This window comes from Acinetobacter sp. CAU_H_S170_2 (assembly GCF_058890445.1).
On sequence record NZ_JBZYAE010000001.1, the window covers coordinates 2,299,924 to 2,415,266 of the forward strand.

Below are 115,343 nucleotides of genomic sequence, written 5' to 3' on the forward strand. Positions count from 1 at the left end.
CTGCACGTGGTTATATTTATGACCGCAATGGTGTACTGTTGGCGGACAATTATCCTGTCTTTACCGCGACGATGAGTAGAGCGGATGTGACGGATATTGATGCCACGATTGAACGTTTAACACCAATCTTAGAACTCACACCAGATGATATTGAACGCTTTAACAGTCGTATTAAAGCCTCACGTAAAACTGAACGCGTTTCCATTAAACTTAATCTCAATGAAAATGATATCGCTCGCTTTAGCGAAGTTAAATATCAATTCCCTGGGGTTAATATCGAAACCCAGATGACACGCTACTATCCACATGGTGAACTGTTTGCCCATGTGATTGGTTATGTGGGTCGAATTAACGATAAAGAATTAAAAAGCATCAATAAAGATTTGTATGCGGGCACTAACCTGATTGGTAAAATTGGGGTAGAAAACTCCTATGAAGATTTGCTGCATGGTGTGCCAGGAAATGAGTCGGTCGAAGCCGATGCACACGGTAACGTGTTACGCCACTTAGGTCGCAAAGAACCCGTTCGTGGTAATGATTTATATCTTTCGCTCGATTATGGCTTGCAAACGGTTGCCTCAGAGCAGCTTGCAGGTCGTCGTGGCGCAATTGTAGCGATGGATCCACGTACAGGTGAAATCCTCGCCTTGGTCTCAAGTCCAAGTTTTAACCCTAACCTGTTTGTCACCGGCATTAGTCATACCGACTATAGCGGTTTACGCGATAACCTCGATCAACCGCTATATAACCGTGCTGTACAAGGTGCTTACCCACCCGGCTCAACCATTAAACCGATGTTTGGTTTAGGTGGTATTCATTATGGCTTAATTGATTGGGGCACGGCCATTTCCGATCATGGCTATTTCACACTTCCAGGCGATTCGCATAAATTCCGCGACTGGAAAAAATCAGGCCACGGCGTAGTCAACTTGCATAAATCTCAAGTGGTCTCTTGTGATACCTTCTTCTACATTCTGTCGTTCCGTATGGGCATTGAAAAAATGAACACATGGATGCGGCAGTTTGGCTTTGGTGAAAAAACTGGCGTGGATTTACCAAGTGAAAGTACAGGCCTTTACCCAAACCCCGAATGGAAAATGCGTACCCGAGATGCCAAGTGGCTCAAAGGGGAAACCATTTCAGTAAGTATTGGACAAGGTGCTTTTACAGCAACACCGCTGCAATTGGCCATGGCAACAGCCATTACCGCCAACCATGGTTCACATGTGATTCCGCATGTTTTACAAACCAGTAAAGGCGCAAAACCACATAAAGACTTAAATGCACCTGATGGCAGAATCCAGTTCAATGGCACCGATCAAGACTGGATACAAATGCGTGATGCCATGGTCGATGTCATTGAAACAGGGACTGGACGTGGCATTCGCACGCCAATGTATAAAATTGCAGGTAAAACCGGTACTGCACAGGTCAAAAGTATTGCTCAAGGTAAACGCTATAATGAAGCCCTATTGACTGAACGTCAGTTAGATCACGGTTTATTCGTAGGCTTTGCACCTGCGGAAAACCCTGAAATTGCGATTGCAGTGGTTTGGGAAAATGGTCGTCATGGTGGTTCTGCGGCACAGCTGGCTCGTCCGATCTTAGACTACTGGCTGCTCACACGTCATAAAAATCCAATTCGTCCACAAAACCATCAAATTAGTGGCGGCTTGATGACAGCGGGGATTAAACCGGGTGAATTACCAAGTGGTAGCACTCCACCAGCGACCACAACTGGGACAAGTACAGCTACGCCAACCAGTACTTCCAATACAGCACCCGCTTCAACAACGGCAAATACAAGCCGTTCAGCTACACCACCTTCTGCACCTGTGGAGTCAGACTAATTATGAAAAACCAACTCCGCATCATTGGAGGGGACTGGAAACGTCGTCAACTGCCTTTTGCCAATATTGAAGGTTTACGCCCTACGCCTGATCGCGTACGTGAGACTTTGTTTAATTGGCTCATGTGGGATGTGCAAAACACCAATGTTTTGGATATTTGTGCAGGTTCGGGTGCGTTGGCATTTGAAGCCTTATCACGTGGTGCATCAAAGATAGTGATGATTGAACCTGACCGCAGTCAAGCACAGTTTTTAACGCAAAACTTGGAACTCCTTAAAGTCCCTAAGTCTCGTGCCCAGTTAAAAGTAGCGACTGCACAGCAAACATTAGCCACCTTAAAAGAGCAATTTGACTTGGTCTTTTTAGACCCACCGTATAGCCTAGAGCTATGGGAAGAACTGGCCCTCTTGGCGGATCCGATAATTCAAAATAATGGCTATATTTATGTAGAAGCCGATCGGGATTTGAATCTATTAAAACTTCCAGCATCGTGGGTGCAAGTGAAGAGCACCAAAGCTGGGACTGTACGTGCAGGTTTATATCAAAAGAAAGTGGTGGTTTCCCCATAATCTAGACACTTTTACGCCCTTTTGATTTAGGCCATCACGAAAGAAATTGCTCTTAGTGCATATTAGTGTGGTTCTGAGCTACGCTATGTATAAAGATCAATATACATATTCAAAATCAAGCTAAGGTTTCAATCATTTTTCATGTCTAAAACTATGTAGACAGATCGAAAAACCATACACTCGCTAAAATTTTAAATATATCGCATATGACTTGGTTGATCTTTATCTTAGGTGCAATGGTGGCGGGTTTTGTACAGGGACTCACGGGCTTTGCATTTGCCTTAATTGCCATGTCATTTTGGGTCTGGATCTTGGCACCTCAGCTCGCAGCGCCCTTGGTGGTGTTCGCCTCAGTCTGGAGTCACCTAATTTCCTTAAAGTCGGAATCTGCCTTTCAACTTGATAAAAGCCTTGTTACGCCTTATATCCTTGCAGGTCTGATTGGCGTTCCATTGGGTACCTATCTGTTAGACATCATTCAAGCACATACCTTTAAACTGGTTCTAGGAATTTTTTTGATTCTTTGGTGTCCATTGATGTTAATTAATCCCCAGATTCGCTTCATTCAAAACTCTGGAAAATACGCCGATAGCAGTATTGGTTTTCTTGGAGGTGTATTGGGTGGGTTAGGAGGCTTTTGTGGCTCACTGCCTTCAGCTTGGGTCATGTTAAAAAACCTTCCTAAAGAGCAACAGCGCTCAATTTTAAGGCATTTTAATTTCGCCATTCAGCTATTCACCTTACTCACCTATCTGCTCCGCGGAAATTTAAACTTGCAACATTTACCCTATATGGGCATCTTACTTTTGAGTGTGAGTCTACCTGCCATGCTCGGCGCGCAATTGTTTTATAAAATTTCTGAGCGGCAGTTCAAACATACGGTACTGGGTTTATTGTTTAGTTCAGGCTGTTTTCTATGTATCAGCTATCGCTTTCTGTAGTGCTATAAAAACCTGACTCTGCACTTTGGCATTGGCTTGGGTCAGCAATTGTGTGTTTTGTGTCAAAATAGGCTCATCTTTAAACAACTTAGCTCTACTGGGCTTTCTCCAACTCCAAAAATCTTTATACAATTGGCACACCTTCAAACCCACCGCTCACCATATATGAAACTGCCTCTTGCACTACTGAGTATTTGCTTTATCAGTGCTTGCTCCATAAGCTCATCCAAAGAAATAAAACAAGCCGAAAAACTTCTCCAATCTTTTGACTGTCAAAATATAGAGCGCGATCAAGCAGACCACAGCAGTATGACCAGTTATCATGAACAAGTGCTTGCCAGCAGCAAACAAAAAGCCCAATCCTATGTAGAAAGCTATCAACATGGCGATCAAATTTTTGACCTGCCCCTGCCCGAAGTGATTGAAACACAGCTACAAAGTTATACGGCCGCATGCCAATCACTAGGTGGGGTTTTACCCAATCCCCAGCAAAGTCCTTAAAATACGATTAGCAATAAAAAAGACAGCTCGAAAGCTGTCTTTTTTATTTCATATGATTCGAATTTAAGACACAGTTGAGTCGTTGTGATAGCGAGTATCGACACTGAAATCTTGAGGAAATTTAGCAGAAATTTGCGCATAAAATGCCATAATTTCAGCCATATCTTTTTCATAATCACCAGTAGGATAAATAATTTTACCCACTCCAGTTTTTTTCTTCGCATAGTCCATATAGGCCAACGCAATTGGAACACCTGCACTAACTGCAACATGGTAAAAACCTGTTTTCCACTGTTCCTGCTTGGCACGTGTCCCTTCAGGGGTGACCAACATCACCAACTTAGGGTGTTCTTTAAAAAGATCACTCATGAGTTGCACCATACTTGGACGTGGTTCACCTTCATGCTTCGGACGACGGTCAATACCTATCCCGCCCATTGCACGAACAAATGGCCCAAATGGCAGTTTCATATAGCTGTCTTTAATAGTGATACGGACATGCACACCTAAGGCCTTTAATGCCAAACGAGCGTACAGCGCATCCCAATTGCTGGTATGTGGCGCTGCAATCATTACACATTGATCGATATTCAAATCCCAATGATTATCAATCTGCCACCCCATTAAGGCTAAACTTTGTTCTGCAAGCTTTTCGAACACAAAAAATACCACATTACTGAAAATCCGCGCCGATTCTAGCAATGCTGCTGATCAAATACACGGCGAGACGCTCAATAAAACAACAATTAATCTATAAACGTATATTTTATTTAATTCCAAATATTTCAAGAAAAAACAGGGTCTTTGAGATTAAAGGTAAAAATACGTGAATAGTATTCTTTATTGAAGATACAGAAGCACTCACAGATCTTCACAGATTCATTTCCTGCACTACTGTAGTGTAAAACTAAACATTGAATAATATCAGGTGCTGTATATGCAAAAGACTGTTTTAGCACTATGCCTATCTTTCACCATGTTAACTGCATGCTCAAAGCCAAATGAAAACAATCCTCCACCAGATCACAATGTCACGGCATCTCTGGACGACAGTGCTAGCACAACCGTGATGGATGCACCAGACACAGCAAATGCCTTAGATTGGGTAGGCACATATCAAGGGGTTCTACCCTGTCATGATTGTTCTGGGATCGACACTGAACTTGAACTGACCTTAGATCATCATTTTGTGCTGAAACAAAAATTTTTAGGCAAATCGAATAATAATTATGTCAATGAAGTGAAAGGTTCATTTCAATTTTTGAATGACTCTGATCAACTGATACAGCTCGACTCATCTGGTGATAGCCGTATTTATTATATTGGTGCGCAATTCATTGAAATGCGTGGCGATAAAGGCCAACTACTGGATCAACCTGAGTCCAACTTTAAACTCACCAAATCCTTAGAATAGACACTCGCAACATTCTGAATGATTTAAATTGCTTCTTTATATATCACAGCATAAATTTCACCAAAACATCAAAATGGTGGCTGAATTACTTCGGCCACCTTTATCAGAGTTTACTGCTTTTGGGTCTGCATATTCTTAATTAGCTCGCTAAAATCAAGTGTTGCAGCTTTTTGTACAGGTGGATAATCCATCAAAGATTTAATGTGTGAACCCAGTAATGCCTGTAAAGGTTCAGAAATCCATTGCTTGGTTTGAATAATCTCCGAACGGTCTCTAATACTATCAAAAGTCTCAAATGGGTCTTGACGAAGGTTGTACATCACTGGAAATTTTTGCTTTTGATATTGGTCGTAATAATTTTCACTGGTTTCAAAATGAACTTTCCATTGATTAATACGAACTGCACGTAAAATCGATTCATGATAGTACAGAAAATTATCTCGCATACTCTCTTTTGATTTGCCCGTCCAATAGTCGATATTGTTTACACCATCAATAATTTGCTTACGATTGGTTTTCATCACCTCGACCACATTTTTATTCCCTGCGACATTCGCCAAAGTTGTAAACAAATCCATATGCGACTGAATGCCGTGTTTCACTTGTCCCGCAGGAATATGTCCCGGCCATCGCACCATCATTGGAACACGGACTCCCCCTTCATAGGTCGTCATTTTTTCACCACGGAATGGTGTGGTTCCACCATGATTTTTTGCACTGTGCTCAGGGCCATTATCAGTGGTATAAACAATGATGGTGTTATCCAACACCCCCATCTTCTTCATATCATCCAAGAGTTGACCGACTTGCATATCGTGTTCAACCATACCGCTGCCGTATAGATCATCTTCTGAGGTGGCTTTAGCAGCTAAGTAACGATGCTCAGGACGTAAATGGGTAAACATGTGCATACGACTTGGGTTTAACCATACAAAAAACGGCTTGTCTGCTTTTTTACTGCGCTTCATAAAGTCTAAGCTGGCTGCAATGAATTCATCATCCACCGTTTCCATGCGTTTACGCGAAAGTTCACCCGTATCTTTACATTTTTGCTTACCCATTTTACCAAAACGCGGATCATTCGTTTCATCATCTGTAGTGTTTGCATAACAGTGTAGAACGCCACGAGTACCAAATTTTTGACGGAATTCTGGATCTTTTGGATAATCAAATTGCTCAAAAGTCTCCTCAGTATTGAGGTGATACAAATTACCGAAGAACTCATCAAAACCATGTACCGTTGGTAAATGTTCGTTACGGTCACCCAAGTGGTTTTTACCAAACTGACCACTCATATAACCCAAAGGTTTTAGTACTTCTGCCAGCGTTGGTGTTTCTGGTTTAATCCCTAAAGGCGAATCTGGTCGCCCTACCGTGGTCAAACCTGAACGAATTGGATACTGACCCGTAATAAACGATGCACGACCTGCGGCAGAACTTGGCTGTGCATAATGATCAGTGAACATAATGCCTTCTTTGGCAATACGGTCAATATTCGGCGTGTTATACCCCATAACCCCATGGCTATACGCGCTGACGTTTGTCATGCCCACATCATCCGACATAATCACCAAGATATTCGGTGCTTTTGCCATCAGGGCGGTTGAAAGCAAAGCCCCTCCTGCCAGAGCGATGGAACGTGCAATAATTTTTTTACGCATATGTTTTCCTTAACAGTTTTTGGAACAGATAAAAACTCACTTTCAAACAATTGTATCCACACAATCATTTGATACTTCATCATTTATGGGCGACGTCCTGCCCTACGTTATTACGGTTCTTTTAATGTGGTTGTAAGCGTTTCGCAATCTCACTTTTGGAAGTGGCTGCGGTATGAAAAAATTTCTTTAAGCCTGAGCACAGGTAATGTAAGCCAACTTCTCCTTCAGGGGTTTTCAAGAAACGGTCTTTCGGACAATCGCCCCAGCACAGTTGTAAATATGGACATTTGCGGCAGTATTCTGGGAGTGAGTTTGACTTGGCATAGGCAAATTTCTTTTGTCGCTCTGCAAAAACCAAATCCCCCTGATGGGTCTCTTGAATATTGCCGAGCTTATATTCTGGATAGACAAAGTGATCACAGGAAAATAAATCACCATTGTGCTCCACTGCGAGTGACTTCCCGCAAATCTGTCCAGATACACATTTTTGTGCGCCATATCCAAACATCATCGAAATCACATTCTTAAATTGATCGATAAACACTTGTCCAAAGTCTTGAGCAAACCACTCCTTCCATACAGTAGATAAGAAGCTCCCCCAATCATCCGCAGCAATCGACCAGTCGGTTACTACGGAATCAATAGTTCCGGGTTGTGCTGCGGTACTGCCTAGTTTCGGTAAATCGGCTGGATTCCAGTGTCCTGGCGCTGTTTGTTGGAACTGCGCACTTTCCATGCCTGGAATAAACTGAATCATGTAAGGTTTAACCTGATCACGCAGGAAGCGGTACACATCGAGCGGTCGTTTGCTGTTATCGCGATTGACCACACATAATGCGTTAAAGCGTATTTGGTATTGATGCAGTAGTTGCGCAGCATGCATCACTTTGGCATGGGTAGGTTTACCACCTTTGTTATAACGGTGGATGTCGTGCAAATCGGCTGGACCATCAATGGATAAGCCAACAAGATAATCATGTTTTTTTAGAAAGGCACACCAGTGTTCATCGAGTAAAATACCGTTGGTTTGTAAGTCATTTTCAATGCGTTGATTGGGTTTCTTATATTTATGTTGTAGTGCAGTCACGCGTTTAAAGAAATCCACCCTCATTAAGGTCGGCTCACCGCCCTGCCAACTAAATACAATTTCATCCCCAGTTTGTGCTTCAATATATTGCTTAATATGAAGCTCTAGCATTGACTCCGTCATGCGCGGAGTTTTCGGTTGATGCAACATATCTTGCTTATGCAAATAGAAGCAATAACTACAGTCCAAGTTACACTGTGCGCCAGAGGGCTTGACCATCACGTGATAGCGATATGTTTGTCCCTGCACTTGCAGGCTTTTTAAAGGCGGCGATTCAGCTTGTATAGGTATCATTCGCATTTTTTAGAGTCCTCATTTTTTCAGCGTTCAGGCACTAATTCGCAACTGTACATAACCATGTGCACAAGTCATTTTGCGAAAAGAGATTAGCGAGTTTCATTCCATTCACTACATGAAGTCTGCTAAAGAGCAGAGCCGTTTTGTATTTTGAATGGATTAACCCGAGTGACTGTTGCCGCTAAACACGCAACAGGAAGGCTGCTATAAGATAACCTTTCAGATATTTTGATAATTTCAATGTTTTATAATTCATTCTCTTCTTATCCCTAAGCTTAATTGTCATCAGCAAAGCTACCGTGTAAGAGTAAAAATCAACAGCCAATTCCAATTTAGGCATGCTGAAAAATACTGACCCATCTCACACAGTTGCATTGCTTGGTAGAGCACGTTATCAAACTTTGAAAATAGAAAAACCACTCAAAAGAATGGTAATTGTATTTTTTATGGTCTCTACTTATTAAAGCTTTCTTCGGATTCAGATCATGTTCTAAAACTTATTATTCTTTAGCGTGTATTTGAAAAAATGCCTTTTCCTATACAGCGAATACAGACCTATCGTCGTCTGGAATTTTTGCTGAAAAAGGATTTTGTTGCACAAATATTTAAAAAAATACCCCTAAGCGACTCAAATTTAAGTGACAACTTGGATATGAATTCGGTCTTAAAATGGCTATACGGGCATGTACCTCGTTGACCTAGCTTTGAAAGTTCCTAGCACTGAGTTTATCGCCTAGTAATTTGATGCAATGCATCTTGGTTTCTACCAAACTACGACGATGATAGCCTGACCATTTTTTCCAAATCATTTTTCCTAGGCGTTTAACTATTTTCAATAATTCATTTCTTTCTAAAGATTCTACTTTTTTGTCTTTCCAAGGCTTTGCATTTTTTCTAGGTGGAATCACTGCATACGCTTGCCGATCTGCAATGACCTGACGGCATTGTTTTTGTGTCATAAGCCCCGTCTGTATAGACTGAATCAATCTGCTCATCCAATGGGATTTGATCAAGTAAATCACCGAGTACCTGTGAATCACTGATATTGTTCGTTGTGAGCTGAACTGCACGTATTTGCAGCGTTTCAGCATCTATACCAATGTGAAGCTTACGCCATTGGCGATGATATTCGGGCTGATGTTTCTTCCTTTTCCATTCACCTTCACCTAAAAACTTTAAGCCAGTAGAGTCCACGGGCAAGTGAAGTCCATTACTACTTTTTTGATAGCGAATTGCAATATCAATATGCTTCTGTCTTCTACACAGCGTGGAATAATCTGGTGCTGTCCAATCTAATCCACTAAGTTTAATGAGGCTCTGAACAAATTCTGTGGCTAGGCGTAAAGAGAGTAGAAATAGCGATTTGATTATTAAACAACACTGAATCGCGGCATCGGCATAAGTTTGATTTCGACCTTGCTTACCTTGTGGTTGAGCATACCATTGAGTCGTTGGGTCAAACCAAATGAAGATGTTTCCTCTATTTATTAGTGCTCAGTTATACAAAGGCCAATTAGTTGTGCGATAAATTTTAGGTGCAGGCTTCTTCATTTAGAAATTATATTGATGAAGAAGCCCTTAAGAGTAGGTTTGTGCAACAAAGTCTATTCAGATTAAAAATGGCTAAAAATATCAATTATTTTAATTTAACAGCCTAACTAAACCACTTTAAGCATTATGCACCAAACCAATCCAACATTTACAAATAATAAAAAGGCCGCATTTAAGCGGCCTTTTTACATCTAAAATAATATGGTGCAGCTTACATCATTCCGCCCATACCACCCATGCCGCCCATATCAGGCATTGCTGGCTTGTCTTCTGGAACGTCAGTAATCATACATTCAGTTGTCAACATTAAACCTGCTACAGATGCAGCATGCTCAAGTGCAGAACGCGTTACTTTCGCAGGGTCAAGAATACCCATTTCTAGCATATCGCCATACTCAGAAGTAGCAGCGTTATAACCGAAGTTACCTTCTCCATTTTTTACCGCGTTGATCACAACTGAAGGCTCATCACCCGCATTCGCAACGATTTGACGAAGTGGTGCTTCAATTGCACGACGTAAAATGTTGATACCTACGTTTTGATCGTCATTCGCACCGTTTACGCCGTCAAGTGCAGCTGCAGCACGTACCAGTGCAACACCACCACCAGCAACCACACCTTCTTCAACAGCAGCACGTGTTGCATGAAGCGCATCGTCCACGCGGTCTTTCTTCTCTTTCATTTCAACTTCTGTCGCTGCACCAATTTTGATCACAGCTACACCGCCTGCCAATTTAGCAACACGTTCTTGAAGTTTTTCTTTGTCGTATTCAGAAGACGATTCTTCAATTTGCGCACGAATTTGAGTGACACGTTCAGCAATTTGAGCTGCGTCACCAGCACCGTCAACAATCACAGTATTTTCTTTAGATACAGTGATTTTGTGCGCAGTACCTAAGTCTTGAAGAGAAGCTTGTTCTAAAGTCATGCCGACTTCTTCAGAAATCACAGTCGCGCCCGTCAAGATTGCGATATCTTGAAGCATTGCTTTACGACGGTCACCAAAACCTGGTGCTTTAACCGCACATACTTTGATAATTCCGCGCATGTTGTTCACAACAAGTGTCGCTAACGCTTCACCTTCAACATCTTCAGCGATGATTAAAAGTGGCTTGCCTGTTTTAGCAACAGCTTCAAGTACAGTAATCAATTCACGGATGTTGCTGATTTTTTTGTCAACAAGCAAAATGAATGGGTTTTCTAATTCAGCAGTTAACGTATCTTGTTTGTTTGCAAAGTATGGGCTGATATAACCACGGTCAAATTGCATACCTTCAACAACGTCCAAAGCATCTTCAAAGCCTGAACCTTCCTCAACGGTAATTACGCCTTCTTTACCCACGCGTTCCATTGCTTGTGCAATGAGTTTACCTACAGTTTCGTCAGAGTTTGCAGAGATTGAACCCACTTGTTCAATCGCTTTGGTATCAGACGCTGGTTTAGCCGTTGCTTTAATTTCAGCAACCAATGCTTTAACTGCAAGGTCAATACCACGTTTCAAGTCCATTGGGTTCATGCCCGCAGTTACAGACTTGATGCCTTCATTTAAAATTGCTTGAGCTAGTACAGTTGCTGTTGTTGTACCGTCACCAGCAATGTCATTGGTTTTAGAAGAAACTTCACGAACCAATTGAGCGCCCATGTTCTCAAATTTGTCTTTTAGAGAGATTTCTTTCGCAACCGTTACACCATCTTTAGTGATGTGCGGCGCACCGAAAGAACGGTCGATCACAACGTTACGGCCTTTAGGACCTAAAGTTACTTTTACAGCATCTGCAAGCACGTTTACGCCTGCAATCATTTTAGAACGAGCTGAATCACCAAATTTTACGTCTTTAGCTGACATACTAAACTCCAAATATTCTTAAATTTTAATCAATTGTATTGCTTAAACAGCAAATGAACGTTCTGAATTAACCTTCAAGAACCGCTAAAATATCAGACTCTTTCATCACAAGAAGTTCTTCGCCTTCAACTTTAACTTTAGTGCCTGCATATGCACCAAACAGTACATTGTCGCCCACTTTTACGTCTAAAGCACGAACGCCATTGTCTGTAATTTTGCCATTGCCTACTGCAATGATTTCACCTTGAGCTGGCTGTTCAGCAGCAGAAGTACTCAAAATTAAACCACCTGCAGTTTTAGTTTCCTTTTCTACGCGGCGAATCACAACGTTGTCATGTAAAGGACGAATTTTGCTCATTTCTTGCTCCATAGACATTTTTAAAATGCCGTTGTTTACGATGTGAAGATGACTTCTTATTCCTAGGTCATCAACAAAATTTTGATATGACACTTTTGTGGGGATGGAATAAAACGCTTCAAGGGCAAACACAAAATATTTTTATATTTTTGCGCTCTTTTTAAGCAAACCTCATCAAAGTTTAGACACTCAATTCAATCTGACGTATTTCGCTACATCAACTCGAAGCGATTGGTTGCAGCGTTAAAGCTCAAATGTTGTACATCAGCATTCGGCAAAATAATATTCAAGCTATTGGGCAAGCCCGCATGTAAACGATAAGACGTTGCCGTTCCCGCATGAATATCCAGCACAGGATGAGATACCCCAAGTTGATAAATCTGGTTCAAATCATAAACGGCAGCGTGGTGTAAATGCCCATGTAAGAGTCCATTTAAACCATGTTGGCTCCATTGCTCCAACGCAATACGACCAAGCATTGGACAGTCTTTCACACCATGACTATGGTCTGGCGGAGTATAAAAAGGCTGATGTGCGGCGATCAGTTTAATTTTGTGTGCAGGTGCTTGCTGCAACTTCAGGTCAATCTCTTGAATTTGGTTCAGTGAAATATGCCCTCGCGTGTGGTAACGCCGACGAATACTATTCACCCCAATGACATAAAAGTGTTCAGTTTCCAACGTGTTTTCCATCCCCCCAAAAAACAGTTGATAACGTGCAAAGGGGCTGAAAAAACGATTCCACACATGGTACAGCGGAATATCATGATTCCCTGGCACCACCAAATACGGCAGCTTTAAACTGTCTAAAAACTGCCGACAAGCATAAAACTGAATAAACCGTGCACGTTGGGTCAAGTCCCCACTGACCACCACTGCTTCAAAAGGGTGTTCCTCACATAACTGACGAATGGCCTGCAAACAGACTTCGCGTTCGGTCCCAAAATGTAAATCCGACAAATGTAAAATCATGCGGGAACCATGACATTCAGCGCATGCTTACGTACTGTAATTTTCAGCGGTGGTGTCATCGTGACAATTTCTCCATCTACCGCAACCGTGAGCTTATTGCGCTTTGAATGAACAATCACTTCATCTGCTGCAAAGCTATAGACATCGGAAGCCTGATCCAAATTGCCTTTAATCAGCTGCCATAAGGTCTTGAACAAAGTCCGCTTATCACTTTTTGCTACTACCACGCCCGCCACTTTGCCTGCTTCCGCCGCCTCGGCAATACGTAGTTTCATTTCAGCCAGTTGAAGTTGATTGTTTCCAAAGAAAATCAGTGGCGTTTTCACTGGATAGCGTTGCCCATCGACTTCTACTTCAAGTTTTAACTCTTTACGGTCGCGGATGAGAACATCCAATGCTGAGGTATACGCATGCAATGGAAAACGTCCAAAATGCTTATTAAACTGTTCTCTTTTTTGAATAAATAAAGGATAAAGCCCTAAACTGGCATTGTTCAGATAAATATGTTGATTCAGCTGTGCCACATGTACAGAACGTGGCTGCCCTTCACTAATGGCTTTGGCTGCGTCTAATAGGTCCAACGGAATATTCAACACTCGTGCAACATAGTTAAAGGTACCTAGAGGCAAGATCCCCATGGGAATATCCGTTCCCATCAATTTAGATGCAACAGCATTTAAAGTGCCATCGCCACCCGCAGCAACCACGACCCCTACATTTTCCGCTTGACGATGGCGTAGTAAAATCTCTTGCATCATCTGATCAAAGTTCATGCACTCACTTAACTCAAATGACTGTATTTCAAAACCCGCAGTACTCAAATCTGCTACCAACTGTTCATACACTTCATCTTTATTTGCAGCATGAAAACCTGATTTTTTATTATAAATAAGTGATAAAGGTTTGAGTTGTTCTGACATTTTGCACCTAAATTTGAAGTAATTGCTCTATTTTTGTCCAAATATTCAACACTTAACAGTTTTGTTATGTAAAATTCAAATGACTACCATTTATTTAATCAATAATAAATCTCAATCACAAAATAAATGCAAGCATATGATTTTAATACTAATATCTTAAATAAATAATCCTCATAAATATAATAAATACACAAAATAAAAGCAAGAAATCTAACCAAACTATTGTTTTTTAATAATTAAAATGAAGCAACTCCATCGAGCTGTTCATAATTTAGATACGCCTTTGGTCTTATTTTTTTTATCAAATTATGCTTTAATACAGCCACTTTTTTTCATCTTTTCATCTCTGCAGTAAATTTTATTGCTGAGATTGTACTTTGTACAAACGTGTACATATTTGAGATAGGCCTCACCATGACCCAAGTGAACGCACCAGAATTCGTTCGTCACCCTAAGCTTATTGCGTGGGTGGAAGAAATTGCAAAATTAACAAAACCAGCGAAAATTGAATGGTGTGACGGCAGCGAAGAAGAATATCAACGTTATATCAACTTGATGATCGCTAACGGCACAATGCAAGCGCTTAACCAAGAAACGCATCCTGGTTCTTATCTTGCTAATTCTGATCCTTCTGACGTTGCTCGTGTTGAAGGTCGTACTTACATCTGCTCTGAAAAACAAGAAGATGCTGGTGCAACAAACAACTGGGAAGAGCCTGCTGAAATGCGTGCTCGCCTAAATGGTTTGTTTGACGGTTCAATGGCAGGTCGTACTTTATATGTAGTACCGTTCTCTATGGGCCCATTAGGTTCTCATATTGCGCATATTGGTATCGAATTAACTGACTCTCCTTATGTTGCAGTTAGCATGTCTAAAATGGCTCGCATGGGTAAAGCTGTTTATGACGTTCTTGGTACAGACGGTGAATTTATTCCTTGCGTACATACTGTTGGTGCGCCGCTTGCTGATGGCGAAAAAGATGTTGCATGGCCTTGCAACCCTGAAAAATACATCGTGCATTACCCAGAAACACGTGAAATCTGGTCTTACGGTTCTGGTTACGGCGGTAACGCATTGTTAGGTAAAAAATGCTTAGCTTTACGTATTGCGTCTTCTATGGGTCGTCAACAAGGTTGGTTAGCAGAACACATGTTGATCCTTGGTGTGACTAATCCTCAAGGTGAGAAACACTACATCGCAGCGGCATTCCCTTCTGCTTGTGGTAAAACAAACTTCGCAATGTTGATTCCACCAGCAGGCTACGAAGGTTGGAAAATTGAAACTGTAGGTGATGATATTGCTTGGATCAAACCAGGTGAAGACGGTCGCTTATACGCAATCAACCCAGAAGCAGGTTTCTTCGGTGTAGCGCCTGGTACAAATACCAAGACCAACCCGAACTGTATGGCTACACTTCACAAAGACGTGATTTATACCAACGTTGCGGTAACTGATAACGGTGAAGTATGGTGGGAAGGTCTTACTAAAGAAACACCTGCCAACCTGACTAACTGGAAAGGTCAACCTCACACTGGCGCAGAAAAAGCGGCTCATCCAAATGCGCGCTTCACTGTTTCAGCAGGTCAATGTCCTTCTATTGATGCTGACTGGGAAAATCCAGCAGGTGTTCCAATTTCAGCGTTCATCTTTGGTGGTCGCCGTGCGGACACAGTGCCTCTAATTTCAGAAGCATTTGACTGGGTAGATGGTGTTTACAAAGCTGCAACTATGGGCTCTGAAACAACTGCTGCTGCTGTTGGCCAACAAGGTATTGTTCGTCGTGACCCATTCGCAATGCTTCCATTTGCGGGTTACAACATGGCGGATTACTTCTCTCACTGGTTAGAGCTTGGTGAAGAAGTTGCAGCGAAAGCTAAAGCTGCGGGCAACAAACTTCCGGGCATCTACAATGTGAACTGGTTCCGTCGTGATGCTGAAGGCAACTTCGTATGGCCTGGTTTCGGTCAAAACATGCGTGTTCTTGAATGGATCATTGACCGTTGTGAAGGCCGTGCTGATGCAGTTGAAACACCAATTGGTTTAGTTCCAACGTATGAACAGTTGAACTGGACAGGTTCTGACTTCACTAAAGCCCAGTTTGACCTTGTGACTTCTCAAGACAAAGATCAATGGATCAAAGAGCTTGAAAGCCACACTGAACTATTCGACAAACTTGGTGAACGCCTACCAGCTGCACTTAAAGCTCGTCAAAACGAACTTTTAGATGCTGTTAAGCAATCTGCTTAATCTTTAAATTAAGCCAAAAAAAAGACCGCATAAGCGGTCTTTTTTTAATCTATTTATAATTTTAAAACTATATAAGTCAACAAAATTTATCCAGCCAATCGCGACTAAAATAAGTAGCAACAACTCAGCCAGCACTTCATGTTTACTCGATCAAAGCCCCCTCCGATTCAACTCAATTTTGAAATCAAAAGCTCAGCAAAGTCGCCAAGAGCACTTATGGCAGCGTAGTTGAACTCTATCCGCGTCTTGCTGAACGTGCACAATCAAGTCGGTGTTACGTCGTCATTGACTACAATGCCAGCCAACGCTTTGGCGTATTGTCCGTCCAGTCGTTTGGGGAACGGCTGTAAAATGGAAGACACCTGTAGACTGTAAACAGCTCGGCGGTATCAAAGTTTAAATCTAAAAAAGCCGCAATAGCGGCTTTTTTAATAGAACGGAATGAAATGTAACCTGACACAATCAATACTATGCAGCATCCTCTTGCAGACGACGCAGGTGTAAATCCTGCAAGTAGAGGTCTAAAGCTTGGGTTTCTAGTGCATCAAATTTTAAATACAGTTTAGTCCGGCGTTTTAAAATATCTTCACTGCTGATGGCCCACTCACGTTTCACCACATAATCCACTTCTTGCTGATACAAACCATGGCCAAAAGACTGCCCTAAAGTTTGTATATCTTTGATTTCACCGAGCATATGCCACACTCGACTACCATAACTGTTTGCCCAACGATGCGCTGTTTGAGGCTCTAGCCCTTTGATTTCATGCATCAACTCTGCACATAAAACCTCAACTGAACTAAAACCTTCCGCACCTGGGAGTTTTGCCTCAGCCGTCCATTCCGCCTTCATGTGTGGAAAATAACGTTTTAGCTGTAGCAAAGCCGCTTCCGCCAACTTTCGATAAGTCGTTAACTTTCCACCATAAACAGATAATAATGGTGCTTCATCCGCAACAGGTTTAGATATCGCCAGTACATAATCACGTGTCACTTTAGAGGCTTGTGTACTTGCATCATCATACAATGCCCTTACACCTGCAAAGCTTGAGATTACATCTTCTTGCTGTAATTGAAGCTTGAAATGGTCATTAATCACATCAATCAAATAAGCAGTTTCCTGCTCGGTGATATGGACATGATTTGCATCCCCCTCAAACTCTACGTCCGTGGTACCAATCAGGCTGTATTCATCTAAATAAGGAATTACAAACACAATGCGTTGATCATCATTTTGTAGAATAAACGCATGCGGTTCCGGGTATAAACGCTTCACAATAATATGACTGCCCTGAACCAATCGAATGCCTGCCTTTGGGGTTTTGGACAGTTGCTGTTGAATAAAATCCGTGACCCATGCACCCGTTGCATTAACCAAAGTTCGAGCTTTAATTTGGTAATGTTGTTTTTGATGCTCTAAGGTTAGACACCACACACCCTCCTGCTGAACCGCAGAAACACATCGTGTTTGTGTCCGAATTTGAGCTCCCAGCTCATGCGCTTGAATTGCATTAACTACCACCAAACGAGCATCATCCACAGTACAGTCCGAATATTCAAAACCACGCTTAATGGTGTCTTTTAACGGGCTATCGACATTAAAATGAACAAGCTCCGAGCCCTCTAATGTTTCTCGTTTTGCCAAATAGTCATAGATAAACAAGCCTGAACGAATCAACCACGCAGGACGCAAATAAGGTAAATGCGGCATAATAAAACGCATAGGATGGATCAAATGTGGGGCTTTTTTTAACAGTACTTCACGCTCTAATAGCGCTTCACGCACCAAACGAAATTCTTTTTGTTCGAGATAACGCAATCCACCATGAATGAGCTTGCTACTGGCTGAAGACGTATGACTAGCTAAGTCATCTTTTTCGCAGACGAAAACACTTAAACCGCGCCCTACAGCGTCATTTGCAATGCCCACCCCATTGATGCCCGCGCCCACAACGGCAATATCATAAATGGCATCTGTGTCTTGCATATTCACCTCTCTCATTGAGTTATTGTGTTATTTTTGTTCTTCACGCTAAACTTAACATCAAAATCCAACCTTGTCATACTCCAAAGCCATTCAGATCAGAGGAAATTCGTTATTCTAAATAAATTAATAACTGCATCTATTTTTACAATTTAATTTTTAATTTTGACTATTCAGTGAAAAATCGACTAATTTCCAAGCTAAAAAACACTTTCTTTTCTAAAAATCAACATTCACCATAAAATAAAAAAGCCCTATAACCCCTTGTATTTTAATTGACTATTCACACATTAAAAAATCACAAGAGTTTGTTTTGAATAAGTAAAATGATAATTTCCCATTAAAATAAAGATATTCATTAGAAAAACTTAACAGCATATAAATCATACCAACATTTAGACTAAAGTCGAATGAAGTCCAAGGATAAGGGGCGTATAACGAAACAGAATTTTTTGTTTAATCTTAAAATATATTGTTTTAACTTTTTCTACTTAAAAAGTTAAAAGATGTATTTTCCGAACTTCTCTTTGGGAAATTTTTGTGACTGATCTATCTCCCCAAACTGCTCCAGTAAGCATCGATAAAAAGACCCGCTTAAAATCGATTCTCGGTGGTTCAGCTGGCAACTTAGTTGAATGGTATGACTGGTATGTCTATGCCGCATTTACCTTATATTTCGCGCCACAGTTTTTCCCTGAAGGGGATGACACGGTAAAACTGTTACAAGCTGCTGCCGTCTTTGCACTGGGCTTCCTGATGCGTCCTATTGGCGCGTGGATCATGGGCATTTATGCAGATCGTAAAGGACGTAAATCAGGTCTTACCCTCTCTGTATCTTTAATGTGTGTAGGATCTTTGATTATTGCCTGTGCACCCACCTATGCCAGTGTGGGTATGCTCGCACCTGCCTTATTGCTCTTTGCCCGTTTATTGCAAGGTTTAAGTGTTGGTGGAGAGTACGGTTCAAGCGCAACCTATTTAACGGAAATGGCTGGGAAAAACCATCGTGGTTTCTTCTCTAGTTTTCAGTATGTGACTCTCATTTCAGGTCAGCTCTTGGCGCTGTGTGTGTTGATCATTTTACAACGCACCATGAGCGAAGCACAGTTATCTGAATGGGGATGGCGTATTCCCTTCTTCATTGGTGCTGTACTTGCCATTGTGGTGTTCTGGATTCGTCGTGGTTTGGTTGAAACCCAATCCTCAAAAGATGCACAGGAACAAGCTAAAAATGGTGGCCCAAAATCTAGCGCACTTGCTTTATTTACCAAATATCCAAAGCAAGCGTTCACCGTAATTATGCTGACTGCAGGTGGAACACTGGCATTCAATACCTTTACCACGTATTTACAAAAATACTTAGTCAACACCTCAGGTTTTGAGAAAACCACAGCAACAGAGATCACCACAGCTGCAATCTTTGTCTTCATGCTATTGCAACCTGTGGTGGGTGCACTGTCTGATAAAATTGGTCGTAAACCAATTATGATCACTTTTGGTGTATTGGGTGTACTGTTCACGATTCCAATTTTCAACGGTCTTGGTTCAACCAACAGTCCAACAACCGCATTCATGCTATGTATGAGCGGTATGGTAATTGTAACGGGTTATACCGCAATTAATGCCGTAGTCAAAGCAGAGCTCTTTCCAGCACATATTCGTGCACTAGGGGTTGCCCTGCCTTATGCGATTGCCAATACTATCTTTGGTGGTACAGCAGAACTTGTGGCGTTGAGCTTTAAAAATGCAGGACATGAAAACTACTTCTTTTACTACATCACCTTCATGATTGGCTTATCTCTACTGACTTACATCTTTATGAAAGACACCAAAAAGCACAGCATGATTACCGATCATTGATGCTTAAATTGACTGTGTAAGTTAATAAGCTAAACATAAAAAATGCCTTCTCGAATAAAGGCATTTTTTATGTTTGATCAATTTTTTTGCCGAAACTTGATCGATTGAAATATCGTGAATTACACCTGTGTATGGCATACTAAGAACAAGAATAATGTTAGGAACTTTTTATATGAAAAATACGTATAAACTTTTAGGCTTAAGCTGTATCGTTTTAGCAGTATCTGCATGTCAAAGCACACCTCGCCAGTACAATGGCAATGTTGGCTATCAAATTGAACATCAATCAGCGTCGAGTGCTACCCTTGCTTATACGCTTGCTGCTCGTAAAAATCAGCAACTCGATGAAAATAAATTACAACGTGCTTGCCAAAAAGTTTTAGGTTCACAAAAGAATTATAAATTGGCGATTTTAAGTATTAATGAAATTCCTAATACTGCAGCAGATGTTCCCGAATATGGACGCCAAATTGGTCAAACTCGTGCCACTTTTGGCTTAAGCAATACACCTGACTTACACCAAGGTGAAAACTTTGCAACACGCGAGTCACTTGAAGCACGACCAAGCACACTACATGTTGTACGCTATACGTGCTCTTAAGACCTTCTGATATATAAAAAAGGGCTTAGTGCCCTTTTTGAACATTCAACGTTCGATAAAAACTCACATTGCGAAACTCTAGTGACTCATCTAGATCTGGCCAAGTTGTGGCACTACGCTCATCAAGCTTTATGTATTGCGGATGACTAAAATTTTTAACACGACTATCTGCCACCCAAACCTCAGGTGCAAACTTTAAAAACTCATCTAAAAAGAAACGATTACATTGGTCATATAAAACATCGGCAGCCAATAGAATATCGACCTGTTCAGATTGATATAAGTCATCCAAATACTCTAGCTCTACGTTATTGAGTTCCGCATTGGCACGGCAAGCATCTAAACTAACTGCATCAATATCGCAACAAATCACACGTTTTGCGCCCGCCATTTTGGCTGCAATCGCCACCACACCTGAACCTGCACCAAAATCCAACACCACCTTATCTTTGACATGATGAGGCTCTGCCAGTAACCACTGCGCCATGGCTAGACCTGAAGCCCAACAAAAGATCCAATATGGCGTTTCATTCCAAATACGACGAATGATTTCATCATCCAGTTTATCGGTTGGAAATACTGGAGGAATGAGCCACAGTGAAATGGATGTCTCAGGAAGTTGCTGAGCTAAAAGCTCACAATTTGGAATCACCTCATGCAAGGCTTTTAGTAAATGTTTAGGTGCTTGAGGAAATTGGAAAGTACAGCTCATGGACATTTTATATTTGTAGAATTTTTTAATAAACGCACGACGGAGTCTTACACATTAAGACGCATGATATGCATAACCTTCGGTTCGACCTACTTTTGTTTCGACAAAAGTAGGCAAAACCATTGCCATTTGCTGAACTCGACTGAAATCATCATTTATTTAATGCTTCGCAGAAACATTTTTATCGAATTTGGTCCGGCCTCGAACAGCAGCAAATGACGATGTCACGACTCCAACACCAACATAAAACTGATTTTAGAGTCTTATAAAAATTAACCTAAAGCTTTTTCAGCAGCTTCAACTGTTTGACGAATTAGTGTCGTAATCGTCATTGGGCCAACACCACCTGGAACAGGTGTGTACGCAGAAGCCACTTCTTCAATACCGACCAATTGAATGTCGCCTACACCACCACCATCACGTGGATGGAAACCAGCATCAACAACCACTGCACCTTGTTTGATCCAATCTTTTTGAATCAATTCCGCCTTACCAACCGCGCCCACGATAATATCGGCTTGTTTCACAAAGTCAGCTAAGTTCTGAGTACGTGAGTGGCAGATCGTTACGGTCGCATTGGCTTGAAGTAACATCGCAGCCATTGGCTTACCCAAAATTGCAGAACGTCCTACAACAACAGCATGCTTTCCAGCAATTTCGATATTGTTTTCTTGCAAAATAGTCATAATACCTGCAGGTGTCGCAGAACCATATGCTGCTTCACCCATGGCCATACGACCAAAACCAAGACACGTTACGCCATCCACATCTTTTGCAAGAGAAATTGCATCAAAACATGCACGCTCATCAATTTGTTCAGGCACTGGATGTTGAAGCAAAATACCGTGAACATCAGGATTTGCATTCAGTTTTTCAATTTCTGCCAACAATTGTTCAGTGGTGGTCTCTTTTGGAAGTTCAACTTTAAGTGAGTCCATACCAACACGACGGCAGGCATTTCCTTTCATACGTACATAAGTTGCAGATGCACCATCGTCACCCACCAAAATAGTCGCAAGAATTGGGGTACGACCTGATTTTGCTTTGAGCGCTTCAACGCGAGTTAACAAGTCAGCTTCAATTTTTTTTGCCAATGCACGACCATCTAAAACTAATGCCACGGCACATCTCCAAGTGTTGATATGAATCAATTTTGCACATAATACATGATAATTTTAAATATTTTTCGCTATATGCTGTTTTTATGCGCATACGAATGAAAGCGCTATTGTTTTTTTTTCAGAGCTTGCTAATATACGCATCAACAAGACGCGGCGGGGTGGCAGAGTGGTCATGCAGCGGACTGCAACTCCGTGGACGCCGGTTCGATTCCGACCTCCGCCTCCATCTTGTTAAAGCCCGAGTGGTGAAATCGGTAGACACAGGGGATTTAAAATCCCCCGCCCACAAAGCGTGCCAGTTCGAGTCTGGCCTCGGGCACCATTCTTATACTTCTAAGTATGGTGCATATAAAGAACCCAGCGTTAAGCTGGTTTTTTTATGCCTACAGAAAAAGCATAATGCAATGCACAAAAAAAGAGAGCACATTGACTCTCTTAAAAATAATATCTCATTCGTTTATCACGATAAGGGTGGTAATAAGTAATGTTGCAGATCTTGTTCTAATTTTTCTTGAAAATGAGCTGGCTCAATAATTTTAATGTATGGAATCCAATAACGTACCAAAGGTAAAAGTTGCATTTCATGGCAAATTTGACAATCAATTAATAAACCACCCGATGCATCTTCTAGTACAATTTGTTGCTCTGGCAATAACAGACGTTGCTTAAAATATAAAGCAACTTCAGGTCGCACCGATATTTTGACCGTTTGCTTATGCTTTGCAAACCAAATCCCCTCACTAAGCTCTAATTGGGTCAAAACTTCTAAATGGTGCTCGAAAAGCTCCGACTCATGTACAACCACTTGATCTATTTTACTTAAACGATAAGCACGTAATTCATCAACTACAGCTGCAGCCAAATACCAACTTCCCTGATGATGAATTAAACGATACGGGTCAACATGGCGCAAACGATCATTATAAATAAAACTGATTTTTTGACGCTTATGAATCGCGCCCGCAAAAACCTGAAAATGTTCAGCAAATTGCTGTGCATTTTCATAATAATAACCTTTGGCAGAGAACACTTGATTCGCACGCTCATCAAGCAGGCCACGTAGAAAAGACATATCTAGAGATGGATAGAGCTCACTGATCCCAGAAAGCTGCGCAAAGTTCTGAATGTCTTGTAGCTTAAAGCGCCCAAGATAAACAGGATCTAAAAAGTACTTCTTGGTATATTCATCTTGAAGTAAAGGTAAATACGTATTGAGACGATCAAAATCTCGCTCTATTGTCCGAGTACTCACCTGAAATTCATGTGCTAGTTCTGCAACCCCCAATTGATACCCAGTATTTAATTTAGTCAAAATATTTGCTAAACGCTCCGCAAGGCGTTCATGTGTTGAAGCTTTACGCTTCATATTGCCCTCGCTGCACAATCAATGTTGTGTCTTTATTTATAGTTAAATGCCTAAGCATTATATTCAATATAAATCACTGAATAATATTAAGTAAAAGACAAACAGTCAACTTTCAAGCTATGTCATGTTTTTATCAAAAAAAGCGCTCAATGTTTGTTAGATTTCCTCTTCTTTACAGCGGTTTTCTGATGCGCTAATCGCTCTATATAGCGTTCAAAATGAATTAAGGCTTTATACAACTTATGTAACTCATCAGGTAAAACACTATTATAGATAACCGCCTTATGCAAGCGCTTGAGCGCACGGAAACCATGTGCATGTGTATATGATGTCGATAAAATTTTCATGACAACCCTCTTTTCTGTTTTATTTTTCATTTAAAACCACGTAAATTTGTCAGGTTTAAATTTAGTTGCAAATTTACACCACAGTTTTGACAGGTTGTGTCGAACAGTTATCTTTTTTTAATCTTTGTTAAATTATTTTCTATTTTCAGTACATTATTTTTATTTTTTGGAAAAATTTTAGGCAAAAAAAAGCTGACACTAGGTCAGCTCTATTTTTTATACTATAGAAATATTACAAAATTTTTACCACAATTTTACCCACGTGCTCACCCGTATCCATGCACGCATGTGCTGCTTGAATCTGATCGAAATCAAAAGTTTGATAAATCATTGGCAAGCACTCACCTTTGGCCCATAGCGGTGCTACATGATTTTGTAAACCTTGTGCAATCTCAGCCTTCTCAGCCGTATTTCGTGCACGCATGGTCGAACCTGTGATGGTTAAGCGCTTCATCATAATTTGCCCCAACTTAACCTCTTTGGCTTTTGCCCCACCCAAAAAGGCAATATAAACCAAACGTCCATCGCGGCGAAGCAAGTTCAAATTCTTTTCCAAATACGGTGCACCCACCATATCTAAAATCAAATCAACACCAGCATTTTCCGTTCTCTCATTGATCTCGTGTTCAAAGTCTTGGGTTTTATAATTGATGGCATCTGTTAAATTTGCAATGGCTTGTACTTTTTCATCGCTGCCAACGGTTGCAAAGGTTTTAATGCCCAATGCTTTACATAGCATGAGTGCCGTGGTGCCAATACCACTGGTTCCGCCATGCACCAACACCACTTCCCCTGCTTTGGCTTTACCCATTTGGAACACATTTGCCCAAACCGTGAAAAAAGTTTCAGGAATAGCCGCCGCTTCCACAAAGCTTACATTTTCTGGAATATGTAAAGTTTGACTTTGTGGAACCACGCAATACTCTGCATAACCACCACCATTGGTCAAACCACAAACTTTATCGCCTAATTTAAACTGTGTAACTTCAGCTCCAATTGCAACGACCTCACCTGCAACCTCAAGTCCTGGCACTTGCGTTACCCCAGCCGGCATTGGATATAAACCCTGACGCTGTAAAATATCTGGACGGTTAATACCAAACGCATGAACCTTAACCAAGACCTCGTCTGCTTTTGCTTCAGGGATAGTCACTGTTTCATATGCCAGCTTATCCACACCACCCGGCTCTGTAATAATGACCTGTTGCATCGTTGTTTGTGACATGATTTATTCCTAACTCTTGCGATATTTTTCAAGTTTCATAGACCTATTTGATCATAGAAATAAATTGAAATGAAGAACACCGTACTTATGTATAGTGTGAAGACTATTTTGCTGCGTGATAGCGCTGATCATTGATAAAAAAAGCAAGCTGGGACCGCTCTCGACATCCCTCTCAAACATTACTTAGAACGATTCGGGCCAAATGAAAAGCACAGGTATGTCAGTTGCGTGGCTGATCAGGCAAAGATACAAACTGCATTAGAAATTTACGAACCAAAGGTAAAAATACCATAATCAGAGGAAATGCAATCAACCAAGATAAGCTCCAGCTTTTGAGCCAAAGATGGAAGAAATTATGCACTAGGCCTTTATTTAGCAGTAAGTTAAAACCAGAAATAGAACCACTCATCAGGCCGGAAAGCAATAAAGGCATTAACCAATTTAAATGTTTGATATGAATTTTGGGGAGCGTGTTGAACATAATCGACCTGAGTAAATAAAAATTAGCTTTGGCTTTGCGTTTTAACGGTTTGTTTTAAAGCTTTCATAAACTGCCCTAAATGTGGCATAAAGTCTTTAAAGAGTGGAAGGTTTTTATGCTCCAGTATCACCTCACTAAAAAGCTTTAAACCAACAGCAAATGATTTCGCTGCTTCATCATCCAGCATTTGACTGTTTTGAATCACCTGTAACACTTTAAAAATATCGTCGTGGTTATAGCTGTTAAAACTCAAAGTATCGGTATAGGTCGACGGGTTGCCTTGAGCATCTGCAATGTGTTTGAGGGTGACTTCATAAGCATGTTGTTTCATTCTGTTTTCCTAGAGACGTGCAATATTCACCGCTGCTTGATCAATTTGTTCTGCAATAACACGAATTTGTTCAGCGCTCAGCTCACTGTGTTGTATCTTGAGCTTTAAGGAAGCTTTGAGGTTTTCCATCGCACGTTTAATGTCAAGATATTGTTCATTATTTTGAATTTGTTTACGCGTATCAAAACGAGATAAGATCTTTTCCACACTTGCTTGCTCAACCTCAAGATGCTTCAAACCCAAGGCCGTTATACGGTATTGCTTGCGCTCAGCATCATCTAACGCGACCTGAACAAACTGCTGCTCTTCCAAATAATTCAAGGTTGGATAGATCGTTCCTGCACTTGGGCAATAGCCCCCTCCCACAATTTCACCCACTTCTTTAATAAGGTCATAGCCATATTTAGGCGCGAATGAAATGAGATGTAAGGCTAAAAGTTTCATCTGACCCGCTTCAAATAGGCGCTGTTTACGTAACACTGGTGCTGTCTCTAAATCAGCAAAGGGTTCAACTTTTTGTGCTTTAGACATAAAAAGATACATCTTTAAATTATTAAGATATATCTTAAATAATTTTTTAATGATTGCAACCTCAAGCCCTGAAATAGAACATCAAAATTTAAGATCGAATGGATAAACGTGAAGGATTACTTGATATTTTTAGATAAGATTGCTGAACAGTTGCAATACCGCTAAAATTTAACCTATGTTTTCACATTCCCCCTCAAGTGAACTCTGACAAAACTCCTAAAATTCAGAATTAAATTAAAATGACAGATCAACTCAGAAAAAAATTTGAAAACCTACAACTCAATGCTGGGCAAGGCAAGATCAGTGCATTTCTTTCTGTTTCCTTAGGCTTTTTGGGTATTTTTGCTGCTTTATGCTTTTTATTTCCCACTGTGCTCACCACACCAGAGCTACGCCCGCTATATAGCAAACACTATGATGTTTTCTACTATACCTTACTGTTTGGCATTGTAATCAGTGCTGGCTTTGGTACCTATAGTGCGATCATTAAACAGAATAAATATGGTTTTTATGGTTTGTGTATCACCATTTTAGCAGCTATTTTAGGCTGTGGACTGATCAAAGCACCGACATTGCCAGCCCTACCCTTTTATGCAGGTTTTGATTATTTCGTTATTACCTTAATCATCCTTGCTTTGGTTTTTATCCCACTTGAAGGATTCTTTGCAAAGAACACTGAACAGAAAATTCTGCGCGTTGGCTGGGTCACAGACATGAAATATTTCATGTTTAGCCATATTGGCATTCAGCTTTTTTCGTTTTTAACGGTCATGCCTATTCAGTATTGGATCACGCACATTCCCGACAACCCGATTGTGCCTTATGTGCAGGCACAGCCAATTTGGTTACAGTTTATTGAGCTATTGATCGTGGTGGACTTCACCACCTATTGGTTACACCGTGCGATGCATGAAGTGAATTTTTTATGGCGCTTTCATGCCATTCACCATTCAACGGAACAAATGGACTGGCTAGCCTCTTCACGCTTACACATCGTTGAAGTGTTAATGACCCGTTTTATCGCAACCTTACCAATTTTCTTGTTAGGTTTTCATACGTCTGCGGTCTTTGCTTATTTAGTCTTTATTTCTTTCCATGCCATTTTTATTCACTCCAACGTGCGTTTTCGCTTTCCCTATCTGCGCTGGCTGATCGCAACACCTGAGTTTCACCACTGGCATCATTCTTCCGAAAAGCCTGCGATTGATAAAAATTATGCAGCCTTTATTCCACTTTATGACGTGATTTTTAAATCGATTTATATGCCTAATCATTTGGCCAGTGTATATGGCACAGTCGGCTATAAAATTCCAAACAGTTTTGTGAAGCAGTTTACGTGGCCATTTAAACGTTATGTGAATAAACTGAAAAAGCGCTTAAATAAAGATAATGAGACTTCCTAACAAAACCAATCGATTAACAATCTCAATAATTAAAGCTTGTCTAATCCCTCACCAAAATCGAAAACCTGTATCTCCGCAGGTTTTCTTTCATTTTCCAAGCCTTGTAAATCGAACTTAAATTACGCTCGCCCTTTAAATTCTTTTACCATACGATCACTCACGTCCTCTGGATAACACAGTGGCGCAGCACCACCGACTCGATTGTAAGCACTACGTTTACCACACCGACTTCCATTTCTTGCAGTATTGTAAGTACAAGGACAATTTCCCGAATACGCTTGTATCGATTGTTGAATAATTTCCTTCTTAATCGCTTCATCACTTTGCGTGGGCTGTTTAGCATCAGCAGCAAAAGTTAAAGTTAAACCAATAAATAATAATATTTTTTTCATAATACCCCTCTACAAAAGAGGCATTCTATAGCACTGAATTTTTATTGAAATATCATATTATTTATTTGAATAATATTTATCCATCTAAAATAGAAATAAAAAACCCACCTTACGGTGGGTTCCTTCAAATCAGCTCAATCTCTTATAGACGAACCAATTCAACAATTTTATCAGCTAGCTCTTCAACCGCATCTTGAGTGAATGCGACATCTGTGCCGTCGACAAGGTCAGTCACCACAACCACACCTGTTTCACGTACTAGTGCAACCTGATCAGCAGTTAGACCCGCTTTCGCAATCGCAACTACACCTTGTTGAATCAACAAGTTTTCAAGTGCTTGTGCATTTTCTAGAGCTTTCGCAGAGACAGTTACCGCAGCAGGTTTTTGACCTAAACGTGCAGCACGGTCTTCCGCTGTGACAGGGTTGCTATGCGCAGACCATTCCACAGACTCTTCCACCATACCCGCACCAATCGTCACGTTGTTTAAACGGTCGATGAAGATAAACGAACCTGTATAACGACTGTCTTGGTAGCGATCAAATACGACAGGCGCATCAAACTCAACGGTGACATTAGCAATGGCATTCAGCTCAAGGCTATCGACTTGTACCTTTTCCAATGTATTGACATTGGTACGGTAGTTAATTGCAGTGACTTTTGCAGGAACAGTTTGCGTACCCACTTTTAAGTTATACAACTTACCAATCACCAGCGGTTGATCTGCCATCCAAACCACAGTGGCATTGACCGAACGTGAAATTTCTGGCGCAGCTTGATCCGCACGTACAAGCACGTTACCACGCGAAATATCAATTTCGTCATTCAGCGTCAACGTTACTGCTTGACCTGCAACGGCACGCTCTAAGTTCCCATCATAAGTAACGATTTCTTTAACCGTCGACGACTTGCCTGATGGTAAAGCCACGATTTTATCACCTACCGATACATCACCTAGCGCAACTGTACCGCAGAAACCACGGAAGTTGAGGTTTGGACGGTTCACATATTGCACAGGGAAACGAAAATCGTTGGTCACTGAACTGCGGTTAATTTCCACAGACTCAAGCGTACCCATTAACGTTTCGCCTGTATACCATGGCGTATTTGGTGATTTATTGACAACGTTATCACCATTCAATGCTGAAATAGGCGTAAAGATAATGTTGTTTGGCTTACGGTCACCCAATTGCGCCACAAAACCTGCATACTCCGTCTGAATTTCATTGAAGCGCGCTTCAGAAAATTCAACCAAGTCCATTTTGTTAATCGCAACAATAATGTTCTTAATGCCCAGTAAGCTTGCAATATACGTATGGCGACGCGTCTGAGTTTGTACACCATAGCGCGCATCAATCAAGATAATCGCAAGATCACAGGTTGACGCACCCGTTGCCATATTACGCGTATATTGCTCATGTCCCGGTGTGTCAGCAATGATGAACTTACGTTTTTCAGTTGAGAAATAACGATAAGCAACATCAATGGTAATACCCTGCTCACGTTCAGCTTGTAGACCATCTACAAGGAGTGCTAAGTCAGGTGCATCGCCTGTCGTACCGACTTTTTTAGAGTCACGAGTCACCGCTTGCAATTGATCTTCATAAATCAATTTTGAATCGTAAAGCAAACGACCAATTAAAGTTGACTTACCATCATCGACGTTCCCGCAAGTCAGAAAACGCAATAAGTCTTTATTTTCATGTTGTTTTAGATAGCCCAAGATATCTTGGCTAATCAGTTCTGATTGATGAGACATTGCTCAAAACTCCACATATTCTTTAGAAATCGGTTTTAATCTCTTTAATCCCTCTAAATCTCCCTTTGATAAAGGAGGACTTTCCTCCATTTATTTCGGGAGTTCCCCCCTCTTTTTTAAAGAGGGGCTAGAGGGAGATTTTAGAAATAACCTTCTTGCTTTTTCTTCTCCATCGAGCCCGCTTCATCATGGTCAATCATACGACCTTGACGTTCAGAGCTGGTTGCAAGCAACATTTCTTGGATAATTTCAGGTAAGGTATTTGCCGTTGACTCTACTGCACCCGTAAGTGGGTAACAACCAAGTGTACGGAAGCGTACCGATTTCATTTGTGGAACTTCGCCTTCTTTTAAAGGCATACGTTCATCATCAACCATAATCAGGGTGCCACTACGCTCAACCACAGGACGTTCTGCAGCTAAGTAAAGTGGAACCAATGGAATGCTTTCCAAGTAGATATATTGCCAAATATCAAGCTCAGTCCAGTTTGATAGTGGGAACACACGAATACTTTCACCTTTGTTCACTTTACCGTTGTAAAGATTCCAAAGTTCAGGACGTTGGTTTTTTGGGTCCCAACGGTGTTTCGAGTCACGGAATGAATAGACACGTTCTTTCGCACGTGATTTTTCTTCATCACGACGTGCACCACCAAATGCCGCATCAAAACCGTATTTATCAAGTGCTTGTTTTAAGCCTTGAGTTTTCATGATGTCGGTATATTTTGAGCTACCATGGTCAAATGGGTTAATGCCCGCATCTTTCCCTTCTTTGTTTTGATGTACGATCAAATCAAAACCATGGGTTTTTGCCATGTTGTCGCGGAAAGCAATCATGTCTTTAAATTTCCAACCCGTATCGACATGTAGAAGCGGAAATGGAAGCTTGGCAGGATAGAACGCTTTGAGCGCCAGATGCAGCATCACTGCTGAATCCTTACCAATAGAATAAAGCATTACTGGGTTTTCAAACTCAGCAGCTACTTCGCGGATAATATGAATACTCTCAGCTTCAAGCTGTTTAAGATGAGTAAGTCTTTCCTCATTTAATGACATTGACAGCACCAACTCACAAAAATCGTGTACTTATTACACTTTTAAAAATATATATTCATTATAAAGATTTAGTTATACACACTATTGCTTGTTTTATTATATTTATATGCAAAAACCTCATATAAAACAAAATTGATAAGCCCTATAAGTTTTATTCAATAATTAGATATCACTAAATAAACTCAAATATTACATCAACTTCATTCAAAGTATTCAGCCTATTTACCAATTCACTCTTCGATTTTCCTCTAATTTTCTGCTAGGTAATACATCTACAAATAGGCTTTGTTGCACAAACCTATCTCTAAAGGCTTATTCCACAATATAATTCTCAAATGAATAAGCCCACACCTAAAATCTATCGTACAACCAATTGGTCTTCTTATAACAGTGCATTAATAAATCGAGGAAATCTCTCAATTTGGTTTGATCCCAAGACTCAATGGTACGCTCAACCCAAAGGTAAACATGGTCGAAATCAAACTTATTCAGATACAGCCATCCAATGCTGTTTAATGATCAAATCCTTATTTCGTCTTTCTTTACGCATGGTCACTGGCTTTGTGCAAAGTCTCATTCATCTTTGTAGATTAGATTGGACAGCACCAGACTATTCCACCATCTGCAGAAGACAAAAGCATATTGATATTGCAATTAACTATCAAAAAAGCAGTAATGGTCTCCAGCTACTCGTCGATTCTACTGGCTTAAAGTTTCTAGGCGAAGGTGAATGGAAGCGTAAGAAACACCAACCTGAATATCGTCGCCAATGGCGTAAACTTCATATTGGTATAGATGCTGAAACTCTTCAAATACGCGCTATTCAACTCACTACAAATAATGTGAGTGATTCACAAGTGCTTGGTGATTTACTCGATCAGATTCCACAAGATGAGCAGATTGACTCTGTCTATACTGATGGGGCTTATGACACCAAGCAATGCCGTCAAGTAATTGCAGACCGACAAGCACATGCGGTGATTCCGCCAAGAAAAAATGCGAAACCTTGGAAAGATACAAAGACCAGCTCGCTAGAGCGAAATGAATTACTTCGAACAGTTAAACGTTTAGGAAGAACAATATGGAAAAATTGGTCAGGCTATCATCGCAGAAGTCTGATAGAAACCAAGATGCATTGCATCAAATTATTAGGCGATAAACTCCGTGCGAGAAACTTTCAAAGCCAAGTCAATGAGATTCATGCACGTGTGGCCGTATTAAATAAATTTACAGATTTAGGCCGACCTCACACCCAAGTTGCCACTTAAATTTAGATAACTTGGAAGAAGTTTAGCTTTTGAATGTTTGTGCAACAAAGCCCTACAAATACCTAAAGTCTGTTTCATTGAGGTTCTATGTATATGACTTACCAAACTCGTAGCTTAGAGTATTAAAAAGCACACTCAATACAGACCAGCTTGTTGATTTTATATATCAACATGATAACCAAAAATTTGGATTCCAATTACTTCGAGATTAATCCGTAAAACATAAAAACCCGCAATAAATGCGGGTTCTATCACTCTCAAATATTAATAATGAAAAACGCGTTTATCCAAAGGTATTTCTATACCAATCGATGCACCAGCATCATTACCATGTAAATCAGAATCGCTGAACCAACCATTAATTTTGATTGGTACAAATGGACTTAAGTAATGTGACCAAGTTAAATCGATAGCTTTAATATCATCTGTTTCAGGAAAGGCTGCATTGGTAATACGGCCAGATTGATTAACCTTTGCAAATAATAATCGACCATTTAGACGGTTCATTGCATCGAATCGAATATCACCACCCAAAGATACCATTTCACCATCACCACCCATAGCATGCCCCAATGGGAAACCATGTTGGTAATAACCATCGGTATAAGTTGAATGATTATATGAAACCCCTAACGCGTCACGGTTGGTACGAGTATCAGCCCATTCTGTATAAAGTTGATATGGCATGTTTTTAAAAGATGACGAATAATCTACGCCAGCAAGATACATTTTTTTAGAAGGTAATCCACCAGCCTCATCCTCACCTACATATTGTCCATACAGACTCATAGGTACACTCAACAACTGCTGAAAATTCAATCGAGCATCAAATCCTGCAACCTGATTAGACGGATCAGGTTCTCCTGTACCACCGTTATCCTTGTTTCCAATCATAGCATCCCAGAATGAGCTAAAACTTTCTGGTCGTCCCTCGCCCCCCCACTGAAAAGCACGTGAAGCGCCTAATTCTAAATAAGGTAAAGGTTGTGCCGTAAGACGTAGACCCACTAATTTAGCATCAGGTACAGCAGAATAGTCATCTAATTGACCTGCAAATGCTTGATATTGCCACGGACCAATCCATGACAACCATTTTGTTTCAAAAGCTGATTGATCTGCGCGCTGAGCGGTAAAGCCATAGACTGGGCGGCTCGCATCACCTCGTAAAAGACTCCCATCATGACCTGGCCCCCAATATGTTGGTATCTGACCAGCAATCAACCATTGATTCCACAATTTTCCAGCTATGTAAGATCCTTCAACATTAACTTCTTGATCGTTGTCAATTTGTGGGTCTTTTTCTCCATTCACTCTAAGGCGAATATCCCAATTTTCACCACCAGCATTAAATTCCAAACCTGCTTGGTACTGTGCTTTTTCTTGATCACCAAAAGCTTGAGGAATTTCCTTTTGATCACTCTCTGCAAATAAGCGTGCTTTAAACATCGCGTTCTCACGATCGAGATGAGCTCGCACTGACTCAATAACTTTTTGCTGAGCAGGAGTCGCAACTTTAGCCTGAGACAATACTCTTTGAATTTCATCACCGCTCATTGGCCATGTAGATGTGCTAATTTGAATCACACCCTGCTGATTTAACCAGTTTAGATCTGTTCTTAAATTTTGATCATTTAAAACGAGACCTTGAGCAAAGATACTCGTTGTTGCACCCATTAGCACAGCGATTGCAAGTGTTTTTTTTAGAAACATTCCGTTTTATTCTCAGGACTTAAAGCTAAGTGTTACCTTATTTTTTTTATCTCTTTTTTACAAGCTTTTCTATTTAGTAATGTTGTAAAGATCAAAAAAAACCCGCAATGAATGCGGGCTTTTTATGTTCAGATCAAACTTAGTTTTTATGACGCATGTGTGGGAACAGAATCACATCACGAATACTTGCTGCATTAGCGAATAACATAACTAAACGGTCAATACCAATACCCTCACCCGCTGTCGGCGGTAAGCCGTACTCAAGTGCTTCAACAAAGTCTGCATCGTAGTGCATTGCTTCATCATCACCTGCGTCTTTTTCTGAAACCTGAGCTTGGAAACGTTCGGCTTGGTCAATCGGGTCATTCAACTCTGAGAAACCATTCGCAAGTTCACGGCCACCAATAAAGAACTCAAAACGGTCCGTAATGTGTGGGTTATGATCATTACGACGTGCCAATGGCGATGTTTCAGCAGGATATTCTGTAATGAAAGTCGGTTGACGTAGCTGAGTTTCAACAGTTTCTTCAAATACGATGGTTTGAAGTTTACCCAGACCAAAACCTGGTTTTACCTGTTCTTTCAGCTCTTCTTGCACAAATTTTGCCAAGAATTCACGGTCATTGACATTTTCAGGCGTGAACTGTGGGTTGTGTGCAAGAATGGCATCAAACATTGAAATTTTCTTGAATGGGCCTTTGAAGCTATACACTTCTTCACCATAAGGCACATCGGTTGAACCCAAAATGTCCAGCGCTAAACGCTCAAGCATATTTTCGGTAAGTTCCATCAAGTCTTTATAGTCTGCATAAGCTTGATAGAATTCAATCATGGTGAATTCTGGGTTATGACGCGTCGAAACACCTTCGTTACGGAAGTTACGGTTAATTTCAAACACACGCTCAAAACCACCAACAACCAAACGCTTTAAGTAAAGCTCAGGCGCGATACGTAAGAAAAGTGGCATATCCAAAGCATTATGATGCGTTTCAAATGGACGCGCTGATGCTCCACCTGGAATCACATGCATCATCGGTGTTTCTACTTCCATGAAGCGCTTTTCAGTTAAAAATGCACGAATGCCTGAAACCACTTTGGCACGGATTTCAAAAGTCTTACGTGTTTCTTCGTTCACAATCAGGTCAAGATAACGCTTACGATATTTAACTTCAGTATCGTTTAAACCGTGGAATTTATCTGGAAGTGGGCGAAGCGACTTGGTTAAAAGCTCAAAATGTTCGATATGCACATAAAGGTCACCTTTACCAGAACGACCAATATAACCTTTCACCGCGATAATATCGCCAAGATCTAAGCTCTTAATGGTTTCTAAGGTTTCTGGTGCTAACTCTTTACGCGCTACATATAACTGGATACGACCCGTCATATCTTGGATCACGATGAATGAACCGCGGTTCAACATCACACGACCCGCTACAGACACATAAACATGCTCTGCTGCTTCAATTTCTTCTTTGCTTTTGTCTGCAAATTGATCTTGTAAGTCTTGAGCATAATGTTCACGTTTAAAGGTGTTTGGCCATGGGCTAGTGCCCGTTTGTTTGGCTTGATCTTCAATCTGCTTTAACTTGGCATGACGCTGTGCAATTAAATCGTTTTCGGAAATGGCTTGTTCAGAAGTCGATTGAGCGTTTTGTTGCGTCATCTCTGCCTCGTATATGTATTAAAAAACGGAAGTTGCATAGCATAGCAGAATTCCAGACGAATGAGCATCATCAAAAACCACGCGATATATAAAAAAGTATACATCCTGTTTATTTCAGAGCTAAGACGCCCTCTGTATAAAAGTTCTGTCTATTTCTTAGACCAAAAGCTAACTTCATTTCACGATCAATCCCTCTACAATGGACATTATAAATCGTGGAAAAGTAAACTTTTCTCCACTCATAAAATAATTTAGTTTTTTAATTGAATGATAAATCATGAGCAGATGCGAATCTAAAATTTTGTTTTTGCATGGATTAGACTCCTCACGCGAGTCCACTAAGTTCCATGCCATTGATGCAAAGCAGAAATTTTGTATCGATATCGATTATCGCTATCTCAATTTTTCTACCGTAGCCAGTTTCTACGACGATATTATTGAAAAAATAAAACCTGAAATTATTGTTGGACATTGTATTGGTGCGTATTGGGCATTGAAAATGTCGCTGCTGCATCAAATTCCATGTGTGATTGCCAACCCACGTTTAGCCCCTGACTTTCGCGATGATTACCCGAGCATTAATGATACTGACTTAGATCACAATGTGCCGCAAGTGGCCTACTTGGAGCTGGGAGATGAATTAATCGATATGTACGCGGCACAGGAAATTTTAGAAAATTACATGTTGATTCAAGCGGTTGAAGGCGGACATCACCGACTACTTAAACCTGAAAATATTAATCAACTGATTGAACATTTAGAACAACAATATTTATATAAATAAAAAAAGCCTTGGATGTCCCAAGGCTTTTTTATCTGCTTATGCCGCAACAGATTCTGGTTTTGATTTGTCATCTAATACTGACCAAATCTTTAAACCTAAGTCAGTATGCAAATCAGGCAAATCAAGAAAAATACTGGCACCGAGCACTTCATGATTACATTTTGCCACCAGCTGATTAACGGCTTTTAATGTCCCACCTGTCGCTAAAACGTCATCTACAATAATCACTTTTTGCGATGGAGTATTGGCTGACATTTCTAAGCGGTCTAATCCATATTCCAAACTATAACCGACACCCACCACCGGTGGTGGCAGCTTGCCTGCTTTACGTACCAACAATAAACCTTTACCTAAACGTTGTGCCAATAAGCTCGCAAGCACAAAACCACGCGCTTCTACAGCAACAAAACTATCTACTTCCGCCAACTGCTCAGCAGGAATACTTGCAATTAACGCGTCGGTTAAAGGCTCAATATTGCTCATAAACAATGGGGTTAAATCGAAGAAGCAAATCCCAGGTTTTGGAAAATCTTGGACCGTACGAATGTGCGACCACAACGTTGTAGACAAGTTGTTCATAGGAGATCAATAAAATTTGAAAAGGAATAGATGAATTTTACAGCTTTATCTGTTAAAAAAACAGTCAAGCACTGGCTATGCAGCCGACTGAACAACCAAAATATTTATGTAAGTTATTGTTTTCAATTAAATCATTTATTTAATAAATATTAGGTATAGATACACTCAATATTAAAATAGCAATTTAACTTTGAGTTTACAGCACGACCTTAGTCTATACATCAATAATTTTATAAGGCTAGCTGACTGAAAAAACGCATCTTTTTTAGATGTAATTATCTATAACCTTCACACATTCGCAAAACGCGATCTGGTTTTAAATGATACGTTTTGTCCTGATCATCGCTTTTAGCCGATAGATTCAATCATTAAACTCCGATATTTACTTTACATTCGTATTAGAACTGCGTAAAAATTTAGATTAGCGAAGTATGCTAACCACTCAGATGAGTAGCAGCTTGCGTAATGGATTATTTTACTGAACCCTTTCTTGTTCAGCGTTTTGGAGAGTCAAATGAAGAAGTATCAATGCATCGTTTGTGGATGGATTTATGACGAAGCAGAAGGTTGGCCACAAGATGGCATCGTGGCGGGAACGAAATGGGACGATATCCCTGACGATTGGACTTGCCCAGATTGTGGCGTGTCAAAAATCGATTTTGAAATGGTTGAAATCTAATTCATAGTGTTAAAGACCATGCAGCATGGTCTTTTTTTACGTCTTTAAAATAATCTCTGGAGAACCTTATGCATCCCATCGTCATCATTGGCTCAGGTATGGCAGGCTATGCTGTAGCACGTGAATTTCGCAAGCTGAACCCTGAACAAGAGCTGCTTATGCTATGTGCAGATGATGCGACTAATTATGCCAAACCAACATTGTCCAATGCCTTTGTTGCCAACAAAGCGCCTGAACAGATTGCTTTGGGTGATACAGAGAAAATGGCAACACAACTGAAAATGCAAATTGCCACGCATACTTGGGTGAAAGAGATTCATACTGAACAACAGCAGTTAACCGTTATTAAAGATGGCGCTGAATCTACACAGCCCTACTCTCAATTGGTTTTAGCGGTAGGAGCAAACCCAATTCGCTTAGCCATTGCGGGCGATGGAAGTACTGACATTCAAGTTGTAAACAATCTAGACGACTATAAAACCTTCCGCGCAAAACTTGAAAAGCGTGCAGACAAACGTGTAGTCATTTTAGGTGCAGGTCTTATCGGTTGCGAATTTGCCAATGATTTACAACATACAGGTCATCAAGCTACCGTTATCGACTTGGCAAACCAGCCTTTGGGCCGTTTATTGCCAGCGCATGTTTCAAGTGCCTTTAAAGAAAACCTTGAGGCAACGGGTATTCATTTTGTCCTTGGCACCACAGTTGAAAAAGTGTCTAAAATTGAAAATGGTGACTATGTTGTGACCTTAGCCAATGGTCAGTCTTTAGTCGCAGATGTAGTCTTATCTGCGATTGGTCTACAACCAAACATTTCCCTTGCAAAAGAAGCAGGTATTCAAACCAGTCGTGGCATTTTGACCAATGCACAACTTGAGACGAATCAACCGCATATCTACGCCGTAGGAGATTGTGCTGAAGTCAATGGACTCTTGCTACCTTATGTGATGCCAATCATGCAACAAGCACGCGCTTTAGCCAAAACATTAAATGGCGAGACCACTGCGGTGCATTACCCTGCTATGCCTGTAGCAGTTAAAACACCCGCTGCGCCGCTCACTGTTTTGCCTGCGCCAATCGATGCAGAGGTGAACTGGGAAACTGAGGAATTAGACGATGGCATGATTGCCAAAGCCCTAGACAGTCAAGGTACACTTCGCGGCTTCGTACTGCTCGGTGCAACCGCAGCGAAACAACGTTTAGCATTAACAAAACTGGTTCCAGACTTGATTCCAGCACAGGTTTAGAGTTTAAATAAAAGGACATTTATAACAATAGATGTCCTTTATGTGAGGATTACAATAATGAATAGCGCACTCCAATATAATCTTTCACCCTATACCTCTTTCATGCGCGAAACCAAAGTCGACTTAGGCAATGGTATTGAACTCCATGTCGAAATCGGTGGCGAAGACCATCATCCGACCATTGTTTTGATCATGGGCTTAGGAGCACAGCTGTTATTTTGGCCTGATTTCTTCTGTAAATCTCTGATTGATCAAGGGTTCCGTATCATTCGCTTTGATAACAGAGATATTGGTTTATCTTCAAAAATTAAACATCAAGGTCCACGCTTAAACACCCTCAAACTGATGGGGCGTTTTGCTTTAGGTTTAGATAACCGTGGTGCACCTTATGACTTATACGACATGGCTGACGATGTGGCACTACTTTTAGACCGTTTAGGTTTAGATGAAAGCTATGTGATTGGCGCATCCATGGGCGGTATGATTGGGCAAATTCTAGCAGCGCGTCATCCACAGAAGGTCAAAAAGCTCGGCTTAATGTTCACCAGTAACAACCAACCTTTACTGCCACCGCCTTTTCCAAAGCAACTCTTTAGTCTAATTGGTCGACCTGAATCGACCGATGAAGAAGGGATTGTAAGCCATTCTTTGAAAGTGTTTAAGCTTATTGGCTCACCTGATTATCACAATCCAATCGAGTCAATTCAGACTTCTCGCAAATTATATCGCCGAAGTTATTACCCTGCGGGTGTACTTCAACAGTTTTTAGCAATATTATGTACAGGTTCTTTATTGCAACTGGACAAACAGATTCAACAACCGACCCTTGTGGTGCACGGTTCGCGAGACCGTTTACTCCCGCCTAGTCACGGAAAGGCCGTTGCAAAGGCAATTATGGGTGCTAAATTTGAATTAATTGATGGAATGGGGCATGATATCCCACCTCACTTCATTCCAAATCTTAGCGAATTATTTGCACAACACTTTAAATTATAATCATTAGGACACTATGGCTGCATTACCATCCTTAAGACAGCTGTCATATCTCGTTACACTGTCAGAAACGCTGCATTTTACTGAAGCTGCACGCCGTTCATTTGTAACCCAATCGACTTTGTCGGGCGGGATTATGGAGCTTGAACGCCTACTCGGTGGCGTACTTGTAGAGCGTGATCGCCAAAATGTGCGCTTAACTCCTCTAGGCGAGCAAGTCGTTGCTCGTGCTCGTGTTCTACTGGCAGATGCTCAAGACCTGATGCGTTTAAGCCGAGAAATGAGCGAGCCTTTAACTGGTGATTTACATCTAGGTGTTATTCCAACCATTGCGCCATTTATTCTGGCGCAATTGTTAGATGAAGTGCATAAGCAACTCCCTAAAATTCAACTACATTTACACGAAGCGCAAAGTGAGAAAATTGTAGAAAAACTCGAACATGGCAATTTAGACATGGTCGTTTTGGCTCTACCTTTTGATACACGTGGCTTAAAAGTTGCTGAAGTCGCAAAAGAAAGTTTGTTTTTGGTCTGCAATAAATCAGATATCGCAAGCCAAGCCAAATCGCTAGACGACTTAGACCTTTCGCGTTTAATGTTGCTTGAAGAAGGCCACTGCTTACGTGACCACACTCTAAGTGCCTGCCCTATTGGTGAGCGTAAAAACGATCATCGTTTAAAAGCGAGTTCTTTACCGACCCTTGTGGAAATGGTATCGGCTGATCTTGGTTTTACTTTATTACCTGAAATCGCAATTCATACCAATATGATTAAAGCGAATCCAGATTTAATGGTCAAACAAATTGAAGCTGCTCCAAGTCGTATCTTGGCTTTGGTGACACGTAAAAGCACTCCGCTACAAAGCGAATTTGATGTGCTATTACAAATCCTGCAAAAAATTACTCAAGATCTACACTAAGCTTATTTTAGTGCATAAAAAAGGAGTCAAACATGACTCCTTTTTTTGTGCCTGAATCTTTTTTAGATCCAAGCCTCCCCCCAAAATTATTTAATCACATCTAGCAAATAACGCTGTGCATTATGCTCGGTTTCGCCTTCAGCTGGCGTCGCACGAAGCCAAGTTCCATCACCTTGTAGTAACCAAGCTTGTTGATTATCCTGCAAATAGGTCAACAAACCTTGCTGATAAATACGTTTTTTCAAAGCTGGATCTTCAATTGGGAAACAGGCCTCAACACGATTAAATAGGTTCCGATCCATCCAGTCGGCGCTCGAACCATAAATGCGTGCATCGCCATTATTACTAAAATAGAAAACACGCGTATGTTCTAAGAAACGCCCCACGATCGAACGTACACGAATGTTTTCCGAAAGCCCTGGCAAGCCCGGGCGTAGACAACAAATTGAACGAATAATGAGATCAATTTGTACACCTGCCTGTGATGCCTCATACAGCTTATTGATCAGTTGCACTTCGGTTAGTGCATTCACTTTCACAATAATTTGTGCTTTCTTGCCCGCTTTCGCATTGGCAATTTCATCATCAATAAAGTGGATCAATTGTGCATGGAGCGTAAACGGCGCATGAAGTAGCTTTTTCAGCTTCGCCATTTTCCCCATACCTGTCAACTCTTGGAAAATACGGTGTACATCTTCACACAACTCTTTATCGGTCGTGAGCAAGCCATAGTCGGTATAAATTCGTGCATTACCCGCATGGTAGTTACCCGTTCCCAAGTGCACATAACGAACGAGTTTATTATTTTCACGGCGTACCACAAGAATCATTTTGGCATGGGTTTTATAGCCCACAATGCCATAAACAACCACTGCACCCGCTTCTTGTAGCACATTTGCCACTTCGATATTTGACTCTTCATCAAAACGCGCACGCAGCTCAATCACCGCGGTAACTTCTTTACCATTACGCGCCGCTTCTGCTAAGACTTGTACAATTTCAGAGTCTGCACCACTGCGGTATAGGGTTTGCTTAATTGCCAACACTTGTGGGTCACGTGCCGCTTCACGCAACAAGTTAATCACAGGTGCGAAAGACTCAAACGGATGATGTAGTAAAATATCCTGCTTCTGCATTGCAGAGAACATGCTTTCCGACTTTTTCAACACTTTAGGAATAACAGGAATATGTGCGTCATACCGTAGATGTGGACGTTTAAAATTGGACAATAAACGCGCCAAGTTCACAGGTCCTTCGACTTTATACAACTGCTCCTGATGCAGATCAAATTCATCTAGCAAGTAGTTATAAATATGTTCTGGACAGTTTTGTGTAACTTCCAAACGTACTGCTCGTCCAAAACGACGTGAACTTAACTCACCTTTCAGTGCTTTGGCTAAGTCTTCCACATCTTCATTGAGCGCCAAATCAGCATTCCGTGTGACACGGAACTGATAACAGCCTGTTGCTGTCATCCCTGGGAACAAGTCAGAAACATGCTCATGGATGATAGCTGAAAGCATCACATGATGCTCTTTTCCACCTGTGAGCTCATCCGGTAGACGAACCACACGTGGCAATGAACGTGGTGCAGGAACAACGGCCAAATCAATCTGACGACCAAATGCATCTTTCCCTTCCAAAGTCACAATAAAGTTGAGACTTTTATTCACTAAACGCGGAAATGGGTGCGCAGGGTCAAGGCTAATCGGTGTTAAGACAGGTGCGACCTGTTCTTGGAAATATTTCTTCACCCATGAAGACTGTGCAGGCGTCAGTTCCCCACGGCGTAAGAAGCAAATGTCTTCCTCACGTAGTTTCGGCAGAATTTCATCATTGAGAATACGATACTGACGTTCAATTGCAGCATGTGCAGTTTGCGAAATTTGATCGAGTACTTGGCGTGGAGTTAAGCCATCGGGGCTACGGCTTTCATTACCCAGATCCAACTGTTCCATGACGCCCGCAACGCGAATTTCAAAGAACTCATCTAAGTTACGTGAAAAAATCAGTAAGAAATTCATCCGTTCTAACAACGGATGTAAAGGATCTACGGCTTGTTCCAATACACGTAAATGGAAATCTAATATCGATAACTCACGGTTAATATAGCGATCGTTATACGCGTATTCAGGTTGTGGTATCGGAGATGTGCTTGCTGCCGTATTCATAGCTAACCTTTAATTATTTGAATGCGTTTTATCATGATAAGTATGCTTCAATTTTGTGACAATTTCATAAAAAAAAGCCCATAAATTTGGGCTTTTTCAGATCAATCAAATTAAGGGATATCGCTATAGCGCATATACTTTCGAATCATGCGCTCGCGGTTTTGTAACTTACGGTCATTTTGATGGTCTTGGTAGTATTTCGGATTAGGCAAAATGGCCGCTAAAAAGACCGCCTGCTCTCGGCTTAAGCTACGTGAACTTTTACCAAAGTAGTGTTGGGTTGCAGCTTCCACGCCATAGATATTATCGCCAAACTCCACCGAGTTTAGGTATACCTCTAAGATGCGTTCTTTGCTCCACATCCGTTCCATCATCCAAGTTGCAACAGCTTCCTGCCCCTTACGAATGAATGAACGCTTGTTATATAAAAATAAGTTTTTGGCCAATTGCTGAGAAATTGTTGAACCGCCGGCAACCACTTTGCCCGTGTCATTATTACGTTCAAGCGCCGCTTGAATGCCATCCCAGTCAAAACCATGATGTTGCATAAATTTGCCATCTTCAGCCGCAACAATGGCTTTTTTCATGTACTCACTGATCTCATCATAATCACGCCATTCGTGTTGAATGGGTTTAGATGGCTCAGACCAATAATCAATCCGCATAAACATGGTGGTTTCCACTGGCTTGTAACGCCACCACGCTAGGCTTGCAAAAATCCACAACTGTACCAAAAGCACGAAGCTGACAACGACTAACAAACTACGAACAATAAAAGCTTTCATGCCAGTGGCTTACTCCAAAAATCATTTTTATTCATGCTAAGCTTGGGCAAATATAGCAAAATTTTAGCAAGAATAGCATGACCGAGCTTACACCTCCGCAAATCAAAACAAAATTTGACGTACATTTATGGTGGATTACCGCCGTCATTATTGCCGTGAATGTTGGGTTGTTTTTTTGGCAAATCCTGCATGGCATGGATGTCAGCAATCCAAGTACGGCGGATGCCATACATTGGGGAGCAGACTATGCACCACTTACCTTCTTGGCTGAGCCGATGCGTTTGTTGAGCAGTATGTTCTTTCATTTTGGCTTGGTTCACCTCATGTTGAACATGTGGGCGCTGTATATTTTTGGCAGTGTGCTGGAGCAAATGTTTGGACGTGTCTATTTTCTTGCGCTATATGTTCTTGCTGGTCTCATGGGTAGCTTGCTCAGTGGTTATATTGCCATCCAAGACAGTTATGAACTGATTCGTATTGGGTTCGCAAACCCTGAACTCTTGCCGCGTGTCGGTGCAGGGGCTTCAGGTGCCGTCATGGGACTGGGGGCAGCACTGACGGTTCTATCGCTACTGCCGATACTCCCACAGCAACGTTTTATTTTAGATAAAAAGACTTTGCTCATCGTGATGGGTATCAACTTAGCCATGGGCTTTATGATTTCAGGTATTAATAATGCCGCACATATTGGCGGCATGTTGATGGGTGCTGTTTTGGCGGCACTTTGGTATCTCTCCCAAAAGGTGCAGCAGCGTTGGATTATGCCGCTGAGCCTTGTTTTGGCAGCCTGCGGTTCGTATTGGTTTTACTTACACTGCCAAAACCTTGTGGTCTATATTCAACCCTTATGGTCAGAAGTGTTAATGATGATGCGTCAACAGCTCAATTTCTAAGATTCAACACTTAACGTATTAAGAGATCAATCACGCTTGATTGATCTCTCTCAAACTTTGTAAAGGCGGAATATCACTGAGATAACTTAAGCGATAACGCCCAATCAGCGCGCAGAGTAAGGTCATGAACAGTGGTAAAATGAGCCAGATTTCCCAGTGTGGCTGAATGGCTAATCCCATGCGATAACATGCTACCGCACTTATTGCTTCAGCAAATAAACAAGAAACCACACCTGCCATAAAACCAATAAAGCCAATTTCTAGACTGAGCATAGTTCTGAGTTTTTGCTTGGAACCACCAAATGAACGTAATAATGCCACTTCACGTTTACGCTCATCCATAAGTAAGTTCAGGCAAGCAATTAAAACCAGAATACCTGAAATACTCACTAAAACTGCAAGGATCGTGACAATCTGCACCAGCACCGTAACAATGCGCTTAATTTCATCTAAAATTAAACTGACATCAATAAAGACAGTGTTGGAAAATTGCTGAATAATGCTGATCAATTTCGCTTTGTCAGACTCGGGTACATAAAAACTGCCCAAATAACTGCCCGCATTTTCATCCATGGTCTGTGGCGCAAAAATAAAGAAGAAGTTTGGGCTAAAACTTTCCCATTCTACAGTTCGTAAGTTTGCCACTTTGGCGTGAATGACACCCTCTGGTAAGCTAAAGGTCAGTTGATCCCCCACTTTTATCCCAAGCTCTGTTGCGGTATTGGCTTCTACCGAAACTTGTCCTTTTGCTGTGAGTTTTGCTGTGCCAGAGACAATTACATTATCTTTAGGATAACGGTCTGCTTGAGTCAAATTTAATTCACGGCGTAAGGAATTATTTTGCTTGACCAAATCCTCAGCAAAAGGCTGTCCATTTTTGGCAATCAGTCTACCTCGAATATTCGGATAGAGCGGCGTACTGTTCCAATGGTTTTGTTCAATTTTCGCTTTTAACTCAGGCATGTCAAAAGGCGGTAAACCATATACAAACTGATTCGGCGTTCCCGCAGGAATTTGCTGTTGCCAGCGCTCTAATAAATCAGTGCGTAGCACGGCTAAGACCGTAATTAAACTGAGTCCCAAAGCCAATGCGGTAATCTGAAATGCAGTCTGGTAAGGCGTACGGACATAAGCAGAAATCGCATTTTTTAAGCCACGGATAAACTTCAAACTCAGCCAGACCACACTGCATAGCACTACACACAGAATGATAATTGCACCAATCACCATAGCTGTTAGTACCATATTTTCAGTCAGAACGATACTAAACAGTGCCAGACTAGCTGTTCCTGCGAGCAACATCCAAAACATAGACGAAACCGATTTTTCTTGACTGCGAATGACTCGGATCGGTGGGGTATTCAAAAGTTCCCAAAAACTCGGTAAGACAAAACCCAGAAGTACTACAGCACTGGTCAACATGGCAATCGGAATCGGTCCGAGCAGCATATCCCACGCTGAAAACGCAATACTTAAGTGTGGAATCAGTTGTAACATCAAATGTAACAAGCCATAACCCAACCCTACACCCACTGCACTCCCGACCAGCATGGCGAGCAAGAACACCACACCCAACAAGCTGAGATAAGCCCAGAGAATTTGTGACTTCGCAGCCCCCATACAACGTAATAGCGCAATGTGGTCTTGGTTTTGTTGTACAAAGCGCTGACTGGTCAAAGCAATCGCAATTCCACACAGCAAAATCGTTAAGATATTCGCCAACTGCAAAAAAGTGTCCAAATTTGCAATTGGTTTCATTAAACGGGTATTGCCCTCACTGGCATTGCGTAGGCGTAAGCTGTTTTGTGGTTCTTCCGCATTAGCACTTTGAGCTGCCGCATCGACATCCATAAATGCTGCATTTTGCTTCTTAAAATTTGCTTCAAACTGCTGGGTATTTTGTGTGGTACCTGCCATCAGTAGACGATAGTCAATACGACTACCGACTTGGATGGCATTGGTCTTGGCAATATCCGCTTTTGAGATAATCACCGTCGGCGAGAACCCAGAAAAACCTAACTCTTGATTGGAGTCATGCTCAATCAAGCCTGTCACCTTGAAAGTACCATCTGCAATATTCAGCTGATCGCCCAGTTTAACCCGTAGCAAATCCATAGCACGTTGACTCAACCACACTTCACCTGAAGCAATATGCTTCGCCGCAGGCTGAATACGTAACTCTCCGCGCAGAGGGAAGGCTTGATCGATGGCTTTGACATTGACCATAACAAACTGATCATCGGTATATGCCATCGAACTAAAGACAGTGACTTCTGATTGTTTTAAATCGAGAGCTGTCGCTTGCGCTTTCCATTTCGGATCGAGCTTTTGACTGTCCGTTAAAACCAAATCCCCTGCTAGCATCTCGGCGGCTTGCAGCGCTACGGCATTTTGAACTTGCTCATTACTAAACTTCAGCGCGGTCGTCGCACTGATCGCGAGAATCAATGCAATAATCAATAAATACACACCGCTACTTTTAAAACTTTGCTTCAGTAAGGGCTGAAATAGAGAATTCATTTTCATCCTCCCGTTCGAGGATGTTCGATCAACTGACCATCGAGTAATTCAAAATGGCGCTGGCACTGTTCTGCAAGCGTATGGTCATGCGTCACTAAAATGAGGGTCGTACCCAACTCACGGTTCAACTGAAACAATAATTGCTCAATTTCTCGCGCAGTTTGACTGTCTAAGTTTCCTGTTGGTTCATCGGCAAAGATAATTTTTGGCTCAGCAATCAGCGCACGGGCAATTGCAACGCGCTGCTGCTCCCCACCCGAAAGTACCTTCGGTGTTTGAGTGGCCTGTCGCTCTAATCCAACCTTTTGCAACAAACTCAAAGCACGTTGCTCCACTTCAGCGAAGTTAAATGATGCATGAAGCCGTAACGGCAGCATCACATTTTCAACAGCAGTCAGGTGTGGCAGCAGTTGAAAGGACTGAAACACAAAGCCAATATGCTTCAAACGCACATTCGCACGCTGTTCTTCATTGAGCTTGGAAATACTTTCACCACAAACGATTAGCTCACCACCGCTAGCCTGGTCTAAGGTCGCCAAAATACCCAGTAAGGTAGACTTTCCTGAACCTGAACGTCCTGTAATTGCGACTTGTTCACCTGCTGATATGCTGAGACTCAAATCTGAGAAAATGGTCAGTTCTTTTTGCGGAAGTTTAATCTTTTGTGTCAGTTGCTGGGCAGAAATAATCACTTGTGGCATGATGCTTACATCACTATGAACTTGGGTCATAACATCCCTATATGCAAATATTCGTGCAAAATCGCAAATTTAAAAAACGTATCAGTTCATACTTGGTTTTGCTTGCACTGTGCCTAAGCCCCACTTGGGTTTTTGCAAAAACCGTGATGGTTTTAGGAGATAGCATTAGTGCAGGTTATGGCATAGAACCACAGCAAGCATGGGTAAATTTACTGCAAAAACGGTTAAACCAACAGTATCCGAAACAGCATAAAGTGGTCAATGCCAGTGTGAGTGGTGAAACCACCAGTGGCGCTTTGGCTCGTTTACCCAAACTGTTGCAAACGCATAAGCCAAATGTGGTGGTGATTGAGCTTGGCGGGAATGATGGACTGCGGGGTCAACCACCTCAGATGATTCAAAAAAATTTAGCGCAACTGATTCAACAAAGTCAAAAAGCCAATGCCACTGTGGTTGTGTTGGGAATGAAAATGCCACCAAACTATGGCACAGCCTATAGCAAGGCATTTGAAAGTAATTACAAAATGGTCAGTCAACAATACAAAGTTAAATTGCTGCCCTTCTTTTTGGAAGGTGTAGCAGGAAATAAAAGCTTGATGCAAAAAGATTTAGTTCATCCAAATGGCAAAGCACAGCCTATTTTATTAAATTTAGCTTATCCCTATATAAAAGGCGCTTTATAAAGCGCCTTTTACTCTGATCAGCACATAGGATCAGAAGTCAAAAAAAACCACTTCACCACTTTCAAGTGAGTACTCAGCGCCAACCACTTGTAACTTGCCTTTGGCAATTAAACTTTCAAGCACAGCTGAGCCATGACGTAACTGATTTACAGAAGCAAATACATTTGAACGCACCGCGTGTTTAGACAGTTTGCATAAATCATGTTTCAGTTCAGTTTGCATCAAGGTTTCAACCGAAGGACGGACACGGTTTACAATCGACATCAGGTTTGCAGACGGTGGGCTATCTGGGTTCATCAGGGTGTCAATAGTGGCTTGAATCGCACCACAGTGGCTATGACCAAGTACCACAACGACCGCACAGTCATAACGCTCAGCCGCAAATTCAACACTGCCAACTTGCGAAGGTGCAACCACATTTCCTGCAACACGAATAACAAACAGATCACCCAAACCTTGGTCAAAGACCATTTCTGCAGGCACACGAGAATCGGAACATCCGAGTACAATGGCAAATGGATTTTGGTCTTCCGCCATCTCTGCTCGTGCTTGGTGAGACAATTGCTTATGGTGGGTTGTCTCACCCGCTACAAAACGTTGGTTACCTTGTTTTAGACGGCTTAAAGCTTCTTGAGCTGTTAGCATTCCCTTTCCCACTCGGTTGTTATTAAGTTGGACTAGTTTAATCCCAGCGAAATTGATTGTCACTTGCAAAAAACATAGCCGCTTCTTTTTTTGCTTGATTTTGAAGTTGCATTTTATATCAATAAAACCATTACACAGTTCACACTTTATCAAAATGCCGCATATCCTTTCAAATAAATAATTAATGACATTTGCATGAAAGCGATTAGAATCAAACAGACCTGTAAATAAACATAAAAACTATTCAAAATCAGAGCATTTTTATCTTATTCGGTCAGTTTTTTCATTCATCTCCGTTTAAGGATGAACCATGATGATGCGCTTAAAATCCGTCTTGAAACAAAGTCTAAAGGCCAGTCTATTCGCTTTAGCTTTGTCATTTTCTTTCGCCAGCCATGCGGTAGAAAATACCATCATCAAAGACAAACTCAGTTTACAAAGCTACCTTCTACAAGAACGCGTCAGCGCTGGCTTAAAAACCAAAACGCTTAAAGTGGATGATATCGTTTGGAGTTATAACGAAGGTGGTGCAGTTGATAAACCGACTATTTTGCTGATTCATGGTTTTGCTGGAAATCGGGACAATTGGAACCGTGTAGCACAGTTTCTAACGCCGTATTACCACGTGGTTATCCCCGACCTTCCGACCAATGGCGATACCAAAGTCCCTGATGATTTTGATATCTCTATGCCAAATGTCACAGAGCGACTCCGTCGTTTTGTTGAAGCCATTCATATACAAGATAAGCTGAATGTTGCAGGACATTCTATCGGTGGTTCTATTGCAACCCTATATGCCGCGCAATACCCTTTTGACACGCAAAGTTTGTTTTTATTAAACAGTGCGGGCATTTATAAAAACGCTAACACCAACTATGCCAAAGACCCACAATATTTAAAGCACTTGATTGTGAGCAAGCCGGGCGATTTGGATGATGTAATGCAACGTGTCATGCAAACCCCAATCAAAATGCCCTATTATTTAAAACGCGCCCAAGAAAAACAGTTAATTACTCAGGCTGAAAAAAACAGCAAAGTCATTGATCAATTGGTGACCTTGAACCGAATTTATACCACTGACTCCTTTGCTCGAGTGACCCGGAATATTGAAGCTCCCACCCTCATTTTATGGGGTAAGCAGGACAAAATTATTAATGTCGAAGTGGCGAATGAGCTCAAATCTTTATTGAAACGTGCTGAAGCTCCTGTCATCCTTAACAATGTTGGTCATATGCCACTTTTGGAGGCAGAACAAGCAGTTGCACAGCACTACCTGCCTTTTCTTGCAAAAACACAAAAGTTAAAAAACCCATTGGCTGATAAACTGATTCCACTAAATTAATTTTGTTGAGTACGTATGCAGAAACACCCGATGATTGAGCAGCTCATTGAAGCTCATCTTAGTTTTTTAGATCATGAGTTTTCGCAAGCAAGTACCGTACAAAATGAATTCACCCTATTTTATCAATGGTTTAGAAAACAAACTTTGCAGCAACTGTGGAGCTTTGAAGACATCAATGCGCTGTTGCAAAAACAAATCCTAGCCACACCTGCGACCGAGCATCTAATTTCACAAATTGCAGAGCACATCAAATTTGCTTTGATTCACCCCATCAATGAATCAACAAAAATTGCCGATGTGATTCCAGTACTCACCATCGACAAAATTGCGCAGTATGTCGCGAGTAAAAGTGGGCATCGTCAACGCCTGATTAAAACTGTGGTAAATAACCCAGCTTTTTCAGCCATGATTACTCAGCTCATTCAGCACTCGATTCAAGACTATTTGAACAACTCCGTCATGACCAAACGTGTGCCGGGTGTCTCTAGTTTTATGAAAATGGGCAAGTCGGTACTGGAAACCGTCACAGATTCTAATCTGAATGACACCATCGGACATTATTTGCAAAAGAACATCTTAAAACTCAGTCAAATGAGTGAACAAGTGTTAAATCAAAACTTTAATGATGAAAAGCTATATCATTTTCAAGCCAACCTCTGGCACAAAATCAAAGATATGCATTTATCAGTTTTGAAAAATTATATTAAAGTGCAGGACTTGCCTCAAACTGTCACTATGGGGCACGAAATTTGGGAGCATATGCGTCAAACAGACTATCTGCAGCAACAGGTGCATGATGGTGTTTACGCTTGGTACATTCGCAACCAAGAACGGCCTTTTGATTTACTACTACGCGACTTAAATATCGACGAAGCCTTAGTCCAAAATCAACTTCAAGATTTGTTGAACCCTATTATTCAAGAACTCATTCGTTCTGATTACTTACGTGATCGAGCGCGCTATTATTTAGAACAGTTTTATTATTCTGACCAAGCACAGAGTATTTTAATCCCCTAAATAAAAAGACCCGTTGAAGAAACGGGTCTCTAATTCTAATTTCTATGTATTAGAAATTAGCAACAAAACTTACACCATAGCGACGACCATCTAAAGTTTGCTCACCATCAGCATTCTCTGCAGTTTCATCTAACACATTATAAACACCAAATTTACCTTTCAAGTTTGGTGCAAATTTATAGTTAAAACCAACATCGAGGAAGTTATATCCAGGAATTGGGTCAGACATACTTGAGCGACCTAAATACGGTGTAGTTTCTCCGCGCACATGTAATCGGCTCCAAATATTCAAAGCATCGGTTAAGTCATGATCTACTGTTACATTAAATACATGTTCAGGCATGCCATTTAAAGGCTGCCCTTTAAATTGACCTGATTTAATTTCTGTATCTGTGAACGTATAATTTGCAGTTAAGGTTGTATATTCAGCTAATTTGGCATCAAATGTCACCTCTACACCACGTAACTCAGCTTTACCAATGTTTTCACGTGTGCTGATAAATGCAAATGGAATACCGTTTTCAGAACATTTCCACGTTGAAACATCATTACGGTTGTAGTCAGCATTACCCGTTGAATCACATTCACGAATTTCTTCAATTCGATCTTTAAACTGAGTTACATAACCTGTAATAGAGGTATTAACGTGATCATTGTTCCAGTAAAAACCTAACTCTGAAGTAACAGTTGATTCTGGTTCTAGGTCTGGATTTGCTTTAATAATTCCTCGACCCGTTGTTGTTGGAGAACCACTTCCTCCTGTCACACTATAGAAGCCGTCCGTCACAGAACGAATATCTGGTTGTTTATAACCTGTAGAAACCCCACCCTTCACGGTAAATTGGTCAGTAAAGTTATAAACACCATAAATTCGCGGAGAAATATTTCCTTGATATAGTTCATCATGGTCATAACGGGCCCCAAGCGTTAAATTAAAACGATCGGTTAAACTCCATGTGTCTTCTAAGAATGCAGCAGCTGACCAGCGTGTCAATTCATCAAACTCTGGAACCAACGGATTTCGGTTTGTTGCTCGATCTAACAAACTTTCATCTTTATAATACCCACCAAAAGCCAGTGTATGATTACCTAACAACCAATTCCACTGTGTATTTGCAGTCCATGTTTCTAAATCAATTCCCTTCGTTCCCACGAACGTATTTTCACGATCTGGGTTTTTAGAATTTTCATATTGAATATAAGATTTACTATCCAAATTATCGGTATATCGCCCATTATGCGTTAAGGCATAAACACTACGTATATTTCGACTTGCAGAGTCAGTACCTGTTGCTGCAACCGTTTTACCTGCCGTAGCCTCAGACTCTTGTGTGAAGAAATTTGCCTCTACAGCTAAGTCGTGTTGATCATTAAGCACATAAGTTAAACGTGAATTTAAACTTTCCGTTGTATGGCCTGTAAAACCACCTAAATAAGAGTCTTCTTTTCTCTCTAAATGATTTAGACCTAACTGCAAGCCAACTTTATCTTGAATAATCGGCCCTGCTAAATAAACAGAACCATTACGAATGTCTCCAGAATTATTTTTATCTTGAATAGTTGTGCCTAACTCAACATTCCCAGTCCAAACATCCGTCACTTTTTTAGTAATAATATTAATCACGCCACCCATAGCATCAGAACCATACAATGTAGATGCTGGACCACGGATAATTTCAATTCGCTCAATGGATGCAACTGGAGGAAGAATATTTTTCTCCATACCGTAGTCATCGCCATTTGGGTTAACGTCTTTAGAATATTGACGCTTTCCATCGACTAAGAACAAGGTGTAATTCGAAGACATTCCTCGAATACTAACTGTTTGACTTGCATTTTCACCCGTAATAACAACACCCGGAACACTTCTCAAAACATCTGTAATATCGTTATATTCACGTTTATCTAATTCTTCACGGCTAATCACAGTAATTGATGCTGGTGCTTTTGAAACATCCTGCTCATAACCCGTTGCCGATACAACAATCGTCTGTAATTGTGTTGCTTCTTTCTCATTTGTGGTTTCCACAACGTCATTTGCCATCGCAAATGAACTCATTGCCCCTACAACAGCCAAAGCTAAAGTTGATCTCGTCAGATTTTTACCCATAACGCATACACCTAAATACAAAAAAGGAGAGATTGTGTAAATTTCATAGGGCATTTTAACAAACGATAAACATATTGCAATAAATATTGATAATTATTCTCAATTACATTTTAGCTTTAGATAAAATATAACCTCCTAATTTAAGGAGGTTATTTGGTAAAGTCGATTCAAATTTATTTGAAGTACGCGCCTTCAGCCTGCGTATGATCCGTCTGGTCAATAACACGACGTAACTCAGGAATGTGTTGTTGCAGAGTCGTTTCAACACCCTGTTTCAACGTGACATCAATTGCTGAACAGCCTTGGCAACCACCACCGAATTTCAGTACAGCCGTTAAACCATGTTCTTCATCTTCAACAACTTCAACCAATGCACAGTTACCACCATGCCCTGCTAGGCCTGGGTTAATTTCAGACTGAAGAATATATGTAATACGCTCTTCAATCGATGCATCAGGTCCTACGCGTGGTACTTTCGAGTTTGGTGCACGGAATGTCAACTGCCCACCAAAACGGTCTTTATTGTAATCAATCACCGCATCTAATAAATATGGAATAGACGGTGTGTCGATATACGCAGGAAAGTCTGGATAATCTTGACGGTAATCGGTTGGGATCACTTCTTCAGGCGCACTATATGCCATACAACATTCAGCACGTGGTGTACCCGGATTTTCAACAAATACACGTACAGCAATGCCCGGTGTATTTTGTTTTTCTAATAAATCACGTAAATACTCTTGTGCAGTCGGAGTAATCAATAAGTTTGGAATTTCCTCTGCAACTGCAGTGCTGCTATTCTCAGTCGACATAACAATCATTTCCTCAAGCTGAAGTTGCTATTTTAACTGAAGATGCGGGGTAATTAAAAAAAATCAACCAAAATTGTCGGATTTATTGTGAAAGTTCATCTTTTCGCTCAATTTAATGGCATTATGACCACAAGATAGTTATATGTAGAACATCTCAGAAATGTTGGATTTACCTTTTAATCATACAGTTACGATCATTATTATTACTGTCATAATTTCTATGGTGGCATTTTCAAATCAGAACGTGATGAACCGTCTGATTTTCTGGCCTCCTGCGATGCAACGTGGGCAATACGATCGTTTTATTACACATGGCTTTATTCATGCCGATGGTATGCATCTCCTGTTCAATATGTTCACCCTATTTTTCTTTGGTAGCATTATTGAAAGTTTTTACCGCCAATACTTCTATGAGTTAGGTTTTATTTTGTTTTATCTGGGTGGCTTAATTTTTGCCATTTTACCAAGTTATTTAAAACATAAGAATGATGTGCGCTGGGCGAGCCTTGGTGCTTCTGGTGCGGTCTCTGCGGTCTTGTTCGCTTATGTGTTGTTTGAACCTTGGAAGCTCATTTTTGTGTTTTTTATTCCAGTACCTGCGATTATTTTTGCAGTGTTGTACGTGGCATATAGCATCTGGTCAGGTAAAAAAGGCAACTCCAACATCAATCATAGCGCCCATCTTTGGGGAGCTGCTTATGGGGTCATCATGACCCTAGTTTTAGAGCCGCGTCTTATTCCACACTTTCTGAGCAAATTAACCCAGTTACCTATTTAAAGCCGAACCCCTAGATTGCAAATGGATTGCATCCATACGCATATAGGCTTAGTAACATTTTTTCACAGCAACGGGTGGTCCTGATTTTTACAATAAACATCAGGACAACTATAAACCAAGGAAATTGCTATGAAAATAATGTCTATATTTGCAGCCTTGATGATCAGCCTCAGTTTTACAGCCTGTGCGGTAAATACCCCTGAAGGGAGTATCATCGTCGATCCTGATCGTTCTTATTATCCTCATGGCCAAGGCGATTTCTGTCCACCCGGACAGGCCAAAAAAGGTCGCTGCTAAACTCAAAAGCCTTCTGTTCAGAAGGCTTTTTTATTACATATATTTTTACATAAATTTGGCATGAAATGCCAAGCAGGAATTTGATTTGGCATAGATAATGTTTACAACTGTATATAAATAGCAAATGCCAGTGAGATTTCTTGCATGTCCAATCCCTTAGATGGTCTTCAATTTCCAATTTACTCGAAAACACAAAAAGTTAGTACCTCACGTACAGGGAAAGAGATTATTGCAGAGGCCTTAGCCAATGTTGATCCCCAAAGCTCTGTTACTGCACTTACAGAAAAGAACTGGCGTAAACAATATCCACGCTATTTTAAATCCTTAGTTGAATTTGGGATTCGTAATCAAATTGCACCGATTCAAATGGCACAAGATGGGCTCAACAAAGCACATAATGTGTTTGAGTTTTATCGAGATGGGCAAAAGCATCTCCTCAAAGATGTAATGTCACTTGAAAGCGCACCACTGCATACTATTAAACTCAAAGGTGAAAATGATGCTGCGCCTGAGTGGTCAGTGCCTTATAAAGGCCAACAACTCAGTGGCGATGCCTTACTCGCACAAATCCAAACATGGTTAGATGCTGGGGTGATTGAACCCAGTCACGCTGAAGCACTGATTGCCTGTGTGGAACATCCTGAATGGTTTGATTTATCTGATCGCACGATGGTTTTGTTCGGTGCAGCATCTGAAGCTGGCCCGCTCACATGGTTAGCCCAATGGAAAGCCAATATTGTGGCGGTTGATTTACCCAATAGTCGTGTATGGGGCAAAATTTTAGACACCATTCAACACGGCAATGCCACGCTATATGCCCCATCGGTTGAAGCGCTGAGTGCAGAAACACCTGTCGCTGTTTTAAAAGAAAAACTCGGTGCAAACCTACTGACACAAGTACCTGAAATTGCACAATGGTTGGTACAAAACCCACATCAGTTAGATTTGGCCGCGATTGCGTATTTGGATGGTGAAAAGCATGTCCGCGTTTCCGTTGCGATGGATGCAATTATGCAACATGTCAGCGCGCACAAAGTAGATACCAGCTTGATGTATATGTGTACACCTACCGATGTCTATGCCGTACCTGAAGAAGTCATTACAGCATCTGAGCAAAAGTTCAGTGGTCGTTCTAAAACGCAACAGATGATCAGTAAAAGTATTTCAACCCTCAGTGGACAACTGTTCTTCAAGAAAAACCTACATGACCTCGTCGAGTCGGATAATAACAAGTCTTACGGCATCACCGACTGTTTAGTGATTGAGCAAGGGCCAAACTATGCATTGGCTAAACGGATTCAACAGTGGCGTGCAACGCTTGCTCGCTCGGAAGGTCAGCGCGTCAGCATCAATATTGCACCATCAACCACCACGCATTCTGTCACCAAAAATCCACTGCTCAAAGCCGCATTTAATGGGGCGAGCTTGTTTGATGTTGAAGCCTTTAAGCCTGAAACAACCAATGCCATCATGGCGGCTTTATGGATCCATGATCTCCGTAATCCTAAGTCTGTAGCTAACCCAGAGGTCAAACTTGAACATCCTTTAGAACTGATGATGCACGGCGCCAATCACGGTGGCTTATGGCGTGTAGCTTATTTAGCACGTACTGCACTGCCCTTTGCAGCACTTTATGGCTTTGCCGCAGATAAACTACCTTTAGACAAAGTCTGGGCGAAGTTCAAAAAGTAAAATATGAACAGCATCGTTCATAAAATACAGAGCTAAAAAACGCTACCTTAGGTAGCGTTTTTTTATCATTGGTTTTTACGCATCAAATTAAACGAACTGTAGGAACAACCAGAACAAACCACCTGATAAACAGATCGTGGCTGGTAAGGTAAAGATCCAAGCCGAAAGAATGGTTCTCACTGTTGCAAAATTCAGACCTGACTTATTCGCCACCATGGTCCCTGCTACCGCAGAGTTCAATACGTGTGTGGTCGATACTGGCATACCAAAGCCATCCGCAGCTGCAATCGTAGTCATAGCCACTAACTCGGCTGACATACCTTGACCATAAGTCATATGGTTCTTACCAATACGCTCCCCCACAGTCACGACAATACGCTTCCAACCGACCATCGTACCTAGACCTAAAGCCAATGCCACAGCCACTTTCACCCACGTTGGGATGTACTGTAAGAATGAATCTAAGTTACTACGATATTCTTTTACTGTCTTTTTGCCCTCTTCCGACATCGCTGGCAATTGATTCGCTTTATCCAAACGTTTGAACGCTGTCGTGCTTAAGTACATGTCATTACGTAGTGCAGAAACTTCAGCTTCAGGAATATCTTTAAGATCTCCATAATGGCCAACACGCTCACCCAAATGATCTGTCAAACTGGCTAAAGCAGGTACGACTTCTGGGGTCATTTCTTTGGTTTGAATATATTGCGTGATCACCGTACGGGCTTTTTCATCTGCAATATCGTTATGATTCGGATAAATCACAGCCGCAGTTTGATCTGAAAGTTGAGCAAATGACTGAATGTGCTGTGAATCTAAATTCTTATTTAAAGAATAAGCCAAAGGCACAATACCAATCAAAATCAGCATGATTAGACCCATACCTTTTTGACCGTCATTTGAACCGTGAGCAAAACTTACACCTGTGCAAGTAAAAATCAAAATGGCACGAATCAGTGGAGGTGGTGGTTTGTTGCCTTCAGGTGGTTGGAACAGTTCCAGTTGTTTCTTAAAGATTTTTTTCACCAATAAGAACAACACTGCTGCAAAAGCAAAACCGATCATGGGTGAAAACAGTAAAGCTTTACCGACTTTAATCACCTGATCCATATCGACACCCGAAGCACCACTGCCTGAATGCATCAAGTAGTTCATGATGCCCACACCTAAGATCGAACCGATCAAAGTATGTGAACTTGATGCTGGAATACCCAAGAACCATGTGCCCAAGTTCCACAAAATCGCAGCAATCAACATGGCAAACACCATGGCAAAACCTGCGCCTGAGCTGACATTCATAATCAACTCAACGGGCAGCAGCGCAATAATACCGTAAGCCACTGCACCACTTGCGACCATAACCCCAAGAAAGTTACAGAAACCTGCCCACATCACCGCAACAGGTGCAGACAGTGCATTTGTATAAATGACCGTTGCAACCGCATTGGCAGTGTCGTGGAAGCCATTTACAAACTCAAAACCCAAAGCAATGAACAACGCCGTCGCTAAAAGAATTAAAGAGTAAAGATTCAGTGCAGGAACATGCGATAAGTCAGCAGAAAGCTGAAAGCCAATATAAATTAGCGTTGAAATAATGACCGTTAAAAACACCGGCATAAAAAATTTCGGTGTAGGTACGTGCACATTCGTCGACTTGACCTGTGTCACGTGCACCTGATCTTGGACGGGAGGAATATTAGAATTCATGCAGACGGCTAAAGAGGATATCAATATCCCCTATTGTTCAATTTAATTGTGACAATTATATGACAAATGCGTGTCACATGAAGCCAATTTTTTCATAATTGGCTTATTTTAGATCAGCAGTAAATCGCTTATAAGCCTTGAACGCACTGTGCTGGCTCAAAATTTAACTTTTCGGTGCGGATTACGCTGAATTATTTTCTTACATTTGGCTGTGCTGTCTGTAACAATCTGCTCCAATCAATATTTTTCATCTCTATTTCTTCTGATCTATTAACATAGCGGGTCTATATTTCACTTTCGTGAAAACTAAAGCTAAATCAGCCTTTTTTATTTGCCATATAGCCAATACCACTTGAATTAGGCATCAATCAACCTGCTTTTCTGCTAAAATATTGCACGTTTTGAAAACCTGTTTGTGAGTTTTGAATGTCTACACTTGCCACCTTAAAAGCACTTCTTGCCGAGCGCATCCTTATTATCGATGGTGCGATGGGTACCATGATTCAGCGTCACAAGCTCGAAGAAGAAGATTATCGTGGTGAACGCTTTGTAGATTGGGCTTCTGACCTCAAAGGTAACAATGACCTGTTGGTATTGACTCAACCGCAAATTATTCAAGGCATTCATGAAGCGTACCTCGATGCTGGTGCAGACATTATTGAAACCAACAGCTTTAACGGCACACGTGTTTCAATGTCGGATTACCACATGGAAGATCTTGTTCCCGAGATTAACCGCGAAGCGGCACGCTTAGCCAAAGCCGCTTGTGAAAAATATTCAACCCCTGACAAACCACGTTTTGTGGCAGGTGTATTGGGGCCCACATCACGTACCTGTTCGATTTCACCGAATGTAAATGACCCTGCGTTCCGCAACATTACTTTTGATGAACTCAAAGAAAACTACATCGAAGCGACGCATGCCTTGATTGAAGGTGGTGCAGACATCATCTTGATCGAAACCGTGTTCGATACCTTAAACTGTAAAGCTGCGATCTTTGCAGTAAAAGAAGTGTTCAAACAAATTGGTCGTGAACTTCCACTCATGATCTCAGGCACCATTACCGATGCATCTGGTCGTACCTTAACAGGTCAAACCGCAGAAGCGTTCTGGAACTCGGTTCGTCATGGTGACTTACTCTCAATTGGTTTTAACTGCGCCCTAGGTGCAGATGCCATGCGTCCACACGTGAAAACCATTGCTGATGTAGCCGATACTTTTGTTTCAGCGCATCCAAATGCAGGCTTGCCAAATGCTTTTGGTGAATATGACGAAACCCCTGAACAAACCGCAGCCTTCATTAAAGAATTTGCAGAAAGTGGTTTGATCAATATTACCGGTGGTTGCTGTGGTACAACGCCTGATCATATCCGTGCAATTTACAATGCAGTGAAAGACATTCAGCCACGTCAGGTGCCAGAAACCAAACCTGCCTGCCGTTTAAGTGGTTTAGAACCGTTTAACATTTATGATGATTCGCTATTCGTGAACGTCGGTGAACGTACCAACGTCACAGGCTCAAAAAAATTCCTACGTCTCATCCGTGAAGAAAAGTTTGCTGAAGCTTTAGAAGTTGCACAACAACAAGTTGAAGCTGGTGCACAAATCATCGACATTAACATGGATGAAGGGATGCTCGATTCGCAAAATGCGATGGTGCATTTCCTGAATCTGGTTGCATCTGAGCCTGATATTTCTCGTGTGCCAATCATGATTGACTCATCAAAATGGGAAATCATTGAAGCTGGTTTGAAATGCGTACAAGGTAAGCCAGTCGTCAACTCGATTTCCTTAAAAGAAGGTTATGACGAGTTTGTCGAAAAAGCGCGTTTATGCCGACAGTACGGTGCTGCGATAATTGTTATGGCCTTTGATGAAACAGGACAAGCTGATACTGCTGAACGCAAGCGTGAAATCTGTAAACGTTCTTATGATGTTTTAGTCAATGATGTTGGCTTCCCTGCCGAAGATATTATTTTTGACCCGAACGTGTTTGCAGTTGCAACAGGGATTGAAGAACATAATAACTATGGCGTCGACTTTATTGAAGCCACAGGTTGGATCAAGCAAAACCTACCGCATGCTATGATCTCAGGTGGTGTCTCTAACGTCTCCTTCTCCTTCCGTGGTAATGAACCTGTACGTGAAGCGATTCACTCTGTGTTCCTTTACTATGCCATCAAACAAGGCATGACCATGGGGATCGTCAACGCGGGTCAAATGGCGATTTATGACGATATTCCAAAAGAACTGAAAGATGCTGTTGAAGATGTTGTTCTGAATCAAAACCAAGGTGAATCAGGTCAAAACGCCACAGAAAAATTGCTTGAAGTGGCAGAAAAATTCCGTGGTCATAGTGGCGCGCAGCGTGAAGCTGAAAACCTTGAATGGCGCAATGAATCCGTTGAAAAACGTCTCGAATATGCGTTGGTAAAAGGCATCACTACCTATATCGACGAAGATACCGAAGAAGCCCGCCTCAAAGCTAAACGTCCACTGGATGTGATTGAAGGTGCTTTGATGGATGGCATGAACGTGGTCGGTGATCTGTTCGGTTCGGGTAAAATGTTCCTACCACAAGTGGTGAAATCTGCACGTGTGATGAAACAAGCTGTGGCTTGGTTGAACCCGTACATCGAAGCCGAAAAAGGCAATGCACAATCCAAAGGTCGTGTGTTAATGGCAACCGTAAAAGGTGACGTACATGATATTGGTAAGAATATCGTGGGCGTGGTCTTGGGTTGTAATGGTTATGACATCGTTGACCTCGGCGTCATGGTTCCTGCGGAAAAAATCCTGCAAACCGCGATTGATGAAAAATGTGACATCATCGGTTTGTCTGGTTTGATCACGCCATCTTTAGATGAAATGGTGTTTGTGGCCAAAGAAATGCAACGTAAGGGCTTCAAAATTCCATTGTTGATTGGTGGTGCAACGACCTCTAAAGCACATACCGCCGTTAAAATTGACCCGCAATATTCCAATGATGCGGTGATTTATGTGGCTGATGCTTCACGTGCTGTTGGTGTGGCAACCACCCTGCTGTCTAAAGAAATGCGTGGCAACTTTATTGCCGAGCATCGTGCTGAATATGCCAAAATTCGTGAGCGTTTAGCCAACAAGCAACCGAAAGCAGCGAAGCTTGGCTATGCAGAATCTGTTGAAAATGGCTTTAAGATTGATGACAACTATGTGCCACCAAAGCCAAATGCTTTGGGTACGCAAGTCATCACCAACTATCCATTGGCAACATTGGTTGAATATTTTGACTGGACCCCATTCTTTATTTCTTGGAGCTTGGCGGGTAAATTCCCGAAAATCCTAGAAGATGAAGTAGTCGGTGAAGCTGCAACGGATTTATATAACCAAGCGCAAGCCATGCTCAAAGATGTGATCGAGAATAATCGTTTCGATGCCCGTGCTGTATTTGGTCTATATCCTGCTCAACGCACAGGTGCAGATACAGTCAGCGTGTTTGATGAAACAGCGCAGAATGTCACGCATACTTTTGAACACTTGCGTCAGCAGTCTGACAAAGTTACAGGCAAGCCGAATTTATCTTTAGCCGACTTTATTAGCACCTCGAAGGACAATACCGATTATCTTGGTGGTTTCACGGTATCAATCTTTGGCGCAGAGGAATTGGCGAATGAATACAAAGCCAAAGGTGATGATTATTCTGCAATCTTAGTTCAGTCTTTAGCGGATCGTTTTGCTGAAGCTTTTGCAGAGTACTTACACGAGCGTATTCGTAAAGAGTTCTGGGGCTATAAAGCCGATGAAACCTTGAGTAATGAAGAGCTGATTAAAGAGAAGTATGTCGGTATTCGTCCTGCACCAGGTTACCCTGCTTGCCCAGAGCATTCGGAGAAAGCAGTGTTATTTGATTGGTTAGGTTCAGAAGCGAAGATTGGTACAAAATTGACTGAACACTTTGCGATGATGCCACCTTCTTCTGTGAGTGGTTTCTATTATTCACACCCTGAAAGTGAATACTTTAACGTGGGCAAGATTTCTCAAGATCAGCTTGAGGATTATGCAAAGCGTAAAGGTTGGACACTGGATGTAGCGAAGCGTTGGTTAGCGCCGAATTTAGATGATTCGATTATTTAATTTAGAGTTCTTATAATCTCCCTTACGAAGCAATGCTTCTCACCTTCTTTAAAAAAGAGGGGGATGTCATGTGATTCAATTTGTTACGTGACAGCTCCTCCCTTTTCAAAGGGAGGTTGGGAGGGATTAACATATTGAATAAAAAAATAAAATCTATAATATCAAATAAATAATTAAATTGCTTTGAGCATGGGGAAATATGTCTATTCCAAAGATTAAAAAATTAATCATTAAAAACTTTGGTTGTATTGGGTCAAATTCCATTGAATTAGAAATTGATAAAATTGTAATTTTAGTTGGAGCAAATAATGCTGGTAAGAGTACAATTTTAAGAGCCTTTGAGGTTGTTACAGACAATTTACAATTAGAAGAGTCTGACTTTCATAATAATCAAGTTTCTCCAGATTGTTTACCTGAAATCGAAGTACACTCAATTACGACAAATGATACAAAACCTGGTAATGAATGGTGTTTACCATTAGATGATGGAACTTTTCTAGTTAAAGAAAAATGGACATGGGCGGGTACAAAGAAAGAACCTATACGAGTTGGATTCAATATACATGAACAAAGATTTGCTATACAAACTGATGCTGAAAAAATGCCTTGGGGAGTCAATAGTGTAGCAAAAGCTAGAAGACCCAAACCACACCGAGTTAGTACTTTTGATGAACCTGAAATTCAAGCAAGAGCTATTAAATCTCTACTAAAAAATTTATTAGATGAGGCAATTAAAACGCATAAAAGCTCAGATGAAGATGATAAAACAATCTATGAGACCATTATTGAGTCATTAGATACCCTAAGAAAAACTACAAAAAGTCAACAAATACAAAATATTGAAGAACTTGAAACCTCTGCAAATGAAATAATTGGAAAAATTTTTCCAAATCATGAGCTTAAAATCTCTTCACCTGAAATAAATACTCCAATAGAAATAACTTTACTTGGTGATGAATTTGATGTTCATATGGGGACGATAAATGGAGAAAAATTCCCTTTGGAAAAACAAGGAAGTGGTAGTCGACGAACCGCCTTATGGACCATTTTAAAACTTCTAGCTGATAAAGGCATCAAAGCTAAAAATACAACTGCAAAAAATGCAAAATCTCAGCATGAAAATTTAGGCTCCAATACTTCACACATCTTACTTCTTGATGAACCTGAAGTAAGTTTACATCCTTTGGCTATCGCTAACGCCCGTGATGTTTTATATTCATTACCAGAAAATAATAATTGGCAAATAATGATTGCCACACATTCACCGAATTTTATTGATTTAAGTAAAGATCACACAACTGTTATTAGGGTAGAAAAAAGTCTTAATAATGACATTGAAGCTTCAACACTTTATAGACCTGAAAACTTACAGCTAGATGCTGACGATAAAGAAAATTTAAAATTAATGAATTTATTCGACTCACATATTTCACAAGCATTTTTTGGTGGAAAAATTCTCATTGTAGAGGGTGACACTGAATACTCGGCATTTAATTATATCCGTGAAAAAGAATCATTAAGCAATGAACACTACCATGATTTAAATATAATTAGAGCAAGAGGAAAAGTTACTGTTGCATCAATGATGAAAGTATTAAATCACTTTAAAAACAAATATTACGTACTTCACGACACTGATACACAACAATGTCTAAGTAAGAGAATAAATAAAGACTTAAGTTCAGATAAACATAAAGTTTATGACACAATTACTATCACAAATCCTGCATGGACTAACAACAATAAAATAAAAGCTCAAATGACAAATAAATCACGCGTAATAGCATCACTCATAAACTTTGAATCAGCATATTTTGCAGAGACAGTAGAATCAGATAAACCTGAAAACTGTATAAACAATATTAAAGAATGTGAAATTAAATACGCTACGATTAAACAACTTTTGGATGGAATTTTAGAAATTAACAATACGACTTTACCAAATGGCGCTATTTGCTGGAATGAATTAGCAGATCTTGAAGATTCAATCCCAACAATAACCTTAAAATAATCCCTCCTAACCTCCCTTTAAAAAAGGGAGGAACTCCGCGAAAAAATACCACCATCAAATTTGCGAGAAGTCCCCCTTTCTCAAAGGGGGATTTAGGGGGATTCTAATTTAATAAGTTCTAACCTTTGCTCAACAACACAATAAATCTGCTCCACCACCCCATCAATCTCAGTCAAAATCTGCCTGTTACTATACCTCACCACCACAAGCCCTAATTCACTTAAAGCTTGATCCCGAATTTGGTCAGCCGAACGACCATCTTCGGTGTAATGCTGCCCACCATCACATTCGATAATTAAATTCGCTGCAGGACAATAAAAATCGACGATAAAATTTAGAATCGGCTTCTGTCTATAAAACTGCAGCCCTAAAATCTGTTTACGTCTTAATCTCTGCCATAACAGTTGTTCAGCATCAGTCATACTATTACGTAAATCACGAGATGGAAGTTTTAAGTATTTGTTATAAGGTTGCATCACGGCACTCTTAATTTTCATATCTTCTTATAATAACCTTGGCATAATACTGCCAGAGAATAACAATGCACGAAACATCATCATGAACGCAAACCAACTTTTCCTCGGTGTGATCTTTAGCTCAATTGGTTTAGGCTATTTTTTCTATGGAAAAAGCAAAAAATGACCGTGCCCTTTGTTGCAGGTCTGGTTTTAATGGTTTTTCCTTATTTTATTGAAAGCAATGTTTTGCTTAGTAGCATTGGTATTTTACTGTCTGTCATTCCGTATTGTTTACGTTTTTAAAGCGACTTAGCCGTTTCAAGCGACTCGACGAACTTTATGTCGACCACATTCCAGTGATGCATCATCTCGCGTAGAAATATAAAGTAAACCAGACTGAATAGCCCTTGTTTGGTCACCTTCGCCAAATAATATTCCCGACACTCAAGAAATGCATTAAAGCCACTTTCAAGCTGTACACGACTTATACTGTGCTGATTTGGGAAAAATAAAGTCAAAACTTGCTGAAATAAAGCATCCGTACTGATTGCACTTTTGGATTGGGCATACTGGACGGGAACCGATTCTAATATTTCTTCAATCACATAAATCATCGACTCAATCGCAAGCTCATCCAACAACCCATGGCGCATACTGTTTGACTGTATAAAGCTTAAACCTTGATCTAGCTGGATATGCTGTCCATCCATTTCAAATGCCAGCTGATCTAGGCCGAATGAAAACTTGAGTACACCATTCAGATCCGTCATCGCTTCAATACTCCAAAGTCAAAGTACATACATTCAATGCCGTTATTACCGATCATAATCATCAAGCCGAAATGCAATCGCGCCATCTTCGTTTGATAAGATAGCGCGATTAAGACTGAAGGTCAGCCGTATTCCGTTAGTTTGCTTGAGTCTTCGGTAAAAAGAAGGTCGCCAAACCGAGTAAAGGCAATAACGAACACACACCAAACACCCATTCAATGCCTTTGACATCGGCTAAATATCCTAAACCTGCTGCGGCGATGCCACTCACACCGAACATTAAACCGAACATCAAACCTGCAATCATGCCCACTCGTCCCGGAACGGCTTCTTGTGCATAAACCACCATGGCTGCAAAGGCAGAGGACAGTACTAAACCTGTGATAATCGACAGTACAGTCGTCCAAAATAGATTGGCATGCGGCATCATCAACGCAAACGGTGCCATGCCAACAAAAGACACCCAAATCACCGCTTTACGCCCAATTCTGTCTCCAATCGGCCCACCTGCAAATGTACCCAGAGCCACAGCAGCCAAAAAGGCAAAGAGATGTAACTGCGCACTTTGCAAACTGAGGTGAAACTTGTGCATTAAATAAAAAGTGAAATAGTTACTGATGCTGGCGATGTAAGTAAATTTGGCAAACATCAACACGCAAATGGTCGACAGCGCGATGACGAGTTGACGCCCATGCAGTTTGCTTTGCACTTGATGCGCTTTGGCAGCCAATTGTTTTTTACTGTGACTGATGCTCCAACGGCTGACACCGAACAACACCCAAATCGCAAGTAAAGCAAATACAATCAACCATGCCACGGCGTGCTGTCCGAAAGGCACAATAATCAGCGCGGCCAATAAAGGCCCAATGGCTGTACCTGTATTGCCACCGACCTGAAAGGTCGATTGTGCTGTACCAAAGCGCCCACCCGAAGCCATACGTGCTACACGTGAGGCTTCAGGGTGAAAGGTCGAAGACCCTACACCAATTAATGCCGAGGCCATGAGCAGTACAATAAAATTCGGTGAAAAGGCCAACAGTAAAATGCCACTAAAAGTCACCACCATACCGAGTGGGAGCAGATAAGGTTTCGGATGTTTATCGGTATAGAGTCCAATCCAAGGTTGCAGTAGCGATGCCGTAATTTGATACACCAATGAAATCAGTCCGACTTGTGCAAAGCTGAGCGAGAAATTGGTTTTCAGCATCGGGTAAATGGCTGGCAAAACAGCTTGAATCAAGTCATTGAGCAGATGTGCAATAGCCACAGCCCCCACCACTTTTATGATCATGCCTTGCGGCTGCTCATTGATCGTAGCTTCGCCCATACCCTCTTTTATTTGAATTGAAGACGACATACCTCGCAAACTCCATGTATTTTTCATCAGGCATTGATTGTAAAATGTCATTCATAAGACTATCTTCCAATAATCATTGTATAACTGACAATTTTAAACTACACATGCCAAACTCTCTGATTCAAACCGAAATGTCCGAATTGGTGATTGGGCTTTCTTCTGAGCATACCTATCGAGAGATTACCCCTGCGCATACCCATTCGCGGGCACAGTTTCTGTATGCTTCGACAGGGATGATTCAAGTGTTCACCCCAAACCACGTTTGGATCGTGCCGCCGATGTGCGCACTATGGATTCCGACCCATGTTGAACACAGTGTGATTTCATTAAGTCGAGTTAAGCTCAATACCGCATTGGTTCAAGCCGATGCAGCTGCACTGCTGGGGCAACATTGTTTTATTATTCGGGTCAGTAAGTTATTGCATGAACTGCTCATTCGGCTCAATGCGATTGAACACATTCCACCCTCCGAACTGATCAGCTCTGATGAACTGTCACGATCTTTACAAATTTTAATTTTTGATGAAATTCATAAAGCCAATCTGTTGCCGATTCAGATTCCATGGCCGCAAGATCGACGCTTAATGAATATTTGCCAAGCGCTGTTAAGTACGCCCGATCAGTTAAAAGATTTAAGCACATGGGCAGATGAAATTGGCACCAGTTCCAGAACCTTGATGCGCATGTTCCAAAAGGAAACGGGGCTATCTTATCGCGCATGGGTTCAGCAAATGCATATTGCCCATGCCTTAAGTAAAATTGCCAATGGTGAATCTGTCGCGCAGATTGCAAGATCTCTTGGTTATAGCAATCCGAGTGCATTTAGTACCATGTTTAAACGTCATTTAGGACAGACCCCGCAACAGTTTAAATATAAAGATGAATAGAACGATACTCGCACCTAAGCACTCAGACGATCGACAAATAAAATACCATTGAGATGATCGATTTCATGCTGCACTATTCGTGCAGGAAAACCTTCAAAAGTGCTTTCCATTACCTCACCTGTCAAAGTGTGATACAGCACCTTAATACTTTGCGCACGCTGTACCTGACCGCGTTCATTCGGCACACTTAAACAGCCTTCTTCACCTAAGGTCGTTGCTTGCGAAAACTCTAAAATTTCAGGATTGACCATCACCACGGCGTCCATTTCAGGTGCATCGGGATAGCGTAAATTTGGCCGTGAAGCCACAATAATGACCCGCTTTGAAATATAGACTTGTGGTGCAGCAATGCCTACACCGCTCCGCTCTAACATGGTCGCAATCATGGCAGAAGCCAACTGCATGAGCCAGTCACTATTAAATTCTGCATCTGCGACGCGAGCAGCTTTGAGTCTTAAAATATCTTCACCACGTTGTGCAACAGGTAAAATCACACTCATACACAAATCCTCATTTTTATACCTATTTATTCTTTTTTATATCATAAGCTTTTTATCTCGCCTGCGTTATATATTTACGTTGACTGTCAAATCAACGATATTGATTCATGTATAATTTTTAGTTCAGCCCCAGTAAAGAAAGATTGATTATTCATTCAAAAAAGACTTCTTTAAAATCAAATATAAACCTTTATTCAGCTTTGGAAATATACGCATGGATGCAACACCACGTTTGACCAGAGAAGACAAACGTACCCTTGGGCTGTCATCACTCGGTGGTGCACTTGAGTTCTATGACTTTGTTATTTATGTTTTTTACGCCAAAATTATTTCTGAGTTGTTCTTTCCCGCAGGGCTCAGTCCGTTTTGGGCCATGCTGAATACTTATGGTATTTTTGCCGCAGGTTACTTCTTCCGTCCACTTGGCGGTGTAGTCATGGCGCACTTTGGCGACCTCATTGGTCGTAAGCGACTCTTTAGTTTGTCTATTTTGCTCATGGCTTTACCTACCCTCATGATCGGGGTTATGCCGACCTTTGAAACGATCGGTTATGCTGCGCCGCTGCTTTTGCTCCTTATGCGGGTAATACAAGGCATTGCAATTGGTGGAGAAATTCCAGCGGCTTGGACCTTTGTTTCTGAGCATGTCCCCTCTGAAAAAATTGGTTTTGCCAATGGCTTACTTACGGCTGGTTTGTCACTCGGCATCTTGCTCGGTGCTTTAATGTCACTATTCATTTCTCTTCAGTTTAGTGAAGCAGCTATACATGATTGGGCATGGCGCATTCCCTTTATTGTGGGCGGTATTTTTGGCTTAGTGGCCTTGTATTTACGCAGTTATTTGAAAGAAACCCCAGTATTCAAAGCCATGCAAGCACGTAAAGAGCTTTCTAAAGAAATGCCGGTGAAACAAGTCTTAGCCCGTCATAAAACCGCCGTGGTGATTGGTATGCTCTTGACTTGGTTCTTAACTGCTTGTGTGGTGGTACTGATTTTAGCCATGCCAAACTTACTGACAGGTGCCTTTGGATTTGAACGTAGCGATGCTTTTCAAATGCAAAGTGCTGCGATCATCATGCAAATGCTGGGATGCATACTCGCTGGAATATTGGCTGATCGTTTTGGTGCAGCCAAGGTCTTGATTTTTGGCTCGCTCGGTGTCGCCGCTATCGCAACCATTTTCTATCACAGTTTAGGTGCGGTCAGTCCAACTACTGTGTTTGCACTGTATATGCTTTTGGGATTCTTTTCAGGCACGGTAGGGCTTGTGTCCTATAGCATGGTCAAAATGTTCCCTGCTCCGATCCGCTTTTCGGGCATTTCGTTTTCCTACAATGTCGCCTATGCCATTGCAGGAGGCATCACACTGCCTTTGGTTCAATGGCTCAGTCTCTATAGCAACATTGGCGCGATGTATTATATTTGGCTGGTCTGTTTGGTTTGCTTCTTCACAGCTTTGGTTTATCGAACTCAGTTTGAAACCAAGCCATAAAAAGAAACCCTTCAATCGAAGGGTTTCTTTTTATGCAAGCTACTTTGAAAACATGAGGTCAAAGCCTTTAGCTTAAAGTTTCTGCATGCAGATTTTGACGCAGTTCATCTTCCACAATATCCAGCTCGATTTGGCTAAACTTACGGATTTCACCTTCAGCATGTTTTTCTAACATACCGCCAATTAATGGCACTTTCACTTTTACCGTCCATTCCAGTTGAAAGTGAATCTGCTCATCATTACCCGATACACTACGTTGGCACACGGCTTCTAAAGGTAAGTTGGGGTCTAAACGGACTTCCGAGCTCAATACAACTAAATTGCTGACGTCGGTACGTTGTAAGCGAAAGGCATCTTTTAGAAATTTCTTCGCAATATCAGGAATATTGACATCCAAATTATACGCGCGCTTGAGGGTATAAATATCGCCGACTTTATTCGACTCCAAAATTTCCAACTTCTCACCGGGAATACGACGACAAACATTTTCATGTAAGCTAATATCGGCTGCGAGTCGACGGAAGTCATCCAATGAAACACCTTTGATGGTGGCATTGACTACAAACTGATGTGCCATAATATTAAATCCTTTATTTTTTGTTTTTGTAAACATCCATGCCCTGATCAGGACTGAAAACTGGATCTCGTCATCCTGTAGAAAGGTCAAATATAGACGATGTTCCAGCACCGACTATACCGTGATCTAGATTTCAATGTGCGCCATTCTGTATGACAATATCATCTGCAATATGAATAAAAACCACGCGCTCAAAACAGGCCAAGCGAATATCAAAATGCTCGGCCCCATCATCCAGTCCTGTAACCGCCCAACTTGCACTGCTGGGTAAGTCATCCAGCCAAGTGGCCTGATAAAAATCCGCAACCGAAGCAAAGTCCAAATATTGCTGTGGACTTCCCTTTAACCGCTCAATGACCGACTCAAATTGAGCCAATTGTGCGTGTTTAAAATCAATCAACATACCCAGCCTATACACTTTTTAGCTGTTGTTTATGTCGTACCTGAGTCCATTGCCACCAGCCAAAAGCCGCCAAGCCAACAAAGCCTGCATATAAAGCCGCGGTTAGGAACAAATCTTTATAGATAAACATACCGACATAAACAATATCGACAAATACCCACAGCACCCATGTCGCAATATGTTTACGACTGGTCCAATAAGTCGCCAACAGACTAAACGCTGCGAGCTGCGCATCCAATAGCGGTACAGCTGCATCGGTCAAATACTTTAAGCTCAAACCAAATACTGCACCAGCCGCAGCGGCAAGCAGTATTTGCAAAATCACTTGCCGAGCTGTAATCGGTTCAATCCGAATATCATGATCTTGTTGTTTACCTTTGAGCCAGTGATAAAAACCGTAAAAGTTCACCACTACAAAGAAAAACTGCAAAATGGTTTCGCCATATAGCTTATAGGTATAAAACAAATAGCCATATAAGAAGAAAGCAGCGAAGTTAAACCACCAACACCACATATTGCGCTTAATGGTCAACGTCACCCCGATTAAGCTAATGATGACTGCAAATATTTCAAGGCTAGACATGGTTCAACTGGTATTCAAAGAAGTGCTGCTATTATGAAAAAAAACTCAATAAAGGCAAGACAATTCGGCTCAATCTAAACGCCGCTCTTTTTTCGGGGAATCTGAGCAAACTGTCGAGTCACAGAATGCATACGCATAAGTTTTGACAGTTTTCTAACAATCGTTTAAAAACTTATAAAACGATGCAGGAATAATCAAAATGTCAGAACAACAAGGTCGTGTCAGTCGCGAAGTTCGCGGTTCGTTATTTTTAATTGGTTTAGACCGCGCAGCCAAGCGTAATGCTTTTGATAGTCATATGATTCATGACTTATCACTGGCCCTTACCGAATATGAGGATGATCCTTCACTGCGCTGTGCTGTAATTTTTGCGCACGGAGAACACTTTACTGCTGGGCTTGATTTGGTTGAGTTGCAACCCAAACTCACTGCAGGCGTTTTCGACTTTCCCGTGTCACAAATTAACCCTTGGGGCACCAACTCCAGACCCCGCACCAAACCCGTGGTTGTGGCAGTCCAAGGCTTTTGCTTCACCGCTGGAATTGAACTGATGCTCAATGCCGATGTGGTGATTGCGGATGCCAATACACAATTTGCCCAAATGGAAGTGCAACGCGGCATTTTACCTTTTGGCGGTGCAACGGTTCGCTTTGTACAAGCCGCAGGTTGGAACAAAGCCATGCGCTATCTACTCACAGGTGACAGCTTCAATGCGCAAGTAGCTCTCGATCTTAATTTAATTACCGAGGTCGTAGAAACGTCCTCGCCAAACACTACATTAGAGCGAGCATTGGCCCTTGCAGAATCGATTGCACAAGCAGCACCACTCGCCGTTCAAGCTACACTGGCTTCTGCACAACAAGCCGTACAGCACGGCGCAGACTATGCCTTTGCACATTTACAAGAGCACCTCAGCCCACTACTCAAAACCCAAGATGTCCAAGAAGGTGTCATGGCAATGCTACAACGCCGCCCTGCTCAGTTTAAGGGACAGTAAAGCAAGGGCAATAAAACTTAAAAGTCTGGAACCGACTTTAGTATTTAACAAAAAGAAGAAACGATGATGCAAGCCACCGCCCATTTAGATTCGACCCAAATTGAGAAACAAACTGTAAAATTTTCAGCAACCGATGGTTATGTACTCGTTGGTACACGTTATCGTTCATCTGAGCCGATCAAAGCCAACATTATTGTTGCCAGTGCAACAGGTGTACCACAGCAGTTTTATCGCCGCTTTGCCGAGTATGCAGTAGCTCTAGGTTATCAAGTCCTAACTTTTGATTATCGTGGTGTGGGGCTTTCTGCACCGAAGCAACTCAAAGGTTTCGGCATGTCCTATTTGGACTGGGGACAGCTAGACTTGTCGGCTGCTATTGACTCTATCCGCAAAGATGGCAAACCTATTTTTGTGGTTGGACACTCTTATGGAGGCCAAGCACTCGGTTTAACCCACAACCATGACCAAGTCACTGCGATGTATTGCTTTGGCACGGGTGCAGGCTGGCATGGCTATATGCCGTTTCGGGAGAAAATGAAAGTGCATGTGATGTGGAATATTATTTTCCCGCCGATGGTTGCACTAAAGGGCTATCTGCCTTGGAGTCTGCTGAAAATGGGTACCGATTTACCTGTGGATGTCTACACACAGTGGCGAAAATGGTGTAAAAATCCGACCTACTTTTTTGCAGATCCAGAGCAGCAACACTTACTGGAACAGTATGCACAGGTCAAAACTCCAATCTATGCTGTTTCAGCACTGGATGATGACTGGGCTTTACCGAACTCAAGGCATGCATTTATGCAGCATTATCGGCATGCGAACATGCATTATCTCAATATTGAAGCCAATGACTATGGCTTAAAAGAAATTGGACACATGGGATATTTCCGCCAAGGGGCCGAAGCCATCTGGGACGATATGCTGAACACTTTCGATGGCTATTTATCATCACCAACCACTACGGAACGTTAAAGCTCTATGCGCCCACAAAAACTGAGTAAAGAACAAATCCAGTTGCACTGCATGCAAACATTTAAAACCCATGGTTATGCAGGCACCAGTATGGATTTACTGGCAAAGTCTTGTGGGCTCAGTAAAGCAGCATTTTATTATTATTATCCCAATAAAGAAGCTTTGGTTTTAGATATTTTGCAAGTCAGCCAGCAATACTTAAACCATAAACTGTTCAGCATTTTGTGTGATACGCACTTAGAGTATTGCGTTCGCTTTGAACACTTGCACCAGCAAGCGGTCAACTTTTTTAGTGCGGGTGTTCAAGGCTGTTTAGTCGGGATGCTGTCTTTGGAAGTCCCACATTTATCCGAACAAATTCATCTCAAAATTCAATCGATTTTCCAAGATTGGGAGTTGGCGTTGTTACACTACTTTCAGCAAGTCATGCCTATTGCTCAAGCTGAGGTACTGGCCAAAATCAGTGTTGCCGATTATGAGGGGGCAATCTTAATGACACGCTTAAAACAGGATGACTTCTATCTAACTCATGTTGCAGAAAGAATTCTTAAGCAGTTATCCATAGCTGTGATGGACGCTGTGGAGGCTTAAGCAATAGATCAATCCCGAGTACGATAGCTTTTTTTATGCTCGCATCCACTGCGGTCAATATGCGTATAAAACATGCCATAACGACTTACATAATATTCAAGCGACTGATCATAAAAGCTCCAAAAAATAGACCATTCATTTAAATCCATTTTGCGGATTTGTGTCTGGGTTTTCGCAGGCATTTTGACCAATAATGTGCTTTGCATTAACGTTGCATCTTCTTCGACCGTGAGCAATATCGCTTGATCTAGAAATAAAGTCGCCACGTCATCGAACAGCTCTTGTTCATAAGCCTCAACTTCAATAACACGCTCAACCTGAGGTGCTATATTGGTATGCGTTGCCATTTGCACAGATGCTGCTTCCGATTCAACCGCTTTTTTTTGTCGCTTCAGAAAGCGGTGCTTTTTTTGAATTTTGATTACAATAATAGATGCCGCAACCAAAGCAATGAGTATGCAAATCATCAGTAAAAATGTCGCCATGCTCTGCTCTCGTAACAAATATTCCCTTTTAAAATACAGCATTATCGCTCAAATAAACACCAAATTAATTAAAACAGACTACGTATAAACTCAAATGCTCAATTCGATGACTTGTAATTGGGTGTTGATTCTCAGACCAATTCAAGTGATTCAACACATATTCGCACAAACGTGAAAGGCATCACAAAATGTGATTTTTCACTCACAAAATCACTATAAAAAATAATTAACTTAGTGCGATTGAACAACAAAGTTACATCCGTACTAACAGTAATTCAATTTAATAAATACAGTCCCTAGCATGAAATAGCTCTTTCTATAGCTCTAAGAAGAAAAGATGATACGGGCAGCCCAACTTCAGGACATTCCTGAAATTTTAAATGTCGTGCACGACAGTATTCGATCATGTATCAAAGACCACCATCGCCATGAAAGTACGATTCAAATTTGGCTAGAAAATAAAACCCAATCCAACCTGATTATGTGGATGCACTATAACGACAGCTGGGTTTATGTACTCAATCAGCACGTAGTAGGTTTTATTATGGTCAGTGATCAAGGTCGTATTTTACTCAATTATATTTCATCCGCTGAACAACAGCGCGGTATTGGGAAAGCCTTATTAGAAACCGTTATTGAACATCTTAAACGTAAAAAAATTCACCAAATTAGTTTAGAAAGCACCCAAACAGCATGCTCTTTTTATCAAAAACATGGCTTTCAAATCCATGTCCAAGACATTCCAAATCCCAAAATGGTGACCATGGTTAAACTCTTATCCTAAGGTTTATTAACAGAGGTATGACTCAACTAAATTCACTCATTTTCATAGGATTCATTGGGCATTTTCATCTGATCACGGCCCGCTTCTTTGGCTTGATAGAGTTTTAAATCAGCCGCTTTCATAAGGTCGTGAATATTGGCATAACTCGTTTCATGATCCATCCACGACACTCCCATACTCAAAGTCACATAATCTTTGCCATCTAGTCGGTTATGATGCTCAAAGCGCGCACTACGCACCGCATCTAAAACGGTTTGCATAATCTGGCTAATAATCACAATTGGGACATTATATAAAACAATAGCAAACTCTTCCCCACCATAGCGTGCTAAGTAGGCATTATGTGGCAGTACCGCACCAATCACTTTGACCAGATTTTGCAGGACTTCGTCGCCCTTTAAGTGCCCATAGTAATCATTATAATTTTTGAAATAATCGACATCCATCATGGCAAAAACCAAAGTTGCATGACTATCTTGTTGTGTTTCAATAAAGCGCTGCTGAATTTCTTGATTCAATGCACGCCGATTATAGGCGCCTGTTAAGGCATCAATTTGAATTTGATATTCGAGTTTTTCATTTAAGTCATGTAATTGAGAGGTGCGCTGTTGCACTTTTTGCTCTAAAGAATCATTCAATTCAATTAAATTATTATTTAAACGTTCGGTATGGTAAGTCTGATAAGCATAGTTACGTGATTGTCGGAACATCACCAAAAGTGCATACAGACTGGTAGAGATAAAAGATAGATGAATCGAATCAATCACATGTAGCGTTAGTAAAAAGTCATGAATGACCGATATACACAGCAATACCACGGCGTATAAATTGATTTTCGAATATTTTTGTTTGGTCTTTAAAGTAAGGTAAAAACCATAGGCAAAATTAAGCAAAATAACAATACTGAAAAATGCGCTATAAAAAGCCAGCTGCTCAAAAACAACTTGCTCGGATAACAAGGTAATGACGATATTCAAGGTCAAAACCAACATGGAAACGGTATAAATCCAACGCTGTAAATAGTACTGATTGAGCAAATACATATAGCTCAAAAAAAACATGACCGCTAAATAGATAAATAAATATTCTAAACGTATGCCCCACAACCAGTTGATATCTAGGAAGGTCGTATAAGCATATGGCGCAGTAAAAAGATTATGTAAGGCAAGAAATAAAATAAAAATACCAAAAACAAAAATACTTTTACTATTCCGTTCATCTGAACCACGGAACATCGAGAACATGGTGGTGAACATTCCTACACCAAACACCACGCCACAGATCATGGCGATACTCATCATCAGTTGCTGATAATGTCGATTAATCGTTTTAGCAATGCCAATATGCATGGGGCTTTCAAGGCCGCCGCGTAAATTGTTAAAGTTTGAGGCTTGTATACTTAAAGTAAAATAGGGGCTGTCAGGGACAAAATAAGCAATCCGCGGTGCATTTTCTGTTTGCTGTGCTCCCGCATTATCCGCGACATCCCCTAAACGAACTAAAAAATCGCCATTGAGATAAACCCGATAAGCACAATTTTGATTGGGGATATGAATGGCTAGCCTTCGGCCAATAAATTCATCCGGAATTTTGAAATGACCGACAAAAGTCCCATAACCCGTATTACTGCCTGTAAGTTCTTGAAATGAAATTGGAAATTCGGTAGTTTTAGAAGGGAGTTTACGATTAGGCTGAGAAATCAGCTCTTGGTCATAATAAGACCATGTACCTTTTAAATAACTGGTGGTTTGTTCGGTGAATTGAATGTCATTGACATTTTTTTGATGCAAATAATACTGCGTGGGCTCAGCTTCATATTGTGCCCACGTCGAAGGTATCAAACTTAAAACCAGCAAACAGCTTAAAACAAACCCAAACAAAGACCGTTTGCTCAATGAGCTATACAAAAGCGACTCTTCCCTTAAATACGCTCTGCCTAATAATTAATCTACAAATGTTTTTCTTAAAAACCAAGTGTTTTTACAAATGAATCAAATACATCCTTGTAATTGACTCTTTTAATTATCACTATTTTTGATTAATCACGTGTTTTTACATCATACAATTCAATTTCAAAAATCAAATTTGAATTGGCAGGAATAATATTGCCCATTTTACGCTCACCATAAGCCAAATGTGATGGCACGATGAGTTTACGTTTACCACCCACTTTCATGCCCATAATCCCTTGGTCCCAACCTTTAATGACACGGCCTGTCCCAATCACAGTTTCAAAGTAGTTCCCGCGGTCTAAAGATGAGTCAAATTTGGTTCCATCTTCTAACCAGCCCGTATAATGCGTAGTGATTAAAGCACCTTTGACTGCTTCTTTGCCTTCACCGACAACCAAATCAATAATTTCTAATTCTGCGCTCATGTTCTCGCTCCAACCTGTTCAATCAATAAATCTAGTTAAACTGCTTGTTTATTGCAATTGCGTCCACTCAATAATGGCTTGAGCATTGTCACCAATTAAGGTCCACTCACCATCCATTACATTTAACTGAAGTTGCATGGTCCGCTCACACAGGGCTTGAACCGCTTCAGTACTTGCAGTCGACAACTGCCAAATTTCAACATTGTTCAATGTCTTCAACTTACTGTTGCGCTTATACCATTCATCGACCGCTGTGCCATAAGTAACAATAGCCACTTGCTTACAACGTGCACTGGCTTTTTTCACTTTATCTTCGTCTGGGCTGCCCACTTCAATCCATTTCACCAACTGACCCGTTAGGTCTTTTTCCCACAGCGCAGGCTCATTGGTTTCAAATAAATCTTTGGTAAACTCTAAAGCTTCATCCGCAAAACGTGCAAATGCCAACAAACGCACCATCAAACGCTCAATGGTTTCTGAAGGATGCAATGCCAAAGTCAGTTGATAGTCCCCATATTGGTGGACATCCATATTGGCAATATTCAAATCTGCCTTATAAATTGTAGCTTTAAGCGCCATACATACCATCCTCAAATTTGCCGACTAGCATATAAGATTTCGGCTTTTTTTGCTTAAAACAATTTAAGTCATTGCTCTATGCGACATTCAAAAAGTGCGCTTTCAAAGTCCATCCAATCTCTTTCGTTTTGAACAATCAATTCAACTCGATTATCAATCCCTTCTTCGACATCTTGATAGTTAAATTGTTCAGGATTGAAATTAAATGCCTTCCACCCCTGATTGGTATGGAAAATTCCTTTAATCCGTCGCCAATCTTGCTGTTCACAAAGTAAATCGAGTAAATCGTAAAAGTTAAAAACCCAACGCTTCGGCATTTTCCAACCTGCAACACTATAACCTTGCGCTGTTTCTACATAGTGATACGGCAACTGTTTAATCTCGGGAAAATCTTGTTGAGTCGCTTTCAACTGTTGCTGAACGTTCAGTAAAGGCTGCTTGAATCGTTTTGTTCCGATGTACTCAAAATCGATTTGCGTAAGCTCAATCTTGCCCTGCTCTGCCATCAGCCACTGCTGAGCATAAGGCTGATATTCGGTTTGCAGTTTTTCAAGAGCATCTTGATCTGTTTTTTGCATTTGAGCTTGATGCGAAACCACCACAATCTGCGCCGCTTTTAATTGATCCTGATAGAGATTTTGTGCTGTCCATGCATGATCATGTAAACGCGAACCATCCAGCACCGTGATCGGCGCACGCATGTGCAGTGTCGAGTGCCAATGAGGCTCGGTCAGTTGCTCTAGTAACTGTGCTGGATGTCCCAAGCCTGTGGGTTCAATAAACAGCCGATCAGGCTTTTGTTCTGAGAGCAAACGAGACAGTGCTATTTGCATCGGTAGTTGGCTGCTACAACATAAACAACCACCGAGTAATTCTTTCACCGCATAGCCTTCCGTTTGTGGCATGAGCTGTTGATCTACGCCAATTTGCCCAAACTCATTCATCAGTACCGCCCAAACTTCATGTTCCGGTTTCTGACCTAACAAATGCATGAGCAAAGTGGTTTTACCTGCACCAAGAAAGCCCGAAATAATATGCGTATGAACCGCCTGCGGCATCGATATCAGTTTCAAAATTTTATACCTAGCATGGAATATGATAAAAACAGCACAATAAAATAAGCCATCATCTTAATTTAAATCACCAATTTTCTCATCTCAAATCCATGGCGTCGAACACTCAGCATTCAATTGGCTAACATTTCATTCTTTTATACCCCTATTGGACAAACTTCCTTACATTTTACTCAGTACTGAAATTAGGGTTTCGCACTTAATTCGCATGCTTTGTAGAGTTTATGTGAATTTTCAAACATCCATATTGATCATTAATTCTTCATTTCATCTCAATCTATTCACAAAAAACTTCTACTTGTTACTTAAAGCTTACTATTTTTTCATCATCTGTAGTTTTAGGTAATGTGCGCTTTTCACATTGTTGCATCGATTGAATCGCAGATATTCAGACTATAGGATGAAGCTCAGTTCAAATTGATGTGATGATCAGTCTGAACTATTTTTATCTATAAAATATAAGGATGCCAAAACCATGAAACTTTCTCACTTAATTATTGCAACATCTTTAACAGCTGCGAGCTTTGCAACTTTTGCTGCACCTCAACAAGCGCCAGCTCAAGAAGACAAAGTTGTGGTATCAACCCAAGAAACAGCTGAAACTACAGACTTAAGTGCAAATGCACCAGCTTCGGAAGCATCAGCAGAGCAACCGAATCAAGAAAAAGCCGCTAAATAATTCAAATGTTGAGAGATCCAGTGGCTTTACTCTCCTGCTGGATCGCAACAACTTTTTAGCGTCACTTGAAACCAAGATATATCCTATCTTGGTTTCTTTTTATTTATGCACATGGACTATAGCAGTTCGAGATCAACAGGTGCAGAAAGCCAAATTTGCGTAGTTTGCCCATATGAGCTTCTATTCAAAACATCGACGTCAGACATAAAAAAAGATCCCCTATACAGGAGATCCTTTTTTAACAACTTAACTATGTGATGTTTTTTTATAAATACTGCACGAAGGATGATGGTTCTCTTGTAAGCGCGCGACCTTACGTTGTTCTGCCGCTTCAAAACGGCAACGCTTCCAGTCATTGTCCAAATTCAACGCAGGAATTTGTTTTGGCTTACCATTTTCATCTACTGCAACCATAGTGAAGTAACAACTATTAGTATGGCGCACGGTACGCTTTTGAATATTTTGTGCTTCAACACGAATACCTATTTCCATCGAAGTACGACCGACATGGTTCACGCTTGCCAAGAAAGTCACTAACTCGCCCACATGAATCGGCTCTTTAAAATTAACTTTATCAACCGATAAGGTCACCACATAACTTCCTGAAAAACGACTTGCACACGCATATGCCACTTGGTCTAACAGTTTCAAAATGGTGCCACCATGCACATTTCCTGAAAAATTCGCCATATCAGGTGTCATTAAGACCGACATAGTGAGTTCAGACTGGTCATCCGCAGCCGCAGCAATTTGATCTAATGGGGACATCGCGTTCTCTAATTGGTAAGATAATAGGATATGTGACATTTATTATATCGGTTTTGAACGCTAAATTTGGTAACAAAACCATCATTATTATTTATAGTGATTTGACTATCATTCAAAAAAATATATATAAAGAACACTAAGTTTTTGAATCTATAGGCCTTCTTTAAATTTTAATTTATTCAAAAACATTGTCGCTGTGATATTTTCACAGCATATAAATGGCTTTTGCCTGATTGACTGTTTTTCGAGTTATAGTGATGTATAAAAGCCCATTCAAGCATTTATTTCTACATAGCGCCAGATCAATGCGTTCGCGCTTGGATATTTTGAATATTCAATTTTTGCTTATAATTTTTCTGCGCAAAAACTTTTTGAATCTGTCCTAACTGTGCAACGGTTGCATCGACCCCAGCTTGCATGGTCAACTCACGTCCACTGACATCAAAAATATGTACTTTCTCACGCAAGTCTGGCTGAATCACAATATCTGCATTTTTCAGCTCAATTTGCGCAAGGTTCTTTTGCATAATATTGATATTTTGGTTAAACAGCCCCCAAACATTTGAGGTTTCGGTATACATCGGCTGTGCCAAGATATCGACCGCGATAATAATATCTGCCCCTAACTTGCGTGCCACATCAACAGGTACGGGGCTGACTAAACCACCATCTACATATTCATCAGTACCAATCTTAGTTGGAATAAACATACTCGGGATCGATACCGATGCTCGAACTGCTTGACCAGTATTGCCATAGTTAAAGACGACTTTTTTACCTTCTTTTAACTGCGTCGCCACCACATACATCGGGATAGGTAAGCGCTGTAGTGGAACATCGCTTACTTGCTCATTGACATAGTCTTCAACTTTTTGACCATCAAAGAAACCTTTCATGTCCAAACGAATATCGCGCACATCACTGGCTTTCATATTCAGCGCAATATCACGAATTTGATTGGCATTTTTACCACTTGCATACAGCGATCCGACGATACTGCCAGCACTGGTTCCCACGATAAAGTCGGGACGAATCCCCGACTGCTCTAAAACTTGAATTGCGCCAATATGCGCATAACCACGTGCACCACCACTCCCCAACACCAAGGCAATAATTGGACGGTTCTGTTCTTTTTTGAGCTGTTTAAAATTGATCTGGTTGAGTCGCTCTTGAGCTTCCCCTGACTCAGTTTCGGCTAAAAACGCCTGATTTGGCGTTTCTTGAGCAACTTTGGGCATGCTTTGACAGCCAGCTAAAGCGAGCAATGTAAACGACATAAGGCTAAGTTTAATGTTTAACATGATTCACCGAAGTTGAGATAGAGCGAAATTTTCCAACAGCATAGTGTATGAAAATCAGCAGTCCAAGTACTGTTGTTTTTCGTAAAAGCGTCATATTCCAGCATTATAATCTGATTCAATTTGTCAGCATAATTCAACATGTGCACTCAGCATATCACTCAAATTTTTCTGCACTTTTTAAAATTAGGCTGCTTGTCTTTTGGTGGGCCTGCTGCTCATTTGGTGTTTTTTCACCGTCATTTTGTAGAGCAACTTCGATGGTTGAGTGATGCTGAATATGCCCAATTGGTTGCTCTCGCTCAATTGCTCCCAGGGCCGACCAGCAGCCAAGTGGGTATTGCCATTGGATATCAACTGCAAGGCTACCGCGGTGCGTGTGCGGCTTGGCTCGGCTTTACTTTACCATCTATGCTCCTCATGGCATGTTTCGCAGTACTAGGTCAGCAGTACTTCAACCAACTCAGTGCGATGACATTACATAGCATTCAGTTGATCGTTTTTGCTGTAGTGGTCTGGGCGTTTTGGCAAATGTTGACAAGTTTCTGCAAAACTATTTGGCAATATGTGCTGATGTTACTTAGCACCTTGTTTCTTTACTTTGTATCATGGTCGTTCAGCCAAGTTATCATCATCTTAGTTGCTGCTCTCGTCGGTATTTATTTCGCATCAGATTCGACATCAAAGCTCCAAGACAGGGGCTTAAAAGCAAAAGTCCATGCAAAGCAGGCTTATCTTTGGCTGATTGCATTTGTTTTGCCTTTTGTAGTTTTTATGGTGTGGCATTCATCTTCTTCACTCTTCTCACAGAGCCTATTTAGTTTTTATCAAGCCGCATCTTTGGTTTTTGGCGGCGGGCATATTATCTTGCCACTTTTACATCAGGACTTCGTCGTCAGCCATATTTTATCTGCCGAACAATTTGACTTGGGTTATGCGCTGGCTCAAATCATGCCCGGCCCTTTATTTAGTTTCGCCAGTTACTTAGGTGCTTTACTGCCTTTAACGCCCTTTGTTTGGCTGAATGTGGCTCTGGCCACTTTCGCAATCTTTCTGCCCTCATTCTTTTTAATCTTTGCCACCTTGCCCTATTGGTCTTGGCTTATGCAGCAAGCTGCAATACGCAAAGCCGTGATTGGGATCAATGCGGCAGTGGTAAGTTTATTGCTGTGTTTAGTGATACAAATGGGACAAAGTTATTTCAAGCATTGGACTGACTTAGTTTTTGTAATCGCTGTTATTTTACTGCTTCGAACCAAACTCCCGATTTGGCTAAGCCTGACTTTAAGTTTTGCACTCTATCAGCTGTTCTTTTACGTTAGCAGTTAAATAGCCATAAAAAAGCCCCTATCAATGTAGAGGCTTTTTTAATGTGCTAAAAGATTACCAAATGTCTGATTTCACTTTGTCTTTAAATTTAGGATGGTTATCCAATTTAAACACTGGCTCTTTCACACCTTGTTTCAGCTGTGCCAAATAGTCTTTTAACAGCATCAATAAGAATGGTGTTAACAGCAAAATAGCAAACAAGTTAATGGTGGCCATAATGCCCATGAACAAATCGGCAGTGTTCCAAATGAGAGGCACACTCATCACTGAACCGAGATACACCATAATCAAAACAAAGATACGGAAGACGAACATCACCTTGGCATTGTTATTGATAAATTGCACATTCCCTTCAGCATAAGCATAGTTACCAATGACTGATGAAAAGGCAAACATGAATAAAATCGTTGCAAGGAAGTCATCACCCCAAGAACCAATTTGGCTCTCTAAAGCCATTTGGGTGAGCGCTACGCCTTCAAAGCCCGCATCATGATAAAGTCCTGATGCCAAAATAATAATCGCTGTACATGAACACACCACGAAGGTATCCACAAATACACCGAGCATTTGTACCAAACCTTGGTTTACAGGGTGCTTTACATCCGATGCAGCTGCCGCATTCGGTGCCGACCCCATCCCTGCTTCATTAGAGAATAAACCACGTTTAATCCCCATCATCATTGCCATAGAAACCATCGCACCAAAGAAACCGCCCGCAGCAGCTTCAAACTCAAAAGCTTTAGAGAAAATGAGTTGGAAGATATGAGGTAAAATAGCGTAATTGATTACGGCGATATATAAAGCAACAGCCAAATACAACAAGGCCATCAATGGCACAAAACTTTCTGCGACTTTGGCAATACGTTTGATTCCGCCAAAGATAATCATCGCGGTCAGCAAGACTAAAGCTAGTCCAACCCAAGACACCACAATATGAATGCCGCCGAGTTCAAATGCTAAATTGGCTTTATCCCATCCCCATGCATGTGCTGTCGCACCTGTAATTGCATTGGCTTGTACTGCATTAAACACGAAACCATAGGTTGAAATGAGGGCAACGGCAAAGACTACCCCCAACCATTTTTGTTTCAGGCCTTGGGTAATATAGTAGGCAGGTCCACCACGGAACTGTTTATTTTCTTGGTCACGCACCTTGAACAACTGTGCAAGAGATGACTCAACAAAAGCCGAACTCATGCCTAAAAATGCAGTGACCCACATCCAAAATACTGCACCCGGTCCACCAATCGCAATTGCGATCGCAACGCCCGCAACATTACCTACCCCTACACGACTTGCAAGCCCAGTGACAAAAGCCTGAAAAGGTGTAATGCCATGATCATCATCACATTCCTTACGGCTTGATTTCATGACCTTGATGCTGTGCAAAAATAAGCGAACCTGTACTGCACCCGTAATTAGCGTGTAAAACACACCGACCGCAACAAGGAAAATCACCAAAAAGTCCCACAGAGGTCCATTCAGTGTATTCACCCACCCGAGTAATGTTTCATTTAATTGATCATTCATCTCGATATCCTAATTATTGTGAGAGACCTGAAAGCAAAAAAGCCCTAGTTTCCTAGGGCAAATTGCATTTCTAATTAGTTAAAATATTGCAAAATAGACTGAATGACAGCCACGTTAATCAAGTCTACAAAGAATGCGCCACATAAAGGCACAATCAAGAATGCCTTGTGCGAAGGACCATACATGTTGGTAATCGCCTGCATGTTTGCAACCGCAGTCGGTGTTGCACCCATACCAAATCCACAGTGACCCGCAGATAGCACCGCAGCATCGTAGTTTTTACCCATTACACGGAATGTCACAAATGCAGCATATAAGCCCATCGTAATCGTTTGCGCACCTAAAATTACCACAAGCGGACCTGCAAGGTCAGCCAATTGCCATAATTTCAACGAAAGAAGCGCCATCGCAAGGTACAACGACAATGATGCATTACCAAATACATCAATCGCACGGTCAAAGATTTGAACTTTGAAAATACCTTCCAACACATTACGTAAAATCACACCACCTGCAAGCGCCCAAACAAAAGTCGGTAACTCAAGCATTGTGCCTTTCATATGGCCGGTCATAAAGTCAGCAAAAGCCAAACAGCCTGCAAACAAACCTAATGTGGTAATCGCATTATCCGCAGTGATTAAACGCACACGATGTGGATATTCAAACGGTACATATTCTGTTGAATTAATATCAGTCAGTGGCGTGTTATCACTCTTTTCAATTTGTTCATTGGTACGTGGCGTCGCCAATTGATAGCGGTTAATGAGTAACTTCGCTAGAGGACCACCAATCAAACCACCAATAATCAAACCAAATGTCGCACTCGCCATACCCAAAGCTAATGCACCTTGGATACCATGTTTAACTTCTAAAATTTCACCCCAAGCACCCGCAGTACCATGACCACCAGTTAAGGTAATTGAACCTGCAATCAAACCAATAAGTGGGTCAATACCCAATAAAGTTGCAAGGCTAATGCCGACAAAGTTTTGCACCACAATAAATGATGCGACAGCCATCAAGAAAATAACCAGACCAATTCCGCCTTCGCGCAATTTGGCAAAGTTTGCACTTAAACCAATTGAGGCGAAGAAAATCAGCATAAAACTTGTTTGCAATTCGCTACTGGTCGTGATGCTATAGCCCCAAAGACTATGCACAACCAAGGAGATAATCGCTGCAACTAAACCACCTGCAACAGGCTCAGGAATGTTGTAGCGTTTCAAGAAACCAATTTTATTTACCAAGAAGCGGCCAAGTAACAAAACGATGACAGCAGCAATCAAGGTATAAAAAGCGTTAAAAGTAAATTCCATGACAATTGTCCATAAAGCGGATGCTTAGATTTTGTTATCTGGCTAATAAGCCACCGAATCCATTGATACTTCAAGAGATATTTCGTAAATCTGAGACAAACTCAGTCTTGCGTATGGAAATTCAGGCAACGGGTAAATTGGTAACAAACTAAGCGATCTGATGCATAACATGTTCAGTTCTACACGATGAGTAAACTGAAATAACGTAATGCCCAATAATGTTTGGACACAGATACGGTTTTTTGAAAAAAATCACAAAACCGCCCCATATTGGCTCAAAAACAACCAACAAAAGTACAATATGGGCGAAAGACCGACATTATGCAGATTTTTTATAGATAATCTTTATTTTTTTACAATAATTTCCAACTATTTCACTTATTCTTTTCTGACTTAATACTTAAGTCTATATTCAAAATGTATTTAGTCTGTATAAATTTCCCTACTCAAACAAAACAGGAGCCTAAAGCTCCTGTTTTTTAAACCGCAACTATTTCATTATATGATTAGAAGCTGTATTTCGCCATTAAGCCAACACGGTTGTCTTTGTAGCTATCGCCAGCAAAGGTATCACGTTTACCATTGATATATTCAACACCTAAGTCCAATGGCTTAACTGGTGAATAGATGAAGTTAATCCATGCTTGGTAAACTTCTTCATTTGCAGCTGTGTTTAAACGCGCGTAATCAGTACCATCATCCGCAAAGAGTGCGCCATACGCTAAAGTCGAACGTAATTTTTCGTTGAATTTATACGTACCACCGACTTGTACACCAAACGCTTCATTTTGCTCGATCTTGCCATTCGCATTATCTACATAAAATGCAGTGTTGCTTCCGTATAAGTAGTTGCTATTGCCCTGTACATAAGACACATCAGCACTGAGTTTTAACGGATCAATCACTTGATAATTTACACCAGCAGCAATACCCCAACCTGTTTTATCATCACCAGCTGTTTCAGATTTATATTGTTCCACCAAACCACGAACAGATGCATTCGCTTTGCCATCTGCAAAACCTTGCGTTAATTTCGCAGTTAATACTGGTAAGCTATATTTCACATCTGAACTAACAGTCTCACTCGTAGTTACACCGTTAGTCGTGGTAACTTTAAGCTGGTTTGCTGAACTATTCCCTTCTTCCGCAGCAATAAATAATTTGGTTGCAGGTGCTAAATTAAAGCCATAACGTACTTGTGGAATACGAGTTGTACCGCCACCCACGTTCGTGCCGAAGTCAATCATTTCTGGCGCATGGTTAGACAGGAAGTTCGATGTGGTTTGACCAAACAACCAATTGTTATAAGTCAAATACGCATGACGAATACGAAGGGCTTCATTTGTTCCAGCAAAGTCTACTTCTACTTTACCACCCAGTTTGTTATCGCCACCAACATTGGTATTAAAATCTAAACCTAAACGTGTAGTTTTCGCTGTTGCACGCAGTTTGTCTTTAGTTTGGCCATTTGAGCTTGAAACTTTGTTGAAGTCGTCATCCGCACCTTCAATAATGTAGTTTGCATCGCCACGAACAAAACCATACAGGTTAATATCTGCGCCAGACTTAGATTTGAACGAAGACAGTGGAGATTCAGCTTTTACAGGCGCTGGCTGTGCTTTAACTTGTTGAATCTGAACTGCTTGCTGTTGTTGAACTTGTTGCTGTTGTTGCATTAATGCTTTTAGCTCTGCAACTTCGGCACGTAACTGAGCGAGTTCTTGTTGTTCTTTTGTTGCAGCATGAGTTGTTGTCATCATCAGAGCAGCCACACTAAGTGCTAGGCTTTGAGCGATAAATGGCTTTTTATTGAGGGCTAAACGCATACACAAACTTCCTTTATTACATTGTTAATAGTGAATCAAAAATTCCATTTCAGTAAAATTTTTTGCACAAAAGACCACTCCGTTTTGGTCTTTTCATATGCAAAGTAATCTTATAAAGATGAAAAATCGCACATTTCGATGTTTTAAGATATGACCTTTTATTACTCTTGCCACTAAAGTCTAATGCACACAATTTCAAATTATAATTGATGTTATTCGCGATTGGCTTTGAAGCATCAAATTACAATTTAGACAGACTTTTGCAATAATTAAGTAACAATTCTTCATATTTTATTAAATATAGACTGAGTTTTATTTGAGATCTATATTTTTTTCTTATAACTAAAGTCTTAGTCTAATAGATAACCACCTATGCCCAATGATGGGTCAAAATCACACCTTTGCACCAAAAAAGGCTAACTATTCAGACGATTATTGAGCATGATAAATAAAATATCCCCAAGCACGAATACACGGTTATGGCAAATAGGTGTGCTCATAGGAAAACTCCTAACAAAATGTTTGAGCAAACCTGTCATACTCAATTTAGACCGTCTGAACATCCTGAAAAAATATCGAACAACAAAAAAGTTTTGTATTTTATCCGAAAAAATTGATTTCGCCTTTTATTGAGCACCGCAGTGAAAATGGTTAGGGCTCGTATGGCTTGCATAATATTCAAAAAGGTGAAAAAGCGAAAATCGCACAGTAGCAATCACGTAATGACCAATCTTTTTTAACGCACCTGTCGGACTATTCTACACAGTCAATCAAGCCATGGGCATCGGCGCGAAAATATTGCCATGATAATGCAAAATGTGATTATTGCAGCCAAAGTACGAGTCTTAGAGACTTGCCCACAAGCCGCATGGAATCATCTTCATGCTCTCGTGCTGAATATACTTGGTGCTGCACAATTTGAAGAATTGGTCTGCGGCATGACGATGGGTTATGCGGATCCTGAGCAGATCGTCAATCGCTTTATAACACCACGCGTGCCAGTTGAAGATTTTGCAGTATTCTTAAACAATGAGTGAGATTTAACGCATTCATTCAAATTAAAAAAGAGACTAAAGCGAGTCTCTTTTTTATATAGTCACGACTTCCATTTTTAGGCTTTTTCGTGCTCAAGCTTAAACACATAATACAAAGCCAAAGCCACAAAAATAGCCATGACAATGGCCATATTCAAAAGTGCCGACCAGAGTAGAAAATTAAGAATCACGCCACAAAGTAGACCACAACCAAATTGCATGCTGCCCATAATCGCACTAGCCGTTCCTGCCCGTGCACCCTGTTCAGACATTGCAATCGCCATGGCATTTGGCCCTGTAAAACCGATTGCTGCGACAGCGAGAAACATCCCTGCACATACGATATATAAGGGCGCATGCATCATGCTGCCCGCTACCAACAACAGCCCCACACCAGCCAACTGCAAAAAACTGCCTAATTTTAAGCGCTGAAAAACACTTAACTTTTGTGCCAGACGTTTATTTAAGGTCGAGAACAGCATAATGCCAACTGCATTGGCACCAAAGGCATAGGCAAAAACTTGCTGACTTAAGCCATAACCATCCATCAGAATGGCAGCAGAAGCACTGATATAGCAAAAGAGTACAGCCCCAGCAAAGCATCCAACAAACATCGGGCGTCTAAAGCTCGAATCTTGCAAAATCGCGCCATAAAGGTTTAAAACTTGATTAAAGTTAAGCTTTAAACGGCGCTTCGGATCTAGAGTTTCCTCAAAGAAAAAATGTACGCAGCACAGGCTTCCCAAGCCAACGACCATCAAAAAGGCGAAAATACTATGCCAACTACTGAAACTCAGTACCAGCGCGCCTAAACTCGGTGCAATAATCGGCGCGATGGTGGTCACGATCATCATACTGGCAAATGCTTGGGCTGAGGCTTGCATATCTAAACGGTCACGAATCGCAGCACGGGCAATCACCACGCCCACACAACCGCCTAAGGCTTGTAAAACCCGAGCGGCAATGAGACTCCACTCACTGTTTGCAAACACACACAGTAAACTGGCAATAATGTAGAGACTTAGGCCAAAATACAGCGGTTTTTTCCGCCCAATTCGATCACTTACCGGCCCATAAATCAGTTGTCCAATAGCCAAGCCTAAGAAGTACGCAGGTAAGCTGTTGGCCACCATTTGTGTGCTTACCCCAAAGTCATTCGCCATTTGTGGCAAAGCAGGCAAATACATATCAATAGACAGTGGACCGAGTGCAGTCAGTGAAGCAAGTAAGAGAATCCAAGCGTTGGAATAGACCGCTTTTTCCTGTGTAGTCGACATAGGATTAATTTATGTTTTGGAAGGAGAGTTTGCAGACAAGTTTACACGCTCCATAGTATGATTTATACCAGAGCAGGTGAAATTTCACATATTCTCATATTTGAAAATTGTCCAACCCTAAGCGACAAACAAAGGTGCCCTTTGAAAGCATGGCTGACCAGTCTAAAACAGGCTACTTATAATACAACCTTCATGTATAACCTCCGCATGGTTATTACTTTTGCAGGGACGGCTTTTGTTCCATATTTTATGGGTTTTCAGCTGGCAACTATTCCGCTGACACTCGGCGCAGTTGCTGCGGGTTTAAGTGATATTGATGACCGCTTTTCTGTGCGAATCATGAATTTAATTTTTACCTATATTGGCTTTTTCATTACCGCAACGTCGATTTACTTTTTATTTCCACACCCAATTTTATTCGCACTGGGTCTAATCGTTTCGTGTATTGGTCTAATTTTACTGGGCTCACTGGGACGTCGTTATGCCACGATTTCCTATGGTTGCTTAGTGGTTTCGGTTTACTCCATGCTCGGTGTCGGACTTTTTGACAACTGGTATACACAACCGTCTCTGCTGGTGATTGGGGCAATTTGGTATAGTGTTATTTCAACTATCAGTTTTCTGCTCTTTCCCGTTCGTCAGGTTCAAGACAATCTATCGAAGTGTTATTCCTCACTCGCCGATTTTCTGTTTGCCAAATCCAACCTGTTTGATGTCGATATGACAGCAAACAGCTATCAACAGAGTATGATTGAACTGTCGTTGGAAAATGGCAAATTAATTGCAATCTTCAACGACATGAAAACCGCCCTACTCACCCGATTAAAAGGTGACCGTGGACAACGAGATACCCGTCGCAGTCTGCAATATTATTTTGTGGCACAAGATATTCACGAGCGTGCAGATTCAGCACATATTGATTATCAAAAACTGGCGAAAATTTTTCAACACAGCGATATCTTATTCCGCTTTCAACGAATTTTATCTATACAAGCTAAAGCCTGTAAGGACTTAAGCAGCAGCATTTTAAACCGTCAAACCTACACCCATAATAAGCGCTTTAAACATGCTTTTGAAAATCTCCGTTTATCATTAGAAAAGCTGAGAGATGAACAACAATACGACCAAATTTGGGTCAATGCTCTGTTTTCACTGTATCAAAACTTAAAGTCAATTGATGCGCAGCTACGTAACTTAGAAACTGAACGCAATATTAAACTCGATAAAACCAAACATATCGAAAGCCAGCTCAAAGATGATGACCTGAAAGGCTGGGATGACATTAAGGTTCGGATTAAACAACATCTCACCCCAGAGTCGGTGTTATTTCGACACGCGATTCGTCTGTCTATCGTGCTGTTAGTTGGATATATCTTTGTTCAAGTCACTAACATTGAATATGGGTACTGGATTCTACTGACAGCGCTATTTGTCAGTCAGCCCAATTTCAACGCAACCAAACGTCGTTTACGTTTACGTATCGTAGGAACGTTGGTCGGAATCATTTTAGGGTATGCCGTATTGTACTTTGTACCTTCGATTGAAGGACAACTTCTCGTATTAGTCATCAGTGGGGTGCTGTTCTTTGAGCTTCGCAGTAAACAATACGCTCAAGCCACCGCTTTCATCACCATCTTGGCACTGATTAATTTCAACTTAGATGGGATGGGATATGAAGCTGCCCTTCCGCGCATGATGGATACCTTAATTGGCTGTGGTCTGGCATGGTTAGGCGTGAGTTTCATTTTCCCAGACTGGAAGTTCCGTCGCCTCCCCCGCACAATTTACCGTTCGCTTTCCGCTCAATGTGATTATCTGGCTGAGGTGATTGAACAGTATAAGTCTGGACGCAACAATGGCCTGAATTATCGTGTGGTCCGTCGTGCGGCACACAATACTGATGCCGAAGTTGCTTCACTCATTTCAACTTTAGCCACCGAGCCCGACTTTGACCCAACGCAAAAAAGCTTGGCGTTTGAATTCTTGTGCCTCAATCATACCTTTATTAGCTATATTGCAGCGTTGGGTGCACATCGTGAAAAAATTGACGACCCAGAAATTTTAGAATTGATGGATCGCGCTTTTGACAATATCCAAGGTGCGCTCCTGCGGGATGAAATGCCTGATTTAACTGCGCAAAATATGCTACAGACCATTCGTCAGCGTTTAAGCCAAAATAATGAGGAAGATCAGAAAGCATTGATTATTTTACAACAGCTTTCCTTGATGTTTAGCATCTTGAATCAGTTCAGTCGTTTGAAGCAAAGTTTAAGCCACGAACGGGATCATGAGGCCACAGAACTGGCTTCATTATAATTTGGGTGATTTTGGAACAATATACTCACTGAAATGCTCTAAATGATGCTAAACTTTTTGCAGTTTTAAATCTGTTACTTTCACTATGACCGCGAAAAATTTATACGCTTATACTTTACAGCCTGTGACCTATGAAATCACTGAAGCTGAACAACGCGATGCTCAATTAAAAATTTGGCGTAGCACAAACAAAATTAGCATGAAAGCTTGGATCATCATGGCTGTCGTTACAGCCCTTTCGATTCTTGGCCTAATTTTACTCAAGAATTATTCAACCATCTTTTGTTGGGTCGCAATCGCCTGCGTCGTGGTTTACCTTTTAGTCCGTAAATTCGGTTTAGAATGGTATGTGAAGCGAAAAATGAATGAGTTTCCAGTTCAGGAAATTAAAGGCATTCGTTTAGGTGTACAACCTCACGGTCTGATTATGCGCCAGCAAATGGGCATGCAAGAAGGTGTCGGTGCAATCGGTTGGAAAGACATCTACGAATGGTACAACACACCTGAGTTTTTGTTGATTAAATTCAAAGTGAAAGGCCAAGAAGGTGCATACATTCTGCCAAAACGCATGGATAGCAAAAACTTCTCGTTTAATACGATTCGTAAACATTTAAAAGAAACAGTTGGTGAAGCGCAGCCACTTTAAGTCTTGCTTTCTCCTCTGTAAAAAACCTCCAACTTTTGGAGGTTTTTTTATATCCCAAACTCTCGAATACAAATGATAATGAGAATAAATATTAATTTCTAAATCCATATTATCTTCTCAATCTTCAGGTATAATTTCCGCACAACAAATCGCTCACCATTAAGTATCGCCATGTTTAAAAAAACATTTTTCCAAGTGCATTGGTTTTTGGGAATCACTGCGGGTCTTATCCTGTCGCTTATGGGCGTCACAGGGGCCATCTATTCTTATGAACAACAAATCTTAAAATGGATGAACCCAGATAGCTATACCGTTCAAGCAACACAAAACAATAAATTAACCCCTGCTGAGCTGTATCTACATTTCCAAAAACAAGATCCTGCCATCAAAATCAATAGTATTACGATTGCTCAAGAGTCAACCACTTCAAGTACGGTCAATATCGAGAAAGAAGGCGCACGTCGTGGTTATAACATGATGGTGAACCCGTATACTGCTGAAGTCCTACCCGAAGTTAAAGGCCGTGAGTTTTTTAACTTTATTCAACAGTTGCACCGTAATTTAACTGTCGGTCCTGTCGGTAAACAAATTACTGGCGCTTGTACCCTCATGCTTATTTTCTTTGTATTGAGTGGCCTGTACTTACGTTGGCCCAAACATCATTCCATCAAACAATGGTTTTTTATTAAACCTAAATTGAAAGGACGCAACTTCATTTGGGATTTGCATGCTGTTGTTGGTACTTGGGTGGTGATTTTTTATCTGATCTTGGCCTGTACAGGACTGTACTGGTCTTATGATTGGTGGCGCAATGGCATGTTTAAAGTCCTCGGCGTTGAACGCCCACAAGCCCAAATGCAAGAAGGAGCCCGTCCAAATGCTGGTGCAGCTCAAGGCCCACGTGGCGAACAGGCTGGTGCTCGTGGTGGCGAATCACGTGAGCAAGGTCGTGGCGGCCCACAAGGTGAGCACACTGCACGTGGCGAACGTGGCCAAGGCGAACAACATGGTGAGCGTAAAGGCTTATCTCCTGAACAAGTGCAAATTGCTTTAACCCAAACATGGACAGGATTTAACGCACAAGTTGGTCGAGACTATTCAACCCTGACCCTAAATATTCCGAAAAAGCCTGATGGTACACTTGAGCTTTCATTTGTAGATGCAATTCCACAGCATGAGCGGGCGAGAAACTCAGCGGTCTTCAACTATCAAACTGCAAAAATTGAAAAAATGGAGTTGTATGAGCAGAAGAAGCTGAATGAAAAAATCATCAGCAGTATGCTTCCTGTACACCGTGGTAGCTTCTTTGGCCCAATTTATCAATTCTTTGCCATGTTTGCATCACTGATGATGCCACTGTTCTTTGTAACCGGTTGGATGCTGTATCTAAAACGTCGTAAGCAGAAGAAACTCACCCAGCAAGCCCGTGGTGGAGCGTTGAATGTTCCAGTTGATCCACATGCGAAACCATGGCTCATTGCTTATGCAACACAAACGGGTGTTTCTGAACAAATCGCTTGGCGTACTGCAACCAGCTTACAAGAAGCAAGACAACCTGTAAGTGTTAAGGCTGTGCAACACTTAACGCAAGGTGACTTAAAAGCTGCCGAACAAGTGCTTTTTGTTGCAAGTACTTATGGCACGGGTGAAGCACCTGACTTAGCCAGTAGTTTTGAAAAGAAATTTTTAAATACAACTTTGGATTTGTCACACCTTCACTATGCCGTTTTGGCTTTAGGCTCTCAAGAATATCCTGACTCCTATTGTAGTTTTGGACATCGCATTGATAGTTGGTTAAAAGCCAATGGCGCACATGCTTTGTTTGAAACGATTGAAGTCAACAACGCAGATAACAATGATATTCAACGTTGGAACAGTGCTCTTGCCTCTGCAACCAAACTTGAGCTTCAAGCCATGAACATTTACAAAACCTTTGATCAATGGAATTTGGCACAACGTGAAGTACTCAATCCAAATAGTGTCGGAGCACATGCTTATAATATTGAGCTAAAAACCAACTTCGATGCAACATGGCAAGCGGGTGATATTGCTGAAGTTCAACCAGGTAACAGCACAGCACGTATCCAAGCCTTTATGCAAAAGCATCACATTGCAGCACAGAGCATCGTTGAGTCTTTAGCCATTTCCATTGAGCAAGCGCTTTGGGATAAAAACCTCAACACAGAGATTGAGCCTTTTGCCAATTTGGAACATTTACTGGAACAGTTGAGCCCTTTACCTACACGTGAATACTCAATTGCAAGTGTACCGACTCAACAAGTGTTACGTTTAGTCGTGCGCCAACAGCAAGATTCAGCAGGTGAACTGGGCTTAGGTTCTGGTTGGTTAACCCAACATGCCGAGCTTCAGCAACCTATCGCACTACGTATTCGTACTAATGAATCATTCCATTTGATCAATGACAACCGTCCTATCATTTGTATTGGGAACGGTACAGGTATCGCTGGTTTAATGAGTCTACTCCATGCACGTACCCGCCTAGACTATACGCAAAACTGGTTGATCTTTGGTGAGCGTCAACGTGAACATGATTTCTTCTATCAAAGTACGATTGAAGCGTGGCAAACCACAGGCATGCTACAACGCTTAGATTTAGCGTTCTCGCGAGATCAGGCAGAGAAAGTCTATGTACACCATAAACTGCGTGAACAAGCCACTGAGCTTAAAACATGGGTTGAAAATGGTGCCGTAATTTATGTCTGCGGTAGCATTAATGGTATGGCGAGCGATGTCGATGCTGCCCTAATTGAAATCTTAGGCGAAGAAAAATTAGATCAACTCCGTCAAGAAGGTCGTTATCGTCGCGATGTTTACTAAACACTAAGTCTAAATGAAAAAACCGAGCCACAGCGCTCGGTTTTTTCATGCGTAAATTTGCTAGAATCATGCAAACGATAACCCACAAGCCTATATGCAAAAATCAAAAAGAGTCATTAGTTTTATTATCGGGTCATTACTGTTCGCAGACGGCTTGTATTTTGTTTTACAACTACGCTTTAATTTTGGCACCCTCTTGCCCTTATTGATTGGACTAGGTCTAATCATTTATGCACTGGCTTATCCTAAACTTATCGCCTATATTCAAACCACTACAATCAGACAATCAATATGGCGTTGGGCTTGGGCGATTTTCTTTGTTTGGGTTTTTAGCTTAGTCATTTTCTTCGTCTTTTTAGGGTTTTCAAATCAACAAAATACCCCTCATGTCGCTGCACCCGCTATTGTAGTTCTTGGCAGTGGTCTGAAACATGGCAAACCGAGTCCAACATTGGCCAGCCGTTTAGATCAAGCGGCAAGCTATGCCAAGCTACATCCCAACAGCATTATGGTCGTCAGTGGCGGCCTCTCCTTTCAGCAAAAAAATAGTGAAGCTGAAGCAATGCGGCAGTATCTGATTGATGTACACCATATCCCAGCACAGCGTATTTACACCGAAGATCAAAGCACCAGCACTGAGTTAAATCTGATCAATAGTAAAAAGATTTTAGCCAAACAGCATATTTCTATCCAGCAACCGATTGCTATTGTGACCAGCGATTTTCATATTCCACGTAGCCGCGCTATAGCCATACGTCAGGGTTATCAAACACCAATCATGATCAGCGCTCAGACACCTCTTGCCACTCGCTATAATGCATGGTTACGTGAGTATTTTGCATATTGGAGTGGTTGGCTACTCAATGAATACTAAAATGAAATCCTCATGAATTAATGAAGACGGATTGTCCGTGGCGACGGTAATTGTAATTGTTTAAATAATTCAGGCTTCTGCATTGAAAATTGATATAAATAGTTTTTGATATCTAATAATAATTTTTCTGGTGCAACCAAGACATTCTGCCCTTCTGGGCTTAAATTCATCGAGACCGTGGTTTTTTCTAAACGTAAGAATGGAATCACTTTTTCGACTAAATCGCTAAGACCAATACTCTGGATTTCGTAGCCCGCCCAATTATCTTTCACCAAAAGCTGTGCTAAACCTTTACTCTGCCACATCGCAAAGGAACGTTGACCGGTTGGCGTAGCACATAAAGCCCAGCCATCTTGATATAAGGCAATAACATGGCCTTGATGCACGATAGTTTCGATAAAAAGACGATAGATTTCAAGAGGATCGTAAGCAATATTTTGATTTTTAGACGCAGCTTTGCGTTGATATGGGTTTCTCATAAATCTGTCATATTTTAAAATTATTATTGCACAGAAGTGTATGAAAACAGCTTGAGATAAGCAAGGCTTTTACGATAAGGGAATATGGTGGGCGCTGACGGGATCGAACCGCCGACATTCTGCTTGTAAGGCAGACGCTCTACCAACTGAGCTAAGCGCCCTTGAGAAATAAAAATAGCGTCGCTATTTTTATGATGCAAGAAAGAAATCTTGCTTGATTCCATTTACTAGCACAAGGGATCTAGAAAATGGCGCAGCGGACGGGGCTCGAACCCGCGACCCCCGGCGTGACAGGCCGGTATTCTAACCAACTGAACTACCGCTGCAACGGTAATTGCGAATGCAATTAGGGTCATTAAGCTTTACAGCTTGAATATGGTGGGCGCTGACGGGATCGAACCGCCGACATTCTGCTTGTAAGGCAGACGCTCTACCAACTGAGCTAAGCGCCCTGATTTAAGATTGTCAGTCTTAGTTTTCAAATTTAAGCTCAGGGACTTAAATTTATATTTTAAATGGCGCAGCGGACGGGGCTCGAACCCGCGACCCCCGGCGTGACAGGCCGGTATTCTAACCAACTGAACTACCGCTGCGTCGTAAAATATGGTGGGCGCTGACGGGATCGAACCGCCGACATTCTGCTTGTAAGGCAGACGCTCTACCAACTGAGCTAAGCGCCCTGATTAAGATTGTCAGTCTTAGTTTTTAAACTTAAGCTCAGGAACTTAAATTTAATCGATTCTTTGAATGGCGCAGCGGACGGGGCTCGAACCCGCGACCCCCGGCGTGACAGGCCGGTATTCTAACCAACTGAACTACCGCTGCATCGCAAAAAATCTGGTGGGCGCTGACGGGATCGAACCGCCGACATTCTGCTTGTAAGGCAGACGCTCTACCAACTGAGCTAAGCGCCCTCATTAAGGATTCTGTATAAATGGCGCAGCGGACGGGGCTCGAACCCGCGACCCCCGGCGTGACAGGCCGGTATTCTAACCAACTGAACTACCGCTGCACTTACACAAAGTCACTAATGTGGTACAAACAATATTAAAAATCTTAAGTGGCGCAGCGGACGGGGCTCGAACCCGCGACCCCCGGCGTGACAGGCCGGTATTCTAACCAACTGAACTACCGCTGCACGTAAGATCTTTAACGTAAAGGCTTGGTGGGCGCTGACGGGATCGAACCGCCGACATTCTGCTTGTAAGGCAGACGCTCTACCAACTGAGCTAAGCGCCCTTAACGTCTTTATCGTTTGTGAGGTGCATTATAGAGAATCTTTACAGGCTGTCAAACGCTTTTCGGCTTGTTTTCGCTTTTTTGCAATCGAGTGATTAAAAAATAGGTCAAATGGTATAAAAACAAGTATTTTCTGTATGTTATTTAACATATTTGCGAAAATTAAAATGATTATTCGCTAAATTTCTTTTCCCAAAAATACACATTTTCTATGATTAATCCCCTTCTTCTACTAAATATTCATATTTTAAATTACAGCGTTGAATACTCAATAAAATAACTTTGCACATTTTTTAACAGCTATTTTTAGATTTCAAGTTTATGTTCGGAAATATAAACCAGTGCATTGCAATCAATTAGTTCAAATAACTCTATGACATCCGTATTACGCATACGAATACAGCCATGTGACATCGGCATCCCCATTGGTTCACTATCTGGTGTTCCATGAATATAGATATAACGTTGATAGGTATCGCAGCCTTCCCCGCGATTGAAGCCTTCTTCTAAACCACTCAACCATAAAATCCGAGACAAAATCCAGTCCCGCTCAGGAAACTGCTTGGCTAAATTGGTATCGTAAACTTCACCTGTAGGCTTTCGAGCAATAAAAACGGCATTTTGAGGTTGCTCAGCACCATGCTTCTCAGCAACCAGATGCCAGCCTCGCGGCGTTTTACCACTATTTTCAGTTTCGCCAATGCCATTTTTTCCTGACGAGATCAGATAAAATTTATTCTTTTTAGGCAGCGTTAAAGTCTGTTCAGCCAGATCAATCAAGACGTCTGCATCAGCAATTACATAAGACATCAGTTGTCCTCTATTTGTTTTTTATCTATTACAGTATTTGGTTCTGGACGTAACCATAACCATATTGCGACAAGCAGCATGGTGGTATTGGTAAATAATTTCACTAAAAATGGTGCATTGGTCAGTAGCATGATCAGTCCACTGATCAACATCATGATACTGGCAAACCATTTCGCTTTACGTGGTACAGTTCCATTGGCACGCCATGCTCTTAACGTTGCACCATATTTAGGATGGTTGAGTAACCAAGCATCCATTTGTGGCCAACCTTTAGATGCAGCCCAAGCGGCCAAGATCAGAAAAACAGTTGTTGGCATACCCGGCAACAGTGCACCGATAAAGCCTAGGATGACAAAGATCACCACTAAACAACGCCAAAACAACGTTTTCATACCACTTTCCTGAGCACCGAATTGCGGTAGTATAAAGTGTTTTTTAATTTTATCCGTTGTCCTTCTGCATATTTAGCTTCTTTTTTAAGGCACTCACATGCATCTCATTTCACAGCATCAGTTGTTCGAACCTTGGCTCCAATTCAAACATCCATTGCTTCGCCAGTTGGCTTTTGCTGTAGCAAGTCCAAACATTTTATCTGCATTGCCGTTAGAGCTCGATATACAACATGCTTTTCATTTTCATCCCTCACAAATCTGGCAACAGCACTTTCAAACCTATTTACCTCGCCTTAAACAGCTTGATCAAAACCCGAAAGAACTTGAAGACTTTATGGCTCAACTGAAAAGTACCCGTCTGGGTCTGCGCTTTGAAATGTTCATGTGGTTTTGGTTACTGGATCATCACTATCATGCTTATGAATTATTGGGTCATAGTATCCAAATCATTGATGGTGCACGTACTACGGGTGAACTGGACTTTTTAATTAAAAATACCGAAACCAATCAAGTCGAGCATTGGGAAGTCGCGTTGAAATATTATTTAGGTGAAACAGATCTAAGCTTAACCACATGGTATGGGTTGAATCGTACTGATACTTTAAACCGAAAACTAAAACACTTTACCCATAAACAGTTTCAATTCCAGCAAGCTTTAGACACAGACATTCAAACGCGCTTTGCCGTTTTAAAGGGGCAACTCTTTCTCCCTCTAAGAAATGGTTTCACGGCAGTTGATGCTTTAAATCAATACTCCCTTCCCGATTGGCTCAATCCAGACCGTCGACTAGGCAATTGGGGTAACATCATTCCAAAGGCCGACTTAAATTACTATCGCCTACAACGTCAAGAATGGATTTGCCCGAATGCTGAAGTCAGCAGCCAAAATGCATATTGGTGGACCAATGGACTGTACTTACAAAATCAAAACAATCAGTTTTATATGTACCGAAATCCAAATTTGATTTTAACTTGATTTTGCAGAAGTTACTTTATACAAAAATACATAACGCAACATACGCTTACTCATCTCCTGTAAAACGATGCTATTGTTTAAAGTGTTTATTTTTTAATCTTTAAAAACATCAGAACAAAATCATTTGATGACAATACCAAAATTTTGGAGAATGAAATGAAGAAAATTATTGCTAGTTCATTAGTTATGCTTTTTGTTTTAGCCGGCTGTAATACCGTCAAAGGTATTGGTGAAGATGTCTCTTCAGCAGGTAATGCTGTATCAAATACCGCTGAAAAAACCCAAGATGAAATCCGCAAGTAATTAATATCTGCACTTCAAAACCTTATCAATTGATAAGGTTTTTTTATTGCTAAGTTTCGCATTCCAGAGATTAATCGCCTATTATAGTGCCGACTGTTTTATTGACTTTGAAATGCGCATGACCTCTTCTGCTACTCTCGATTTAAGCCTCCAACTTTTACGTCAGCCATCGGTTACACCTGTGGACCACAACTGTCAAAATATTATGGCTGAACGCTTAAAAAAAATTGGTTTCAACATTGAGTCTATGCGCTTTGATGATGTTGATAACCTATGGGCACGAAAAGGCACTGAAGCACCTGTATTCTGCTTTGCGGGTCACACCGATGTCGTTCCTACAGGTAATTTAGATGCTTGGAACTCAGACCCATTTGCCCCTGAAATTCGTGATGGCAAGCTTTATGGTCGTGGCAGTGCAGACATGAAAACGGCCTTGGCTGCAATGGTGGTTGCTTCTGAGCGCTTTGTTGCAAAACACCCAAATCATAAAGGCTCAATCGCGTTCCTCATCACATCAGATGAAGAAGGCCCATCGATCAATGGCACGGTCAAAGTGATCGAAACACTCGAAGCCCGTAATGAAAAAATGAAGTGGTGTTTGGTGGGTGAACCTTCAAGTACCCATCAACTGGGTGATATTGTTAAAAATGGTCGTCGTGGTTCACTCAATGCAGTACTGACAGTCAAAGGAAAACAAGGTCACGTGGCTTATCCACATTTAGCCATTAACCCAATTCACATGGCCTCTAAAGCTGTTGCTGAACTTTGTGATACGGTTTGGGATCAAGGCAACGAATACTTCCCTGCGACGTCTTTCCAAGTGTCAAATATTCAAGCTGGTACAGGGGCAACCAATGTCGTTCCAGGCACCATGACCGTGACTTTCAACTTCCGTTATTCAACTGAATTGACCGCTGAAGAATTAAAAGCACGTGTTTTAGAAATTTTGGATCGTCATGGTTTAGTCTACGACATTAAATGGACACATTCAGGCTTACCATTCCTGACGCCAGTGGGTGAGTTGGTGAATGCGGCTAAAAATGCTATTCGTAATGTGACTGGTGTAGAAACTGAGCTTTCAACTTCAGGCGGAACATCTGATGGTCGCTTTATTGCTCCTACAGGTGCTCAAGTACTTGAACTTGGTGTTCTCAATGCCAGCATCCATCAAATTGATGAGCATGTGAATGTCGCTGATCTTGAACCACTTGCTGAAATTTACGAACAAATTTTAGAAGGCCTTTTGGCATAAGCATTCAAACTCACATAAAAAAGGAACTCAGTTGAGTTCCTTTTTTTATTACATTCAAACTTAAGCTTAAAGACCTAAACTCGCCTGAATTTTATTTAAATTCGGTACGTGGTAAGTCTCATCCCCCATACGCACCAGCTGAAAAATGGTGGGATCATTCACAGGGCTTTCATCATCAAGAATTTCAGAAATACGCAAACGAATTGATTTCGGCATTTCATTACACATCAAAGCAAAGCGCTGAGAAGCATCATCCCCTTCAATCACCAGCGCCACACCTTCCGTTTGGTCTGGACGGTTGATGGCATAAACAGGCAGATGAAGATCATGCCATTCCACCGTTTTCACTTGCGTATCACTGTCGAGCGCTGAAAGTACAATATTTTGTGGCAAGAGCATGGGGGTTTTACCATGACATTCAATGATATAAGCATCAATAAAACCTGTTGATACCGTAATCAGGTATTGCAATTCTTGCTGACTGATTTGCTCATTCATGCTCTTTGAAACATTTGCATTCATTTATTTACCCCTGCTTTTCAGCCAATAACTGCTGAATGTTGGCAAGTAATTCTGCCTCTTGGAACGGTTTGCCCATGTAGTGTGTCACACCCAAGCTGAAAGCACGTTCACGGTGTTTTTCACCCGTACGCGATGTAATCATAATAATCGGCAAGTTCTGGTGAATTTCGTGGTGACGAACCAAGTTCGTTACTTCGAAACCATCCATACGTGGCATTTCAATATCCAGCAACATCAAGTCTGGTTTAACACTCTCAAGCTGCTCCATCGCATCGACACCGTCTTTTGCTGTCACAATATCAAAGCCTTGGCGCTCTAATAAGCGCGATGTGACCTTACGAACCGTTACCGAGTCATCCACAATCATCACTAAACGACGCGTATCCTGATGACGACCAAAGTCACGATGATCAGCTGCATGCGTTACACGCTTGGTACTTAAAATCTGACGTGCAATGTTCTGACCATCTAAAATCAAACATACATGACCATCACCCAAGATCGTTGCACCCGCAATTGCACCAATGCTGGCAAACTGTTGTCCAACTGGCTTCACTACAATTTGCGCACGTGAACCAATCAGCTGATCGACCAATAATGCAATGGTTTGTCCACTGTTGCCTTTAATCAACAACACCGGCAATGAATGTCCAATATTACTCAAACGTGGAATCGGCTGATTGGATAAAAACTCAGATAAATAGCGCAGTTTATAACTCACACCATCAATTTTGAATTGGTCATCTTTGCTGTGGAAATAGTGATCCAGTGCTGTTGGAGCAATACGCACAATACGATCAATCTGCGCCAATGGAATCGCATATTGTTGATCACCGGCTTTTACCATCAAGGCATCACTCACCGCTACCGTAGTTGGTACACGAATAATGAAGGTCGTGCCCAGTCCAATTTCCGATTCAACCGTGACATGTCCACCCAGTGCTTTAATTTCACTTTGCACCACATCAAGACCGACACCACGTCCAGAAATTTGCGTCACTTCTTTGGCCGTACTGAAACCCGGATGGAAAATAAACTGTAAGATTTCCTGTTTATCTAGCACTTGATCGGCTTTAATTAAACCTAAATTTAGCGCTTTCGCTTTAATCGTGCTTTCATCAATACCCTTACCATCATCTTTAAAACTGACGATAACGTCTGTACCTTGACGACTAATGTTCAGTTCAATTTGACCTGTCGCTGATTTTTTCGCAGCGCTACGTTGTTCCGTATCTTCAATACCGTGGTCGATTGCGTTACGTAGCATATGCTCAAATGGTGTTACCAAACGTTCAAGAATCGTACGGTCTAACTCACCTTCAGTGTTATGAACGACCAATTCCGTTGGACGGTTCAAGGTTGAGGCGGTCTGACGCACAATACGTTGTAAACGCGGCAACATACGTGAGAACGGCACCAAACGTGTCCGCATTAAGCTTTCTTGAATCTCCGCTTGAATACGGGATTGTTGTAATAACAAGCCTTCTGCATCACGAATTTTTTCAGCCAAAGTGCTCTTGAAGTCGACCAAATCCGAAGCCGATTCTGCTAAGGATTTGGACAATTGATTGAGCGATGAATATTGGTCCATCTCCAAGGGGTCAAAGTCTGCATAGCGCGAGTTTTCAGAACCATGTTTCGCAATAATTTGACTCTCAAGCTCACCTTCCATTCGACGTAACTGATCCGCCAAACGCTTAATTGCAAGCTCCATCTCGTTCAACGTATTGCCGAGTTGACCTAAATCCATTTCAATACGTGAACGGTTAATTGCATTTTCACCTGATAGGTCGATCATTTTTTCAACCAAATCAGCTGAGATACGGATCATCTCATTACCGCCATCCAAGTGAGTCGTTTCTTTCCACTCACCCAGCATTGCTGGCGGCTCAGTACCATCACCCTGCACAAACTCAAAACTTGGTACCGCATTGAGTAAATCAATTTGAGTTACACGCGTCGGTAATTGCGCAATCACATCCACATAATCAATAGATGCTAAGCTATTTTTCAAACCATCATAATTACTAAAATCACGTTTGAAGATGGCTTGTTTTAACCATTCAAATGCGGTTTGCAATAATGGGTCATACACGTTTGAACTGAAATTATGTACAGCAAATTGCTCAAATGTGGTTTCTAGTTCATAAGCAATCGCACCAACGGGTTCATTCTCCGCCATACGCGCGCCGCCTTTTAAGCTGTGCGCGGCACGTTGCAATTGTAGTAACACACTACGGTCACTTCGTTGTTCAGTCCACTGTTTCAGTAAGCCATCCGTAGTCGCTAAAATTTCTTCAGCTTCTTCCAAGAAGGTTTCTTCAACAATTGATAAAAGACTAGCTGCTTCTTCAACAGCGCTGACTGCTTCTTCTTGGACAAGTGACGGAGTATCCAGCTGTTCAACGACTGTAACGTCCGTGTTCTCAACTACACGCGGCTCTTCAATTGCAGTTGCTGACTCAACCGCAGCTGCCTCAGCTTCAATCGTTCTATCTATATTAGATAAAGGTTCTTCAACTGCCGCAACAAACGCTTCAACTAAACGCTCGGATGCTGTAGTTGTAACAGTCGTACCCTCAACCAAGCTCTGAATGTTATGCAGTACATTGATAGTCGCTGTTGCTGGATAATCAACCTTCTCCGTACGAATGACCTGAATTCGGTCTGCGACGTCATCCTGTACTAAGCGAATGATGCTGATCAACTGTGGCGTTGTAGCTATTTGCTGACGAATCACACGCTCATAAATAGACTCTAATTCGTGCGCAATCGAACCAATAAAAGGTGCAGAAATCATATTGGCACCACCTTTTAAGGTGTGCAAATAACGCATTAAATTATTGAGTGCCGCGGTATCATTGCCATTTTTAGACCAAGTATTAAGATCCTGATCCATCCCCATCAATAATTCTTCAGCTTCTTCCAAGAAGATATCAAGCAAATCATCATCAAAATTGGTATTGGCCGTATTCGATTGCTTGTACTGATGATCCGATGCAATTTGCTGCGAAATCTGCGCAAGATCAAGGCTTGGTTGTAAAGTATTTCTAGAAACAATAGCCTCAGCAACAGGTTCAGTTACCGTCGTCGAAGTCGATTCAACATCTTGCTGTACGAAGGCCATTAATTCATTCAGAACTTTATGCACTTCTTCAGTCAGAATTACACGCTGACCCGCAGCTAAAGTGTCAAATAAATGGATAAATTCTTGATGTGCCTGACCAAATAACTCGTATGCATAATCTACATTGAGTAATTCAGGCTTTTCCAGTAAGGCTTGATAACCTGCATATAGCTCAAAAGTAAAATCATGAATTCCTTGAGCAGCACGGTTATTGGTGAATTCCAGCAATTGTTTTGCTTGTTCACCTAAGTGCTGAATATAGTCTGGATATTCAACCTTAGCACGCTGATCAAACTCAAACTCGGCATCAAGCAACAGGTCAATATTTAACTCGATCAGCTTCGAGACCATACCTTGTGGGTTTAGCTCATCAGCTACGTCTTCAATACTGAAACCATAGTTATCCCAAGCCGTAGTGAACGTGGCGTAAATCACGTCAAGCTGTTCGTTCGTACCACGCCCAAGCACGTGTAAATAGTCACGTACAAATTCAGCATATTGAGTGAGTAAAGAGATTTCCTTCGAGGTAGAAACGATCTCTTCTTGAACCAAGGTTTTAAATAGATTTTCGACTTTTGAGCTGGCATTAAAGACATGCTCAATTTGCGCCATAGACGAACTACCGCGCAATGTATGTAAAGCACGGATTAAACCATTGTAATCTTGTACTTTGGCTTCATCTGCATTTAAGAAGTGGTCGATAGTCGCTAAATGATCTTCCGCCTCTTCAATGAAGATCGCTAAAGTTTCTTCTAGGACATCATGCACTTGATCATCCTGCTCAGAAACGTCTGCAACTTGTGGCTCAGAGTCAACCACTTCAATATCGCTCAGCTCTAATCCCGTCACGACATCATTACTATTTAGATGATTAGACAGTTGTAGCAACTCTTCTAGAGCAGGTTCTAAACTTTGATTTTGTTGTAATTGTTGTCCAATTAAAACCAATGGACGAAGATCAAGATCAATTTCCTGTACCGCTTTGAATATAGGATACAGTTTAAATTGAAACAGTTTGAATACTGTTTTAGCAAATTTTTGAACCGTTGCTGTAAGCGGTACAGCCCCTGAAATCACACGGTTTAAGGTGTCTTCAACTGCCCACGCCGTTTCACCTGCTGACTTTGCCCCCACCATACGACCAGAACCTTTTAAGGTATGGAAGTGACGACGTATGCTCAACAAGGTTTCTTGATGTGTCGGTTCAGCGTACCACTTTTCAAATAATGGATCTAACTCAACGAAGATTTCTTCAATTTCTTCAACAAAAATTTCAAGAATTTCTGCATCTTGATCTAGATAACTATCTTCCGGAAGCGTTGTCGTTTCAACTAAATGTTTTAATATTTCTTTCATAGCTAAGGCTTCTTGCGTTGTCAGCTACCCAAAAAGGTGCATAAACTTCATTATAACCATCATCCCAAACCAGTCTTTTTGCTCAAGCTAATTGGGTTGATGTGTATCCTGATTCTGGTATGCCACTCAAGCGATGAGCAGCATACCCTCCCCAAAGCAAGTGCTTAATCAGGCAGTTTAAAGTCTGTTACAGACTCACGTAACGCTTCCGCCATGTTCGCAAGTTCAGAGACTGAACGGGCTGTATCGAAAGTCGCAGTGGTGGTTTGTGAGGTAATTTCTTGTACGACATTCATCGTAGTTGCAATATGACCTGCAGATGCGGATTGTAGCTTTGCTGCATCCGAAATGTTTGCAATCAATTTCGCCAAATTACCCGATACGTTTTGAATCTCATCCAGTGCAACACCCGCATCCTTAGATAAGTTCGCACCACGTACAACCTCAGACGTGGTTTGTTCCATCGAAATTACAGCTTCGTTGGTGTCGGTCTGAATGGTTTTTACCAGTGTTTCAATCTGCTTGGTTGCTGAAGCTGAACGCTCTGCAAGGCGCTGTACCTCATCCGCGACCACGGCGAAACCACGACCTGCTTCACCTGCCATCGATGCTTGGATCGCTGCGTTTAAAGCCAAGATGTTCGTTTGGTCGGCAATATCGTTAATCAAGGCAACGATGTTACCAATCTCTTGCGAAGATTCACCCAAACGTTTAATACGTTTAGAGGTTTCTTGAATCTGCTCACGAATGATATCCATACCTTCAATTGAACGGTTTACAACGTTCGCGCCATTTGCAGCAATTTTTACTGAACGTTCTGCTACTACCGCTGATTCTTCAGCGTTTGAAGATACTTGGTCAATTGACATTGCCATTTCGTTAATCGCGGCAGATGCACCCGCAATTTCTTGCGCTTGGTGTTCAGATGCTTCGGCTAACTGGTTGGTAATCCCCTGCGTACTTGCCGTATATTGTGCAACCTCTTGAGAGGTTTCAGTAATACGCGATACAAGGTCACGCAATTGGTCAATTGCGAAGTTAATCGAGTCGGCAATTGCACCCGTGAAGTCTTCAGATACCGTAGCATATGAACGCAAGTCACCATCTGCAAGATCGGCAATCTCATCCAGTAAACGTAAAATCGCGTTTTGGTTACGGTCATATTCATCTTGTAGACGAGATACACGTTTTTTATCTGATTCGCCACGAAGTACAAGTAATTTAAATACACAGAATAAGAAGGCAATCAGGGCTAGAATTAGACCTAAGGCAGGAATTGCAATCGCTAAACCTGTACCACCAGATAATTTATTTAAATTGCTTAACAAAGCATCCGACTGTTCAAAAATCGATGATGACGCTTGGCGTACTTTAACGATTTGTGATGAGTTCTTTAAGACGGTTGCTGCTGCTGACTTCAGTACATCATCATATTCAGATTGAATACTGGTTAAAGAGTCACGCATTTCAGGGTCATTAATACGCTCTACACCCAAGTCTGCACTGCCATTTAACTGTGCGTTTAAGTATGACGCGAAGGTTTCTGTATCTGAGCTAAAGTCATCCGCAGATTCACGCGAGTTGTCTGAACCGGTTAATACCGAACCAATTGAACGTAAAATACGTTCCGCAATGAATACTTGGTTTTTTGCAATTACGACTTGGTTGGCTGGCACATTTTGACGTGCCATTTGGTCAACCATTAAGTTGTATTCGGCCTGAATCCCCGGAATACTTTCACTAATCGCAATGTTGGTATCGTAGAGTTGGTTAATGATTTTTTGTTGTGAAGCAATTAAATCAATATTTTCAGAAACTTTTTTCCACTGTGCATCTACTTCACGCAGTGCGTCTGTGCTCGCGTGAATATCTTTTACTGTTTCTAAATTTTCAGCAAAAGACTTTTGTGATTCTGTCAGTTTTTTAATAGCTTCAGGCGTACCTGATGCTGTTGCTTCAGTTGCCTGACGCGAAATCGTTTGTGATAAAAGACGTAAATCACCCAAGCTACGGGTGAATTCGTTATTTCGAGGTACACTATAGAATAGGTACAACAGTAAGAAAATTGCCAGTACGATACAAAATGCCGCACCCAAAATTAATGGCTTGGACTTTTCACTATCACCAAATACACGTGAAAACTGTTCCGTCTGTGATTGAAGTTTTGCTACTAAAGCATTTCCACCTGAGCGGTTACTGCTTCCATCCGTATTTTTCTTTTTAAGTTTAAAGCCCATGCAGCTTCTCCCCGATTTACGCCCTTATAATTTCGCGCGCGACAATGATATTAATTTATAAATTTTATAGATGCGTTCATATACTTTGGATTGTCTAATAAGCGACTGAATAAGAAAACATGCCATTGTTGGTTGTGTTGGTGAAAATACCCTTGGCAATATTCTTTTAAATTCCGATCTAAATCTTCATGTTTAGAAAAGAAACTTTTCTTATTAAAGTGCTGAATCCCCAGAACCTGATCTACAACTAAACCGACATAGTGGTCATTGTGACTAATACAGAGTACTTTTTGAGTTGGTGAATACGCACTGCGATGCCCTGATACATAGTGCGCTAAATCGGCAACAGAAAGTAAACGTCCTCGAATATTGGCCAAACCCACAACCCAAGGCTGAGTATTTGGCACTAAGGTATATTTCGGAGGATAAATTACTTCTGCAACTTCACCTAATGGCGCAACGAAATATTGCCCCATCATCTCAAAAGCAATGCCCGACCAGCGGTTTACCTCATTTTCGTTTGAAACGTAGTTTTTATTACCACGTTTAGCAAGTCGAAGTAATTCGATAAATCCATTTGCTGCCATAGAGCTTATCCTGCGTTCAGGTGTTGCTTAATCACATCAATCAGTTGGTTTTCATCAACAGGCTTAGTTAAATAATCACACGCACCTTGACGCTTACCCCATACACGGTCTGTAGCCTGATCTTTAGTACTGACGATCACTACGGGAATGTGTTTTGTTGTTGCGCCACGCGCAATTTGACGGGTTGCTTGGAAGCCATTAACGCCTGGCATCACCACATCCATCAACACAAGATCAGGAAGTTCAGCTTGAGCCATGGTTACACCATCGGCACCATTCGACGCTTCAATCACTTCAAAACCATGTTTCCCCAAAATTTCTTTAAAGCGGAATGTCTCTGTAGGTGAGTCATCCACAATTAAAATACGCGCCATAATTTTCCCCAATTACACTTATATTATTTATGCTGAGACGTGATTACGAATCGCATTTAATAATTCATCTTTACTAAACGGCTTTGTTAAATATTCATCTGAACCAACAACACGCCCTTTGGCTTGGTCAAATAGACCATCTTTGCTAGAGAGCATCACGACAGGAATATTTTGATAATTTTGTGAATTTTTGATTAATGCACACGTTTGATAACCATCTAGTCGTGGCATCATAATGTCGACAAATACGATATCAGGATTGGCTTGAGCAATTTTTGACAATGCGTCAAAACCATCGACGGCAGTCACCACTTCACAACCTTCGCGTTGTAATAATGTTTCGGCTGTACGACGAATGGTTTTTGAATCATCAATGACCATTACTTTTAGATTCTGGAATTTATCGTCCATTTAATATGACCCTTCCCATTTTTAGAATGTTTGTAGAAACAGATTCGTAGACGCTTTACAAGTTACGTACACTTTTAACATATATTTACTTATATTTTCAACGAACAGTTTCCGCATAAAACCACACTTCATCTTCTTTTTAAGAACGGCTTCACACTTTCCTATACCCGTCGATTTTTTTTTGACTGATTATATTTTTTATTCCTAAATTTAGGACTAATATAGCACTATTTATTGCTTGTAAATAAGTAATTTAGTCAACTTTAAACTGGGGGTATCGATGCTTAGGGAGTTTAATCACAAACTTGCTTTGATCGTGAAAAAAAGGATGACTGCGAAAGTCATTTTGCTGGCTTTGCTAAGTTTGCAGACCATCTCGATTATGGCCGATCCACCTAAAGCGGTCTGGTATCGATATTACGACAGTAAAGGCATCGCGAACGTCAGTAGTAGTGTCACCCCCAACCATATTCGTTATGGTTATGAAGCACTCGATAGCAACATGCAAGTGATTCAACGAGCACGTCCATACAACGCAGAAAAAGATGCGCAATATGCGCCACAACGTGCAGCAGCAGCCAAGCAACGCGAGTCAGATCTTAAATTAAAACGTGCTTATACCAACAGCCAAGTCGCCACTCAAAAACGCAATACTGCCCTTTCCTATATCTTAAAACAGATTAAGTTTCAGCAAGATGAATTAAAACAATTACAGAATGACCGCATTGGATTCTTACGCCAAGAAAAAGAGAACATGCGTAAAGGCAAAAGCAATCCGAAACCGCTCCAAGATATGATTGATTATAATTCCAAAAATATTGTGATGAAAAAAGAGCAAATACAATCGTTACAAAGTCACTATCGTAATACCAAGGCTGAATACGACAGAATTATTGCTCGTTTAAAAACACTTGAATAATCTGCGTCTTATTTACAGTGTGCTGACTTTCGCCGCTAGACCAAAGGATTTGACTCAATGCAGGCTGCACCATGTATAAAAACTAAATTAAGCCGCCAAGTGCTCCCTATTTTTAAACTCAGTCCGCTGTGTTTGTGCTTACTCCTCTCTGCCTGCCAAAAACAAGACGAGGCCACAGCTCCTACTTCGTCTACAGCTAAAATCGAGCTGATCGCAGAAGACTTGGTTCAGTTCCAAGAAGGGCCTTCTATCCAACGTACCGCCTTTACTGGTACTATTCGCGCCGTCAACCAAAGTTCCATTCAGGCTCAAGTGACAGCGACAGCAACCGCAGTTTCAGTTCAAGTTGGACAAGCCGTTCAAAAAGGCCAAGTACTGGTTCGATTGAATAATCAAGATAATGCTGCGCGGCTTGCCCAAGCTCAAGCCAATCTTGCATCAACCCAAGCCCAAGCCAATCTTGCAAAAAGCATGGTTCAAAGAAAAAAACGTTTACTCGATCAGGGCTTTATTTCTAAAGTGGAATATGAACAAAGCCTTGTAGACTATCAAGCTCAATTAGAAAATGTACGTGCGCAACAAGCCAATGTTGATATTGCCGAAAAAGCGGATCGCGATGGCACTATTTTAAGCCCGATTTCAGGGGTTATTACTCAACGTCAGGTGGAACCTGGACAAACAGTATCCGCAGGACAAACCCTATTTGAAATCATTGACCCGAGTCATTTAGAAATACAGGCCAAAATTCCAAGTGATCTACAAGCCGCTTTAAGTTTGGGAGAAAAAATTGAATATCGGCTGCAAGGCAATCCCCAAAAACTGACAGCCAAGCTTACTCGTATTTCCCCGATTGCAGACCCCTTAAGCCGTCAAATTGAGTTCTTTGCTCAGCCAATTGAAAGTATTAATTCATTGAGTATTGGGACCTTTGTGGAGGGTGACATTCTTGGTTCACAGTCCATCACAGGCCAAATCATCCCGCTTGATACCATTCAAAATATACAAAATTCGCCTTATGTTTGGGTGATTCGCCACAATAAAATTGAACGTGTTCACATAAAAGTCTTGGAACAACGCTATAGCAACAACAGCGCTGTAGTACAGGGACTAAAAGCCGGCGACCGTATCAGCCGTATAAAGTTTAATGAAAAAGATTTGCATCAAATGGTGACAATCAATCCATAAAAATAAGAAAAGGTTGTTGCTATGTGGTTAACCCGTATTAGTGTGAAATATCCTGTTTTTACCATCATGATGATGTTTTGCCTGATGGTTTTAGGCTTAGCCTCTTGGCAAAGAATGGGAGTTGAGGAGTTCCCTGACGTCGACTTCCCCTTCGTTGTGGTTTATACCACCTATCCAGGAGCATCCCCTGAAACAGTGGAGTCTGAAATCACCAAGAAAATGGAAGACCAAATCAATACCATTTCAGGTTTAAAACAGGTCATTTCTCAGTCTAGCGAAGGCTTATCGACCATTATTGCTGAGTTTGATCTCGATGTTTCTTCCGCCATAGCCGCACAAGATGTCCGCGATAAAATTGCACCAGTCACCGCTGAATTTCGAGACGAAATTCAAGACCCGATTGTTGAACGTTATGACCCTTCTGCCAATGCCGTGATGTCAATTGTATTTGAATCACAAAACATGTCACTGAAAGAGCTCAGTTCTTATTTGGATCAGCGCATCGTTCCGCAGTTTAGAACCGTTTCTGGTGTCGGGACAGTCAACTTATTGGGTGATGCCAAGCGACAAATTCGCATACAGATTGAACCCCACAAATTACAAAGTTTTGGGATTGGTATTGACCAGATCATCAACACGCTAAAAGCTGAAAATGTCGAGGTTCCGGGTGGAACGTTGAAACATGGTAACAGTGAACTTGTGGTCGAGATCAAGTCTAAAGTGATTCATCCTTTAGCCTTCGGCGATTTGGTGATTGCCAATAAAAATGGTGTACCGATTTATTTACGCCAAGTTGCAAGCATTTCAGACAGCCAAGCCGAACTTGAGTCAAGTGCCTATTTAGACGGTAAAACCGCAGTTGCGATTGATATTTTACGCAGTTCCGATTCAAATGTGATTGACGTGGTCGATGGTGCTTATGAGACCTTAGCAGATATTCAAAAACAGTTACCTGAAGGCACCACAGCAAAAGTCGTGGTAGATTCATCCAAAGGCATTCGTAACAGCATCACCGATGTTGCACGTACCATTATTGAAGGTGCAGCTCTTGCC

The 115,343-nt window shown here is 41.3% G+C and carries 100 protein-coding genes, 12 tRNA genes and 2 pseudogenes (2 of these 114 only partly in view); 46 read left to right on the forward strand and 68 right to left on the reverse strand.

Going from position 1 to position 115,343, the window contains the following annotated elements:
* The 4 genes from mrdA to AC5EUN_RS11395 form a co-directional block, all read left to right on the forward strand.
* Positions 1-1,850, forward strand: the 3' portion of a protein-coding gene (gene mrdA / locus AC5EUN_RS11380; RefSeq protein WP_010326295.1) for a penicillin-binding protein 2. The gene continues 196 nt to the left of window position 1, outside the view; the window shows 1,850 of its 2,046 coding nt (coding positions 197-2,046); the start codon falls outside the window, past its left edge; it ends in the stop codon at positions 1,848-1,850.
* A gap of 2 nt (positions 1,851-1,852) precedes the next feature.
* Positions 1,853-2,419, forward strand: a complete 567-nt coding sequence (gene rsmD, locus AC5EUN_RS11385; protein WP_010326294.1) for a 16S rRNA (guanine(966)-N(2))-methyltransferase RsmD — start codon at positions 1,853-1,855, stop codon at positions 2,417-2,419.
* Positions 2,420-2,625: 206 nt separating this feature from the next.
* A complete protein-coding gene (locus AC5EUN_RS11390; protein ID WP_010326293.1) occupies positions 2,626-3,360 on the forward strand; it encodes a sulfite exporter TauE/SafE family protein in 735 nt (244 codons plus the stop codon).
* 165 nt (positions 3,361-3,525) lie between these two features.
* Entirely contained in the window at positions 3,526-3,861 is a 336-nt protein-coding gene (locus tag AC5EUN_RS11395; protein ID WP_010326292.1) for a hypothetical protein, read from the forward strand.
* A gap of 63 nt (positions 3,862-3,924) precedes the next feature.
* Here the strand turns inward: AC5EUN_RS11395 and AC5EUN_RS11400 are convergent, their stop codons facing one another.
* Positions 3,925-4,521: a 1-acyl-sn-glycerol-3-phosphate acyltransferase gene (locus AC5EUN_RS11400; protein WP_010326291.1), complete on the reverse strand. Its 597-nt coding sequence runs from the start codon at positions 4,519-4,521 to the stop codon at positions 3,925-3,927.
* Positions 4,522-4,798: 277 nt separating this feature from the next.
* Between AC5EUN_RS11400 and AC5EUN_RS11405 the strand changes: the two genes are divergently transcribed.
* Positions 4,799-5,275, forward strand: coding sequence for a copper resistance protein NlpE (locus AC5EUN_RS11405; RefSeq protein ID WP_010326290.1), 477 nt, complete (start codon positions 4,799-4,801; stop codon positions 5,273-5,275).
* Positions 5,276-5,385: 110 nt separating this feature from the next.
* Here AC5EUN_RS11405 and AC5EUN_RS11410 read toward each other — a convergent pair whose 3' ends face one another.
* From AC5EUN_RS11410 to AC5EUN_RS11440, 7 genes and pseudogenes are all read right to left on the reverse strand, one after another.
* A complete protein-coding gene (locus AC5EUN_RS11410; protein WP_171253706.1) occupies positions 5,386-6,936 on the reverse strand; it encodes an arylsulfatase in 1,551 nt (516 codons plus the stop codon).
* Between the two features lie 121 nt (positions 6,937-7,057).
* Positions 7,058-8,323 (reverse strand): anaerobic sulfatase maturase, encoded by a 1,266-nt coding sequence (locus AC5EUN_RS11415; protein ID WP_493352356.1) that lies wholly within the window; start codon positions 8,321-8,323, stop codon positions 7,058-7,060.
* A gap of 698 nt (positions 8,324-9,021) precedes the next feature.
* Positions 9,022-9,871: pseudogene (locus AC5EUN_RS11420) on the reverse strand (IS5 family transposase); the annotation flags it as partial.
* A 211-nt stretch (positions 9,872-10,082) separates the two neighbouring features.
* Complete coding sequence (gene groL / locus AC5EUN_RS11425) at positions 10,083-11,717, reverse strand: chaperonin GroEL (protein WP_004694331.1); 1,635 nt, start codon at positions 11,715-11,717, stop codon at positions 10,083-10,085.
* Between the two features lie 67 nt (positions 11,718-11,784).
* The gene (locus tag AC5EUN_RS11430; protein WP_010326285.1) at positions 11,785-12,075 is read right to left on the reverse strand and encodes a co-chaperone GroES; all 291 of its coding nucleotides are present in this window, start codon (positions 12,073-12,075) and stop codon (positions 11,785-11,787) included.
* A 212-nt stretch (positions 12,076-12,287) separates the two neighbouring features.
* Positions 12,288-13,046, reverse strand: a complete 759-nt coding sequence (locus AC5EUN_RS11435) for a metallophosphoesterase family protein (RefSeq protein WP_010326284.1) — start codon at positions 13,044-13,046, stop codon at positions 12,288-12,290.
* The gene (locus tag AC5EUN_RS11440) at positions 13,043-13,966 is read right to left on the reverse strand and encodes a diacylglycerol/lipid kinase family protein (RefSeq protein ID WP_148826435.1); all 924 of its coding nucleotides are present in this window, start codon (positions 13,964-13,966) and stop codon (positions 13,043-13,045) included. Before AC5EUN_RS11440 ends, AC5EUN_RS11435 begins: the two co-directional genes overlap by 4 nt.
* 414 nt (positions 13,967-14,380) lie before the next feature.
* Here AC5EUN_RS11440 and AC5EUN_RS11445 point away from each other — a divergent pair, with 414 nt between their 5' ends.
* On the forward strand, positions 14,381-16,213 hold the full coding sequence (locus AC5EUN_RS11445) for a phosphoenolpyruvate carboxykinase (GTP) (protein WP_493352357.1): 1,833 nt from the start codon (positions 14,381-14,383) through the stop codon (positions 16,211-16,213).
* Positions 16,214-16,681: 468 nt separating this feature from the next.
* On the opposite strand, the gene glpD is transcribed toward AC5EUN_RS11445, so the two are convergent.
* A complete protein-coding gene (glpD, locus tag AC5EUN_RS11450) occupies positions 16,682-18,199 on the reverse strand; it encodes a glycerol-3-phosphate dehydrogenase (protein ID WP_159153682.1) in 1,518 nt (505 codons plus the stop codon).
* Positions 18,200-18,736: 537 nt separating this feature from the next.
* Between glpD and AC5EUN_RS11455 the strand changes: the two genes are divergently transcribed.
* Together AC5EUN_RS11455 and AC5EUN_RS11460 are read left to right on the forward strand one after the other, a co-directional pair.
* The gene (locus tag AC5EUN_RS11455; RefSeq protein ID WP_058952087.1) at positions 18,737-20,056 is read left to right on the forward strand and encodes an MFS transporter; all 1,320 of its coding nucleotides are present in this window, start codon (positions 18,737-18,739) and stop codon (positions 20,054-20,056) included.
* 172 nt (positions 20,057-20,228) lie between these two features.
* Complete coding sequence (locus tag AC5EUN_RS11460; protein WP_058869220.1) at positions 20,229-20,657, forward strand: hypothetical protein; 429 nt, start codon at positions 20,229-20,231, stop codon at positions 20,655-20,657.
* Between the two features lie 25 nt (positions 20,658-20,682).
* On the opposite strand, the gene AC5EUN_RS11465 is transcribed toward AC5EUN_RS11460, so the two are convergent.
* Together AC5EUN_RS11465 and folD are read right to left on the reverse strand one after the other, a co-directional pair.
* Positions 20,683-21,369, reverse strand: a complete 687-nt coding sequence (locus tag AC5EUN_RS11465) for a class I SAM-dependent methyltransferase (protein ID WP_058952088.1) — start codon at positions 21,367-21,369, stop codon at positions 20,683-20,685.
* A gap of 272 nt (positions 21,370-21,641) precedes the next feature.
* On the reverse strand, positions 21,642-22,490 hold the full coding sequence (gene folD / locus AC5EUN_RS11470) for a bifunctional methylenetetrahydrofolate dehydrogenase/methenyltetrahydrofolate cyclohydrolase FolD (protein ID WP_058952089.1): 849 nt from the start codon (positions 22,488-22,490) through the stop codon (positions 21,642-21,644).
* 152 nt (positions 22,491-22,642) lie between these two features.
* Here folD and AC5EUN_RS11475 point away from each other — a divergent pair.
* Together AC5EUN_RS11475 and AC5EUN_RS11480 are read left to right on the forward strand one after the other, a co-directional pair.
* A tRNA-Cys gene (locus tag AC5EUN_RS11475) sits at positions 22,643-22,716 on the forward strand.
* A gap of 10 nt (positions 22,717-22,726) precedes the next feature.
* Positions 22,727-22,812 (forward strand) — tRNA-Leu (locus AC5EUN_RS11480).
* A 138-nt stretch (positions 22,813-22,950) separates the two neighbouring features.
* On the opposite strand, the gene AC5EUN_RS11485 is transcribed toward AC5EUN_RS11480, so the two are convergent.
* The 6 genes from AC5EUN_RS11485 to AC5EUN_RS11510 form a co-directional block, all read right to left on the reverse strand.
* The gene (locus tag AC5EUN_RS11485) at positions 22,951-23,856 is read right to left on the reverse strand and encodes a helix-turn-helix transcriptional regulator (RefSeq protein ID WP_058952090.1); all 906 of its coding nucleotides are present in this window, start codon (positions 23,854-23,856) and stop codon (positions 22,951-22,953) included.
* 146 nt (positions 23,857-24,002) lie between these two features.
* Positions 24,003-24,233 carry a hypothetical protein gene (locus AC5EUN_RS11490; protein ID WP_371746419.1) on the reverse strand — a complete coding sequence of 77 codons (231 nt, stop codon included), beginning with the start codon at positions 24,231-24,233 and terminating at the stop codon, positions 24,003-24,005.
* 202 nt (positions 24,234-24,435) lie between these two features.
* Positions 24,436-25,428, reverse strand: a complete 993-nt coding sequence (locus AC5EUN_RS11495; protein ID WP_058952091.1) for an NAD(P)H-quinone oxidoreductase — start codon at positions 25,426-25,428, stop codon at positions 24,436-24,438.
* Positions 25,429-25,648: 220 nt separating this feature from the next.
* Positions 25,649-25,909, reverse strand: a complete 261-nt coding sequence (locus AC5EUN_RS11500; RefSeq protein WP_004694355.1) for a DUF2798 domain-containing protein — start codon at positions 25,907-25,909, stop codon at positions 25,649-25,651.
* Positions 25,910-25,931: 22 nt separating this feature from the next.
* Positions 25,932-26,240, reverse strand: coding sequence for a DUF3861 domain-containing protein (locus AC5EUN_RS11505; protein ID WP_010326274.1), 309 nt, complete (start codon positions 26,238-26,240; stop codon positions 25,932-25,934).
* A 9-nt stretch (positions 26,241-26,249) separates the two neighbouring features.
* The gene (locus tag AC5EUN_RS11510) at positions 26,250-26,771 is read right to left on the reverse strand and encodes a PadR family transcriptional regulator (protein ID WP_010326273.1); all 522 of its coding nucleotides are present in this window, start codon (positions 26,769-26,771) and stop codon (positions 26,250-26,252) included.
* A 239-nt stretch (positions 26,772-27,010) separates the two neighbouring features.
* Here AC5EUN_RS11510 and AC5EUN_RS11515 point away from each other — a divergent pair, with 239 nt between their 5' ends.
* A complete protein-coding gene (locus tag AC5EUN_RS11515; RefSeq protein ID WP_010326272.1) occupies positions 27,011-28,174 on the forward strand; it encodes a sterol desaturase family protein in 1,164 nt (387 codons plus the stop codon).
* Positions 28,175-28,293: 119 nt separating this feature from the next.
* Here the strand turns inward: AC5EUN_RS11515 and AC5EUN_RS11520 are convergent, their stop codons facing one another.
* The 3 genes from AC5EUN_RS11520 to cysD form a co-directional block, all read right to left on the reverse strand.
* Positions 28,294-28,566 (reverse strand): hypothetical protein, encoded by a 273-nt coding sequence (locus AC5EUN_RS11520; RefSeq protein ID WP_010326271.1) that lies wholly within the window; start codon positions 28,564-28,566, stop codon positions 28,294-28,296.
* A 142-nt stretch (positions 28,567-28,708) separates the two neighbouring features.
* A complete protein-coding gene (gene cysN, locus AC5EUN_RS11525; RefSeq protein ID WP_058952092.1) occupies positions 28,709-30,325 on the reverse strand; it encodes a sulfate adenylyltransferase subunit CysN in 1,617 nt (538 codons plus the stop codon).
* Positions 30,326-30,465: 140 nt separating this feature from the next.
* On the reverse strand, positions 30,466-31,380 hold the full coding sequence (cysD, locus tag AC5EUN_RS11530; protein WP_004694369.1) for a sulfate adenylyltransferase subunit CysD: 915 nt from the start codon (positions 31,378-31,380) through the stop codon (positions 30,466-30,468).
* 335 nt (positions 31,381-31,715) lie between these two features.
* On the opposite strand from cysD, the gene AC5EUN_RS11535 reads away from it, so the two are divergent.
* Positions 31,716-32,648 carry an IS5-like element ISAha1 family transposase gene (locus AC5EUN_RS11535; protein ID WP_004637176.1) on the forward strand — a complete coding sequence of 311 codons (933 nt, stop codon included), beginning with the start codon at positions 31,716-31,718 and terminating at the stop codon, positions 32,646-32,648.
* Between the two features lie 264 nt (positions 32,649-32,912).
* Here the strand turns inward: AC5EUN_RS11535 and AC5EUN_RS11540 are convergent, their stop codons facing one another.
* Positions 32,913-34,358, reverse strand: coding sequence for a capsule assembly Wzi family protein (locus AC5EUN_RS11540; protein WP_010326268.1), 1,446 nt, complete (start codon positions 34,356-34,358; stop codon positions 32,913-32,915).
* A 139-nt stretch (positions 34,359-34,497) separates the two neighbouring features.
* On the reverse strand, positions 34,498-36,024 hold the full coding sequence (lysS, locus tag AC5EUN_RS11545; protein WP_010326267.1) for a lysine--tRNA ligase: 1,527 nt from the start codon (positions 36,022-36,024) through the stop codon (positions 34,498-34,500).
* Positions 36,025-36,301: 277 nt separating this feature from the next.
* On the opposite strand from lysS, the gene AC5EUN_RS11550 reads away from it, so the two are divergent.
* Positions 36,302-36,808 (forward strand): YqiA/YcfP family alpha/beta fold hydrolase, encoded by a 507-nt coding sequence (locus tag AC5EUN_RS11550; RefSeq protein ID WP_010326266.1) that lies wholly within the window; start codon positions 36,302-36,304, stop codon positions 36,806-36,808.
* A gap of 36 nt (positions 36,809-36,844) precedes the next feature.
* Here AC5EUN_RS11550 and AC5EUN_RS11555 read toward each other — a convergent pair whose 3' ends face one another.
* The gene (locus AC5EUN_RS11555; protein WP_010326265.1) at positions 36,845-37,387 is read right to left on the reverse strand and encodes an adenine phosphoribosyltransferase; all 543 of its coding nucleotides are present in this window, start codon (positions 37,385-37,387) and stop codon (positions 36,845-36,847) included.
* 514 nt (positions 37,388-37,901) lie between these two features.
* Between AC5EUN_RS11555 and rubA the strand changes: the two genes are divergently transcribed.
* The 4 genes from rubA to oxyR all read left to right on the forward strand — a co-directional run bounded on the left by rubA (position 37,902) and on the right by oxyR (position 41,225).
* Positions 37,902-38,066, forward strand: coding sequence for a rubredoxin RubA (gene rubA / locus AC5EUN_RS11560; protein WP_004694381.1), 165 nt, complete (start codon positions 37,902-37,904; stop codon positions 38,064-38,066).
* 68 nt (positions 38,067-38,134) lie between these two features.
* On the forward strand, positions 38,135-39,313 hold the full coding sequence (locus AC5EUN_RS11565; protein WP_010326264.1) for an NAD(P)/FAD-dependent oxidoreductase: 1,179 nt from the start codon (positions 38,135-38,137) through the stop codon (positions 39,311-39,313).
* A gap of 57 nt (positions 39,314-39,370) precedes the next feature.
* The gene (locus AC5EUN_RS11570) at positions 39,371-40,309 is read left to right on the forward strand and encodes an alpha/beta fold hydrolase (RefSeq protein ID WP_010326263.1); all 939 of its coding nucleotides are present in this window, start codon (positions 39,371-39,373) and stop codon (positions 40,307-40,309) included.
* Positions 40,310-40,322: 13 nt separating this feature from the next.
* A complete protein-coding gene (gene oxyR, locus AC5EUN_RS11575) occupies positions 40,323-41,225 on the forward strand; it encodes a LysR family transcriptional regulator OxyR (RefSeq protein ID WP_004981021.1) in 903 nt (300 codons plus the stop codon).
* A gap of 86 nt (positions 41,226-41,311) precedes the next feature.
* Here the strand turns inward: oxyR and ppk1 are convergent, their stop codons facing one another.
* Both ppk1 and mtgA read right to left on the reverse strand, forming a co-directional pair.
* Complete coding sequence (ppk1, locus tag AC5EUN_RS11580; protein ID WP_130235060.1) at positions 41,312-43,396, reverse strand: polyphosphate kinase 1; 2,085 nt, start codon at positions 43,394-43,396, stop codon at positions 41,312-41,314.
* A gap of 110 nt (positions 43,397-43,506) precedes the next feature.
* A complete protein-coding gene (gene mtgA, locus AC5EUN_RS11585; protein ID WP_004694386.1) occupies positions 43,507-44,181 on the reverse strand; it encodes a monofunctional biosynthetic peptidoglycan transglycosylase in 675 nt (224 codons plus the stop codon).
* Positions 44,182-44,258: 77 nt separating this feature from the next.
* On the opposite strand from mtgA, the gene AC5EUN_RS11590 reads away from it, so the two are divergent.
* Positions 44,259-45,074, forward strand: a complete 816-nt coding sequence (locus AC5EUN_RS11590) for a rhomboid family intramembrane serine protease (protein WP_130235059.1) — start codon at positions 44,259-44,261, stop codon at positions 45,072-45,074.
* Between the two features lie 30 nt (positions 45,075-45,104).
* On the opposite strand, the gene AC5EUN_RS11595 is transcribed toward AC5EUN_RS11590, so the two are convergent.
* Together AC5EUN_RS11595 and AC5EUN_RS11600 are read right to left on the reverse strand one after the other, a co-directional pair.
* The gene (locus AC5EUN_RS11595) at positions 45,105-47,594 is read right to left on the reverse strand and encodes an ABC transporter permease (RefSeq protein WP_130235058.1); all 2,490 of its coding nucleotides are present in this window, start codon (positions 47,592-47,594) and stop codon (positions 45,105-45,107) included.
* Positions 47,595-47,596: 2 nt separating this feature from the next.
* The gene (locus AC5EUN_RS11600; protein WP_058952097.1) at positions 47,597-48,325 is read right to left on the reverse strand and encodes an ABC transporter ATP-binding protein; all 729 of its coding nucleotides are present in this window, start codon (positions 48,323-48,325) and stop codon (positions 47,597-47,599) included.
* Between the two features lie 11 nt (positions 48,326-48,336).
* Here AC5EUN_RS11600 and AC5EUN_RS11605 point away from each other — a divergent pair, with 11 nt between their 5' ends.
* The gene (locus tag AC5EUN_RS11605) at positions 48,337-48,978 is read left to right on the forward strand and encodes an arylesterase (protein WP_058952098.1); all 642 of its coding nucleotides are present in this window, start codon (positions 48,337-48,339) and stop codon (positions 48,976-48,978) included.
* Between the two features lie 30 nt (positions 48,979-49,008).
* On the opposite strand, the gene AC5EUN_RS11610 is transcribed toward AC5EUN_RS11605, so the two are convergent.
* A complete protein-coding gene (locus AC5EUN_RS11610; RefSeq protein ID WP_004981036.1) occupies positions 49,009-49,623 on the reverse strand; it encodes a carbonic anhydrase in 615 nt (204 codons plus the stop codon).
* Between the two features lie 310 nt (positions 49,624-49,933).
* Here AC5EUN_RS11610 and AC5EUN_RS11615 point away from each other — a divergent pair, with 310 nt between their 5' ends.
* A complete protein-coding gene (locus AC5EUN_RS11615; protein ID WP_058952099.1) occupies positions 49,934-50,965 on the forward strand; it encodes an alpha/beta fold hydrolase in 1,032 nt (343 codons plus the stop codon).
* A 15-nt stretch (positions 50,966-50,980) separates the two neighbouring features.
* Positions 50,981-51,982, forward strand: coding sequence for a hypothetical protein (locus tag AC5EUN_RS11620; RefSeq protein ID WP_493352358.1), 1,002 nt, complete (start codon positions 50,981-50,983; stop codon positions 51,980-51,982).
* Positions 51,983-52,031: 49 nt separating this feature from the next.
* On the opposite strand, the gene AC5EUN_RS11625 is transcribed toward AC5EUN_RS11620, so the two are convergent.
* Entirely contained in the window at positions 52,032-54,092 is a 2,061-nt protein-coding gene (locus AC5EUN_RS11625) for a TonB-dependent receptor domain-containing protein (RefSeq protein WP_058952101.1), read from the reverse strand.
* Positions 54,093-54,265: 173 nt separating this feature from the next.
* On the reverse strand, positions 54,266-54,904 hold the full coding sequence (nfuA, locus tag AC5EUN_RS11630; protein WP_004981041.1) for a Fe-S biogenesis protein NfuA: 639 nt from the start codon (positions 54,902-54,904) through the stop codon (positions 54,266-54,268).
* A gap of 160 nt (positions 54,905-55,064) precedes the next feature.
* Here nfuA and AC5EUN_RS11635 point away from each other — a divergent pair, with 160 nt between their 5' ends.
* The 3 genes from AC5EUN_RS11635 (at position 55,065) to AC5EUN_RS11645 (ending at position 57,671) form a co-directional block, all read left to right on the forward strand.
* The gene (locus AC5EUN_RS11635) at positions 55,065-55,682 is read left to right on the forward strand and encodes a rhomboid family intramembrane serine protease (RefSeq protein WP_058952102.1); all 618 of its coding nucleotides are present in this window, start codon (positions 55,065-55,067) and stop codon (positions 55,680-55,682) included.
* A 129-nt stretch (positions 55,683-55,811) separates the two neighbouring features.
* Positions 55,812-55,979, forward strand: coding sequence for a hypothetical protein (locus AC5EUN_RS11640; RefSeq protein WP_094148780.1), 168 nt, complete (start codon positions 55,812-55,814; stop codon positions 55,977-55,979).
* A 144-nt stretch (positions 55,980-56,123) separates the two neighbouring features.
* The gene (locus tag AC5EUN_RS11645) at positions 56,124-57,671 is read left to right on the forward strand and encodes a hypothetical protein (protein ID WP_058952103.1); all 1,548 of its coding nucleotides are present in this window, start codon (positions 56,124-56,126) and stop codon (positions 57,669-57,671) included.
* Between the two features lie 87 nt (positions 57,672-57,758).
* Here AC5EUN_RS11645 and AC5EUN_RS11650 read toward each other — a convergent pair whose 3' ends face one another.
* Positions 57,759-59,378, reverse strand: coding sequence for an inorganic phosphate transporter (locus tag AC5EUN_RS11650; protein WP_058952104.1), 1,620 nt, complete (start codon positions 59,376-59,378; stop codon positions 57,759-57,761).
* A 426-nt stretch (positions 59,379-59,804) separates the two neighbouring features.
* Here AC5EUN_RS11650 and metH point away from each other — a divergent pair, with 426 nt between their 5' ends.
* Entirely contained in the window at positions 59,805-63,491 is a 3,687-nt protein-coding gene (gene metH / locus AC5EUN_RS11655) for a methionine synthase (RefSeq protein WP_094148779.1), read from the forward strand.
* A 199-nt stretch (positions 63,492-63,690) separates the two neighbouring features.
* Positions 63,691-65,502 carry an ATP-dependent nuclease gene (locus AC5EUN_RS11660; RefSeq protein ID WP_493352359.1) on the forward strand — a complete coding sequence of 604 codons (1,812 nt, stop codon included), beginning with the start codon at positions 63,691-63,693 and terminating at the stop codon, positions 65,500-65,502.
* Positions 65,503-65,594: 92 nt separating this feature from the next.
* On the opposite strand, the gene AC5EUN_RS11665 is transcribed toward AC5EUN_RS11660, so the two are convergent.
* On the reverse strand, positions 65,595-65,978 hold the full coding sequence (locus tag AC5EUN_RS11665) for an endonuclease domain-containing protein (RefSeq protein ID WP_058952528.1): 384 nt from the start codon (positions 65,976-65,978) through the stop codon (positions 65,595-65,597).
* A gap of 82 nt (positions 65,979-66,060) precedes the next feature.
* Between AC5EUN_RS11665 and AC5EUN_RS11670 the strand changes: the two are divergent.
* Positions 66,061-66,263 (forward strand): annotated as a pseudogene (locus AC5EUN_RS11670) (amino acid transport protein).
* Here the strand turns inward: AC5EUN_RS11670 and AC5EUN_RS11675 are convergent.
* Both AC5EUN_RS11675 and AC5EUN_RS11680 read right to left on the reverse strand, forming a co-directional pair.
* Positions 66,260-66,730, reverse strand: coding sequence for a hypothetical protein (locus AC5EUN_RS11675; RefSeq protein WP_058952107.1), 471 nt, complete (start codon positions 66,728-66,730; stop codon positions 66,260-66,262). The pseudogene AC5EUN_RS11670 and the gene AC5EUN_RS11675 sit on opposite strands and share 4 nt — an antisense overlap.
* Positions 66,731-66,866: 136 nt before the next feature.
* Complete coding sequence (locus AC5EUN_RS11680) at positions 66,867-68,087, reverse strand: MFS transporter (protein ID WP_058952108.1); 1,221 nt, start codon at positions 68,085-68,087, stop codon at positions 66,867-66,869.
* A gap of 104 nt (positions 68,088-68,191) precedes the next feature.
* Between AC5EUN_RS11680 and AC5EUN_RS11685 the strand changes: the two genes are divergently transcribed.
* A complete protein-coding gene (locus AC5EUN_RS11685) occupies positions 68,192-68,974 on the forward strand; it encodes an AraC family transcriptional regulator (RefSeq protein ID WP_058952109.1) in 783 nt (260 codons plus the stop codon).
* A gap of 14 nt (positions 68,975-68,988) precedes the next feature.
* Here AC5EUN_RS11685 and def read toward each other — a convergent pair whose 3' ends face one another.
* Positions 68,989-69,474 carry a peptide deformylase gene (gene def / locus AC5EUN_RS11690; RefSeq protein WP_004694417.1) on the reverse strand — a complete coding sequence of 162 codons (486 nt, stop codon included), beginning with the start codon at positions 69,472-69,474 and terminating at the stop codon, positions 68,989-68,991.
* A 214-nt stretch (positions 69,475-69,688) separates the two neighbouring features.
* Here def and AC5EUN_RS11695 point away from each other — a divergent pair, with 214 nt between their 5' ends.
* Positions 69,689-70,966 carry an MFS transporter gene (locus AC5EUN_RS11695; protein WP_094148896.1) on the forward strand — a complete coding sequence of 426 codons (1,278 nt, stop codon included), beginning with the start codon at positions 69,689-69,691 and terminating at the stop codon, positions 70,964-70,966.
* A gap of 67 nt (positions 70,967-71,033) precedes the next feature.
* Here the strand turns inward: AC5EUN_RS11695 and AC5EUN_RS11700 are convergent, their stop codons facing one another.
* From AC5EUN_RS11700 to pnuC, 3 genes are all read right to left on the reverse strand, one after another.
* Positions 71,034-71,543 (reverse strand): DUF2505 family protein, encoded by a 510-nt coding sequence (locus AC5EUN_RS11700; RefSeq protein WP_058869189.1) that lies wholly within the window; start codon positions 71,541-71,543, stop codon positions 71,034-71,036.
* 133 nt (positions 71,544-71,676) lie between these two features.
* Positions 71,677-71,946: a hypothetical protein gene (locus tag AC5EUN_RS11705; protein WP_058952111.1), complete on the reverse strand. Its 270-nt coding sequence runs from the start codon at positions 71,944-71,946 to the stop codon at positions 71,677-71,679.
* A 7-nt stretch (positions 71,947-71,953) separates the two neighbouring features.
* Complete coding sequence (gene pnuC / locus AC5EUN_RS11710; protein ID WP_058952112.1) at positions 71,954-72,529, reverse strand: nicotinamide riboside transporter PnuC; 576 nt, start codon at positions 72,527-72,529, stop codon at positions 71,954-71,956.
* A gap of 199 nt (positions 72,530-72,728) precedes the next feature.
* Between pnuC and AC5EUN_RS11715 the strand changes: the two genes are divergently transcribed.
* The 3 genes from AC5EUN_RS11715 to AC5EUN_RS11725 all read left to right on the forward strand — a co-directional run bounded on the left by AC5EUN_RS11715 (position 72,729) and on the right by AC5EUN_RS11725 (position 75,092).
* Positions 72,729-73,526, forward strand: a complete 798-nt coding sequence (locus tag AC5EUN_RS11715) for a crotonase/enoyl-CoA hydratase family protein (RefSeq protein WP_058952113.1) — start codon at positions 72,729-72,731, stop codon at positions 73,524-73,526.
* Between the two features lie 66 nt (positions 73,527-73,592).
* Complete coding sequence (locus AC5EUN_RS11720; protein ID WP_159153542.1) at positions 73,593-74,501, forward strand: alpha/beta hydrolase family protein; 909 nt, start codon at positions 73,593-73,595, stop codon at positions 74,499-74,501.
* A gap of 6 nt (positions 74,502-74,507) precedes the next feature.
* Positions 74,508-75,092: a TetR/AcrR family transcriptional regulator gene (locus AC5EUN_RS11725; protein WP_159153514.1), complete on the forward strand. Its 585-nt coding sequence runs from the start codon at positions 74,508-74,510 to the stop codon at positions 75,090-75,092.
* Positions 75,093-75,100: 8 nt separating this feature from the next.
* Here AC5EUN_RS11725 and AC5EUN_RS11730 read toward each other — a convergent pair whose 3' ends face one another.
* A complete protein-coding gene (locus AC5EUN_RS11730; protein ID WP_228276916.1) occupies positions 75,101-75,577 on the reverse strand; it encodes a hypothetical protein in 477 nt (158 codons plus the stop codon).
* Positions 75,578-75,914: 337 nt separating this feature from the next.
* On the opposite strand from AC5EUN_RS11730, the gene AC5EUN_RS11735 reads away from it, so the two are divergent.
* On the forward strand, positions 75,915-76,361 hold the full coding sequence (locus AC5EUN_RS11735) for a GNAT family N-acetyltransferase (RefSeq protein WP_078388431.1): 447 nt from the start codon (positions 75,915-75,917) through the stop codon (positions 76,359-76,361).
* 32 nt (positions 76,362-76,393) lie between these two features.
* Here the strand turns inward: AC5EUN_RS11735 and AC5EUN_RS11740 are convergent, their stop codons facing one another.
* The 4 genes from AC5EUN_RS11740 to AC5EUN_RS11755 form a co-directional block, all read right to left on the reverse strand.
* Positions 76,394-78,268, reverse strand: coding sequence for a sensor domain-containing diguanylate cyclase (locus tag AC5EUN_RS11740; protein ID WP_159153516.1), 1,875 nt, complete (start codon positions 78,266-78,268; stop codon positions 76,394-76,396).
* Positions 78,269-78,399: 131 nt separating this feature from the next.
* Complete coding sequence (locus tag AC5EUN_RS11745) at positions 78,400-78,738, reverse strand: FKBP-type peptidyl-prolyl cis-trans isomerase (RefSeq protein WP_004981094.1); 339 nt, start codon at positions 78,736-78,738, stop codon at positions 78,400-78,402.
* A gap of 48 nt (positions 78,739-78,786) precedes the next feature.
* The gene (locus tag AC5EUN_RS11750; RefSeq protein WP_087010480.1) at positions 78,787-79,317 is read right to left on the reverse strand and encodes a YaeQ family protein; all 531 of its coding nucleotides are present in this window, start codon (positions 79,315-79,317) and stop codon (positions 78,787-78,789) included.
* A 68-nt stretch (positions 79,318-79,385) separates the two neighbouring features.
* On the reverse strand, positions 79,386-80,390 hold the full coding sequence (locus tag AC5EUN_RS11755) for a CobW family GTP-binding protein (RefSeq protein WP_216070665.1): 1,005 nt from the start codon (positions 80,388-80,390) through the stop codon (positions 79,386-79,388).
* A gap of 475 nt (positions 80,391-80,865) precedes the next feature.
* On the opposite strand from AC5EUN_RS11755, the gene AC5EUN_RS11760 reads away from it, so the two are divergent.
* A complete protein-coding gene (locus AC5EUN_RS11760; RefSeq protein ID WP_004694446.1) occupies positions 80,866-81,069 on the forward strand; it encodes a hypothetical protein in 204 nt (67 codons plus the stop codon).
* Between the two features lie 246 nt (positions 81,070-81,315).
* Here the strand turns inward: AC5EUN_RS11760 and AC5EUN_RS11765 are convergent, their stop codons facing one another.
* Both AC5EUN_RS11765 and AC5EUN_RS11770 read right to left on the reverse strand, forming a co-directional pair.
* Positions 81,316-81,837: an acyl-CoA thioesterase gene (locus AC5EUN_RS11765; RefSeq protein ID WP_058869179.1), complete on the reverse strand. Its 522-nt coding sequence runs from the start codon at positions 81,835-81,837 to the stop codon at positions 81,316-81,318.
* A gap of 302 nt (positions 81,838-82,139) precedes the next feature.
* Entirely contained in the window at positions 82,140-83,138 is a 999-nt protein-coding gene (locus tag AC5EUN_RS11770; protein ID WP_234962856.1) for a patatin-like phospholipase family protein, read from the reverse strand.
* A gap of 138 nt (positions 83,139-83,276) precedes the next feature.
* Between AC5EUN_RS11770 and chrA the strand changes: the two genes are divergently transcribed.
* Entirely contained in the window at positions 83,277-84,464 is a 1,188-nt protein-coding gene (gene chrA / locus AC5EUN_RS11775) for a chromate efflux transporter (protein ID WP_159153518.1), read from the forward strand.
* Between the two features lie 54 nt (positions 84,465-84,518).
* Here the strand turns inward: chrA and AC5EUN_RS11780 are convergent, their stop codons facing one another.
* The 3 genes from AC5EUN_RS11780 to AC5EUN_RS11790 all read right to left on the reverse strand — a co-directional run bounded on the left by AC5EUN_RS11780 (position 84,519) and on the right by AC5EUN_RS11790 (position 89,136).
* A complete protein-coding gene (locus AC5EUN_RS11780; protein WP_493352360.1) occupies positions 84,519-85,994 on the reverse strand; it encodes an alanine/glycine:cation symporter family protein in 1,476 nt (491 codons plus the stop codon).
* Between the two features lie 74 nt (positions 85,995-86,068).
* Positions 86,069-87,310 (reverse strand): sodium/glutamate symporter, encoded by a 1,242-nt coding sequence (gene gltS, locus AC5EUN_RS11785; protein WP_058869175.1) that lies wholly within the window; start codon positions 87,308-87,310, stop codon positions 86,069-86,071.
* 506 nt (positions 87,311-87,816) lie between these two features.
* The gene (locus tag AC5EUN_RS11790; RefSeq protein WP_493352361.1) at positions 87,817-89,136 is read right to left on the reverse strand and encodes a DcaP family trimeric outer membrane transporter; all 1,320 of its coding nucleotides are present in this window, start codon (positions 89,134-89,136) and stop codon (positions 87,817-87,819) included.
* A gap of 803 nt (positions 89,137-89,939) precedes the next feature.
* Here AC5EUN_RS11790 and AC5EUN_RS11795 point away from each other — a divergent pair.
* Complete coding sequence (locus tag AC5EUN_RS11795; protein WP_252716357.1) at positions 89,940-90,173, forward strand: nitroreductase family protein; 234 nt, start codon at positions 89,940-89,942, stop codon at positions 90,171-90,173.
* Positions 90,174-90,247: 74 nt separating this feature from the next.
* On the opposite strand, the gene AC5EUN_RS11800 is transcribed toward AC5EUN_RS11795, so the two are convergent.
* Positions 90,248-91,447, reverse strand: coding sequence for a multidrug effflux MFS transporter (locus AC5EUN_RS11800; RefSeq protein ID WP_160362160.1), 1,200 nt, complete (start codon positions 91,445-91,447; stop codon positions 90,248-90,250).
* A gap of 141 nt (positions 91,448-91,588) precedes the next feature.
* Here AC5EUN_RS11800 and yccS point away from each other — a divergent pair, with 141 nt between their 5' ends.
* From yccS to AC5EUN_RS11820, 4 genes are all read left to right on the forward strand, one after another.
* Positions 91,589-93,763 (forward strand): YccS family putative transporter, encoded by a 2,175-nt coding sequence (gene yccS, locus AC5EUN_RS11805; protein ID WP_005399911.1) that lies wholly within the window; start codon positions 91,589-91,591, stop codon positions 93,761-93,763.
* Positions 93,764-93,848: 85 nt separating this feature from the next.
* A complete protein-coding gene (locus tag AC5EUN_RS11810; RefSeq protein ID WP_004981126.1) occupies positions 93,849-94,409 on the forward strand; it encodes a YcxB family protein in 561 nt (186 codons plus the stop codon).
* A 171-nt stretch (positions 94,410-94,580) separates the two neighbouring features.
* Positions 94,581-97,247: a PepSY domain-containing protein gene (locus AC5EUN_RS11815; protein WP_159153523.1), complete on the forward strand. Its 2,667-nt coding sequence runs from the start codon at positions 94,581-94,583 to the stop codon at positions 97,245-97,247.
* A 94-nt stretch (positions 97,248-97,341) separates the two neighbouring features.
* Positions 97,342-98,121 carry a YdcF family protein gene (locus AC5EUN_RS11820; protein ID WP_159153524.1) on the forward strand — a complete coding sequence of 260 codons (780 nt, stop codon included), beginning with the start codon at positions 97,342-97,344 and terminating at the stop codon, positions 98,119-98,121.
* Between the two features lie 17 nt (positions 98,122-98,138).
* Here the strand turns inward: AC5EUN_RS11820 and AC5EUN_RS11825 are convergent, their stop codons facing one another.
* The 13 genes from AC5EUN_RS11825 to AC5EUN_RS11885 all read right to left on the reverse strand — a co-directional run bounded on the left by AC5EUN_RS11825 (position 98,139) and on the right by AC5EUN_RS11885 (position 101,041).
* Complete coding sequence (locus AC5EUN_RS11825; protein ID WP_493352362.1) at positions 98,139-98,600, reverse strand: DUF2750 domain-containing protein; 462 nt, start codon at positions 98,598-98,600, stop codon at positions 98,139-98,141.
* 85 nt (positions 98,601-98,685) lie between these two features.
* Positions 98,686-98,761: transfer RNA gene (locus AC5EUN_RS11830), tRNA-Val, on the reverse strand.
* A gap of 88 nt (positions 98,762-98,849) precedes the next feature.
* Positions 98,850-98,926, reverse strand: a tRNA-Asp gene (locus AC5EUN_RS11835).
* 50 nt (positions 98,927-98,976) lie between these two features.
* Positions 98,977-99,052, reverse strand: a tRNA-Val gene (locus tag AC5EUN_RS11840).
* Positions 99,053-99,116: 64 nt separating this feature from the next.
* Positions 99,117-99,193: transfer RNA gene (locus tag AC5EUN_RS11845), tRNA-Asp, on the reverse strand.
* An 11-nt stretch (positions 99,194-99,204) separates the two neighbouring features.
* Positions 99,205-99,280 (reverse strand) — tRNA-Val (locus tag AC5EUN_RS11850).
* A 68-nt stretch (positions 99,281-99,348) separates the two neighbouring features.
* Positions 99,349-99,425, reverse strand: a tRNA-Asp gene (locus AC5EUN_RS11855).
* Between the two features lie 13 nt (positions 99,426-99,438).
* A tRNA-Val gene (locus AC5EUN_RS11860) sits at positions 99,439-99,514 on the reverse strand.
* 21 nt (positions 99,515-99,535) lie between these two features.
* Positions 99,536-99,612: transfer RNA gene (locus AC5EUN_RS11865), tRNA-Asp, on the reverse strand.
* Between the two features lie 49 nt (positions 99,613-99,661).
* A tRNA-Asp gene (locus tag AC5EUN_RS11870) sits at positions 99,662-99,738 on the reverse strand.
* Between the two features lie 25 nt (positions 99,739-99,763).
* Positions 99,764-99,839, reverse strand: a tRNA-Val gene (locus AC5EUN_RS11875).
* A 306-nt stretch (positions 99,840-100,145) separates the two neighbouring features.
* Positions 100,146-100,649, reverse strand: a complete 504-nt coding sequence (gene elsL, locus AC5EUN_RS11880) for a cell wall-recycling L,D-carboxypeptidase ElsL (RefSeq protein ID WP_159153525.1) — start codon at positions 100,647-100,649, stop codon at positions 100,146-100,148.
* Positions 100,649-101,041, reverse strand: a complete 393-nt coding sequence (locus AC5EUN_RS11885) for a YbaN family protein (protein ID WP_148826485.1) — start codon at positions 101,039-101,041, stop codon at positions 100,649-100,651. The genes elsL and AC5EUN_RS11885 overlap by 1 nt, the downstream gene beginning before the upstream one ends.
* A gap of 97 nt (positions 101,042-101,138) precedes the next feature.
* Between AC5EUN_RS11885 and AC5EUN_RS11890 the strand changes: the two genes are divergently transcribed.
* The 3 genes from AC5EUN_RS11890 (at position 101,139) to dapE (ending at position 103,572) form a co-directional block, all read left to right on the forward strand.
* On the forward strand, positions 101,139-102,017 hold the full coding sequence (locus tag AC5EUN_RS11890) for a DUF1853 family protein (RefSeq protein ID WP_159153526.1): 879 nt from the start codon (positions 101,139-101,141) through the stop codon (positions 102,015-102,017).
* A 156-nt stretch (positions 102,018-102,173) separates the two neighbouring features.
* On the forward strand, positions 102,174-102,320 hold the full coding sequence (locus tag AC5EUN_RS11895) for an entericidin A/B family lipoprotein (RefSeq protein WP_126035781.1): 147 nt from the start codon (positions 102,174-102,176) through the stop codon (positions 102,318-102,320).
* Positions 102,321-102,438: 118 nt separating this feature from the next.
* Positions 102,439-103,572, forward strand: a complete 1,134-nt coding sequence (gene dapE / locus AC5EUN_RS11900; protein ID WP_026056444.1) for a succinyl-diaminopimelate desuccinylase — start codon at positions 102,439-102,441, stop codon at positions 103,570-103,572.
* Between the two features lie 66 nt (positions 103,573-103,638).
* Here dapE and AC5EUN_RS11905 read toward each other — a convergent pair whose 3' ends face one another.
* The 6 genes from AC5EUN_RS11905 to pilG all read right to left on the reverse strand — a co-directional run bounded on the left by AC5EUN_RS11905 (position 103,639) and on the right by pilG (position 112,186).
* Positions 103,639-104,094, reverse strand: coding sequence for a hypothetical protein (locus AC5EUN_RS11905; RefSeq protein WP_159153527.1), 456 nt, complete (start codon positions 104,092-104,094; stop codon positions 103,639-103,641).
* 4 nt (positions 104,095-104,098) lie between these two features.
* Positions 104,099-108,577, reverse strand: a complete 4,479-nt coding sequence (locus tag AC5EUN_RS11910; RefSeq protein ID WP_159153528.1) for a hybrid sensor histidine kinase/response regulator — start codon at positions 108,575-108,577, stop codon at positions 104,099-104,101.
* Positions 108,578-108,741: 164 nt separating this feature from the next.
* Positions 108,742-110,814, reverse strand: a complete 2,073-nt coding sequence (locus tag AC5EUN_RS11915; RefSeq protein WP_005399922.1) for a methyl-accepting chemotaxis protein — start codon at positions 110,812-110,814, stop codon at positions 108,742-108,744.
* A 50-nt stretch (positions 110,815-110,864) separates the two neighbouring features.
* Positions 110,865-111,401, reverse strand: coding sequence for a chemotaxis protein CheW (locus tag AC5EUN_RS11920; protein ID WP_004694490.1), 537 nt, complete (start codon positions 111,399-111,401; stop codon positions 110,865-110,867).
* A gap of 5 nt (positions 111,402-111,406) precedes the next feature.
* Positions 111,407-111,775 carry a response regulator gene (locus AC5EUN_RS11925; protein WP_004694491.1) on the reverse strand — a complete coding sequence of 123 codons (369 nt, stop codon included), beginning with the start codon at positions 111,773-111,775 and terminating at the stop codon, positions 111,407-111,409.
* Between the two features lie 27 nt (positions 111,776-111,802).
* Entirely contained in the window at positions 111,803-112,186 is a 384-nt protein-coding gene (gene pilG, locus AC5EUN_RS11930) for a twitching motility response regulator PilG (RefSeq protein WP_004694493.1), read from the reverse strand.
* Positions 112,187-112,466: 280 nt separating this feature from the next.
* On the opposite strand from pilG, the gene AC5EUN_RS11935 reads away from it, so the two are divergent.
* The 3 genes in view from AC5EUN_RS11935 to AC5EUN_RS11945 are tightly spaced (at most 57 nt apart) and all read left to right on the forward strand, a layout consistent with a single transcriptional unit that may run on beyond the window.
* A complete protein-coding gene (locus AC5EUN_RS11935; protein ID WP_087010454.1) occupies positions 112,467-113,105 on the forward strand; it encodes a hypothetical protein in 639 nt (212 codons plus the stop codon).
* Between the two features lie 57 nt (positions 113,106-113,162).
* Entirely contained in the window at positions 113,163-114,290 is a 1,128-nt protein-coding gene (locus tag AC5EUN_RS11940; protein WP_159153529.1) for an efflux RND transporter periplasmic adaptor subunit, read from the forward strand.
* A 21-nt stretch (positions 114,291-114,311) separates the two neighbouring features.
* A protein-coding gene (locus tag AC5EUN_RS11945) for an efflux RND transporter permease subunit (RefSeq protein ID WP_159153530.1) crosses the window boundary here: on the forward strand, positions 114,312-115,343 show its 5' portion. It continues 2,073 nt past the right edge of the window; only the first 1,032 of its 3,105 coding nucleotides appear in the window; it begins with the start codon at positions 114,312-114,314; the stop codon falls past the right edge of the window.

Bases quoted from the DNA above. Each gene is read 5' to 3' on its own strand.
- AC5EUN_RS11600 (WP_058952097.1), bottom strand. From the start codon at position 48,325: ATGACCCAAGTTCATAGTGATGTAAGCATCATGCCACAAGTGATTATT.
- pilG (WP_004694493.1), bottom strand. From the start codon at position 112,186: ATGGACGATAAATTCCAGAATCTAAAAGTAATGGTCATTGATGATTCA.
- AC5EUN_RS11915 (WP_005399922.1), bottom strand. From the start codon at position 110,814: ATGGGCTTTAAACTTAAAAAGAAAAATACGGATGGAAGCAGTAACCGC.
- def (WP_004694417.1), bottom strand. From the start codon at position 69,474: ATGAGTGTGATTTTACCTGTTGCACAACGTGGTGAAGATATTTTAAGA.
- AC5EUN_RS11905 (WP_159153527.1), bottom strand. From the start codon at position 104,094: ATGAATGCAAATGTTTCAAAGAGCATGAATGAGCAAATCAGTCAGCAA.
- AC5EUN_RS11520 (WP_010326271.1), bottom strand. From the start codon at position 28,566: ATGAAAAAAATATTATTATTTATTGGTTTAACTTTAACTTTTGCTGCT.
- glpD (WP_159153682.1), bottom strand. From the start codon at position 18,199: ATGCAAGACACAGATGCCATTTATGATATTGCCGTTGTGGGCGCGGGC.
- AC5EUN_RS11760 (WP_004694446.1), top strand. From the start codon at position 80,866: ATGAAACTTTCTCACTTAATTATTGCAACATCTTTAACAGCTGCGAGC.
- AC5EUN_RS11395 (WP_010326292.1), top strand. From the start codon at position 3,526: ATGAAACTGCCTCTTGCACTACTGAGTATTTGCTTTATCAGTGCTTGC.
- AC5EUN_RS11695 (WP_094148896.1), top strand. From the start codon at position 69,689: ATGGATGCAACACCACGTTTGACCAGAGAAGACAAACGTACCCTTGGG.
- AC5EUN_RS11745 (WP_004981094.1), bottom strand. From the start codon at position 78,738: ATGAGCGCAGAATTAGAAATTATTGATTTGGTTGTCGGTGAAGGCAAA.
- AC5EUN_RS11610 (WP_004981036.1), bottom strand. From the start codon at position 49,623: ATGCTAACAGCTCAAGAAGCTTTAAGCCGTCTAAAACAAGGTAACCAA.
- AC5EUN_RS11675 (WP_058952107.1), bottom strand. From the start codon at position 66,730: ATGACGGATCTGAATGGTGTACTCAAGTTTTCATTCGGCCTAGATCAG.
- AC5EUN_RS11435 (WP_010326284.1), bottom strand. From the start codon at position 13,046: ATGATTTTACATTTGTCGGATTTACATTTTGGGACCGAACGCGAAGTC.
- AC5EUN_RS11570 (WP_010326263.1), top strand. From the start codon at position 39,371: ATGAATAGCGCACTCCAATATAATCTTTCACCCTATACCTCTTTCATG.
- AC5EUN_RS11910 (WP_159153528.1), bottom strand. From the start codon at position 108,577: ATGAAAGAAATATTAAAACATTTAGTTGAAACGACAACGCTTCCGGAA.
- lysS (WP_010326267.1), bottom strand. From the start codon at position 36,024: ATGACGCAACAAAACGCTCAATCGACTTCTGAACAAGCCATTTCCGAA.
- AC5EUN_RS11715 (WP_058952113.1), top strand. From the start codon at position 72,729: ATGTCAGAACAACAAGGTCGTGTCAGTCGCGAAGTTCGCGGTTCGTTA.
- AC5EUN_RS11605 (WP_058952098.1), top strand. From the start codon at position 48,337: ATGCAAATATTCGTGCAAAATCGCAAATTTAAAAAACGTATCAGTTCA.
- AC5EUN_RS11725 (WP_159153514.1), top strand. From the start codon at position 74,508: ATGCGCCCACAAAAACTGAGTAAAGAACAAATCCAGTTGCACTGCATG.
- cysN (WP_058952092.1), bottom strand. From the start codon at position 30,325: ATGTCTCATCAATCAGAACTGATTAGCCAAGATATCTTGGGCTATCTA.
- elsL (WP_159153525.1), bottom strand. From the start codon at position 100,649: ATGTCTTATGTAATTGCTGATGCAGACGTCTTGATTGATCTGGCTGAA.
- cysD (WP_004694369.1), bottom strand. From the start codon at position 31,380: ATGTCATTAAATGAGGAAAGACTTACTCATCTTAAACAGCTTGAAGCT.
- AC5EUN_RS11650 (WP_058952104.1), bottom strand. From the start codon at position 59,378: ATGAATTCTAATATTCCTCCCGTCCAAGATCAGGTGCACGTGACACAG.
- AC5EUN_RS11815 (WP_159153523.1), top strand. From the start codon at position 94,581: ATGTTTAAAAAAACATTTTTCCAAGTGCATTGGTTTTTGGGAATCACT.
- AC5EUN_RS11645 (WP_058952103.1), top strand. From the start codon at position 56,124: ATGTCCAATCCCTTAGATGGTCTTCAATTTCCAATTTACTCGAAAACA.
- AC5EUN_RS11635 (WP_058952102.1), top strand. From the start codon at position 55,065: ATGTTGGATTTACCTTTTAATCATACAGTTACGATCATTATTATTACT.
- chrA (WP_159153518.1), top strand. From the start codon at position 83,277: ATGTGCACTCAGCATATCACTCAAATTTTTCTGCACTTTTTAAAATTA.
- AC5EUN_RS11795 (WP_252716357.1), top strand. From the start codon at position 89,940: ATGATAATGCAAAATGTGATTATTGCAGCCAAAGTACGAGTCTTAGAG.
- rubA (WP_004694381.1), top strand. From the start codon at position 37,902: ATGAAGAAGTATCAATGCATCGTTTGTGGATGGATTTATGACGAAGCA.
- ppk1 (WP_130235060.1), bottom strand. From the start codon at position 43,396: ATGAATACGGCAGCAAGCACATCTCCGATACCACAACCTGAATACGCG.
- metH (WP_094148779.1), top strand. From the start codon at position 59,805: ATGTCTACACTTGCCACCTTAAAAGCACTTCTTGCCGAGCGCATCCTT.
- AC5EUN_RS11895 (WP_126035781.1), top strand. From the start codon at position 102,174: ATGAAGAAAATTATTGCTAGTTCATTAGTTATGCTTTTTGTTTTAGCC.
- AC5EUN_RS11620 (WP_493352358.1), top strand. From the start codon at position 50,981: ATGCAGAAACACCCGATGATTGAGCAGCTCATTGAAGCTCATCTTAGT.
- AC5EUN_RS11680 (WP_058952108.1), bottom strand. From the start codon at position 68,087: ATGTCGTCTTCAATTCAAATAAAAGAGGGTATGGGCGAAGCTACGATC.
- AC5EUN_RS11550 (WP_010326266.1), top strand. From the start codon at position 36,302: ATGAGCAGATGCGAATCTAAAATTTTGTTTTTGCATGGATTAGACTCC.
- AC5EUN_RS11800 (WP_160362160.1), bottom strand. From the start codon at position 91,447: ATGTCGACTACACAGGAAAAAGCGGTCTATTCCAACGCTTGGATTCTC.
- AC5EUN_RS11885 (WP_148826485.1), bottom strand. From the start codon at position 101,041: ATGAAAACGTTGTTTTGGCGTTGTTTAGTGGTGATCTTTGTCATCCTA.
- AC5EUN_RS11505 (WP_010326274.1), bottom strand. From the start codon at position 26,240: ATGAAACAACATGCTTATGAAGTCACCCTCAAACACATTGCAGATGCT.
- AC5EUN_RS11405 (WP_010326290.1), top strand. From the start codon at position 4,799: ATGCAAAAGACTGTTTTAGCACTATGCCTATCTTTCACCATGTTAACT.
- AC5EUN_RS11590 (WP_130235059.1), top strand. From the start codon at position 44,259: ATGACCGAGCTTACACCTCCGCAAATCAAAACAAAATTTGACGTACAT.
- AC5EUN_RS11810 (WP_004981126.1), top strand. From the start codon at position 93,849: ATGACCGCGAAAAATTTATACGCTTATACTTTACAGCCTGTGACCTAT.
- gltS (WP_058869175.1), bottom strand. From the start codon at position 87,310: ATGGAATTTACTTTTAACGCTTTTTATACCTTGATTGCTGCTGTCATC.
- oxyR (WP_004981021.1), top strand. From the start codon at position 40,323: ATGGCTGCATTACCATCCTTAAGACAGCTGTCATATCTCGTTACACTG.
- AC5EUN_RS11820 (WP_159153524.1), top strand. From the start codon at position 97,342: ATGCAAAAATCAAAAAGAGTCATTAGTTTTATTATCGGGTCATTACTG.
- AC5EUN_RS11705 (WP_058952111.1), bottom strand. From the start codon at position 71,946: ATGTTGATTGATTTTAAACACGCACAATTGGCTCAATTTGAGTCGGTC.
- AC5EUN_RS11515 (WP_010326272.1), top strand. From the start codon at position 27,011: ATGACAGATCAACTCAGAAAAAAATTTGAAAACCTACAACTCAATGCT.
- AC5EUN_RS11765 (WP_058869179.1), bottom strand. From the start codon at position 81,837: ATGTCCCCATTAGATCAAATTGCTGCGGCTGCGGATGACCAGTCTGAA.
- AC5EUN_RS11555 (WP_010326265.1), bottom strand. From the start codon at position 37,387: ATGAACAACTTGTCTACAACGTTGTGGTCGCACATTCGTACGGTCCAA.
- AC5EUN_RS11440 (WP_148826435.1), bottom strand. From the start codon at position 13,966: ATGTCAGAACAACTCAAACCTTTATCACTTATTTATAATAAAAAATCA.
- AC5EUN_RS11660 (WP_493352359.1), top strand. From the start codon at position 63,691: ATGTCTATTCCAAAGATTAAAAAATTAATCATTAAAAACTTTGGTTGT.
- AC5EUN_RS11625 (WP_058952101.1), bottom strand. From the start codon at position 54,092: ATGGGTAAAAATCTGACGAGATCAACTTTAGCTTTGGCTGTTGTAGGG.
- AC5EUN_RS11490 (WP_371746419.1), bottom strand. From the start codon at position 24,233: ATGAAAAATAAAACAGAAAAGAGGGTTGTCATGAAAATTTTATCGACA.
- AC5EUN_RS11535 (WP_004637176.1), top strand. From the start codon at position 31,716: ATGAATAAGCCCACACCTAAAATCTATCGTACAACCAATTGGTCTTCT.
- AC5EUN_RS11615 (WP_058952099.1), top strand. From the start codon at position 49,934: ATGATGATGCGCTTAAAATCCGTCTTGAAACAAAGTCTAAAGGCCAGT.
- AC5EUN_RS11500 (WP_004694355.1), bottom strand. From the start codon at position 25,909: ATGTTCAACACGCTCCCCAAAATTCATATCAAACATTTAAATTGGTTA.
- AC5EUN_RS11495 (WP_058952091.1), bottom strand. From the start codon at position 25,428: ATGTCACAAACAACGATGCAACAGGTCATTATTACAGAGCCGGGTGGT.
- AC5EUN_RS11685 (WP_058952109.1), top strand. From the start codon at position 68,192: ATGCCAAACTCTCTGATTCAAACCGAAATGTCCGAATTGGTGATTGGG.
- AC5EUN_RS11750 (WP_087010480.1), bottom strand. From the start codon at position 79,317: ATGGCGCTTAAAGCTACAATTTATAAGGCAGATTTGAATATTGCCAAT.
- AC5EUN_RS11940 (WP_159153529.1), top strand. From the start codon at position 113,163: ATGCAGGCTGCACCATGTATAAAAACTAAATTAAGCCGCCAAGTGCTC.
- AC5EUN_RS11510 (WP_010326273.1), bottom strand. From the start codon at position 26,771: ATGTCTAAAGCACAAAAAGTTGAACCCTTTGCTGATTTAGAGACAGCA.
- AC5EUN_RS11415 (WP_493352356.1), bottom strand. From the start codon at position 8,323: ATGCGAATGATACCTATACAAGCTGAATCGCCGCCTTTAAAAAGCCTG.
- pnuC (WP_058952112.1), bottom strand. From the start codon at position 72,529: ATGTCTAGCCTTGAAATATTTGCAGTCATCATTAGCTTAATCGGGGTG.
- AC5EUN_RS11790 (WP_493352361.1), bottom strand. From the start codon at position 89,136: ATGCGTTTAGCCCTCAATAAAAAGCCATTTATCGCTCAAAGCCTAGCA.
- dapE (WP_026056444.1), top strand. From the start codon at position 102,439: ATGACCTCTTCTGCTACTCTCGATTTAAGCCTCCAACTTTTACGTCAG.
- AC5EUN_RS11780 (WP_493352360.1), bottom strand. From the start codon at position 85,994: ATGAATGATCAATTAAATGAAACATTACTCGGGTGGGTGAATACACTG.
- AC5EUN_RS11485 (WP_058952090.1), bottom strand. From the start codon at position 23,856: ATGAAGCGTAAAGCTTCAACACATGAACGCCTTGCGGAGCGTTTAGCA.
- AC5EUN_RS11465 (WP_058952088.1), bottom strand. From the start codon at position 21,369: ATGAGCTGTACTTTCCAATTTCCTCAAGCACCTAAACATTTACTAAAA.
- AC5EUN_RS11720 (WP_159153542.1), top strand. From the start codon at position 73,593: ATGCAAGCCACCGCCCATTTAGATTCGACCCAAATTGAGAAACAAACT.
- AC5EUN_RS11540 (WP_010326268.1), bottom strand. From the start codon at position 34,358: ATGTTTCTAAAAAAAACACTTGCAATCGCTGTGCTAATGGGTGCAACA.
- AC5EUN_RS11825 (WP_493352362.1), bottom strand. From the start codon at position 98,600: ATGAGAAACCCATATCAACGCAAAGCTGCGTCTAAAAATCAAAATATT.
- AC5EUN_RS11700 (WP_058869189.1), bottom strand. From the start codon at position 71,543: ATGGCACATCAGTTTGTAGTCAATGCCACCATCAAAGGTGTTTCATTG.
- AC5EUN_RS11735 (WP_078388431.1), top strand. From the start codon at position 75,915: ATGATACGGGCAGCCCAACTTCAGGACATTCCTGAAATTTTAAATGTC.
- AC5EUN_RS11445 (WP_493352357.1), top strand. From the start codon at position 14,381: ATGACCCAAGTGAACGCACCAGAATTCGTTCGTCACCCTAAGCTTATT.
- AC5EUN_RS11430 (WP_010326285.1), bottom strand. From the start codon at position 12,075: ATGAGCAAAATTCGTCCTTTACATGACAACGTTGTGATTCGCCGCGTA.
- AC5EUN_RS11390 (WP_010326293.1), top strand. From the start codon at position 2,626: ATGACTTGGTTGATCTTTATCTTAGGTGCAATGGTGGCGGGTTTTGTA.
- AC5EUN_RS11665 (WP_058952528.1), bottom strand. From the start codon at position 65,978: ATGCAACCTTATAACAAATACTTAAAACTTCCATCTCGTGATTTACGT.
- AC5EUN_RS11595 (WP_130235058.1), bottom strand. From the start codon at position 47,594: ATGAATTCTCTATTTCAGCCCTTACTGAAGCAAAGTTTTAAAAGTAGC.
- AC5EUN_RS11565 (WP_010326264.1), top strand. From the start codon at position 38,135: ATGCATCCCATCGTCATCATTGGCTCAGGTATGGCAGGCTATGCTGTA.
- AC5EUN_RS11920 (WP_004694490.1), bottom strand. From the start codon at position 111,401: ATGGCAGCAAATGGATTTATCGAATTACTTCGACTTGCTAAACGTGGT.
- rsmD (WP_010326294.1), top strand. From the start codon at position 1,853: ATGAAAAACCAACTCCGCATCATTGGAGGGGACTGGAAACGTCGTCAA.
- nfuA (WP_004981041.1), bottom strand. From the start codon at position 54,904: ATGTCGACTGAGAATAGCAGCACTGCAGTTGCAGAGGAAATTCCAAAC.
- mtgA (WP_004694386.1), bottom strand. From the start codon at position 44,181: ATGAAAGCTTTTATTGTTCGTAGTTTGTTAGTCGTTGTCAGCTTCGTG.
- AC5EUN_RS11770 (WP_234962856.1), bottom strand. From the start codon at position 83,138: ATGTTAAACATTAAACTTAGCCTTATGTCGTTTACATTGCTCGCTTTA.
- AC5EUN_RS11935 (WP_087010454.1), top strand. From the start codon at position 112,467: ATGCTTAGGGAGTTTAATCACAAACTTGCTTTGATCGTGAAAAAAAGG.
- AC5EUN_RS11410 (WP_171253706.1), bottom strand. From the start codon at position 6,936: ATGCGTAAAAAAATTATTGCACGTTCCATCGCTCTGGCAGGAGGGGCT.
- groL (WP_004694331.1), bottom strand. From the start codon at position 11,717: ATGTCAGCTAAAGACGTAAAATTTGGTGATTCAGCTCGTTCTAAAATG.
- AC5EUN_RS11640 (WP_094148780.1), top strand. From the start codon at position 55,812: ATGAAAATAATGTCTATATTTGCAGCCTTGATGATCAGCCTCAGTTTT.
- AC5EUN_RS11925 (WP_004694491.1), bottom strand. From the start codon at position 111,775: ATGGCGCGTATTTTAATTGTGGATGACTCACCTACAGAGACATTCCGC.
- AC5EUN_RS11730 (WP_228276916.1), bottom strand. From the start codon at position 75,577: ATGGCGACATTTTTACTGATGATTTGCATACTCATTGCTTTGGTTGCG.
- AC5EUN_RS11890 (WP_159153526.1), top strand. From the start codon at position 101,139: ATGCATCTCATTTCACAGCATCAGTTGTTCGAACCTTGGCTCCAATTC.
- AC5EUN_RS11460 (WP_058869220.1), top strand. From the start codon at position 20,229: ATGAAAAATACGTATAAACTTTTAGGCTTAAGCTGTATCGTTTTAGCA.